The sequence below is a fragment of the Xanthomarina maritima genome (assembly GCF_008084905.1).
GTDB classification, from domain to species: Bacteria; Bacteroidota; Bacteroidia; order Flavobacteriales; family Flavobacteriaceae; genus Xanthomarina; species Xanthomarina maritima.
This window is the reverse complement of record NZ_VSFC01000012.1, coordinates 1-115,343: the sequence shown is the minus strand read 5'-3', so window position 1 is coordinate 115,343 and position 115,343 is coordinate 1. Positions and strand designations below refer to the sequence as shown.

107 protein-coding genes, 3 tRNA genes and 1 other RNA gene (1 of these 111 running past the window's edge) are annotated in these 115,343 nt (G+C 29.4%); 57 read left to right on the top strand and 54 right to left on the bottom strand.

Annotated features, from left to right (window positions below):
• The 7 genes in view from FVF61_RS02060 to FVF61_RS02030 are tightly spaced (at most 48 nt apart) and all read right to left on the bottom strand, a layout consistent with a single transcriptional unit that may run on beyond the window.
• Positions 1-182: the 5' portion of a nuclear transport factor 2 family protein gene (locus FVF61_RS02060; RefSeq protein ID WP_148452741.1), read on the bottom strand. Its footprint begins 226 nt before the window's first position; 182 of the gene's 408 nt are visible here — the first part of the coding sequence; it begins with the start codon at positions 180-182; its stop codon lies off the left edge, out of view.
• Positions 183-1,118 (bottom strand): UDP-3-O-(3-hydroxymyristoyl)glucosamine N-acyltransferase, encoded by a 936-nt coding sequence (locus FVF61_RS02055; protein ID WP_148452739.1) that lies wholly within the window; start codon positions 1,116-1,118, stop codon positions 183-185. It lies immediately after the preceding gene.
• A 5-nt stretch (positions 1,119-1,123) separates the two neighbouring features.
• The gene (gene efp, locus FVF61_RS02050) at positions 1,124-1,690 is read right to left on the bottom strand and encodes an elongation factor P (RefSeq protein WP_148452737.1); all 567 of its coding nucleotides are present in this window, start codon (positions 1,688-1,690) and stop codon (positions 1,124-1,126) included.
• Between the two features lie 48 nt (positions 1,691-1,738).
• Positions 1,739-2,524, bottom strand: coding sequence for an acyl-ACP--UDP-N-acetylglucosamine O-acyltransferase (lpxA, locus tag FVF61_RS02045; protein ID WP_148452735.1), 786 nt, complete (start codon positions 2,522-2,524; stop codon positions 1,739-1,741).
• Positions 2,525-2,545: 21 nt separating this feature from the next.
• Positions 2,546-3,952, bottom strand: coding sequence for a bifunctional UDP-3-O-[3-hydroxymyristoyl] N-acetylglucosamine deacetylase/3-hydroxyacyl-ACP dehydratase (locus tag FVF61_RS02040; RefSeq protein ID WP_148452733.1), 1,407 nt, complete (start codon positions 3,950-3,952; stop codon positions 2,546-2,548).
• Positions 3,939-4,967, bottom strand: coding sequence for a UDP-3-O-(3-hydroxymyristoyl)glucosamine N-acyltransferase (gene lpxD / locus FVF61_RS02035; protein WP_148452731.1), 1,029 nt, complete (start codon positions 4,965-4,967; stop codon positions 3,939-3,941). Before lpxD ends, FVF61_RS02040 begins: the two co-directional genes overlap by 14 nt.
• Before the next feature lie 24 nt (positions 4,968-4,991).
• Complete coding sequence (locus FVF61_RS02030) at positions 4,992-6,221, bottom strand: HD domain-containing protein (protein ID WP_199757257.1); 1,230 nt, start codon at positions 6,219-6,221, stop codon at positions 4,992-4,994.
• A 36-nt stretch (positions 6,222-6,257) separates the two neighbouring features.
• Between FVF61_RS02030 and porX the strand changes: the two genes are divergently transcribed.
• The 6 genes from porX (at position 6,258) to FVF61_RS02005 (ending at position 10,803) form a co-directional block, all read left to right on the top strand.
• Positions 6,258-7,811: a T9SS response regulator signal transducer PorX gene (gene porX, locus FVF61_RS02025; protein WP_148452726.1), complete on the top strand. Its 1,554-nt coding sequence runs from the start codon at positions 6,258-6,260 to the stop codon at positions 7,809-7,811.
• A gap of 86 nt (positions 7,812-7,897) precedes the next feature.
• Entirely contained in the window at positions 7,898-8,308 is a 411-nt protein-coding gene (tsaE, locus tag FVF61_RS02020) for a tRNA (adenosine(37)-N6)-threonylcarbamoyltransferase complex ATPase subunit type 1 TsaE (protein WP_233586652.1), read from the top strand.
• Positions 8,309-8,495: 187 nt separating this feature from the next.
• Entirely contained in the window at positions 8,496-8,636 is a 141-nt protein-coding gene (locus tag FVF61_RS14225; RefSeq protein ID WP_199757249.1) for a hypothetical protein, read from the top strand.
• Positions 8,581-9,117, top strand: coding sequence for a hypothetical protein (locus FVF61_RS02015; RefSeq protein ID WP_148452722.1), 537 nt, complete (start codon positions 8,581-8,583; stop codon positions 9,115-9,117). Before FVF61_RS14225 ends, FVF61_RS02015 begins: the two co-directional genes overlap by 56 nt.
• A 61-nt stretch (positions 9,118-9,178) precedes the next feature.
• Positions 9,179-10,378, top strand: a complete 1,200-nt coding sequence (locus tag FVF61_RS02010) for an alanine dehydrogenase (protein ID WP_148452720.1) — start codon at positions 9,179-9,181, stop codon at positions 10,376-10,378.
• Positions 10,379-10,431: 53 nt separating this feature from the next.
• A complete protein-coding gene (locus FVF61_RS02005; protein ID WP_148452718.1) occupies positions 10,432-10,803 on the top strand; it encodes a DUF4258 domain-containing protein in 372 nt (123 codons plus the stop codon).
• 49 nt (positions 10,804-10,852) lie between these two features.
• On the opposite strand, the gene FVF61_RS02000 is transcribed toward FVF61_RS02005, so the two are convergent.
• Complete coding sequence (locus FVF61_RS02000; protein WP_148452716.1) at positions 10,853-12,361, bottom strand: T9SS type A sorting domain-containing protein; 1,509 nt, start codon at positions 12,359-12,361, stop codon at positions 10,853-10,855.
• A 413-nt stretch (positions 12,362-12,774) separates the two neighbouring features.
• On the opposite strand from FVF61_RS02000, the gene FVF61_RS01995 reads away from it, so the two are divergent.
• The 6 genes from FVF61_RS01995 to FVF61_RS01970 are packed head-to-tail and all read left to right on the top strand — an operon-like array spanning position 12,775 to position 19,639.
• Positions 12,775-13,860, top strand: coding sequence for a glycosyltransferase family 4 protein (locus tag FVF61_RS01995; protein ID WP_148452714.1), 1,086 nt, complete (start codon positions 12,775-12,777; stop codon positions 13,858-13,860).
• 19 nt (positions 13,861-13,879) lie between these two features.
• A complete protein-coding gene (gene murJ / locus FVF61_RS01990) occupies positions 13,880-15,211 on the top strand; it encodes a murein biosynthesis integral membrane protein MurJ (protein WP_199757248.1) in 1,332 nt (443 codons plus the stop codon).
• A 54-nt stretch (positions 15,212-15,265) separates the two neighbouring features.
• A complete protein-coding gene (locus FVF61_RS01985) occupies positions 15,266-16,231 on the top strand; it encodes a glycosyltransferase family 2 protein (protein WP_148452712.1) in 966 nt (321 codons plus the stop codon).
• A 34-nt stretch (positions 16,232-16,265) separates the two neighbouring features.
• Positions 16,266-17,390, top strand: a complete 1,125-nt coding sequence (locus tag FVF61_RS01980) for an O-antigen ligase family protein (protein WP_148452710.1) — start codon at positions 16,266-16,268, stop codon at positions 17,388-17,390.
• Between the two features lie 13 nt (positions 17,391-17,403).
• On the top strand, positions 17,404-18,489 hold the full coding sequence (locus FVF61_RS01975) for a glycosyltransferase (RefSeq protein ID WP_148452708.1): 1,086 nt from the start codon (positions 17,404-17,406) through the stop codon (positions 18,487-18,489).
• On the top strand, positions 18,482-19,639 hold the full coding sequence (locus tag FVF61_RS01970) for a glycosyltransferase (protein ID WP_148452706.1): 1,158 nt from the start codon (positions 18,482-18,484) through the stop codon (positions 19,637-19,639). The genes FVF61_RS01975 and FVF61_RS01970 overlap by 8 nt, the downstream gene beginning before the upstream one ends.
• A gap of 5 nt (positions 19,640-19,644) precedes the next feature.
• Here FVF61_RS01970 and FVF61_RS01965 read toward each other — a convergent pair whose 3' ends face one another.
• Entirely contained in the window at positions 19,645-20,562 is a 918-nt protein-coding gene (locus tag FVF61_RS01965; protein WP_148452704.1) for an ATP-grasp fold amidoligase family protein, read from the bottom strand.
• A 106-nt stretch (positions 20,563-20,668) separates the two neighbouring features.
• Here FVF61_RS01965 and FVF61_RS01960 point away from each other — a divergent pair, with 106 nt between their 5' ends.
• From FVF61_RS01960 to FVF61_RS01930, 7 genes are all read left to right on the top strand, one after another.
• A complete protein-coding gene (locus tag FVF61_RS01960) occupies positions 20,669-21,763 on the top strand; it encodes a glycosyltransferase (protein WP_148452702.1) in 1,095 nt (364 codons plus the stop codon).
• A gap of 3 nt (positions 21,764-21,766) precedes the next feature.
• The gene (locus FVF61_RS01955) at positions 21,767-22,972 is read left to right on the top strand and encodes a DegT/DnrJ/EryC1/StrS family aminotransferase (protein WP_148452700.1); all 1,206 of its coding nucleotides are present in this window, start codon (positions 21,767-21,769) and stop codon (positions 22,970-22,972) included.
• On the top strand, positions 22,969-23,559 hold the full coding sequence (locus tag FVF61_RS01950) for a sugar transferase (protein WP_148452698.1): 591 nt from the start codon (positions 22,969-22,971) through the stop codon (positions 23,557-23,559). The genes FVF61_RS01955 and FVF61_RS01950 overlap by 4 nt, the downstream gene beginning before the upstream one ends.
• 235 nt (positions 23,560-23,794) lie before the next feature.
• Complete coding sequence (locus FVF61_RS01945; protein ID WP_148452696.1) at positions 23,795-24,937, top strand: DegT/DnrJ/EryC1/StrS family aminotransferase; 1,143 nt, start codon at positions 23,795-23,797, stop codon at positions 24,935-24,937.
• Positions 24,930-26,834, top strand: coding sequence for a polysaccharide biosynthesis protein (locus tag FVF61_RS01940; protein WP_148452694.1), 1,905 nt, complete (start codon positions 24,930-24,932; stop codon positions 26,832-26,834). Before FVF61_RS01945 ends, FVF61_RS01940 begins: the two co-directional genes overlap by 8 nt.
• A gap of 14 nt (positions 26,835-26,848) precedes the next feature.
• Complete coding sequence (locus tag FVF61_RS01935) at positions 26,849-27,640, top strand: polysaccharide biosynthesis/export family protein (protein WP_148452692.1); 792 nt, start codon at positions 26,849-26,851, stop codon at positions 27,638-27,640.
• Positions 27,641-27,662: 22 nt separating this feature from the next.
• Positions 27,663-30,017, top strand: a complete 2,355-nt coding sequence (locus FVF61_RS01930; protein ID WP_148452690.1) for a GumC family protein — start codon at positions 27,663-27,665, stop codon at positions 30,015-30,017.
• A 1-nt stretch (position 30,018) separates the two neighbouring features.
• Here the strand turns inward: FVF61_RS01930 and FVF61_RS01925 are convergent, their stop codons facing one another.
• Positions 30,019-31,191 carry a proline dehydrogenase family protein gene (locus FVF61_RS01925; protein ID WP_148452688.1) on the bottom strand — a complete coding sequence of 391 codons (1,173 nt, stop codon included), beginning with the start codon at positions 31,189-31,191 and terminating at the stop codon, positions 30,019-30,021.
• Between the two features lie 93 nt (positions 31,192-31,284).
• Between FVF61_RS01925 and aroB the strand changes: the two genes are divergently transcribed.
• Positions 31,285-32,352 (top strand): 3-dehydroquinate synthase, encoded by a 1,068-nt coding sequence (gene aroB / locus FVF61_RS01920; RefSeq protein ID WP_148452686.1) that lies wholly within the window; start codon positions 31,285-31,287, stop codon positions 32,350-32,352.
• Positions 32,353-32,435: 83 nt separating this feature from the next.
• Entirely contained in the window at positions 32,436-32,738 is a 303-nt protein-coding gene (locus FVF61_RS01915; protein WP_148452684.1) for a hypothetical protein, read from the top strand.
• Between the two features lie 2 nt (positions 32,739-32,740).
• Here the strand turns inward: FVF61_RS01915 and FVF61_RS01910 are convergent, their stop codons facing one another.
• The 3 genes from FVF61_RS01910 to FVF61_RS01900 form a co-directional block, all read right to left on the bottom strand.
• Positions 32,741-33,256 carry a DinB family protein gene (locus tag FVF61_RS01910; protein WP_148452682.1) on the bottom strand — a complete coding sequence of 172 codons (516 nt, stop codon included), beginning with the start codon at positions 33,254-33,256 and terminating at the stop codon, positions 32,741-32,743.
• 65 nt (positions 33,257-33,321) lie between these two features.
• A complete protein-coding gene (locus FVF61_RS01905; RefSeq protein ID WP_148452680.1) occupies positions 33,322-33,801 on the bottom strand; it encodes an Lrp/AsnC family transcriptional regulator in 480 nt (159 codons plus the stop codon).
• A gap of 65 nt (positions 33,802-33,866) precedes the next feature.
• On the bottom strand, positions 33,867-35,033 hold the full coding sequence (locus tag FVF61_RS01900) for a M14 family zinc carboxypeptidase (RefSeq protein WP_148452678.1): 1,167 nt from the start codon (positions 35,031-35,033) through the stop codon (positions 33,867-33,869).
• 301 nt (positions 35,034-35,334) lie between these two features.
• Here FVF61_RS01900 and FVF61_RS01895 point away from each other — a divergent pair, with 301 nt between their 5' ends.
• On the top strand, positions 35,335-35,733 hold the full coding sequence (locus FVF61_RS01895; RefSeq protein WP_148452676.1) for a helix-turn-helix domain-containing protein: 399 nt from the start codon (positions 35,335-35,337) through the stop codon (positions 35,731-35,733).
• Positions 35,734-35,791: 58 nt separating this feature from the next.
• On the opposite strand, the gene FVF61_RS01890 is transcribed toward FVF61_RS01895, so the two are convergent.
• Genes FVF61_RS01890 through FVF61_RS01860 form a run of 7 tightly spaced genes read right to left on the bottom strand, consistent with a single transcriptional unit; the run spans position 35,792 to position 41,464 of the window.
• On the bottom strand, positions 35,792-36,277 hold the full coding sequence (locus tag FVF61_RS01890) for an ABC transporter ATPase (RefSeq protein WP_148452674.1): 486 nt from the start codon (positions 36,275-36,277) through the stop codon (positions 35,792-35,794).
• A 1-nt stretch (position 36,278) separates the two neighbouring features.
• Positions 36,279-37,070, bottom strand: coding sequence for a (Fe-S)-binding protein (locus FVF61_RS01885; RefSeq protein ID WP_148452672.1), 792 nt, complete (start codon positions 37,068-37,070; stop codon positions 36,279-36,281).
• Positions 37,071-37,114: 44 nt separating this feature from the next.
• Positions 37,115-37,561: an LNS2 domain-containing protein gene (locus tag FVF61_RS01880; protein ID WP_148452670.1), complete on the bottom strand. Its 447-nt coding sequence runs from the start codon at positions 37,559-37,561 to the stop codon at positions 37,115-37,117.
• Between the two features lie 37 nt (positions 37,562-37,598).
• Positions 37,599-38,039: a hypothetical protein gene (locus FVF61_RS01875; RefSeq protein ID WP_148452668.1), complete on the bottom strand. Its 441-nt coding sequence runs from the start codon at positions 38,037-38,039 to the stop codon at positions 37,599-37,601.
• Positions 38,032-39,345, bottom strand: coding sequence for a (Fe-S)-binding protein (locus FVF61_RS01870; RefSeq protein WP_148452665.1), 1,314 nt, complete (start codon positions 39,343-39,345; stop codon positions 38,032-38,034). Before FVF61_RS01870 ends, FVF61_RS01875 begins: the two co-directional genes overlap by 8 nt.
• A gap of 15 nt (positions 39,346-39,360) precedes the next feature.
• Positions 39,361-40,290 (bottom strand): MlaD family protein, encoded by a 930-nt coding sequence (locus FVF61_RS01865; protein WP_148452663.1) that lies wholly within the window; start codon positions 40,288-40,290, stop codon positions 39,361-39,363.
• A 55-nt stretch (positions 40,291-40,345) separates the two neighbouring features.
• Positions 40,346-41,464: an N-acetylmuramoyl-L-alanine amidase family protein gene (locus tag FVF61_RS01860; RefSeq protein WP_148452661.1), complete on the bottom strand. Its 1,119-nt coding sequence runs from the start codon at positions 41,462-41,464 to the stop codon at positions 40,346-40,348.
• A 109-nt stretch (positions 41,465-41,573) separates the two neighbouring features.
• Here FVF61_RS01860 and FVF61_RS01855 point away from each other — a divergent pair, with 109 nt between their 5' ends.
• Positions 41,574-44,324 carry a putative LPS assembly protein LptD gene (locus tag FVF61_RS01855; RefSeq protein WP_148452659.1) on the top strand — a complete coding sequence of 917 codons (2,751 nt, stop codon included), beginning with the start codon at positions 41,574-41,576 and terminating at the stop codon, positions 44,322-44,324.
• Between the two features lie 23 nt (positions 44,325-44,347).
• On the top strand, positions 44,348-44,728 hold the full coding sequence (locus FVF61_RS01850; protein ID WP_148452657.1) for a RidA family protein: 381 nt from the start codon (positions 44,348-44,350) through the stop codon (positions 44,726-44,728).
• A gap of 2 nt (positions 44,729-44,730) precedes the next feature.
• On the opposite strand, the gene FVF61_RS01845 is transcribed toward FVF61_RS01850, so the two are convergent.
• Entirely contained in the window at positions 44,731-45,279 is a 549-nt protein-coding gene (locus FVF61_RS01845) for a class I SAM-dependent methyltransferase (RefSeq protein WP_148452655.1), read from the bottom strand.
• Positions 45,280-45,296: 17 nt separating this feature from the next.
• The gene (locus FVF61_RS01840) at positions 45,297-47,666 is read right to left on the bottom strand and encodes a S9 family peptidase (RefSeq protein ID WP_148452653.1); all 2,370 of its coding nucleotides are present in this window, start codon (positions 47,664-47,666) and stop codon (positions 45,297-45,299) included.
• A gap of 183 nt (positions 47,667-47,849) precedes the next feature.
• On the opposite strand from FVF61_RS01840, the gene FVF61_RS01835 reads away from it, so the two are divergent.
• Positions 47,850-48,890: a GMP reductase gene (locus tag FVF61_RS01835; protein ID WP_148452651.1), complete on the top strand. Its 1,041-nt coding sequence runs from the start codon at positions 47,850-47,852 to the stop codon at positions 48,888-48,890.
• 65 nt (positions 48,891-48,955) lie between these two features.
• On the opposite strand, the gene FVF61_RS01830 is transcribed toward FVF61_RS01835, so the two are convergent.
• Both FVF61_RS01830 and FVF61_RS14130 read right to left on the bottom strand, forming a co-directional pair.
• A complete protein-coding gene (locus tag FVF61_RS01830) occupies positions 48,956-49,189 on the bottom strand; it encodes a hypothetical protein (protein ID WP_148452649.1) in 234 nt (77 codons plus the stop codon).
• Between the two features lie 63 nt (positions 49,190-49,252).
• Positions 49,253-49,417, bottom strand: coding sequence for a hypothetical protein (locus tag FVF61_RS14130; RefSeq protein WP_158635170.1), 165 nt, complete (start codon positions 49,415-49,417; stop codon positions 49,253-49,255).
• A 247-nt stretch (positions 49,418-49,664) separates the two neighbouring features.
• On the opposite strand from FVF61_RS14130, the gene FVF61_RS01825 reads away from it, so the two are divergent.
• On the top strand, positions 49,665-50,069 hold the full coding sequence (locus FVF61_RS01825; protein ID WP_317131651.1) for a DUF4268 domain-containing protein: 405 nt from the start codon (positions 49,665-49,667) through the stop codon (positions 50,067-50,069).
• A gap of 64 nt (positions 50,070-50,133) precedes the next feature.
• On the opposite strand, the gene FVF61_RS01820 is transcribed toward FVF61_RS01825, so the two are convergent.
• The 9 genes from FVF61_RS01820 to FVF61_RS01780 form a co-directional block, all read right to left on the bottom strand.
• Positions 50,134-50,940: a hypothetical protein gene (locus FVF61_RS01820; RefSeq protein ID WP_148452647.1), complete on the bottom strand. Its 807-nt coding sequence runs from the start codon at positions 50,938-50,940 to the stop codon at positions 50,134-50,136.
• A 1,214-nt stretch (positions 50,941-52,154) separates the two neighbouring features.
• Positions 52,155-52,814 carry a tetratricopeptide repeat protein gene (locus tag FVF61_RS01815; RefSeq protein WP_148452645.1) on the bottom strand — a complete coding sequence of 220 codons (660 nt, stop codon included), beginning with the start codon at positions 52,812-52,814 and terminating at the stop codon, positions 52,155-52,157.
• A gap of 303 nt (positions 52,815-53,117) precedes the next feature.
• Positions 53,118-54,185: an HAD family hydrolase gene (locus FVF61_RS01810; protein ID WP_148452643.1), complete on the bottom strand. Its 1,068-nt coding sequence runs from the start codon at positions 54,183-54,185 to the stop codon at positions 53,118-53,120.
• Positions 54,186-54,250: 65 nt separating this feature from the next.
• Complete coding sequence (locus FVF61_RS01805) at positions 54,251-55,873, bottom strand: arylsulfatase (protein ID WP_148452641.1); 1,623 nt, start codon at positions 55,871-55,873, stop codon at positions 54,251-54,253.
• A 298-nt stretch (positions 55,874-56,171) separates the two neighbouring features.
• Positions 56,172-56,534, bottom strand: coding sequence for a methylglyoxal synthase (locus tag FVF61_RS01800; RefSeq protein WP_148452639.1), 363 nt, complete (start codon positions 56,532-56,534; stop codon positions 56,172-56,174).
• Positions 56,525-57,397, bottom strand: a complete 873-nt coding sequence (locus FVF61_RS01795) for an N-acetylglucosamine kinase (RefSeq protein WP_148452637.1) — start codon at positions 57,395-57,397, stop codon at positions 56,525-56,527. Before FVF61_RS01795 ends, FVF61_RS01800 begins: the two co-directional genes overlap by 10 nt.
• A 10-nt stretch (positions 57,398-57,407) precedes the next feature.
• Positions 57,408-58,412: a type I glyceraldehyde-3-phosphate dehydrogenase gene (gap, locus tag FVF61_RS01790; RefSeq protein WP_148452635.1), complete on the bottom strand. Its 1,005-nt coding sequence runs from the start codon at positions 58,410-58,412 to the stop codon at positions 57,408-57,410.
• Between the two features lie 49 nt (positions 58,413-58,461).
• Complete coding sequence (pfkA, locus tag FVF61_RS01785) at positions 58,462-59,448, bottom strand: 6-phosphofructokinase (protein WP_148452633.1); 987 nt, start codon at positions 59,446-59,448, stop codon at positions 58,462-58,464.
• Positions 59,449-59,540: 92 nt separating this feature from the next.
• Positions 59,541-63,947, bottom strand: coding sequence for a translocation/assembly module TamB domain-containing protein (locus FVF61_RS01780; RefSeq protein WP_233586650.1), 4,407 nt, complete (start codon positions 63,945-63,947; stop codon positions 59,541-59,543).
• Positions 63,948-64,052: 105 nt separating this feature from the next.
• On the opposite strand from FVF61_RS01780, the gene tsaD reads away from it, so the two are divergent.
• The 8 genes from tsaD to FVF61_RS01740 all read left to right on the top strand — a co-directional run bounded on the left by tsaD (position 64,053) and on the right by FVF61_RS01740 (position 70,743).
• Entirely contained in the window at positions 64,053-65,075 is a 1,023-nt protein-coding gene (gene tsaD, locus FVF61_RS01775; protein ID WP_148452631.1) for a tRNA (adenosine(37)-N6)-threonylcarbamoyltransferase complex transferase subunit TsaD, read from the top strand.
• Positions 65,076-65,182: 107 nt separating this feature from the next.
• Positions 65,183-65,815, top strand: coding sequence for a peptidylprolyl isomerase (locus FVF61_RS01770; RefSeq protein ID WP_148452629.1), 633 nt, complete (start codon positions 65,183-65,185; stop codon positions 65,813-65,815).
• Entirely contained in the window at positions 65,815-66,519 is a 705-nt protein-coding gene (locus FVF61_RS01765) for a 16S rRNA (uracil(1498)-N(3))-methyltransferase (RefSeq protein ID WP_148452627.1), read from the top strand. Before FVF61_RS01770 ends, FVF61_RS01765 begins: the two co-directional genes overlap by 1 nt.
• Positions 66,512-67,168: a DUF4159 domain-containing protein gene (locus FVF61_RS01760; RefSeq protein ID WP_148452625.1), complete on the top strand. Its 657-nt coding sequence runs from the start codon at positions 66,512-66,514 to the stop codon at positions 67,166-67,168. The genes FVF61_RS01765 and FVF61_RS01760 overlap by 8 nt, the downstream gene beginning before the upstream one ends.
• Positions 67,169-67,174: 6 nt before the next feature.
• A complete protein-coding gene (locus FVF61_RS01755; RefSeq protein ID WP_148452623.1) occupies positions 67,175-67,678 on the top strand; it encodes a TrmH family RNA methyltransferase in 504 nt (167 codons plus the stop codon).
• A 48-nt stretch (positions 67,679-67,726) separates the two neighbouring features.
• Complete coding sequence (locus FVF61_RS01750) at positions 67,727-68,815, top strand: AI-2E family transporter (protein WP_148452621.1); 1,089 nt, start codon at positions 67,727-67,729, stop codon at positions 68,813-68,815.
• A 6-nt stretch (positions 68,816-68,821) separates the two neighbouring features.
• Positions 68,822-70,006 carry a class I SAM-dependent methyltransferase gene (locus tag FVF61_RS01745; protein WP_148452618.1) on the top strand — a complete coding sequence of 395 codons (1,185 nt, stop codon included), beginning with the start codon at positions 68,822-68,824 and terminating at the stop codon, positions 70,004-70,006.
• A gap of 74 nt (positions 70,007-70,080) precedes the next feature.
• A complete protein-coding gene (locus FVF61_RS01740) occupies positions 70,081-70,743 on the top strand; it encodes an HAD family hydrolase (protein ID WP_148452616.1) in 663 nt (220 codons plus the stop codon).
• A gap of 5 nt (positions 70,744-70,748) precedes the next feature.
• Here the strand turns inward: FVF61_RS01740 and FVF61_RS14220 are convergent, their stop codons facing one another.
• Positions 70,749-70,898: a hypothetical protein gene (locus tag FVF61_RS14220; RefSeq protein WP_199757247.1), complete on the bottom strand. Its 150-nt coding sequence runs from the start codon at positions 70,896-70,898 to the stop codon at positions 70,749-70,751.
• A 97-nt stretch (positions 70,899-70,995) separates the two neighbouring features.
• On the opposite strand from FVF61_RS14220, the gene FVF61_RS01735 reads away from it, so the two are divergent.
• Positions 70,996-71,496 carry a hypothetical protein gene (locus FVF61_RS01735; RefSeq protein ID WP_148452614.1) on the top strand — a complete coding sequence of 167 codons (501 nt, stop codon included), beginning with the start codon at positions 70,996-70,998 and terminating at the stop codon, positions 71,494-71,496.
• Between the two features lie 132 nt (positions 71,497-71,628).
• Here the strand turns inward: FVF61_RS01735 and FVF61_RS01730 are convergent.
• From FVF61_RS01730 to FVF61_RS01715, 4 genes are all read right to left on the bottom strand, one after another.
• Positions 71,629-71,702: transfer RNA gene (locus tag FVF61_RS01730), tRNA-Arg, on the bottom strand.
• Positions 71,703-71,720: 18 nt separating this feature from the next.
• Positions 71,721-71,795, bottom strand: a tRNA-Pro gene (locus FVF61_RS01725).
• Positions 71,796-71,827: 32 nt separating this feature from the next.
• Positions 71,828-71,911: transfer RNA gene (locus FVF61_RS01720), tRNA-Ser, on the bottom strand.
• A gap of 94 nt (positions 71,912-72,005) precedes the next feature.
• The gene (locus tag FVF61_RS01715; RefSeq protein WP_148452612.1) at positions 72,006-74,054 is read right to left on the bottom strand and encodes an HD family phosphohydrolase; all 2,049 of its coding nucleotides are present in this window, start codon (positions 74,052-74,054) and stop codon (positions 72,006-72,008) included.
• Between the two features lie 128 nt (positions 74,055-74,182).
• Here FVF61_RS01715 and FVF61_RS01710 point away from each other — a divergent pair, with 128 nt between their 5' ends.
• A complete protein-coding gene (locus tag FVF61_RS01710; protein WP_148452610.1) occupies positions 74,183-75,361 on the top strand; it encodes an acetyl-CoA C-acyltransferase in 1,179 nt (392 codons plus the stop codon).
• 18 nt (positions 75,362-75,379) lie between these two features.
• Positions 75,380-76,129: a C40 family peptidase gene (locus FVF61_RS01705; RefSeq protein WP_148452608.1), complete on the top strand. Its 750-nt coding sequence runs from the start codon at positions 75,380-75,382 to the stop codon at positions 76,127-76,129.
• Between the two features lie 48 nt (positions 76,130-76,177).
• On the opposite strand, the gene FVF61_RS01700 is transcribed toward FVF61_RS01705, so the two are convergent.
• Together FVF61_RS01700 and gyrA are read right to left on the bottom strand one after the other, a co-directional pair.
• Positions 76,178-77,425 (bottom strand): tetratricopeptide repeat protein, encoded by a 1,248-nt coding sequence (locus FVF61_RS01700; protein WP_148452605.1) that lies wholly within the window; start codon positions 77,423-77,425, stop codon positions 76,178-76,180.
• A gap of 16 nt (positions 77,426-77,441) precedes the next feature.
• Positions 77,442-79,997, bottom strand: coding sequence for a DNA gyrase subunit A (gyrA, locus tag FVF61_RS01695; protein WP_148452603.1), 2,556 nt, complete (start codon positions 79,995-79,997; stop codon positions 77,442-77,444).
• 260 nt (positions 79,998-80,257) lie between these two features.
• Between gyrA and FVF61_RS01690 the strand changes: the two genes are divergently transcribed.
• Together FVF61_RS01690 and FVF61_RS01685 are read left to right on the top strand one after the other, a co-directional pair.
• Positions 80,258-82,810, top strand: a complete 2,553-nt coding sequence (locus FVF61_RS01690) for an ATP-dependent Clp protease ATP-binding subunit (protein ID WP_148452601.1) — start codon at positions 80,258-80,260, stop codon at positions 82,808-82,810.
• Positions 82,811-82,918: 108 nt separating this feature from the next.
• Positions 82,919-83,290, top strand: coding sequence for a hypothetical protein (locus FVF61_RS01685; protein ID WP_148452599.1), 372 nt, complete (start codon positions 82,919-82,921; stop codon positions 83,288-83,290).
• A gap of 4 nt (positions 83,291-83,294) precedes the next feature.
• Here FVF61_RS01685 and hutH read toward each other — a convergent pair whose 3' ends face one another.
• Positions 83,295-84,803, bottom strand: coding sequence for a histidine ammonia-lyase (gene hutH, locus FVF61_RS01680; RefSeq protein WP_148452597.1), 1,509 nt, complete (start codon positions 84,801-84,803; stop codon positions 83,295-83,297).
• A gap of 129 nt (positions 84,804-84,932) precedes the next feature.
• Here hutH and FVF61_RS01675 point away from each other — a divergent pair, with 129 nt between their 5' ends.
• Positions 84,933-85,973: a TlpA disulfide reductase family protein gene (locus FVF61_RS01675; RefSeq protein WP_148452595.1), complete on the top strand. Its 1,041-nt coding sequence runs from the start codon at positions 84,933-84,935 to the stop codon at positions 85,971-85,973.
• 48 nt (positions 85,974-86,021) lie between these two features.
• Here FVF61_RS01675 and FVF61_RS01670 read toward each other — a convergent pair whose 3' ends face one another.
• Complete coding sequence (locus tag FVF61_RS01670) at positions 86,022-87,566, bottom strand: NAD(P)H-hydrate dehydratase (RefSeq protein WP_148452593.1); 1,545 nt, start codon at positions 87,564-87,566, stop codon at positions 86,022-86,024.
• Between the two features lie 72 nt (positions 87,567-87,638).
• On the opposite strand from FVF61_RS01670, the gene FVF61_RS01665 reads away from it, so the two are divergent.
• Both FVF61_RS01665 and FVF61_RS01660 read left to right on the top strand, forming a co-directional pair.
• The gene (locus tag FVF61_RS01665) at positions 87,639-88,154 is read left to right on the top strand and encodes a GNAT family N-acetyltransferase (protein WP_148452591.1); all 516 of its coding nucleotides are present in this window, start codon (positions 87,639-87,641) and stop codon (positions 88,152-88,154) included.
• Between the two features lie 82 nt (positions 88,155-88,236).
• Positions 88,237-89,190: an alpha/beta fold hydrolase gene (locus tag FVF61_RS01660; protein ID WP_148452589.1), complete on the top strand. Its 954-nt coding sequence runs from the start codon at positions 88,237-88,239 to the stop codon at positions 89,188-89,190.
• Between the two features lie 98 nt (positions 89,191-89,288).
• On the opposite strand, the gene FVF61_RS01655 is transcribed toward FVF61_RS01660, so the two are convergent.
• Positions 89,289-90,923, bottom strand: coding sequence for an aminopeptidase P N-terminal domain-containing protein (locus tag FVF61_RS01655; RefSeq protein ID WP_148452587.1), 1,635 nt, complete (start codon positions 90,921-90,923; stop codon positions 89,289-89,291).
• A gap of 186 nt (positions 90,924-91,109) precedes the next feature.
• Between FVF61_RS01655 and gcvT the strand changes: the two genes are divergently transcribed.
• The 8 genes from gcvT to FVF61_RS01615 all read left to right on the top strand — a co-directional run bounded on the left by gcvT (position 91,110) and on the right by FVF61_RS01615 (position 98,334).
• The gene (gcvT, locus tag FVF61_RS01650) at positions 91,110-92,192 is read left to right on the top strand and encodes a glycine cleavage system aminomethyltransferase GcvT (protein ID WP_148452585.1); all 1,083 of its coding nucleotides are present in this window, start codon (positions 91,110-91,112) and stop codon (positions 92,190-92,192) included.
• Between the two features lie 3 nt (positions 92,193-92,195).
• On the top strand, positions 92,196-93,110 hold the full coding sequence (locus FVF61_RS01645; protein WP_148452583.1) for a glutaminase: 915 nt from the start codon (positions 92,196-92,198) through the stop codon (positions 93,108-93,110).
• Positions 93,111-93,136: 26 nt separating this feature from the next.
• Entirely contained in the window at positions 93,137-93,973 is an 837-nt protein-coding gene (locus FVF61_RS01640) for a sugar nucleotide-binding protein (RefSeq protein ID WP_148452580.1), read from the top strand.
• A gap of 50 nt (positions 93,974-94,023) precedes the next feature.
• Positions 94,024-94,314, top strand: a complete 291-nt coding sequence (locus tag FVF61_RS01635) for a 4a-hydroxytetrahydrobiopterin dehydratase (RefSeq protein ID WP_148452579.1) — start codon at positions 94,024-94,026, stop codon at positions 94,312-94,314.
• Between the two features lie 100 nt (positions 94,315-94,414).
• Positions 94,415-95,137 carry a YebC/PmpR family DNA-binding transcriptional regulator gene (locus FVF61_RS01630; RefSeq protein WP_148452577.1) on the top strand — a complete coding sequence of 241 codons (723 nt, stop codon included), beginning with the start codon at positions 94,415-94,417 and terminating at the stop codon, positions 95,135-95,137.
• A gap of 14 nt (positions 95,138-95,151) precedes the next feature.
• Positions 95,152-96,120: a cadherin repeat domain-containing protein gene (locus FVF61_RS01625; protein WP_148452575.1), complete on the top strand. Its 969-nt coding sequence runs from the start codon at positions 95,152-95,154 to the stop codon at positions 96,118-96,120.
• 18 nt (positions 96,121-96,138) lie between these two features.
• Positions 96,139-96,759 (top strand): hypothetical protein, encoded by a 621-nt coding sequence (locus FVF61_RS01620; protein WP_148452573.1) that lies wholly within the window; start codon positions 96,139-96,141, stop codon positions 96,757-96,759.
• A gap of 108 nt (positions 96,760-96,867) precedes the next feature.
• Entirely contained in the window at positions 96,868-98,334 is a 1,467-nt protein-coding gene (locus FVF61_RS01615) for a carboxypeptidase-like regulatory domain-containing protein (RefSeq protein WP_148452571.1), read from the top strand.
• Positions 98,335-98,478: 144 nt separating this feature from the next.
• Here the strand turns inward: FVF61_RS01615 and FVF61_RS01610 are convergent, their stop codons facing one another.
• The 5 genes from FVF61_RS01610 to FVF61_RS01590 all read right to left on the bottom strand — a co-directional run bounded on the left by FVF61_RS01610 (position 98,479) and on the right by FVF61_RS01590 (position 103,116).
• The gene (locus FVF61_RS01610) at positions 98,479-99,027 is read right to left on the bottom strand and encodes a 1-acyl-sn-glycerol-3-phosphate acyltransferase (RefSeq protein ID WP_148452569.1); all 549 of its coding nucleotides are present in this window, start codon (positions 99,025-99,027) and stop codon (positions 98,479-98,481) included.
• Between the two features lies 1 nt (position 99,028).
• Positions 99,029-100,111, bottom strand: coding sequence for an iron-containing alcohol dehydrogenase family protein (locus tag FVF61_RS01605; RefSeq protein ID WP_233586648.1), 1,083 nt, complete (start codon positions 100,109-100,111; stop codon positions 99,029-99,031).
• 27 nt (positions 100,112-100,138) lie between these two features.
• Positions 100,139-100,843: an HAD family hydrolase gene (locus FVF61_RS01600; RefSeq protein WP_148452564.1), complete on the bottom strand. Its 705-nt coding sequence runs from the start codon at positions 100,841-100,843 to the stop codon at positions 100,139-100,141.
• A 4-nt stretch (positions 100,844-100,847) separates the two neighbouring features.
• A complete protein-coding gene (kdsB, locus tag FVF61_RS01595) occupies positions 100,848-101,576 on the bottom strand; it encodes a 3-deoxy-manno-octulosonate cytidylyltransferase (RefSeq protein WP_148452562.1) in 729 nt (242 codons plus the stop codon).
• A 115-nt stretch (positions 101,577-101,691) separates the two neighbouring features.
• Entirely contained in the window at positions 101,692-103,116 is a 1,425-nt protein-coding gene (locus FVF61_RS01590) for an ATP-dependent DNA helicase (RefSeq protein ID WP_148452560.1), read from the bottom strand.
• A 123-nt stretch (positions 103,117-103,239) separates the two neighbouring features.
• Between FVF61_RS01590 and FVF61_RS01585 the strand changes: the two genes are divergently transcribed.
• Genes FVF61_RS01585 through rsmD form a run of 3 tightly spaced genes read left to right on the top strand, consistent with a single transcriptional unit; the run spans position 103,240 to position 105,321 of the window.
• Positions 103,240-103,974, top strand: coding sequence for a hypothetical protein (locus tag FVF61_RS01585; protein ID WP_233586644.1), 735 nt, complete (start codon positions 103,240-103,242; stop codon positions 103,972-103,974).
• Positions 103,937-104,779, top strand: a complete 843-nt coding sequence (locus tag FVF61_RS01580; RefSeq protein WP_233586641.1) for a DUF3822 family protein — start codon at positions 103,937-103,939, stop codon at positions 104,777-104,779. The genes FVF61_RS01585 and FVF61_RS01580 overlap by 38 nt, the downstream gene beginning before the upstream one ends.
• The gene (gene rsmD / locus FVF61_RS01575; RefSeq protein ID WP_148452558.1) at positions 104,779-105,321 is read left to right on the top strand and encodes a 16S rRNA (guanine(966)-N(2))-methyltransferase RsmD; all 543 of its coding nucleotides are present in this window, start codon (positions 104,779-104,781) and stop codon (positions 105,319-105,321) included. Before FVF61_RS01580 ends, rsmD begins: the two co-directional genes overlap by 1 nt.
• 4 nt (positions 105,322-105,325) lie before the next feature.
• On the opposite strand, the gene FVF61_RS01570 is transcribed toward rsmD, so the two are convergent.
• Entirely contained in the window at positions 105,326-105,928 is a 603-nt protein-coding gene (locus FVF61_RS01570; RefSeq protein ID WP_148452556.1) for a hypothetical protein, read from the bottom strand.
• An 11-nt stretch (positions 105,929-105,939) separates the two neighbouring features.
• Positions 105,940-106,245: RNase P RNA component class A (rnpB, locus tag FVF61_RS01565), an RNA gene on the bottom strand.
• 87 nt (positions 106,246-106,332) lie between these two features.
• Here rnpB and dnaX point away from each other — a divergent pair.
• From dnaX to miaE, 3 genes are read left to right on the top strand one after another with little or no spacing between them, the layout of a single operon-like run.
• Positions 106,333-108,081, top strand: a complete 1,749-nt coding sequence (gene dnaX / locus FVF61_RS01560) for a DNA polymerase III subunit gamma/tau (protein ID WP_148452554.1) — start codon at positions 106,333-106,335, stop codon at positions 108,079-108,081.
• 27 nt (positions 108,082-108,108) lie between these two features.
• The gene (locus tag FVF61_RS01555; RefSeq protein ID WP_148452552.1) at positions 108,109-108,654 is read left to right on the top strand and encodes a hypothetical protein; all 546 of its coding nucleotides are present in this window, start codon (positions 108,109-108,111) and stop codon (positions 108,652-108,654) included.
• Between the two features lies 1 nt (position 108,655).
• Positions 108,656-109,237 carry a tRNA-(ms[2]io[6]A)-hydroxylase gene (gene miaE, locus FVF61_RS01550; RefSeq protein WP_148453147.1) on the top strand — a complete coding sequence of 194 codons (582 nt, stop codon included), beginning with the start codon at positions 108,656-108,658 and terminating at the stop codon, positions 109,235-109,237.
• A 54-nt stretch (positions 109,238-109,291) separates the two neighbouring features.
• Here the strand turns inward: miaE and FVF61_RS01545 are convergent, their stop codons facing one another.
• The 4 genes from FVF61_RS01545 to FVF61_RS01530 form a co-directional block, all read right to left on the bottom strand.
• Positions 109,292-109,819, bottom strand: a complete 528-nt coding sequence (locus FVF61_RS01545) for a porin family protein (RefSeq protein ID WP_148452550.1) — start codon at positions 109,817-109,819, stop codon at positions 109,292-109,294.
• 98 nt (positions 109,820-109,917) lie between these two features.
• Positions 109,918-110,823, bottom strand: a complete 906-nt coding sequence (locus tag FVF61_RS01540) for a Ppx/GppA phosphatase family protein (RefSeq protein WP_148452548.1) — start codon at positions 110,821-110,823, stop codon at positions 109,918-109,920.
• Positions 110,824-110,825: 2 nt separating this feature from the next.
• On the bottom strand, positions 110,826-112,892 hold the full coding sequence (gene ppk1 / locus FVF61_RS01535; RefSeq protein ID WP_148452546.1) for a polyphosphate kinase 1: 2,067 nt from the start codon (positions 112,890-112,892) through the stop codon (positions 110,826-110,828).
• 119 nt (positions 112,893-113,011) lie between these two features.
• The gene (locus FVF61_RS01530; protein WP_148452544.1) at positions 113,012-113,503 is read right to left on the bottom strand and encodes a SixA phosphatase family protein; all 492 of its coding nucleotides are present in this window, start codon (positions 113,501-113,503) and stop codon (positions 113,012-113,014) included.
• Positions 113,504-113,976: 473 nt separating this feature from the next.
• Here FVF61_RS01530 and FVF61_RS14430 point away from each other — a divergent pair.
• Positions 113,977-115,343: PKD domain-containing protein (locus FVF61_RS14430; RefSeq protein ID WP_148452542.1), on the top strand; the 1,367-nt coding region annotated here is incomplete at its 3' end.

Genomic DNA, 115,343 nt, shown 5'->3' with positions numbered 1-115,343 from the left:
TTATGATAAGTTTCATTTATATTATTGAAAAAGGTTAAAATATTATCATAGTTAAGTACTTGAAACCCTTTACTACTATTCCAATGTAATTGACAATCTTTATGGAAGTATTTTTCTACGGCAATTTTATTTTTTAATAAGTCGTATTCATAAAATTGCTTAACTAATTCTTTAGGGCTCATTTATTTAATATTTAATTTATCTAATATTTCAGGAATCTTTCTAATTGAAGCTATCTCTTTATATTTTGATCTAAAATCATCAGCAGGAGTTCCAAAATAACTTTTATTTCCTTCAAGAGATTTACTTACTCCAGATTGAGCAGAAATAACAGCCTTTTTACCTATAATAATTCCACTAGTAATACCAACTTGCCCCCAAATAGTTACTTCGTCTTCTATAATAACACATCCAGCAATTCCAACTTGAGAAGCAATTAGACATCTTTTTCCAATAACTGTATCGTGACCAACTTGAATTTGATTATCAAGTTTAGACCCTTCACCAATAGTTGTATCTGCTGTAACCCCTTTGTCTATAGTGCATAAAGCACCAATATCAACATGGTCTTCAATTACAACACGTCCACCAGATATTAATTGATCAAAACCTTCAGGTCTTTTTTTATAATAAAAAGCACTGGCACCTAAAATAGAGCCAGCATGAATAATCACGTTGTTTCCAATTATAGTATCATCGTAAATACTTACATTCGAATGGATAATACAATTGTTTCCAATAATTACATTATTTCCTATAAAACAATTGGGTTGAATAATGGTGTTTTTTCCTATTTTAGCTGAAGGTGAAATAGCCAAATTAGAAGAAATAAAAGGTTTAAAGTGTTGTGTTAACTTATTGAAATCTCTAAAAGGATCATCACTAATTAACAATGCTTTACCTTCAGGGCAATCTACTTCTTTGTTTATTAATACAATGGTTGCAGCAGAATCTAGAGCTTTGTCATAATATTTAGGATGATCTACAAAAACAATATCTCCAGCTTCAACAACATGAATTTCGTTCATGCCAAGAACTTGAAAACTTGAATCTCCAACAAATTGACAATCAATTATTTCTGAAATCTGTTTTAATGTATAAGGATTAGGAAACTTCACGCTTATTATTCTTTAACTCGTTCTTTATAAGTCCCTTTTTCAGTTTCAATTTTAATTTTATCACCTTCATTTATAAATAAAGGCACATTTACTTCTGCTCCAGTTTCAACAGTTGCAGGCTTTGTAGCATTAGTAGCTGTGTTACCTTTAACACCTGGTTCTGTATGAGTAACTTCAAGAATAACACTTGCTGGCATTTCAACTGAAAGAGGCATGTTATCTTCTGTGTTGATTATTACTGTTACAACTTCGCCTTCTTTCATTAAATCTGGCCTATCTAAAGCAGCTTCAAGTAAACGTATTTGAGTATAATCTTCTGTATTCATAAAATGATAAAACTCTCCATCGTGATATAAAAATTGAAATTTATGAGTTTCCACACGAACATCTTCTAATTTATGTCCTGCTGAAAAGGTATTATCTAAAACTTTTCCATTGGTAACACTTTTCATTTTTGTTCTAACAAAAGCTGGTCCTTTACCTGGTTTTACATGTAAAAACTCAATTATTTTATAAATGTCGTTATTATATCTAATACATAATCCGTTTCTAATATCGCTTGTTGTTGCCATTATCTTATTTAATTGTTATTTTATTAGTTTTACTTTTAGAATTATCAATTAATTAGATTTAAAATATCCTTTCATAATTCCTCGATGCGAATTCTTAATAAATTGAAGAATTTCATCTCTTTCAGGAGTAGCTTCCATTTCAGCTTCTATTATTTCAGAAGCCTGTGTATTATTGTAATTTTTCTGGTATAGAATTCTGTATATATCTTGTACTTCTCTAATTTTTTCTGTTGAAAAGCCTCTTCTTCTTAACCCAACTGAGTTTATTCCAACATAAGATAAAGGTTCTCTTGCTGCTTTTACAAAAGGAGGCACATCTTTTCTAACTAAAGATCCACCTGTTACAAAGGCATGATTACCAATAGAACAAAATTGATGTACTGCTGTCATACCTGCTAACACCACATAATCACCAACTGTAATGTGTCCAGCTAATGTGCTATTATTAGAAAAAATACAATTGTTACCCACAATACAATCATGAGCAATATGACAATAAGCCATAATTAAACAGTTATCTCCAATAACTGTTTTCATTTTGTCTGTAGTCCCTCTATTAATTGTTACACATTCTCTTATGGTTACATTATTACCAATAATTGTTAAAGTGTCTTCGTCATTAAATTTCAAATCCTGAGGAACAGCTGAAATAACAGCACCTGGAAAAATATTACAATTTTTACCAATACGTGCTCCTTCCATAATAGTAACATTACTTCCTATCCAAGTACCTTCTCCAATAATAACATTATTATGTATAGTTGTAAAAGGGTCTATAACAACATTTTTTGCAATTTTAGCTCCAGGATGGACGTATGCGAGAGGTTGATTCATTTGATTATATTTTTTACTTTCTTATTTAACTTTTGCTATTTGAGCCATTAACTCAGCCTCTGCACATAATTTACCATTTGCATATGCATATCCTTGCATATGACAAATACCACGACGTATAGGTGAAATTAAATCGCATTTAAATATTAAGGTGTCTCCAGGCACTACCTTTTGTTTAAATTTTACGTTATCTATTTTCATAAAGAATGTTAGATAATTTTCTGGATCTGGCACTGTACTTAAAACTAATATTCCACCAGTTTGAGCCATAGCCTCAACAATTAAAACACCAGGCATAACTGGAGCTCCAGGGAAATGTCCTGCGAAAAACGGTTCATTCATGGTCACGTTTTTCATTCCAATAACACCAGAATCTGTCAATTCAAATATTTTATCAATTAATAAAAATGGTTGTCTATGAGGCAACATATTCATTATTTGATTCACATCCATTAAAGGGTCTTGATTTAAGTCTATTTTAGGAACATTATTCCTTTTTTCATTTTTAATAAGCTTTGACATTTTTTTAGCAAATTGCGTATTCACAAAATGTCCAGGTTTATTAGCAATAACTTTTCCTTTTAAACGAATTCCAATTAAAGCTAAATCTCCAACAACATCTAATAATTTGTGTCTGGCAGCTTCATTTGGATAATGTAATGTTAAATTATCTAGTATACCATTTGGTTTTACTGCAATAGAGTCTTTTTTAAATGCTATTTTTAATTTTTCAATAGTAGATGGCGATATTTCCTTATCTACATATACTATAGCATTATTCAAATCTCCACCTTTAATTAAACCATGCTCAAGAAGCATCTCTAATTCATGTAGGAAACTGAATGTTCTTGAATCTGAAATCTCATCTTTAAAATCTGAAATTTGCTTTAGAGTTGCATTCTGAGTTCCTAAAACTTTAGTTCCAAAATCTACCATTGTAGTAATTTGGTATTCAGAAGCTGGCATGACAAGTATCTCACTTCCAGTTTCTTCGTCTGTATATGAAATAACATCTGTAACAACATATTCTTCTCTAAAAGCTTCTTGCTCTACAACTCCTACTTTTTCTATTGCTTCTACAAAATATTTAGAAGAACCATCCATAATTGGAGGTTCTGAAGCATTAAGTTCAATTATTACATTATCTATATCTAAACCAACTAAAGAAGCCAATACGTGTTCTGATGTTTGTATTGTTACTCCATTTTTTTCTAAACAAGTTCCTCTTTGAGTATTTGTTACGTAATTTGCATCAGCTTCAATTAAAGGTGTTCCTTCTAGATCTATACGTTTAAACGCAAAACCTGTATTTTCAGGAGCAGGTTTGAAAGTTAATGTTACATTTTTTCCTGTGTGCAAGCCAACACCAGTTAAAGAAACTGCTTCTTTAATAGTTTTTTGTTTAACTTCAGTATTAATTATTCCCATTTACTTTTTTTTCTAAATCAGTTATATTTTTTACAATTTTTGGTAAATTCTTAAAATGGACATAGGATTTGTTATAGTCTCCATAAGTTAGTGCAGGTGATCCTTGCAACATTTCATTATCCTTTATACTTCTACCAATTCCAGATTGTGCTTGAATCTTAACATTATTGCCTATAACAATATGACCAACAATTCCAACTTGTCCTCCTATTTGGCAGTTTTCTCCAATTTTAGTTGAGCCAGCAATTCCTGTTTGAGCAGCTATAACAGTGTTTTTACCAATTTCAACATTATGTGCTATTTGAATATGGTTATCTAGTTTCACACCTTTTCTTATTCTAGTAGAACCTAAAGTTGCTCGATCTATAGTTGTTCCTGCACCAATGTCTACAAAATCTTCAATAATAACATTACCAGTTTGAGGTACTTTATTATACTCACCTTTTTCATTTGGCACAAAACCAAAACCATCTGCTCCAATAATAACACCTGAATTAATAACACAGTTTGTTCCTATTACAGTTTCTGAGTATAATTTAGCACCAGCAAAAACTATTGTATCATTTCCAATAATAACATTATCTCCAATATATGTATTAGGAAATATTTTTACGTTATCTCCAATTTTTACATTCTCACCAATATATGTAAAAGCTCCAATATAAATATTGGAACCATATGTTGCAGTTTCTGAAATAAACGAAGGATTTTCGATACCATGTTTATTTAATTTAACCAGATTGTAATATTCTAACAACTTAGAAAAAGATTTATAAGCATCTTCCACTTTAATAAGTGTTGTTTCCAAATTATTTTCTGGCACAAAAGATTTATTAACTATGGTTATAGATGCTTTTGTTGAATATATATATGGTTGATATTTAGGATTAGCAAGGAAGGTTAAAGAGCCTTCTGTGCCTTCTTCAATTTTGGAAAGTTTAGAAACTTCAACATCTGGATTCCCTACAATGTCGCCTTCTAATATTCCTGCTATTTGTTGTGCTGTAAATTTCATTCCAGCAAAAATAGGAAAAAAGTGCTAAAGTTTTTCTTTAGGATAACAGATATAATATTTTGTAACTGTTTTTGAGAGTGCTTTTAGGTTTAATTGGTCTGAAGCTTTAATAATATCCTGTATTTTACCGTTTTTATACAATATATTTATATGTTGTTTTTTTATTTGATATGCTTGATTTGAAATCTCTCCAGTAAAAACAAAATAATTAGCTTCTTCTTTACTTATTCCATATGTATCAATTAATTTTTGAATATGTACTTGAAGCATTTCTTTTTTAACCTTCTTGTTTTTTAATTTTACTTTAAGTAAATCACGATTTATTAGCATATCGCATAAATTCTTTAAAATAAAATCGTCGTGGTATTGCCATTCTTTCATTGCTGAAATAATATCATAATCATCTAATCTTGCAAAAATATCAAGTGTTTCGCTATTAAAGTTTTTAATTGTAATTTCTTGTTTTAAAAAGAATTGTAATGCTTCGCTAGCTTTTAATTCTATTCCTTGGTTTGTTAACTCTTTTGCACGTTTTAAAACACGAATCAATAGTTGTTCAGCAGCTAAGCTAGTTTTATGCAAATAGACTTGCCAATACATAAGCCTTCTAGCTACTAAAAATTTCTCAACACTATAAATACCTTTTTCTTCAATTACCAACTCATCATCTATAACATTAAGCATGGTTATTAAGCGTTCACTATTTATATTTCCTTCTGCTACTCCTGTATAAAAACTATCTCTTTTTAAATAATCAGCTCGATCCATATCCAATTGTCCAGAAATTAACTGACAAAGAAACTTTCTTGGGTGTTCTCCTTTAAAAATTTGAATTGCTAGCGTTAAACTTAAGTTAAAGTCTTGATTAAGCTGTTCCATAAAAAGTAATGAAACCTCTTCATGAGAGACTCCATTTACAATACTATGTTCCATAGCATGAGAGAATGGACCATGACCTATATCATGTAATAAAATAGCAATATAAAGTGCCTGTTCTTCATCATTAGAAATCGTAACCCCTTTAAAACGAAGTACATTGACAGCTTTTTGCATTAAATGCATACACCCTAAAGCATGATGAAATCTGGTATGATGTGCACCTGGATACACCAAATAAGACATACCCATTTGAGAAATTCTTCTTAAGCGTTGAAAATATTTATGCTCAATTAAATCGTAAATTAACGAATTAGGTATAGTAATAAAACCGTAAATTGGGTCGTTAAATATTTTAAGTTTGTTTTGCACAATCAAGCTTATTCTAAGATTTAAAAATTTAAACAAATATACATGAACCATATAAATATTCTTTGGGTTGACGATGAAATTGATTTATTAAAACCACATATCTTATTCCTTGAACAAAAAAACTATTTGGTAACAACCTGCCAAAGTGGTACAGAAGCCCTAGAAGTTTTAGATGATAAAAATTTCGACATTGTTTTTTTAGACGAAAACATGCCAGGCCTAACTGGATTAGAAACCTTAAATGAAATAAAAGAAAAACGAGACACACTTCCAGTAGTAATGATTACTAAGAGTGAAGAAGAATATATTATGGAAGAAGCAATTGGTAATAAAATTGCTGACTATTTGATTAAACCTGTTAATCCAAATCAGATTTTATTGAGTTTAAAGAAAAATTTAGACCATTCCAGATTGGTGTCAGAAAAAACAACTTCTAACTACCAACAAGAATTTCGTAAAATTGCTATGGATTTAAGTATGGTTAATAGCTATGAAGAATGGGTTAATTTATATCAAAAACTAATTTATTGGGAAATTCAGCTTGAAAACATTGAAGATGCTGGTATGTTTGAGATTTTAGAATCTCAAAAAAATGAAGCAAATACGCAATTTGGAAAGTTTATTGACAAACATTATCCAAGTTGGTTTGAACCACATACAGAAGCACCTACTTTATCTCATACCTTATTTAAAGATAAAGTTGTTCCAGAGCTAAGTAAAGAACAACCAACACTTTTAGTCGTTATAGATAATTTAAGATATGACCAATGGAAAGCATTTGAGCCTATTATAAATAATTATTATAAGAAAGAATCTGAGTCTCCATTTTTTAGTATTTTACCAACTGCAACTCAGTATTCTCGAAATGCCATATTCTCTGGATTAATGCCTAGCGATATGGAAAAACTACATCCTGATTTATGGAAAAATGACACAGACGAAGGTGGAAAAAACCTTCATGAAGAAGATTTTTTAAATGCACAATTAAAACGTTTAGGACTTTCGCATTTAAAATCTGAGTACCATAAAATAACGAATTTAAAAAATGGTAAAAAATTAGTTGAAAATTTTAGATCTTTAAAAGACAACGACTTATCTGTTATAGTTTACAACTTTGTCGATATGCTTTCGCATTCTAAAACCGAAATGGATGTTGTTAAAGAATTAGCTTCTAATGATAAAGCATATCGCTCTTTAACCCAAAGTTGGTTTAAAAACTCGCCGCTTTTAGAAATGATTCAACAAGCGCAACAGTTAGGTTTTAAATTAATTGTTACTACAGATCATGGCACAATAAATGTTAAAAATCCTTCAAAAGTAATTGGAGACAAAGACACAAGTTTAAATTTACGTTATAAAACTGGAAGAAGTTTAACTTATGAAGATAAAGACGTTTTAGTTGCTAAAGATCCAAAATCTATTCACTTGCCTTCAATTTCAATGAGCAGCTCTTTTATTTTTGCTAAAGGTGATTTATTTTTTGCATATCCAAACAATTATAATCATTATGTTAGTTACTATAGAAACACCTATCAACATGGTGGCGTTTCTTTAGAAGAAATGATTATTCCATTTGTGGTTTTAAGTCCTAAATAAATCCGTGTAATGCAAAAAAATCCGATGAAATACACATTTTATTAGTTTTTCTAAATTATTATTCCTATTATTGTATGCAAAATTCAATGAAATTGAATATTGATTATAGTATAAATGAGTTACAATCTGTTGCTAAAAAACTCATCAAAAACCTTAATAGCAAAACGATTTTGCTTTATGGCGATATGGGAGTTGGTAAAACGACCTTAATAAAAGCGTTTGTAAAACAGCTCGGAAGTTTTGATGAAGTAAGTAGTCCAACTTATTCAATAGTTAATGAATATGAATTAAAAGATGATAAAATTTATCATTTTGATTTATATAGAATTAAAGACATTGATGAAGCCTATAATTTTGGCATTGAAGATTATATAGATTCAAACCATTGGATAATAATTGAATGGCCAGAATTAATTGAAGAGTTAATAACTAATAATTTTGATAGTATTGTTTTAAAATTAAATGAAAATAATACTAGAAATATAATTTTAAAATAAATGTTTAACGAGCAAATTTAGATAAGTAAAACAACCTAATCTACCTGAAAAATAGACTGATTACGGAAAAACCGTAACGGAAAAATGGAAAAAGTGTGTTTTTAACATAATTTTAACATTTTGGTCTTTTAACATACTGCTTACTCACATACATTTGGGGTAATTAATTAATTAAATCCCTTAAATTATGAAAACTAAAAAGTATGTAATTGCAATTGCAATTTTCGGTGGAATGTTGTTTACAGCTCAAGCAGCTAATTTATTCCAAGCAAATGAAGACGCACCAAAAATTGAAAGAAGAGCTTATCCAGTTCCAGCAAACGGATAAGAAAAGCCTTATTATAGGGAGTTTAGTAGCGACATTATTAGCTATTACACCTTATTTATTTTATTTATACGAAAGTGTTCCAAGCACACAAGTTTGGGACACTTTTTTATTTACGTTTAATGCTGGCATATTAGAAGATTCTAATTATGTGATGTGGATGCTTACTGGAAAAGCAATTCCTTTAATGTTTTTAATCATCTGGTTTTTTACTTGCAGACATTGGTGGTATCATGTTATTTTAGTACCAATGGTTATGTATTTATTTCAAATTGTATCCATATTTTATTCTACTTCTAATATAGATGAATTTCAACTTATGTACATGGTACCAATAATGGCTATTGTTGTACCTACAATTTATTTAATTAGAGCCAAAATGTTCGATAAAATAAATACGGCTTCTAAATCTATGGAAGAACTTGAAGAAGAGTTTAAGATGAAACCAGGAAATATTTGGGAAAAAATAAAACAGTATTTTTAAATTCTTATTTACACATTCAAATTTTTATTCGTAATTTGACTCCTATTATAATGAGCAGCTTATGTCTAAATCTTTAACTCCTTTTACAAAACAACAATTACTACCTCAAGAAGAAACTTTAGAGAAATTAAAGCGCAAAGGCAACTTATTTATTGGCATCCCAAAGGAAACTGCTTTTCAAGAAAAGCGTGTTTGCCTAACACCAGATGCTGTTTCAGCTTTAATAAATAACGGTCATAGAGTTCTATTGGAATCTGGAGCAGGTGAAGGAGCCAATTTTAGCGATAAAGAATATAGCGAAGCTGGTGCCGAAATTACTAAAGATACTGCTAAAGTTTATGGGTGCCCAATGATTTTAAAAGTAGAACCTCCTACTCTAGATCAAATAAATCTAATCAATCCTCAAACAATCTTAATATCTGCTGTTCAACTAAAAACTCAAACAAAAAAATATTTTGAAACTTTGGCGACTAAACGTATTACTGCTTTAGCTTTCGAGTTTATTAGAGACGAAACAGGCGCTTATCCAGCTGTTCGGTCATTAAGTGAAATAGCAGGAACAGCATCCGTACTTATTGCTTCAGAATTATTAAGTAATGTTAACGATGGAAATGGCTTAATGTTTGGAAATGTATGTGGAGTCCCTCCTATTGACGTGGTAATATTAGGTGCAGGTACAGTTGGTGAATTTGCAGCTAGAAGTGCTTTTGGACTTGGTGCCAATGTTAAAGTATTTGATAATTCAATTACTAAACTTAGACGAATGCAAATAAATTTAGGAAAGACTTTTTTCACTTCTACTTTACAACCAAAAAACCTTAGCAAAGCCCTAAAACGTTGCGATGTAGTAATTGCAGCTGTAAGAGGCAAAAACAGATCACCTATTTTGGTGACAGAATCTATGGTTTCAAACATGAAAAATGGTTCTGTTGTTATTGATGTTAGCATTGATATGGGTGGATGTTTTGAAACGAGTGAAGTGACTTCTCATAAAATTCCAACCTTTACTAAACATGGTGTTATACACTATTGCGTACCAAATATTCCTGCTAGGTATTCTAGAACTGCTTCTATTTCAATTAGTAACATTTTTACACCATATCTTTTAAAAATAGCTGAAGATGGAGGTTTAGAAAATTCTTTACGTTTTGATAAAGGTTTAAAAAATGGATTGTATTTTTACCACGGAATTTTAACTAGCAAGTCTGTTGGTGAATGGTTTGATTTAAAGCATAGTGATATAAACTTACTTATATTTTAATTACAGTTTTCTAATAAGCCCTTTTAAAATTTCATTTAATTAAAATATATTACATGAAACTAATTCAAAGAGTTGGGTATTATTTAGGTGGTTTTTCGATTGGACTTGTTGTTTTAGCAGTTTTTTTAAATGGTAAAAAAGTATCTTGCAATTATGGTCCTGAATCTAGAGTGATTAAAAACATCAACTTAAAACAAATTAAATACTCAAATATTATTGATTCTGCTATTTTAAAAAAGGAGATTGACTCTTTAGAAATTAGAGGCTTATTATTGACAGGTGATATTAATTTTTCTAAAAGTGAAACCCGAAAAGAACCTTGTGGAATCTACGCTATTGAAGGAGAAATTAACAAAAAAGAGCTTTTAATTTTGGTTGAAAACTGTGATAGTATAGCAACAATTCAAGATTTAATATGGGAATAAAAAAACCTGAAATAATATTTCAGGTTTTTTTATATTAATTAAATGAAAACTAATTTAAAACAATTCGTTTAGTTATTGAACCATTATTTTCCGTAAGAAAAGATAATAAGTAAACTCCAGCAGGCAAACTTGATAAGTATAAGGTTTTTTCGTTAGAAGTCATTTCTTCTGTTCTAATAGTTCTTCCAAGCATATCATATAACTGAATAGATTTAACAGCTATGTTACCATTTAATTTAATATTAACTAAACCGTCTCTTGATGGATTTGGGTAAACTTTAATATCGTTAGAAACTATTTCTTCATTTTCTTCTATACTTAATGTTGATGAAGCTTGAACTATAAATGCAGGTGGATAAGGTCCAGTAAAGTTATCTCCCCAATTACTTGCAAACATAACTTTATTACCATCTCTATTAGGTACTGCATGAGCTTCATGACCATATCCTGTATCATCATTTGTGTGATGTATTGTATACCTTTCAATGATGTCTGAACCATCTAATTTTATTGCAAAAATTTCTTTTTGCCCAACTGTATCACAACATCCTTCACTTATATAAGCCCAACCTGGTCTATTTATGTTCCTGCAACTAATATGTCCACCCCAAACACCTGTAGATTCTGTCCAATAGTATAATGGAGTAACCATTCCATCACTCAAACGTACAGACTTTAAAAAATAGTTATTACTTCTTGTTGTTGGATCTCCAAATGACACATAAACATCTTCACCATTTATATTTAATCCTAAGTCGGAATGTGTAGTATAATCGTTTAAATGTCTTCTATTCGTTAAATCTATATCTAAAACTTTAATTCCTTGTTCATCTCCACTTCCATCTTCTGCATAATATTCTACAGCATATAAACCAGATGGACTAATTGAAAACCAGCTTAGATTTACTTCGCCAATAAATTTAGTAGCTACAACAACATTATCTTGAATATTATAAACAATTAATGTTTGATCATTCCCATTTCTACCTATTAGACCTATATATTTATCGTCATTAGAAGTGTTCCCCTTTCCATAACCATATTTTATATAAGAAAATTCACTAAATGTATGGAGTGTCTCACTATCATTAGTAGTTACATCATAACTTACAATACTATTACCAGAAACACCATACATTATAGATGGGTTTAAATTAGACCATGAAGCAGAACTTGGAATAGATGCCCAATAAAGAAACTCGTATGTATCTCCATCTAAAATAGCTGCAGGATAGCCAGCCAGTTTAATTAATGTTTCATCTGAATTCCATGGTTGATCTAATGAATATCGATGTCTTAAATTTTGATCAGTAGTTCCGAATTCTATTGCATCACTAATTCTAATTACCTCATTTCCAAATTGATTTGTATTTTTCTCTAAATAATTTGGAGTATCACCAATTGGTAATTGATATTCATCATATTCAATTGAATTTAATTGTATTGATTCTGGGTAATTTTGTGCATTTAAAATGAAAGTTAAAAATAAAAAATTAAAAAATACTACATTTTGAAAACTCTCAAAAAATGAGAATTTCCTTACATATAAATGTTTCATACTTAGGGGTTTTGCTATTAATCTGATGCTAATCTATAAAAATGAATATCTTAAATTGAATAAATAAAATATAATTTCGACAAAATACATATATTTTGTAGTATTATTACTACATATAATGTATTTTGTAGTATATATTTGACGTTTAGACTATTTATTAATCGACAAAATGCATTTTTAAAAACATCAAGATTATATACGTGCAGTTTTAAATTTTAGACTTTTTAATTATAAATAAGTAATCAACAGGTTATTAACAATTTATATAGTATTTAGGTTTTGTTAGAGAAAAATGGCATGCATTTTAGATTGCAAAAAGGTTATTTCGTCTAATTAATTATAGAGAAATATCTTAAGAATAAAAAAATACATATTTTTAATCATTCTAAAAAATAGTTATTAGCCATTTTATATTGAAAAAATCGATTGCTTTTGTATTACCAAACTTAAATACTGGAGGTGCCCAAAGAGTTGTTAGCACCTTAGCAAACTTACTTGTTGAAAAGTACCATGTGCGAATTATTACCTTATATGAATGTAAACCATTTTATAATTTAGATTCAAAAATTAGTGTAAATTTCTGTTTATCTGAATTTAACTCAAACCCTACTTTTGTTCAATCTATAGTTAATAATTTTAAGCTCATTATTAAATTGATAAAAATTTTAAAAAATAATAATGTGAATTTAGCTATAGGTTTTATGTCAACAACAAATATTTATACCATAATAGCTACAAAATTTATAAGAATTCCAAATATAATTAGTGAAAGAGCCAACCCTGAATATAGTTCATTAAATAATATATGGACATTTTTAAGAAAGATAAATTACCCTTTTTCTAATTGCCTTGTGGTTCAGACAAAAGCTAATAAAAATTATTTTAAAACTTATAATAAAAATAAGATTGAGATTATAAATAATCCAATTGACAATAATTTATTATTCAATAGAAATCTCGACATTCCAAAAGAAAACATAATTTTAAATGTTGGCAGATTGGAAGAACCTAAAAATCAAGATTTATTAATTCATGCTTTTAATAAGATAAAAAATATTAACTGGAAACTTATTTTAGTTGGAGATGGTAAAAATTATGAGGCATATAACAAATTAATTGCATCATTAAATATGCAAGATAAAATTATATTAGTAGGTAATTATTCAGATGTTGCTTTTTATTATAACAAAGCAAAAATATTTGCATTCACATCCAAGTATGAAGGATTTCCAAATGTTATTATTGAAGCTATGTCTTACGGTTTGGCTTGTATATCTACAGACTGTCCACATGGACCTTCAGAAATAATTAAAAATAATGAAAATGGCATTTTAATACCTGTTGGAGATCAAATAGCGTTAGAAAAAAACTTAACAATTCTCACTCAAAATCCAAAGTTATTAAAAACATTAAGTAATAATGCCATCATATCTGCAGCAGACTATAATCCTAATAAAATAGCTTTAGAATGGTCTACTTTAATTAATAAAATAATTTAATTAGAAATAAAATAGATTTTTGAAAACAAAAATATATATAAAATCATTATACCATTCTTTTAGAAAAAACCCAACAGTAATTAACATTGTTGCAGTTGCTACTGTTACACTTATAGTAAAAGGTTTTGGTTTCTATAAGGAGATAATTATTGCAAGTAATTTTGGATTATCAGAATTATTAGATACTTTTTTAATTGCAGCCTTAGTTCCAGGTTTTATTTACCAAGTTTTTTTAGGTGCTTTTAAATCGGTTTTTATTCCTAATTATATTATTGAACAAAAGTCTAATAGACCTATTAGTTCTTTTCAAACAACAAGTTTTATAGTTACAATAGGAACTACTGCTATTTTCATGTTTTTAGCATATTTATTTACAAATACGTTTTTGGAAACTTTCTTCCCAAATCATTCTGAAAGCTATTATAAATTAATTAAGGTACAATTCACATATTTACTGCCTTGTATTCTTTTTTGGGGACTTTCGTCTTTAATAAGTGGTTTATTAAACATTTATAACGAGTTTAAATATTCAACTATTTATCCAGTTTTTACTTCTGTGGCAATTTTAGTGTTATTATTATTCTTTAAAGATTTATTTCAAGAAAAAGTTCTAGCAATAGGAATGTTAATTGGTAGTATTCTTGAATTTACATTTTTAGCAATTGTTGCAAAATCTAAAAACATAATAAATCTTACAAAGCCAGATTTTAAAGCTGATGGTACAAAAATGATGTTTAATCAGTTGCCAGCTAAAGTTAGCTCAGGGTTTTTAACTGGTCTAATACCAATAACAGATCAATATTTTGCAGCCCAACTTATAGTTGGCTCAATTGCAGCATTAAATTATGCTTTAAAAATACCAGCTTTTTTTACAGGAATTGTTGTTTTGGCATTAGCTAGAGTATTGCTGCCACATTTTTCAAAATTAACTACAGAAAATAGAGAATCTGCTTTTAAGCAATTAAATAAAATATTAAAATTTGTATTCATATCTATTATTCTTATTATTATACCTATTATTTTATTTTCTGATAGTATTATAGAATTAGTTTTTGAACGCAATGAATTTACTTCAGATGACACTTTAATTGTTTCAGGATTACAAATAGTTTTATTAATTGGAGCTCCTTTCTATATCTGTGGAAATATTTTAGTCCAATTTTTAACAAGTATTAATAAAAACACTTTTATGGCATATGTTTCTTTTGGCAGTATGACTCTGAACATTATATTGGATTATATTTTTTTAAAACTATATGGAATATATGGAATTGTATTATGCACAACTACTATTTATATGCTAAGAAGTCTTATACTTTATATATATACAAACAAACAAAAAAATCTGTAGTATATTTTCAATAAAACCGCCTAAATATTATCAAAAAATATAAAAAGTAAATTGATGAATTTAAAAGAATTATTACCTACCTATAACTCTCTAGAGAAACCTACTGAATTTGATTATAAATTCACAATATTTACTCCAGTTTACAATCGTGCTGATACGATACATAGAGTCTTTAATTCTCTTGAAAGACAAACCTTTAAAGATTTTGAATTATTAATTATAAATGATGGTTCTAAAGATAATTCTCACGAAGTCATTCAAGAACTTATCTCGAAATCGAAATTAAACATTCGTTATGTTAATAATGAAACCAACCGTCACAAGATGGCTTGTATTGTTCAAGGTATAAATCTTGCTAAAGGAGAGTTTTTCTTACCATTAGATTCTGATGATGAATGTGTAGAAAATGCTTTAGAGGTATTTTTAAAAATTTACAATAACATTCCTTTAGAAAAACAGTCTTACATTAGTGGAGTTACTTGTTTATGTGTTGATCAACATGGTAATTTAATTGATGAAAAATTTAAAGAAACTCCATTTTATAGCTCTTCGTTTGAAAACAGACTTAATGAATTAAGTCTTGAAGAAAAGTGGGGTTTTGTTAAAACAGATATTTTAAAAGGTGTCTATATAAATCCTGAAGTCTTTTCTAAAGGATATATTCCAGAAGGAATTATCTGGAACTTACTATCCAAGCATCAATTTAAAACAGTATTTACTAATGATATACAAAGAATTTATTATTTAGATACTGGAAATAGAATCTCCAATCAAAATCATAAAAATGATGCCTTTGGGATGGCCGTTTTTTCTTTATGTATCCTAAATTGGTTTTATAAAGATTATTTTTGGAAAAACCCAAAAGTTTTTTTAATTAGAGTATATTCACTAATTCGAGCAGCTATTTTTTTAGATTTTAAAAGACAAGATTACATAAAAGCTTTAGATTCCAAAAAAATAAAATTGTTAGTTAATTTATGTTGGCCATTTAAGAAAATGTTTTTTAAAATAATTGGCTAATTCAATTTTTAAATGAGAATATTTTCTCTAGACCATGAAAATATTAAAATACTTCTTATTAGCATTAATTATATTAAATCTACCAACGTTTGGAATAAAGACTTTTGGTAGTACTATTGGTAGCCTATTGAGTATTCTTCTGTTTGGTAGTGCACTATTATATTTTTTTTTTAATAAAAAAAACAAAGCCCCTATTCCGTTCATTTTATTAGGATTGACATACTTTTTAATTTCTGGAATTAATTATACAGGAGTACTTAGAGAATTTATTGTAGATGCAATTAAGTATTTTATCTTTATAATAAGTACAGTACATCTAGCAAAAAATACAACACAAAAAGAATTAGGCATATTATTAATTATAGGAGCAGCAAGTGTTTTAATAAACGCTATGTTTTTTTCAACACACTATGGTCGTTATGGTGGATTTTACATAAACCCTAATAGAGCTGGAGTTGCTTGTCTAATAGCTTTTTCACTTACATTTCTTATAAAAAAGAAACTTATTAAGCTAATCTTACAATTATTAATTGTTACTGCTGGAATAATGACTCTTTCAAGATATTTTATACTCTTATTGGTTATAATAAATATTATTGCAATAATTTCAAATAGAAAAAACAGTATCAGCTTAATAGCTGGAACTTTTGCAATAATAATAGTGCTTTCTATCTCATCAATTTTTCAATTAAACACAACTAGATTTTCAGCTTTTCAAAGTATTTTTAACAGTAGTGAGGTTGAAACCAAAACCATCACTAAAGGATCCAGAGAAGAAACGTGGGCTCTTTATACAGATATAATTTTGAACAATCCTATTTTAGGAAATGGCTACAACTCGCTTCATGGTAACAAATCTAATTTTTCATCAGATATAAGAAGTGGTGTTCATAACACCTATTTAATGGCTTTAGGTGAAGCTGGAATTATTCCATTTTTGTTATTTATTATTGTTTATATATCACTATTTATAAAAAGTTTAAAATATTATAAAACTCACCTCGAATATTTATGTATAGCTACGATATTAATGACTTTTTTATTAGTGTCACATAATTATTTCGATAATTATTTAGCTTTATTTATTTCTATGTGGTTATATGAAAAATTAAAATCAAATCCGAAATATTATCACAAAACATTAGTTGAAATTGAGTAATTTATATTTTTAAATGAATAAAAAAAAAATAAATATCTTATTTGTTTTACCATCACTTGCAGCAGGTGGAGCAGAACGCATTATGTCTTTTGTTGCTCAAAACTTAGATAAAGAAAAATTTGATGTTAAACTGATTGTTACTGGTTTTGAAAAAGATACTGTTTATCAAACTTCAGATTTAACAATTATATACTTAAATAAAAATAGAGTATTAAAATCTGTATTTATATTATTTCGTCTTTTAAAAAGGGAAAGAGCAGATATAGTTATAAGCTCCATTGTGCATTTAAACACTTTTTTAGCTTTTTTTTCAAAATTCTTCCCTAAAACAAAATTTATATCAAGAGAAGCAAATGTGCTCTCAGAATTAAGCAAACACAATCCATATAACAATGTTATATTTTCAAAGAAAATGATTGTACTAGCCTATAAATTGGTTGACAAGATTATTTGTCAATCTAATGATATGCGCCAAGATTTAGTAACACATTTTAAAGTTCCCTTAATAAAAACAGAGTTAATAAATAATCCAATTACAAACACTTCAAATCTTAAAAAAAAAGCTAGAAACCAGTCTAGTACAATAAAATTAATAACCATAACAAGGTTAAGCAAACATAAAGGACACCTTAGAATTTTAGATGCATTATCTAGGGTAGATTTTCCTTTTAGATATACAATAATAGGACATGGTACAGAGAAAGAAACTATTTACAATTATGCAAAAGAAAAGGGACTACTAGATCATATTGAATTTATAAATTTCACTCAAGAAGTTGATGCATATTTATCTGAAAACGATCTATACTTACAAGGATCCTATGTAGAGGGATTTCCTAATATTCTATTAGAAAGTTGTTTAGTAGGAACTCCAATTTTAGCATTTAATGCTCCAGGAGGCTTAGATGAAATTATAATTAATGGTAGTAATGGTTATATAGCTGATACAATTGATGAGTTTGTACATTATCTAAACCTATTGAATGCTGATTTTAATTTTAATCCTGAAATTGTTAATAGTGTTGTAACAAGTAGGTTTAATAAAGAAAAAATAATTAGTCAATACGAACAGTTGTTTATTAATATAACACATGAATAAAAAAACAAAAATAAGCCTGTTTGTACCAACAATAAGTTCTGGTGGAGCAGAAAGAGTTGCCAGTCTTTTTGCTAATGAACTTACTAAATATTTTGATGTTACAATAATTCTTTTATACAATATAATAGAATTTCCTTTAAACAAAGACATTAAAGTAATAACTCTATCTGAGGCAGTAGAAATTGAAAAAAAGGGTAAGATTAATTATTTATTAGAATACTTGAAATTCATTTATAAATTTCATAAAGCTATAAAATCTGAAAAAATTGATGTTGTCATTTCATTTATGATTAGACAAAACATTATGACTGGAGTTGCTAAAATATTTAATCCAAATTTAAAAACGATAATAAGTGAGCGTTGTTTTCCATCTAAAAGATATCTAAACAATAAGAGTACAGCAATTGCTACTAAAATATTAATCCCACTATTTTACAATAAAAACAATAAACTTTTTTCAAATTCTATTCATATAAATAAAGATCTAATAGACAATTTTAATGTAAAGATAAATACGAATGTTATATACAACCCCATTTTAAATAATTCCAACAAGCCGTTTACTAAAGATTTTACAATCCTTAATGATAAATTTCAAATAGTAACTGTTGGTCGATTAATACCTATAAAAAATCAAAAAATTATTATAGAAGCCATTAGTACTATTTCAAAAAACATTACTCTAGATATTTATGGTGAAGGAGAATTAAAAAGTGAAATTATTTCATATTCTAAAAATCTGAATCTAGAAAAAAATATAATTTTAAATGGTTTTAATTTTAATGTTAAATCTCAATTAGTTAATTATCATTGTTTTATTTTAAGCTCGCTCTCAGAAGGATTTCCTAATGCCTTACTTGAAGCTATGTCTGTAGGGTTGCCTGTAATAGCTACTAATTGCATGTCTGGTCCATTAGAACTTTTAAATGATAATATTTCAGTTTCCATTGAAAAAAATTCATTTTATAAAGCCAAGTATGGTATTTTAGTTAATGTAGATGATGCTATTGGTATCAAGAATGCCATACAATATCTTCAAAACAACAATGATGATAGAATTAAATATGGTGAATTAGGTTTTAAAAGATCTAAAGATTTTAACTTAGAAATTATAAGTCTTCAATTGAAAAAATTGATTGATGATATTTAAATAATTTATTTTTTAGGAAGTTTAAGTCTATCACCAAATTTCAAATCCCATTCGTCTGGTTTAAACACACCAAATCCAGATTCAGAATGCAAAGTAATTTCACCAAAATACACTTTGTTATTAAGTGTATATAAATCAACCCTTGTGTAACAAAAGTCCTGAGCCAAAGCTTTAGAAACAACTTTCATTTCTTCATAGCAATCAGGTTTCTCTAATTGACGACCATTTTTATAAACCCATTCAATATCTAAAAAATTCCAATTTACATCATATAGGTTTCTCGTGTGATCTGTATGTCTGTCCAAATCGACTTGTGTAAAAACTAATTCGCCATTAAAATAATGCATTTTATAATCAAAAGGAATGCTACCATCTTCATGCTGAAGTAATTTTTCTACAATTATTCGTGGTTCAATATCCTTATACTGCCATTCTTTATATTTAGTATAATAATTAATATGTAAAGACTTAAATAATTTATTTCTAACCACAGTCCAATTTATATTCTTTTTATCTGTTATTATAGAACCTCCTGAACTGTCATGATTGGCTTTTATAATTACTGGAAAATTAGGTATATTTTCAGGTTTTATATCCTTTAGGTTTGTTGTTTCAAAGACTAAAGGAATTAAATACTTATCTCCTACTTTTTCTTTAACATATTCTCTAACTCTATACTTATCTGCACATAACGTATGTAATGGAGTTCTATCATTTAGTTTAAGCCATTGCAGTTTTTCATTAAATGTTTTTGGATTATTTAAATCTGGTTTTTTATTAAAATTTTTTAAAAACTCTTTATTAATTCTAGTTACATCGTCTACAATAGTAAATCTTACATAATTATAAGCTCCATAAAAAGGTTGTATTAAATAAGGACCATAAGTGGTTTCTAGATATAGTTTTCTAATAAATTCTTTCAAAATAACAGGGTTGTTTAAGCAATAAATATTTATACAATAACAAATTTAATAAACTAACTTAGCATATTTTTAAATTAAATTTTAAATTTGAATTGTTTAACAAATTATGAATAAAAAAATCTGTTTAGTTGGTGGTGAAGATGCTCATAAAAGAATACCATTATCCAAATATTTAACAGAAGCTGGTTTTAAAGTGACTATTTTAGGAACTAGCAAGGAAAAATTCCCAGAAAACATAAATTATATTCCTTATAATTTAAATAGAAAATTATCCCTTATTTCAGATTTCAAAACTTTAAAATGGCTTAATCGTTTTTTTAAGGAAAACACTTTTGATGTTATTCATACTTTTGATACCAAACCAGCACTTTTAGTGCCACTTTCACAGCTAAAAACAAAAACTCCTATTACCAGAACAATTACAGGACTTGGATCCATATTCATGGACTATAGTTTCTTTGGTTATTTACTAAGAAGATTCTATTTTATTCTTCACAGTGTAGTAAAAAAAAGAGTTTTCATGACAGTCTTTCAAAATAATGATGATAAAAAACTATACCTTAAAAAGAAATTAATCAATCCAGATAAATTTGAAATTATATTAAGTAGTGGAATTGAACTCAATAATAAAATTGTAAAAGCAAAAAGAGATAATACAAAATTTACTTTTATTTGTGTATCGAGACTTGTATATGAAAAAGGGATTGTAAACTTTCTTGAAGCTGCCAAAATATGTAAAACTAAAAATTATGATTTTAATTTTGTTTTAGTAGGTCCTTTAGAAGAAAACTCAAAACGTTTAAACAGCAGTATCCTTAAAAATTATAGTGACATTGTTACTTGGTTAGGTTCAAGAAAAAATATATTAAAACTACTATCAGAGTCTGATGCATTTGTTCTTCCTACTTTTTATGGAGAAGGATTTCCTAGAGTACTTTTAGAAGCTGGAGCTGTAGGTTTGCCTATAATATCTACTCACGTAACTGGTGTTAGAGAATTTGCCAACCACAATAAGCAAGCTCTGTTAGTTGAACCCAAGAATTCTAATGCATTAGCAGAAGCTATGATTACATTAGCAACAAATAAAGATTTAGCTGATGAATTATCTGAAAATGTAATTAAACACGTAAAAATGTTTAGCTTAGAAAATGTATCTAAACAATATATAACTATATTTAATGAAGCTATTAATCTCAAATAAAAAATGAAAATTCCATTTTCACCTCCTTACATTAATAAAGCTGTAATAAAAGAAGTTAATGATGCTTTAGAATCTGGCTGGATAACAACTGGACCAAAAGTTAGAAAATTAGAAGAACTTGTTTGTAAATACACTTATTCACCAAATACACTTTGCGTAAATTCAGCAACTTCAGGTCTAATCTTAGCCTTAAAATGGTATGGTATTAGTAAAGGTGACGAAGTTATAATTCCTGCCTATACTTATGCTGCAACTGCATTGGCAGTAATACATGTTGGAGCAACACCAGTAATGGTTGACATAGAGAATGATTTTAACATATCTGTTAAACAAATTGAAAAAGCAATTACAACCAAAACAAAAGCTATAATTCCTGTAGATATTGCTGGTTGGCCTTGTAATTATTCTGATATTAATAAAATTGTAAACAGTAAAAAAAAAATATTCCAATCTTCAAATAACAACCAAGAAAAATTAGGTAGAATTTTAATTCTTGCAGATTCTGCTCATTCTATTGGAGCTAAATATAAAAACCATTTTTTAGGTACCATTGCAGACATTACTGTATTTTCTTTCCATGCAGTTAAAAATGTAACAACTGCCGAAGGTGGTGCAGTTTGTCTTAATCTACCTAAACCTTTTAATAACCAAGAAGAATATGATTATTTAAGATGTTATTCTTTAAATGGTCAAACCAAAGATGCTTTTACAAAATCAAAAGCTGGAGGTTGGAAATACGATATAATTTACCCTGGTTTAAAAATAAATATGCCAGATATTTTAGCAGCAATAGGTGTAGCTCAAATTCCCGAATATTTTGAAAAAACACTTAAAAAAAGATTAAACATTTACGCCTATTACCATAACTTTTTTTCAGAAAAACCTTGGGCTATTTTACCTCCATGTATTGATGATGATAGAGTTTCATCTTGTCATTTATATGCACTTAGAATTAAAAATATTTCTGAAACTACACGAAATATCATAATAGATAAAATTTCTCAACAAGGGGTAGCAACTAACGTACACTTTCAACCTTTACCATTACTTTCTTTATTTAAAGAAATGGGATATGAAATAAATTCGTATCCAAATGCATACAATAATTATAAGGGTGAAATATCTCTACCTATATACCCACAACTAACTAAAGAGCAATTAGAACACATAGTTTTAACAGTAGAAAAAGCAGTAGAAACCAGTTTATGATTAAAAGATTGTTTGATATTATTTTTTCGTTTTTTGGAATAATTTTATTGTTACCTGTTTTAATAATTATTGCTATTCTTATAAAAATTGAATCTAAAGGTTCTGTCTTTTATATTCAAAAAAGAGTAGGAAGACATAATAAGGATTTTAACATTTATAAATACAGAACAATGTTTGTTGATTCTGAAAAAAAAGGATTATTAACAATTGGAGATAGAGATCCAAGAGTTACGAGCATAGGATATGTCTTAAGGAAATTTAAGTTAGACGAAATTCCTCAATTAATAAATGTATTTATTGGGAATATGAGTTTTGTAGGCCCAAGACCAGAAGTGAGAAAATATTTAAACCATTACTCTAAAGATGATTTGTTAATTTTATCTGTAAAGCCAGGCATAACAGACTACGCATCAATATATTTTAGAAATGAAGCCGAATTACTAAAAGCCACAAATAACCCAGAAAAATTATATGTGGAAACCATACTGCCAAAAAAAATTGCTTTAAATAAAATTTATATTAATAAAAACAATGTGGTTATAGACTTTAAAATCATTGTCAAAACATTATTAACTATAATCAAATAAATTCAAACAACCTTTATCTCATTTCTTATCTAATTTTTATAAATCGTATTTCTAATTAGTGTCTATAGATTATTTACATGATTTTTAAAATAGTAATAAATCTATATAATTTAGACTAAGTACCAATAAATTAGATAAAATCTTAATACCTTTAATTTATAAAAAAAGTAAAACGTAGAAATTAGTTATTTATCGTATTTTTTTGATGATTGCTATTTAAACTTAGATATTTACTATGGCTAAAAAAGCAACCCTTTTGAATACTAAAATATGGTTATCGTCGCCACACATGAGTGGTCATGAACATAAATACATAAAAGAGGCATTTGATACTAACTGGATAGCTCCTTTAGGCCCAAATGTAAATGGTTTTGAAAAAGACTTAGAGATTTATTTAGGTAATGAAACTCATGTGGCTGCATTAACTACAGGAACTGCTGCTATTCATTTAGCATTGATTCTTTTAAATATTCAAGAAAATGATGAAGTTATTTGTCAAACAAAAACATTTGCAGCATCTATAAATCCTGTATTATACTTGGGAGCAAAACCAGTATTTGTAGATAGCGAAAAGGATACATGGAATATGTGTCCAGTTTTACTTGAACAAGCCATTTTAAATAGAATTAAATTAGGTGTTAAACCAAAAGCAGTTATTGTTATAAACTTATATGGTATGCCACATAAAGTGAAAGAAATACAAAATATCTCGAAAAAATATAAGATTCCTATTGTTGAAGATAGCGCTGAGGCTTTAGGTAGCAGTTATAACAATAAAAAATGTGGCACATTTGGAGATCTTTCTGTATTATCTTTTAATGGAAATAAAATTATTACAACTTCAGGTGGAGGAGCATTAGTTTCTAAAAGCAAAGAAATCAAAACAAAAACAATCTATTTAGCCACTCAAGCAAAAGAACCTGGTTTAGAATATTCTCATGTTACTACTGGGTATAACTATAGAATGTCAAATATTTTAGCTGGAATTGGTAGAGGTCAAATGGAAGTTTTAGAGGCTTATGTTGAGTTAAGGAGAAAAAATTATAATTATTATTTAAAACATTTAAAGCATTTAAAAGTTATTAAATTTTTAAATGAACCCGAAGGATTTTATTCAAATAGATGGCTAACTTGCATTGAATTGCCTACCAAGCAAATTAGAGATGAATTATTAAAGTTGTTGATAAATAATAATATTGAAGCAAGGCCCTCTTGGAAACCTATGCATTTGCAACCTGCTTTTAAGCATTATCCTAAATATTTAAATGGTATTTCGGACAAATTATATAAAAAAGTACTTTGTTTACCTAGTGGATCTAATCTAACTAAAAAAGAATTAGATAGGATTCTAACAATAATTAAACAATATTTTGGATAGATTAATAAACATATTAAAAAATGTCTCAAACAAGTATGCCTCAAAATGGCTGGTACTTATATTTGATTTAACTGTTGTTGCTTTTACTTTTTTTATAGCATATATTATTCGTTTCAATTTTGAAATTGATTTCGACATCTTAATATTTTTAAAGCAAATTCCATTTGTATTGCTTGCTGCATTTATTAGTTTTCTAATTGTTAACTCTCATAAAGGTGTTGTAAGATTTACAGGAGTAAAAGATGTTATAAATCTAATAATTGGCACAAACATTTTAGCTACTATTTTAATAGTTACTACATTTTTAAGCAGACACTATAACTTTGATAGCGTTTTTGATATTCCTGGATCAATCATATACATTCATTTACTGCTTAACATCTTTTTTTTAGTAGGTATTAAGTTTTTTATTAAATCAATTTACAAAAGCATAACAACAGACTTTGAAATAAAAAAATCTGTATTAATTTATGGTGCTGGATCTTCAGGATTAATAACTTATGATGCTGTAACAAACGACCCTAAAAGCAACATACAAATTGTTGGTTTTATTGATGATAATGAAAGTAAATCTGGTAAAAAAATTAACCTTTTAAATGTTTATGAACCTGAAAAAATAACAGAAACTTTTATTAAAAAAAACAATATTGATGAGGTTATTATTTCAATTCAAAACATAGATTCTAATAGACTATTACAAATTACAAGTAACTTATTTGCTTTAAATCTAAAAGTTAAAATTGTTCCTGCCGTTAAAAATTGGATTAATGGCGACTTAAGTTTTGGTCAAATACAAGAGTTAAATTTAGAAGACTTACTAGGCAGAGAGCCTATTAATATTGACAACCCTATTCTTGATGAAGAATATACAAATAAAGTTATTATTGTTACTGGTGCAGCAGGTTCTATTGGAAGTGAATTAGTTAGAAAACTTTCTAGATATAATTATAAAAAATTAATTTTAATAGATAATGCTGAATCAAACCTCTATAATATTCAGCAAGAATTAAATATCAATGGCATTACAAACATTGAAACTATTGTAGCAGATATTAGAAACAAAATAAGAATCAACAACATCTTTGATTTTCATAAACCTGAAATTATTTTTCATGCCGCTGCTTATAAACATGTTCCTCTTATGGAACAAAATCCATACGAAGCTGTTAGTGTTAATGTAAAGGGAACTAAAAACTTAATTGATTTATCAGTAAGATATGGAGTAGATAAATTTGTATTGATTTCAACAGACAAAGCTGTAAATCCAACAAATGTTATGGGAGCTACAAAGCGTATCGCAGAAATTATTGTATGTTGTCAAAACCAAATTTTATCTAAAAGAACTAAATTTATTATTACAAGGTTTGGAAATGTTTTAGGATCTAATGGCTCTGTTATTCCTTTGTTTAAAAGACAAATAGAATCTGGTGGGCCACTTACCGTAACTCATAAAGATATTATTAGATATTTTATGACAATCCCTGAGGCTGCTCAGTTAGTATTAGAAGCTTCCGCAATGGGATTAGGTCATGAAATATTTGTTTTTGACATGGGAAAACCTGTTAAAATATTTGATTTAGCTATAAACATGATTACACTTTCTGGATTTAAATATCCTGAAGATATTAACATAATAATTACAGGCTTACGTCCTGGAGAAAAGATTTTTGAGGAATTATTAATAGATGGCGAAAATACCAAACCAACTTATAACGAAAAGATTATGATTGCTAAATGTAAACCTATAAATATTTCTAATCTAGAAAATAATATTGAAGCCCTATGTCAATTAGGTCCAAATACCCAAAACATAGAAATTGTTTCTAAAATCAAAGAGATAGTATTTGAGTATAATCCGAAAAATTCAAAGTACGACGTGTTAAACATTCGTAAATAAATAAAGATTTAAGCATGAAAGTAAGTTTAATTAAAACAATTCTTAAAAAGGTATTATTGATTACAATCATTACTTTTTTATCATCTTGCACTTCAAGTAAAGAAATTATATACTTTCAAGATGAACCACTTAGCAGCTTAAATGCTACTGAAATTAATTTTGATATTAAATACAAGCCTAATGATTTGCTTACAATTAATGTTTCTGCATTAGATCCAGCAACAGTTGAACCTTTTAATCTACCTGTAATTGCTAATAGTAATAAATCACTAAATGTACAGGGTAGTTTAAAAATGCAATCTTATTTTGTAGATGACCAAGGAAATATTGACTTTCCTGTTTTAGGAACAATTAAAGTAGAAGGATTAACTAGAGCGCAATTAACCTTATATTTAAAAGAAAGAATTTCTGAATATGTAACAAACCCAATTGTTAATATTAGGCTAACTAATTTTACGCTTACTGTTTTAGGAGAAGTAAACGAACCTGGCACATATACCATTGAAGATGATGAAAGAATTTCACTTTTAGAAGCATTAGGTCTTGCTGGCGATTTAACTATTCATGGTAAAAGAGATAATGTTTTTTTAATAAGAGAACAAGATGGAGTAAAAAGATTTACAAAATTTGATTTAACATCTATAAACGTAGTAAATTCACCTAATTTTTATTTAGAGCAAAATGATGTAATTTATGTTGAACCTAATGCAGCCAAAATTAGATCAGCTTCTTATAATCAAAATTATATAGTAATTATTTCTGCAGTAGGAACTTTAGCAACTATTGCAGCTATTTTAGTTAAATAATAATAGTTGACAAACGCAGTATATGAATCAAAAAGTCGATTTCAAGAATATAATTTCCCCATATTTACTTAAGTGGAAGTTTATAGTTGTTTGTATGATAACAGCTATTATTTGTGCTTTTTTTTACATACGTTACGCAAATTATCAGTATCAAGCTACTGCTAAAATTAAAATTAAAGACGAAAAATCAAATAGTAAACTTCCAGAAATATCTACTTTACAAAACTATGGTCTTTTTAAAACGGATAATAATAATGTTTTAGATGAAATTGAAGTAATAAAATCTAGAACCATTATTGAAGAAGTAATTAAAGAACTTAAATTTAATATTCAATATTTTGTTGAAGGTCGAATAAAAGCGCGTGAAGAGTACAAAAACCCTCCTCTAAATATAACAATTAACGCATCAGATTCTATAATACATCAAATAGATACTACTTTAAATATTCGCATTAAGTCTGCACACAATTTCATCTTAAAAGGTATTTCTTTCAATGAAACAAACTCCTTCTCTAATGAAGATGATACAGAGTTAGATGATGAAAATTTAATATATGCATTTGGAGAAAATATATCTACAAGTTTTGGAGAAATTATTATTACACCTAGAATTGGAGAATCTACAACCAAAATTGGTTCAAATATTAAAATTAAAATATCTCCATTAGCTGCTGTTGTTTCTAATTATAAGAAAAAACTACTCATAGAGCATCAAGAAATGTCTAATATCTTAAAACTTACCATAAATGATAATGTTAAAATAAAAGCTAGTCTTTTTATAGACAAACTTATAGAAAAGTATAATATAGATGTTCAAAATGATAAACAACTTGTAGTAGATGCAACTTCAGATTTTATCAATAATCGACTTAAAGTCGTATCTGCTGAATTAGGTGATGTAGATCTTACAGCAGAATCTCTTCAAAAATCGAACAAATTGACTGATTTAGCGACACAATCATCACTTTCTTTACAAAATGAAAAAGAAAATGAATCTAAATTAATTGCTACAGCTAATCAAATTCAATTAATAGATTACATGAATCAGCACCTTACTGAAAATGATTCTAGTAATGAATTACTTCCTACTAACATTGGAATTTCTGATAACTCGGTTACACAATTAACAAAACAATACAATGAATTAGTATTAGAAAAAATTAGACTTTTAAAAAATTCAAGCGAAATAAACCCTACCGTAGTTAACTTAAACAATCAAATTAATCAACTTAAAAATAATTTATCACAAAGTTTAAATAGTATCAAAGCAACTAATGAAATCACTTATAATAATTTAGTTAAAGAAAGTAATAGAATTAGTTCGCAAATTTATTCTGCGCCAAAAAAACAAAGACAATTTAGAGACATTAAAAGGCAGCAAGACATTAAAGAAGCTTTATACTTATACTTATTAGAAAAAAGAGAAGAAGCTGCAATTACACATGGTGTTTCTTCTCCCAATGCAAAAATAGTAGATAGAGCTTATGCTTCTGGAATGCCTGTTTCTCCAAAAAAACCTATTATTATATTAGCTGCATTAATTCTTGGTTTAAGTATCCCAATTGGAATTATTTACCTAATGGATTTATTAGACGATAAGGTTCATAATATAAACGATGTTAAAAATATTGTTTCTATTCCTTTTATAGGAGATATTCCAAAATCCTCAAAAAACAAACTATTAATTTCTAAAGTAGATTATTGTCCAAAAGCTGAAGCCTTCAGAATGGTGAGAACAAATTTAGATTTCATGCTTCAAAATATTGAAAACAGAGCTAAAGTCATATTTGTAACTTCAACAACAAGCAAAGAGGGGAAATCTCATACAGCTATTAATTTGGCATTATCTTTATCTTATTCAGATAAAAAAGTATTGATTATTGAAACTGATATTAGAGTTCCTAAAGCAACTAGCTATTTAAATATAAATAATGATATTGGGTTAACTAATTATATTGGAAACTCTAAAACCACTTTAAATGAGGTTATTTTTAAGTATAAAGAAAACGAATTATTAGATGTCATTCCATCTGGAACCATTCCTCCAAATCCTGCAGAATTATTAATGAATGCACGTGTAGCAGAGTTATTTGAGAATGTTTCTAACAAATACGACTATATAATTGTTGATACTGCTGCAGTAGGACTTGTAACAGACACTTTATTAATTAGCAAGTATGCAGACTTATTTATATTTGTTGCTAAAGCCAATTATATTACTAAAAATCAATTGGAACTTGCTGAACGTATGCATAAAGAAAAAAGATTACCCAATATGACCATTCTACTTAATAGTGTTGACCATAAAAAAGGATATGGTTATGGCTATGGCTATGGCACTAATCCACACAAAAAGAAATGGTGGAGATTTTCTTAACTTAACTTTTTCTTCTTGCTTTTTCTTTTGTCAACAACATAAGCTCTCTTCCTGTTTGTCCAGCAACCGAAGTATTTTCTTCAGCTCTACGAATCAAATAAGGCAACACATCTTTTACTGGTCCAAAAGGCACATATTTAGCTACATTATAACCAAGATTAGCCAAATTAAAACTAATATGGTCACTCATGCCATAAAGCTGTCCAAACCACACACGATTATCACTTTTAGATATTCCTTTTTCTTCCATTAAGTCCAAAATTAAATAACTACTAGCTTCATTATGTGTGCCTGCAAAAAGTGATATGATATCTAAATGATCTAAAATATATTGTGCTGAAGCATTAAAATTATCATCTGTAGCTGCCTTACTTTCACATATTGGAGTTGGATAACCTTTTTTCAAAGCACGCTCGTTTTCCTTTTCCATATATGCTCCTCGAACAATTTTATAACCTAAAAAATATACATTTTCCTTAGCATGCCTATATTGTTCTTTTAAAAAGGCCATTCTATCATGTCGATACATCTGTAACGTGTTATAGACAATAGCTTTTTCAGTATTATACTTTTGCATCATTTCGGTCACTAAATCATCTACAGCTTCTTGCATCCAGCTTTCTTCTGCATCAATCAACAACTCTACATCTTTTTCTTTAGCTAGTTTACAAACTCTATCATACCTTGCTACTACTCTATTCCACTGTACTTGTTCATCTGCAGTAAAAGATTTCCCTTCACTTTTTTTTGTATATAAACTTGGCTTACCAAAACCAGTAGGTTTAAATACAGCTATAGGCATAGCTTCATTGTTTTCTGAAAAATTAATAATTTCAAGTGTTTTCTCCATAGCTGCATCAAAAAAAGATTCGTCCTCTTTCCCTTCAACAGAAAAATCTAAAACAGAGCTAACTCCTTTTTCATACATAGCATCAATAACAGGCAAGCAATCTTTCTCGTTTATTCCACCACAAAAATGGTCAAAAACCGTTGCTCTAATAACACTATCTACAGGAAGGTTTGCTTTAATGGCAAAATTACTTAAACTCTTTCCTACCTTTACAAGGGGCTCGTAAGAAATCATTTTAAATAATAAATAAGCTCTATTAAGTTCTGAATTACTTTTTAATGAAAAGGCAATTTCAGTATTATCAAAAAATCGGTCTTTAGGCATTTCAAAAAATTATATACAAATATAATTATAGTATCTCTACTTTTTTATAAAAAAATCTGCTAATTTTCACACTTTATTTTACTAGAAAACAGCATGAAATCAATTAATACAAAAGATTACACAATCTTCTTAAACACAGAATGTTACCCAGCCATAAACAAGCATCTAACAAAATATAATTATTCAAAAATATTTATACTTGTCGATGAAAATACGCATGATTGTTGTTTGCCTAAGTTTTTAAGTAATCTAGAAACCGAATTAGATATAGAAATTATTGAAATTGAATCTGGTGAAATTAATAAAAACATAGAAACCTGTTCTGGAGTCTGGAACGCTCTTTCGGAATTAAATGCAGACAGAAAAAGTCTTTTAATTAATCTTGGTGGTGGTGTTATTACAGACTTAGGAGGTTTTGTTGCTTCAACATTTAAACGTGGTATAGATTATATTAATGTTCCAACTACTCTATTAGCCATGGTAGATGCTTCTATTGGAGGAAAAAATGGAGTGGATCTTGGTCATTTAAAAAATCAAATAGGAGTTGTAAATCCTGGTAAAATGGTTTTAGTAGACACTTCCTTTCTTAGTACATTACCAGAAAATCAAATACGTTCCGGTTTAGCAGAAATGCTAAAACATGGATTAATTTACAGTAAGGAGTATTGGAATAAATTTCATTTAGACAAGGAACTTGATACTAAAAAACTAGACGAATTAATTTATGAGTCTATTGAAATTAAAAAAACTATTGTTGAACAAGATCCATTTGAAAACAACCTTAGAAAGACACTAAATTATGGACATACACTTGGACATGCTATTGAATCTTATTATTTAAGTAACACCTCTAAAACACCTCTGTTACATGGAGAAGCTATTGCAATTGGGATGATTTTAGCTACTTATATTTCAACAAAATTAACTGGTTTTTCAAAAGCAGAATGCAGCCAAATTAAAGAGACTATTCTACATGTTTTTGGCCAACCAAAAGTTCTTGAAGTAGATTATACTCCTATCATTGAGCTTTTAAAATTTGACAAAAAAAATGAGCATGGAAAAATCAATTTTGTGTTGTTAAAGCAGATTGGAGATACAAAAATAAACTGTCAGGTAGAAAATAATCTAATAGTTGAGTCATTCAATTATTATAATTCTTAACAATCATATAAATAATTTGTAACTTTATAAAAATTGCTAGAGTAAAAGGTAAATGCTATTTATTAATATAAAATCCTTTAGTAATGAAAAGAGTTATTGTAGATTACAAAAAACTTACACCTAAACTTCTTAAGTTATTAACCGATAAATTTCCAGATGGTTATGACGATGATGACGTTATTACGTTCGAAAATCATAACAATGAAATTATTGATGCTGTTGAAGTACGCACCAAAGACAGTATCTATCTAGTTAAAGTTAGTAGCAAACTGCATTACACTATGACTAATTTTGAAAGTGTAGAAGAAGTTGAAGTTGATGATTTAGGACATGTTGTTATTAACGACGACATTAAAGAAGAAACTTTTAAAGACGAAGAAGAATAGCTTTACAAATAACGAGATTTTATCACATCGCAATGATGTGTTTCATGTCCAATAATTACAAATCCTATTGCACGTACAGACATATTACTGTTACTTGCAATTCCTACTAGTTTTAGAGTGTCTTCATCAAAATTCTTAAATAACATGATAGTTGACTCTCTAACTGCCTGATATTCTTTTAAAAGTTCTTCTCTACTCCTTTTGTTAGCATTTGCAGCAATAGTATAGTCATTTTCTTCAAACCCAGGTAATGGTGTATTATCCTTTCTTGCAAACCGTAAGGCTCTATATGCAAACACACGTTCTGCATCAATTAAATGTTGAATAATATCCTTTATAGTCCATTTACCTATTTCATATCTAAATTCAAGTTTTTCTTCAGGAATAGATTTAAAAAAAGACATGGTGTTATTTAAACTAGATTCCAACCCAGAAATAATATCTTGATTTCCAGCTTTTTTTATATAATTAGCATAATAATCTGCATATTCTGATTCTAATATTTGAAAAGCTTTCATAAAGTTTGTTTTAAAAACAAAAAACCTCTTTAATAAAAAAGAGGTTTTAAAATTTAATTATAAGTTTACATTTCGTTAAAAATAGAATGCATCAAACGTTTTTTATCGTTGATACTCTCTTCCAAAGAAATCATAGTTTCAGTTCTATAAACACCTTCTATATCGTCTAACATAAAGATGATATCTTTAGCATGCTCTGTGTTCTTTGCTCTAATTTTACAAAAAATATTAAACTTCCCTGTTGTAATATGAGCTACAGTTACAAATGGAATATTGTTAATTCTCTCTAAAACAAACTTGGTTTGCGATGTGTTCTGAAGAAATATTCCAACATACGCAATAAAAGAGTATCCTAATTTCTTATAGTCTAATGTTAAAGAAGACCCTTTTATAATACCTCCTTCTTCCATTTTTTTTACTCTTACATGAACCGTTCCTGCTGAAATACTTAAACTTTTAGCAATATCTGTAAAAGGAACACGTGTGTTATCAATTAACATATCTAGAATTTGATGATCTACGTCATCAAGCTTAAATTTACCCATTTTGAATTTTTAATTAAATAATAGGCAAAAATAATACAATATTATTGAATATTCTCTTATATAATTTAAGCTTTTGTTAATTTTAATGAATATTTAATATTATTTATAAAAACTGTTTCAACAACAATACCTTCTTCTATTACCTCATCATCTTGTAGTGAAAACTCCTTAGAATCTGCAATAATATTATTGTGAGCAAACAAGTGACTTAAATCTCCAATTTTTTCAATTTTTGGGATAAATTCTATAACATTATCTTTTAATAATTCTGCATATTGAACTCCGACATCTACAATATTAATATTCCCATTAGACTCCATCTTAGCTTGCCTAATAATAATGTCGAGGAAACTTTTACTATTCTCTGGAATATTTAAATATGCCTTATAAAAATCTCCTGACACATTGTTTTTAGATATATAATCTAAACTCAACAACATAGCTTCAAATATGTAAAACCTAGTTATCTCTCTATTATAATCGTTTTTATAGTGACCAGCTTCAAATAAAATAGTTGGACAATTTAAAGACTGAAATGTATCTCCAACACAGTTATCATTAAAAGAATCGTCATAAATACCTATTTGATTAGGAATTTGTGCTTGCAAGAACTCATTCATGACAGAAATAACTTCCATCGCCTTTTTTCGAGTATCTGTTATTGTACAATCTTTGTCTTGAGCTGGAGACAAAAACGATACTGTTGCCGAATTATTTATAGCTCCTACACCAAAAATGGTACGTTGTCCATGTAAATTAAAACAAAAGTCAGGCTTAAAACTATTAAACAAACCTCGCAAAACCTTGCTTTCAGGCTGAGATAAGTTTTTAGCATCTCTATTTAAATCAATATCGTTCGCATTATGTCTTGTATAGTTTTTTGCTCCATCAGGATTTAGAATAGGAATAATAAGTATCGTGCAATTAATAAGTATTTCCTGAATTATTTCACTAGACTCATTTGCAAATACATTACAAATATCAAATACAGCTTTAGTGGTTGTGCTTTCGTTACCATGCATTTGAGACCACATGAATATTTTTTTAGGACCAGTTCCGATTTTAATAGAGTGAATAGGCTCTTCTAAAACTGATAATCCGATATGTTTAATTTCAAAAAAGTCTTTTAACTTTTCAAGCAAAGGAAGTATATGTGCATTATGAATATACCTGTTTTTCAGTTCAAATTCTTTATGAGAATTATACAGTTTTTTTAAATCTTCTGAAGTCATTAAAAATTGTTTGATACAAATGTAAACAATTAACAATTTACAATTGTAAACTATGTTTATATACAATCTTGTTTACATTGATAAACAAAGCCGATGCTTTTCTTATTAAAAATTGATATTTGACTTGCTAAAATTTAACAATAAACATATATTTACTTTTAAGTGCTATTTATCAGATATTTAAACCACTTTATTTAAAGTTATATTTATATTCTATTTGCATGTTTGTAAGTTAGTTTATAAACGATATGAATAAATTTGTTACATTTGTAAATACAAATTAACCTATTTATAGTTTACAATGATAAACAACGAAGATTTTGCAAAAAGACTTCAAAAAGTCATCGATTATTACAACGAAAGCGCCTCTTCTTTCGCTGAAAAAATTGGTGTACAACGTTCTAGTATTTCACATATTCTGTCTGGAAGAAATAAACCAAGTTTAGATTTTGTACTAAAAGTACTCTCCTCTTTTCCTGAAGTTGAATTGTATTGGTTATTAAATGGGAAAGGGAAATTTCCAACTGAAGAAAAATCTAAAATTGAAATTACATCTAATAATAAAATAAAAGAAGAAAAAGCACCTCAATCAATCTCAGTAATAAATCAAACTGAAAAAATCAGTTCTAAAGAAAAAAGTATAGAACGAATAATTATTTTCTATACTGATGGTAGTTTTAAAAATTTTGAAGAGTTTTAAAACAAAAAAGCTTGAATTAAAATTCAAGCTTCGTGTAATTGTCTTATTTCAGGAAATTTTAATTTAAAAATCGGCTGTGCCAACTATCACTTGCAGGAACTTCCCAGTTTTCATTAAAATCTGCTATGTTTACAACTAAATTATTAAATACAATTGTATTCTTGGAAACTGCTCTATCTTTAGCCATTTTCCTAAAATCTGTTAATGTCTTATAAGCTATAAAGTCTCCTTGTTTATAAGAAACATTCATTTTATCCAATAAATCAACCTGATATTCTTTCTCTAATTGCTGAATAAAATGCACTGAAGCATCTATTGAGCAGCCAGTAGCTATGTTTTGTTTTTGATTTAACCCAATAACAATAAAGCGCTTGTAAACTATTTTATAACCAGCTTGTAAATCGCTTCCATGAGCTGTCCAGTTTTCAATAAATATTTCTATTTTAGATTCTATTTCTTTAATTTCTTCATCTGAAAAAGATCTATTACATTGATAAATCCAAACTCGAGATTCTTCTGGTAAGGTGTTAAAATCTACTAACATATTAATTTTGAGAATTTGCAATTAATTCAGCTATATCCATAACTTGAATACTATCTTCCTTTTCTTTGGCTTTTACACCATCCGTCATCATAGTATTGCAGTAAGGACAACCTGTTGCAATAACATTTGGATTAGTTTGTAAAGCTTCTTCTGTTCTTAAAACGTTAATATCCATATTTCCCTTTTCCGGCTCTTTAAACATTTGTGCTCCTCCTGCTCCACAACATAATGCCGAGTTTCTATTGCGTTTCATTTCAACTAATTCTATTCCTAAAGACTGCAATAATTTTCTAGGAGCTTCGTAAACATCGTTTGCACGACCTAAATAACATGGGTCATGAAATGTAATACGCTTCCCTTTTAATTGAGTTGAGCCTTCTATCTTTAATTTCCCAGCTTTCATTAACTCATCAATAAACTCTGTATGATGCTGTACTTGGTAGTTACCACCTAGTTGAGGATATTCATTTTTTAAAGTATTATATGAATGAGGACAAGCAGTAACAATTCGTTTTACTTCATAACCATTTAACACTTCAATATTCATTACGGCTTGCATTTGAAACAAAAACTCATTTCCAGCACGTTTTGCCACATCTCCTGTACAACTCTCTTCTGTGCCTAAAACTGCAAAATCGACATTTGCTTTATTTAGAATCTTTACAAAAGCTTTAGTTATTTTTTTTGCTCTATCGTCAAAACTTCCAGCAGATCCAACCCAAAATAACACTTCTGGTTGTCTGCCTTCTGCCATACATTGTGCCATGGTTGGCACTTTTAATTGTTCGCTCATAATTGCGTACTTTTTAAAAATTCTATCAAAATCGAATTTATAGTTTATTCATGTTGACCATCATCAAATACTTGAATGGTTACTTTTTTATCTACTAAATCTGTAAATTTCCCTTTATATCTTGTTGCTTTCACTAGATGATTATCTATCCAATGGTAGTTTCCTCCTCTTGGTTTACCCATTAATAAACTATGAAATTTAAACCCATGCCTATTTAACCAATTAGTTGTTACTACTCTATGATCTTCAGTTCTAGATGTAAAAAAACAAATTAAATGCCCTTTTTCATACCATTTATTACATGTAGCTAAAGCATCTGGATAAGGCAAACAAGTTGCCATTCTTTCTGGCTCTTCATTTGGAATATCGTCTGTAATTGTACCATCTATATCTATCAAATAGTTTTTAACTCCTTTAGGTAAAATAGGACTTATTTTTTCTCCTGCTTCTACTTTTTCATGTAATAGTTTGTCTGCGTCTTCTCTTTTCATATTCATTTCCTGCAAATGCAATTGTTTTTTAATCTTATTAATATGGTTCTAAAACCGTTTTAGTTATATTATCTGGACTTTCTATGACTAGATTACTGGCTTCCTTATAAATAGTAAACACAGTTCCTTGTTCGTCTATATGTCTAATTTTATACTTTCTATTTCCCAAATTCTCCCAGACAATACCTAATTCTGAAATAGTCATTCCACATTCATCTGGAAATTGAGTTGTTTCAATCCTATTGCTTATTACAGTATGGTCTTTATAATATTCAGTATAAAAGAATGGATCGCATAATGATAATTCAATTTGTTGATTAGATTCATATCTCGCAATAGGAACCCATTTACCAATTATTATATCATTTTCAGAATTTTCATCGTCATTTGAACATGATAAAAGTATTGCAAATCCAAAAAGGATTATTATTACTATTTTTAAATCTTTCATAATTTGAGGCAATCTTAATTTATTCATCTTTCCAATTCAATCTATCCATTTGGTTGTATGGCCATGGTGCTCCATTATTTTCAATATTTGTCATCATATTATTAAGTTCAACTGGAGCTGCACTTTGTTCCATAACCAAATAACGTCTCATTTCAATAATAATAGACAATGGATCAATGCTTACTGGGCAAGCTTCTACACATGCATTACAAGTAGTACAAGCCCAAAGCTCTTCAGGTAAAATATAATCGCCTAATAACTGCTTGCCATCATCTTTAAATTCACCATTATTTGCATCAATATTTTTGCCAACTTCTTCCAGCCTGTCTCTAGTATCCATCATGATTTTTCTTGGAGATAGTTTTTTACCAGTTAAATTTGCTGGACATTCGCTAGTACAACGTCCACATTCTGTACATGTATAAGCATTTAATAATTGTACCCAACTTAAATCCTGAACATCTGAAGCTCCAAATTTTGCAGGCATTTCGGCATCAGCTCCTTCTGCTGGAGCTGCAAATGGATCAACGTTTGGATCCATCATCATTTTCACCTCTTTAGTAACAGCTTCCGGATTATTTAATTGACCTTTTGGTTTTACTTTTCCATAATAGGTATTTGGAAATGCTAAAAGAATGTGTAAATGCTTTGAGAAATATAGATAGTTTAAGAAAATTAAAATCCCAATTATATGAAGCCACCAAGCTGAACGCTCTATAATATGAATAGTTGTTTCTGGTAAACCACTAAACCAAGGAGCAATAAATTGACTGATAACATTTCCTGAATTCATTGCCTGAAAATCAATATCTGTAGCATTCATAACTAAGAAAAGTGTCATCAGTACCATTTCAAAATATAGAATGTAGTTTGCATCATTTTTTGGCCAACTGGTCATTTCACTATTCCAAAAACGTTGAATTTTTATTATGTTTCTTCTAATCCAGAAAACTATAACTGATATAAATACTAAAGCTGCTAAAATCTCAAAACTTCCAATTAAAAAACCATATACAGATTGTGGTAATACTTCTAAAAATATACGATGCGTACCAAATAAACCGTCAATAATAATTTCAAGTACTTCTAAATTGATAATAATAAAGCCTATATAAACAATTATATGCAAAATACCAGCAATAGGTCTTTTAACCATTTTACCTTGACCTAATGCAATTCTTGTCATGTTTTTCCAACGTTGACTTTTGTTATCGCTAACATCTACATCTTGCCCTAGTTTAATGTTTCTAATGAGCTTTTTTACATTTTTTGCAAAATATCCAAGACCTACAAAAAGTGCTATAGCAAATAATATGTTAGGAATATAATTCATGTTAGTTGGTAATTTTTAGTTTTCAGTTTCTTCGTAAGGAATTTCCTTTTTTGAAAGGATTCTAAAATATCGTTTAGGATGCAGTTTAACATCTTCTAATAATTCTTCTAATTCTTTAGATGCAGCTTCAAGATTATTATACAACTCATCATCTTTAAGCAATTTTCCTATAGAACCTTCTCCTTTGTCTAAATCTGCCAATAAAGAGTTGACATTTTGCAATGTTTCATCTAATGTGTTTATAGTTTTAGATATTTCAACCTCTTTTAAATCTTCTGATAAAATTGCTAAATTTTTACTAACTGAATTAAAATTGCTAATAACTGCTGTTAAACTGTCTTGATTTTGAGCAATTAACGTGTTGAAAGATCCTGATAATGTTTTAAATGATGACAAAGTTTCATTAAGTTCTTTAATGGCATGTTTTAATCCGTCTTCAGATTCATCTTCAACCAAACCATTTAAATTTATTAATAGTGAATCTGCTGATTTTAAAGTGCTATCTAAACCTGTACTTAAACCAGAAAAATTACTGGTTAAACTTTTAATTAAGCCTTGTTCAACTTCAGATTGTAGAATATCACCATCTTTAGCATATTGATTGTCTTCAGCTGGAATGATTGCTAACCCATTTCCTTCCATAATGCCAAGCTCATAAAGTCTTATTTTACTGTTTTTAGAAAAACTTAAATCATCATCAACCGTAAAAGAAACTCTGGTTTTTCCAGTTTTTGATACATAATGAATCTTATTTATTTTCCCAACATTATTACCTTTAATAGTAACAGGAGATGCTGTAGTTAATGCATTATAGTCAAATTCTGTATAAAATGTTTTTGAAGAATCCAGTAAATTTTTACCTTTTAAATAATTGATTCCAAAAAATAAAAATACAATTCCAAGAATGACTAATATAGCTGTTTTGACTTCTCTAGATAGTTTCAAATTAATTTTATTAAGTTACTAAACAAAATTAGAAATAAATTTATAAAGAATGACTCTAATTTGCTGTTGATTTTAAGGCTTCTTCTAGAGGAATACTTTTACCTTCTTTAAACGCAACTATAAAACTAGTTCCATAACCTCTTGATTTTGCGTACGTTTGAAAATCTTTTATTTTAGTATAATTAGACGTATAACCATAATAATACTTATACAATCCATTTATTTTTTCTCTAGACACGTCTTCCAAGCCTTTAAAGTTGTATGGTTTTAAATCAATCTCTTTAGAACTTGCAGCTATTTGAACCTTAAAAACAATGTTATTATAAATTTCATCAGGCTCTGATGCTGCAGTCATTTTTGTTTCTAATTCCTTATAAACAAAATCATCTACATTCTGATAAATGGAATTTTTATATTCTAAAATGGCATTTTTAATAGCAGTAGACATTTCAAGTTGTCCTTTATTAGAATTTAAATAAGCTCCTTCCTCTTTGTTAGTAATAAATCCAGTTTCAACAAGAATACTTGGCATAATTGTTTGATGTAATACTATAAATCCAGCTTGCTTAACCCCTCTATCCTTACGTTTTAACGCGTTTGTAAAATTCTTTTGAACCAAGCTTGCTAATAAAATACTTTGATCTAAATATTCTTCTTGCATTAATGTTAATCCAATAAAAGAACCTGGGGAATTTGGATTAAAACCTTCGTAGTTTTTTTCGTAATCATCTTCTAAATAGATAACTTCGTTTTCAGCTTTTGCAACATTAAAATTCGTATCGTTTCTATGGATTCCTAAAACGTATGTTTCAGAACCATAAGCTTGTGTGTTATGTGCGTTACAATGAACAGAAACAAATAAATCTGCTTTTGCTTCGTTTGCAATTTTTCCTCTAACAAACAAATCAACAAATACGTCTTTAGTTCTTGTATATACAACTTTAATATTTGGATCTTTTTCTAATTCTTTTCCTACTTCTAAAACAATTTTAAGTGCTATGTCTTTTTCTTTATAACCTTCTTTAGATGGTTTACCTGGATCTTTACCTCCATGACCAGCATCTAAAACTACTATAAATTTATTTGAATCTTCTTGAGCATAAAGAGTTGCATAATCTGTAAAGGTTAAAACAAATGCAATGGATAAGAAAAGTAATAACGAATTCGTTTTCATATTTATAATAACAGGTTTTGGGCAGGTTTATTACCTAAAATAGTTGAGTTCAAGTTTAATTTCCGAATTTTCGTGAATATTAAATTAATCACAAAAAATATATGTAATTTTGGCAATTCAAAAACCGAGCCATACTTTTACAAAAATACATTTAAAAGCGTTGCGTACAAACAACTTTTACATACTTTTTGCCTTAAGTTTTACAGTGTTTATCAACACTTTTGGCTTCGCTCAAGATATCCCAAATTCTGACGATAAAATTTCACCTAAAAAAAGCAACGATTCCATTTCAGTTAACATAAATGATCTTGAAAAATTAGAACTTTCAGAGGCTGGTCAAGATTCTACTTTGCAAGATTCTGTAAAACCAAAACCTGAATTTTTGACTGGAGTTGTGTCTTACAAAGCTACTGATTATCAATCATTCAACAATAAAGAGCAAAAACTATATTTATATAATCAAGCAGAGGTATACTACGAAGATATGGAACTTAAAGCTGGAATTATAGTTATAGATTATAATAAAAATGAGGTTTATGCTGGAAGAATAAAAGATTCACTTGGAAATTACACGCAACAACCATCTTTTAAACAAGGTGACAATTTGGTTGAACCTGACTCCATTCGTTTTAATTTTGAAACTGAAAAAGCTCTAATATTTAATTCGAAAACAGAACAACAAGGCATGCAAATTTATGCTCCTATAACAAAAAAGGAGAATGATTCCGTTGTTTTTCTATATAAAGGACGTTTTACCACTTCAAAAAATATAGAAAATCCTGAATATTACTTTCAAGCTAATAAAATAAAATTAGTGCCTAATAAAAAAATTGTTGTAGGCTTAACAAATATGGTTGTTGCAGATGTTCCAACTCCTATTGGCTTACCATTTGGATTCTTTCCATTAACTAAAAAACAAACTTCTGGAGTTATTATTCCTAGTTTTGGTGAACAAAGTAGTAGAGGTTATTTTTTACAAAATGGAGGTTATTACTTTGCAATTAGCGATTATATAGATTTAGCCGTATTAGGCGATTATTATACGAATGGTAGTTATGGATTACGATTTGAAAGTAACTATGCTGTTCGCTATAAATTTTCTGGAAATTTAGGATTTAGATACGAAAACCTAATAAGTAGTGAACGTGGTTTTCCTGATTATTCTAAATCTACTATTTATAATATTCGTTGGTCACATAGTCAAGATGGAAAAGCTAGTCCAAATTCTAGGTTTTCTGCATCTGTAAATTTAGGAAGCAGTAAATATTACCAAGAAACTATAAATCAAGTAAATGCTCCAAGTTTTTTAAATAATACCATGGCTTCTTCTGTTTCATATTCTAAAACATTTCAAGGAGAACCACAAGTAAATATGAGTGTTGCTGCTACACATTCGCAAAATACCAATACAGAACAAATAAGTATGACCTTGCCAACAATTCAGGCTAGTGTTAGTAGAATTTTCCCTTTCGAACCAAAAGTAGGAACTAAAAAAGGAATTATTGAAAATTTAAATTTTCAATATAATATTAGGGCTGAAAATAGAATCCAGACAACAGATTCTCTTTTCTTTAAAAAAGAAATGTGGGATGATGCACAAAATGGCATTAACCAAAGCATTCCTTTAACAACAAACTTTAAAGTTTTTAAATACTTAAGCCTAAGTGCTGGCACAAACTATAATGAAACTTGGACTTTCAAGACAATAAGCAAACAGTATGATGAAATAACTGATGATGTAATAGTAACCGAAAACAATGGTTTTGCAGCTTATAGAACATATAATTTTAATGCTAGTTTAGGCACCACATTATATGGAATGTTTAACTTTGAAAAAGAAGGTGAAGACAAAAATATAAAAGCTTTAAGACATGTTATGAGACCTTCTATAAGTTATACTATCAACCCTTCATTCGACCAATATTATGATACTTATGAAGTTGTTAGTGCAGATGGTTTAACTACCGAAGAAGTTGAATATTCTAAATTTGAAGGTTCCGTTTTTGGATCTCCCAATAAAAATTATTCTAACACTATCGGACTTTCTCTAGGAAATAATATTGAAATGAAAGTTCGTGAAAAGGATTCAACTAAAACCGAACCTAGAAAAATTAAATTATTAGACAATCTAAATTTCAATACAGGATATGACATCGCTGCAGATTCTTTAAACTGGAGTCCTCTTAGAATTACTGGAAGTACGCAACTACTTAAAGATAAGATGTCTGTAAACTTTGGTGCAACCTTAAATCCTTATGCATTAGATAACAATAATAGCGTAGTTGACATGTGGAATATTGATAATGGAGGAAGCTTATTCAGATTAACTAGCGCTAATGTAACCATGAATTACACCCTTTCTAACACCACCTTTTTCACTGGTGGAGAAACAGAAGAAAGTTATGAAGAAACTTTAAGAAGTGGTGGTCGAGCTGATGACTTATTTGGTAGATCTCAAGATTATGCTGATTCAAGTTTTTATGCAGATGATGAAGAAGAGGATACACCTAGTGATTTATATACCAATATCATTCCATGGAGTTTACGTTTAGCTTATGCAGTAAATTATTCAAACGCTAGACGTGAAAACGAAATTTCTTCCCATTCTTTAATGTTTTCTGGAGATGTAGAAATTTCACCACGTTGGAAAGTCGGAGCCTCTTCTGGTTACGATTTTAAGAACAAAGGGTTTACCTATACTTCTCTTCGTTTTGAAAGAGATTTATTAAGCTGGAGAATGAGTTTTAACTGGATTCCTTTTAGTGATAGAGCTTCTTGGAATTTCTTTATTGGAATTAAATCTAATTTACTTAAAGACCTTAAATACGACAAACGTAGACAGCCTGACAAGCAATTATAGATTCATTATAACCATTTAATCTTATGAAAAAAATAATCAATACACCTCAAGCTCCTGCTCCAATTGGTCCATACAACCAAGCAGTATTAGTTAATAATATTTTATACACTTCTGGACAAATTTCTTTAAATCCAGAAACTATGGAATTAGTTTTAGATGATATAAAAACAGAGACAAAGCAAGTTATGGAAAACTTAAAAGCTGTTTTAAAAGCTGCAGATTTGACTTTTGAAAATGTATTTAAAACCACCATTTTTATAAGTGATATGAACAATTTTTCAAAAATAAATGAAGTTTATGCTACTTATTTTAATGAAGAAACTGCACCTGCACGTGAAACTGTTGAAGTTGCTAACTTGCCTAAATTTGTAAATGTTGAGATTAGTATGATGGCTACAAAGTAAGTTTAATCTACTTTTTCAAATACATATAAGTTGTTTAGACCAAATTGAAACTTTTTCTTTTTAATAAGTTTAAAACCTCTTGAAAATATTCTCTCAGTATCACATGGTTTAAACCCATAATGTTCATCCAAACTCATACCATCAATTAGTTTTAGTTTTAGTAAAACCTTTAAAATATAATCTACTTGAGGAGATGGTACTGTAATTATTACTCTACCTCTACTATTAAGTATTTTATAAAAATCTCTAGACATGTTTTCTTGAACTTCCGTTGGAATATGCTCTAAAACAGCAAGCATGGTAATTACATCAAAACTAATATTATCTGGTAGATCATCAGGGAACTTTCCTGGTATCAAAGCATATCTGTCTGTTATAATTTCTTTTTTTAAAACAGGATCGATTCCATAACTATAGTTTATATCGCCTTTCCATTTTTCAAACATCACGCCATCTACACTGCCGATATCTAGAATAGCATCATTATTCCTTATAAACTTTTTAGCTTTTTTTATACGAACATTTTGTAAATATCTGTCTAATGCTTTCATTTTGTACTTTTCAACTATTAATCTTCTAATAAACTTTCTTGAAAAAGCTTATAGATTCTAAGATATTCGTCTGTCCAGCTACTAGGCTCCACAAAGCCATGACGCTCTAAAGGGTAAATAGCCATTTCCCAATTCTCCTTACCTAATTCAATTAAACGCTGAGACAAGCGAACCATATCTTGAAAATGAACATTATCGTCTATCATTCCATGTAGTATCAATAAATCTCCTTCTAAACCATCAGCAAAATAAATAGGAGAACTTCTTTTATAAGCAATACTATCTGTAACAGGAGTATTTAAAATTCTGGCAGTATAACCATGATTATAAGCAGCCCAATCTCCAACAGACCGAATTGCAGCTCCTGCTTTAAAAGTTTCGGCTTCGTTAAACATGGCCATGAGCGTTATAAAACCTCCATACGAGCCTCCATAAATCCCTATTTTGTCTTTATCTATTCCATATTCACTTACTAAATATTCTACCCCATCAACTTGATCTGATAAGTCTTTTCCTCCCATATGTCTATAAATTCCTGTTCGCCAATCTCTTCCATATCCTGCACTTCCACGATAATCAATATCTAAAACCGTATAGCCATTATCTACCAATAAATTATGGAACATATATTCACGATAGTAGCTACTCCACCACTTGTGTGCATTTTGCAAATAACCAGCTCCATGAACAAAAATAATGGCTGCTTTATTTTTTACTTCTGCTTTTGGCTGATATAATCTGGCATGAACTTTGGCACCATCGTCAGCTTTAAAAGTGATTATTTCGGGATCTTTCCAAGAATAGTCGTTAAAAGCTGTTGTAGTAGAATGTGTTATTTGTTTTGGTGTTGCTTCTTTTGAAGCAAACATCGGATTTTCTTGCACATACAATTCTGTAGGTTTGTTTGAATAAGAATACAAAATAGCCATTTGCGTTTCGTCTGGTGAAAGCGTGACATCATTTTTACCTATTTTATTTGTTAGAGCAGTGAATTTTCCTCCATGTATAGGCATACTATAAAACTGACGGTCACCTGGATGATTTTTATTTGCAATAAAATACCAATGTTTTTGATTTTTAGAAATCTGTGGATGGTATATTTCAAATGCTCCTTCTGTAAGGGCTTTAACTTGCTTTGTCCTCACATTCATTGTATATATATGCGAGTAACCTGTTTTCTCAGACATGTACCAAATAGACTTGTTATCTGGCATCCAACCCAAAGAACCTCCACCATAACCTCCTATTCCTGGACCTGCAATCCAAGCTTCATCATGTTGATGATCAAGATTTTCTATAGTTCCTTTTTCTATATTTAATAATACAATCCAACGGTCTTTATAATCATTTGCAATAATATCTAAAACGGCATATTTACCATCAGAACTCCAATTTGGACCAGAAATATAGCCTATTCTATTATCATTTTTATAAGGTTTATCTGGATAATCTTTGGTGTACTCTGGAATATAATCTAGACCTTCTAAGTTATCTAAAATTACTGGATAAGATTTTCTGTTAGCAATATCATAAACATACAAAACATATTCAGGAAGAACATCTCCTACTTTAGAACGTGTGTTTTCATCTTCAGTGTAACCAGATTCCGTAACATAATGTGGCATAATGGTCTTTTTGTTTTCAGGACGTTTTACAGTTAAGTAAGTAACATATTTTCCATCTGGACTAATTTGTTGATTTGAAACAGATTTGTCATCTAAATAAATTTTTAATGGTTTTTTAGTCTCAAAGCGAGTCATTAAAGTGTCGTGTTTATCCTTTTTTTCTTTTCGTTCTTTTAAAAATTCAAAAAGTTCTAATTGATCGTTATAAATCCATTCGTCTTTTTCGCTTCTAACTTTTTCTTTTTCTTCTTTATCTAAAAAGTTAGTGATTTGTGATGTAGTTCCTGAAATTAAATTCCATGTAAAAACATTCTTCTTCTTTACATAAGCAATCTCAGAATCATTCTCAGTAAAATGTAGACTTCCTTCATATTCTAATGTTTTAGTAATTTGAGTTGTTGAATTTGTTTCAACATCAACTAAAAATATGTCGCCATGTTTACTATATATTTTTTTGCTTTTATCTTTATTAAAAATCACATTTGAGGCAGGTAATTGATATTCCGTTTCAAAATCTACTTTAGAAATCTTGTCTTGTTTCAGATTATAAGAATATAGTGAATCGTTCAAAGCTGTTTCAGGATTCCATTCAAAATAAATCATATCAGAATTACATGACCAACTTACATTTGAAGATAAATGACCGATAAAATCATCTCCTTTCATAATTTCTTTAATTGTTAAATCTGAAATATTATTATTTTGTGCCATACTAGAAAGACACACTAAAATGAAGCTAAAAAGCAAAATTGATTTATACATAACCTTGAAATTGTTTAAAAATCGAAGGTACTCTTTCCTGTTAGAAAATTCAAACCAAAACTATCATTTAAAAGTCTAGTTTCTATAAACAATTGTTAATAAAACGTACTTTATATTTTAAAAATATCATAATGGATTTTCTAAGAACTTGTATTTTTGATAGTAACTCAAAACGTTCCAAACATGCGTATAGAACAAGATATTAAATTAGGCTTTAAAGATGTGATGATAAGACCTAAACGATCTACCTTAAAAAGCAGATCTCAGGTTAATTTAGAAAGAAATTTCACCTTTTTAAATAGCGATTTACCTTGGCATGGTATTCCAATCATGGCTGCAAATATGGATACAGTTGGCACTTTTAAAATGGCTTTAGCTTTATCTAAGCATAACATTTTTACTGCTATCCATAAACATTATACCCTTTCAGAATGGCATGCTTTTCTGGATAAAGCACCAGAGAAAATTGAAAATTATATTGCTATAAGTACTGGAACCGGAAAACAGGACTCAGAAAAATTAAAAGATATTTTTGAATCACATCCAGAATTAAAATTTATTTGCATTGATGTTGCTAATGGCTATTCTGAACATTTCGTAAATTTTGTAAAACGTACCAGAGAACAATATCCTAACAAAACGATTATTGCTGGTAATGTGGTTACAGGCGAAATGGTTGAAGAATTGCTTCTTGCTGGAGCAGATATTATTAAAGTTGGCATAGGTCCAGGTTCTGTTTGTACCACTCGTATTAAAACTGGTGTTGGCTATCCACAGCTATCAGCTATTATAGAATGTGCCGATGCAGCTCATGGATTGGGTGGGCAAATTATTAGCGATGGTGGATGTTCAACTCCTGGCGATGTAGCAAAAGCTTTTGGTGCAGGAGCCGATTTTGTGATGCTTGGTGGTATGTTTGCTGGACATAATGAAAGTGGCGGTGAAACCATACAAAGAGAAGGTAAAACTTTCAAACAGTTTTACGGTATGAGTTCTACAACGGCTATGGATATACATGTTGGAGGTGTTGCTGAATATAGAGCCAGTGAAGGTAAAACGGTAGAAGTTCCCTATAAAGGTGATGTTGAAAACACCCTTCAAGATATTTTAGGAGGTTTAAGAAGCACCTGCACTTATGTTGGCGCACAACGTCTAAAAGAATTAACTAAACGTACAACTTTTATTCGTGTTGCTGAACAGGAGAATAGAGTTTATACGGAATAAAAAAAGGGAACTTCAGTTCCCTGATATGTTTTTATTGAAAATGTTTTTATTTCATAAACTGTAAATTAATACCAGTAAACAACCTGAAAAACAGGCTGTACACCTTTAACATAAATAGAATATTGTGGATCTACGTATAAATTAAAAACCATAGACCCTAATTTAACCACTTTACCAATACCAAGCGCTAATGGTATAGAGTAACCAACTTTCTTAAAATCTAGAACCCAAATAAGAATTCCTTTTAAATAAGTACCTTTTCCAAGTTGCCTGAAATAAAATGGTTGAAGAGCAGCCATATTTGTATTTAGTCTATCTTTTTGACCTACAAAAGAAGCTTGCCAAGTAACTAATCCTCAAACCTAAAAAACTTCTGATTTTACAATGAAATCAACGAACGCGAAACCTGCTTGCCATTTGCTAGCTCCAGTTTCAGTTTCAGTAGCTGTTGGAGCCGTTAAAAAGGGTCCAATACCAACAGTTACATTTGCTTTAGAAATAACATTAAAAGATAAGAAGGCATTCATTACACCTTATTTTTAAACTTTGCTAGAAATTTTGGCAATAGAAATGAAGTTTATGAAAAATGTCAAGCTTTATTGGTTTATGAAGCTGAATTAATTAAAAATTTAGGAACATCTGAAACCATTCATGGGTATTTAATACAATTTTAAATTGCAAATCACCACATCCATTAATCATTAAACTATGAATCCAAAACAATGTATAGTAAGGAAGAATCTGTAAAACTTAGAAAAGAATTTTGAACCAGTTTTGGAAAATCATTTTCACGAAAATGGGTTTTATAATACAAAAATTAAAGATTTCAACTTTAAAATTGAGGCAGATAATAAACAAGCTTTAGTTTGTCTAGATATTAAATCTACTTATAGAACCAAAAATGAATTACTTTCTGAGCAAGTTTTGGAATTAAAAGATATTTTAATTGAAGACTTTTTACTTGATGTTATTTTTGACGAAGTTTATATGTTAGAAACAGGGAAAATATTTCAACGTATTTATGTAAAATACAATGGTGAGTTTAATATTCACAATAAAAATACGTGGAAAACGTTTATAGCTTCTTTAAAGATGCAATGCACCAGTTTGAAGAATTTTATGAAACTTACGAAGATTTTATTAAGCAAGTTGTTTTTAAAAACTCAATTTTACATTTAACTAATATAAGTAAGAATAGTTTTTAAGTAAAACTATTCTTACTTATATTTTCTTTATTTTAATCTTATAAAAGATCAAATATAATTCCCATCATTAATTGAAACTGTGGTTGTGTCCCTCGAGTCCAAACAGAATATTGAGGCTCTACGAATAAATTAAACATATTTTTATCCACTTTTACAATTTTTCCAATCCCTAAAGCTATTGGAAATGAATAAGCCCTATTTTCAAAATCCATGTACCAAATAGGCGCTCCTCTTAAATAGGTTCCTTTTCCTAACTGCCAAAAGTAGAAAGGTTGAATGGCACCATTATTAGTTTGATTACGATCTTCATCTCCTGCAAACGAATGTTGCCATGTTAGCAATGCTCCATATTGAAAAACGGGAGATTTTGCAACAAATGCTACCAATGCTAAACCACCTTGCCATTTTCCTGTTCCTAATTCACTTGATGTTGCAGTAGGAATAGTTAAATTAGGTCCTATACCTACTGTAATGGTAGGTTTGGATACAAAATTAAACGAATAAAAAACATTCAAATCACCTAAACCACTTGTTGTTTCTATTTCATCATTAGCTGTAGGCATGCCAAGTGTTGTAATAGGAAGCGAGGCTCTCAATAATTGTTTTCCATCAGAAATAGGTTTTGCAAATCTAAGCCAACTTGAATTTTGATACGAATCCACAGGAGCTTCATTCAATTTAGGCATATAATAATTTTGAAAAACAAATGCCGTCATATTTGCCAATGGATTATTAGATTGGGCAGCTGCTGCAGCATTGTCTGTTTTGTCTTCAGGTTTTGTTTCTTGTGCAAAACCTGTTATAAAACATAACAAGGTAGCACCGATAAATAATGATTTTTTCATAATTTGTTTTGTTAATTAGCGATTGATTAAATTTCTATTTCGATATAACCATCTAAAATAGATCTTTTTGGTCTTACAAATTACGCAAAAAAAATATTAACAAACTTTTAACTTCTAATTTTTTTTTTGAATAAACGTTTCATTGGTAAATACCAACAGAAACCAAAACGAATTCCAAAATTATACAGATTTCTCATATAATTATCAGACCTATAAGCCATTATTTCTGGTTCTCTATAGGCATTATATTTTAATTTACCATTCCATAAGCAACCTACTCTAAAATCTATTGGAATGCCTATTTTACCAGTTATAATCTATTTGCCATTCGGATTGTAGGACGACATAAGCAGATGCCCCATATTTATCATTACCACTGATAGAAAAAAAGTTTACCAAAATCTAATACATTTGCCATTGAGGTGAACCTAATTCATGGTTTGATGCTGTTGGTATTTGAAGATTCCAACCTGCTCCAAATTGCCCTCAATCTTTATTAGCTAGAATAAAAACTGATTTAAAGTGACATCTCCTAGTCCTGTTTTTCAACTAGGTGATGTATTTACAAAAGCAATAACACGGATTAATTGTGGAAAGGGCAATAGCAACCCTTTTTTAAAGGAATAATTCCTCTAAATATAAAATTTTGGGCAAACCCATCTTGCTCTTCAATATCAAAAATTGCAAACTCTTCTAACTGTAACTGCTAGGCTAAAATAGTTGGGTCAATCACTTGTTATGACAGTTATACAGAGGTTTTGCCGTCTTGATTTGTTTTATTTTCTAGAGCATAAGTATGAATAGTTATTATAAACCCAACCAATAAAATATAAGGGATAGAAAACTTTATAATTTATTTTTTAGAGATTTATTTAATAATCCAACTAATTTTTACTTTAATTTTCAAAAGATAAACTACTTTCCAATCTATGGCTATAACAAATAATGTCCATCTTTTTTTATTTAGCTTCATAAAATGCTTTGATAAAAAATTTTATATAATATACCTTTAAGGGATGCTTGAAATAAAAATCGTAGTTCACGAAGCTATTAATCTAAGATTTGAACTAGCCGTTTTTTGCCATGTACTAACAGTTAACTTATTACAGCTGATCAGTTATAAAACCATAGGTTTTATAATAAAAAAAAAGTGACACCTTATGGAGTCACTTTAAAGAACAATGGTAATATAAATTCTTATAAGTACTTTTCTCTCATTTATTTAAATAGTTATCAAGTGGTACCAAGACGTTATTAGCACGATTCATTTCGTCTGAAAGAACTTGGGCTTCAGTAATCATCGCTGTAGTTAAACCACGAGTCGCTGTAATATTATTCCTTGCATGGTTTTCAGGAGAAGTATCCATAGCAGCAGATGTTAGGAGAAGTGCTATACCAGCAACCTTGTTCTCTTGTACACCTTGGCCTCGTATATACAACATTCCAAGATTGCCAATAGCCAACCCATCCCCTTGTTCTGAAGCCTTACGATACCACTCATTTGCTTTTGCGAAATTAATGGTAGTGCCAATCCCATTTTCATAGAGCACACCAAGATTAAATTGTGCACCTGAATTTCCTCGAGAAGCAGAACTTTCATACCAAAAAAGCGCTTCGCTTTCATTTTTACTAACTCCAAGACCCTGCTCATACATGAGTGCAACATTGAACTGGGAATCGATATGTCCCTCTTTAGCTGCCTCTAAAAATTCCTGAAACGCCTGTGGCATGTTGTCAGCATCTACAGCCTTAAGTCCAGCCTCGAAATGGGCTATTCCATTAGTTTGTGCTTGAGTCTCTTCTTTGCATGCCAGTATGATAAGGATTCCAATACTGAACAAAAGGATTCGAAGTATGAATGGTTTTATTTTCATTGATTTCATTTTAGTTTATTTTCAAATTTATGCTTTTTATCAAAATTATTTTTTTACCTGTAGCGTTGCGTTTTCTATACTATTGCCAGCCTGGCTAACAGACTTTTCTCATAAATAAAATGGATTAAAGCATTAAATATATTTTTGTATGTTTAAATTTATTATAATTTTGTGTATTATTACTACAAATAATAATTAATAATATTAAAAATTAAATATCAGTTATTTTTAATCCATTTTAAACAAAAAAAAGGTTTAGCTTTTTAATAAAGCTAAACCTTAATCATATTAAGTATTTGTTTTTTATTTAGTTAACTCAAAAGGGTAAACAACTTTCCAGTCTGTTTTCATGTTCACCACATGCCAACCACTTGAATCTGCTTTTTTCATTAATTCATCAGAAAAGGTTCCAATATGAGAGTCTGGACCGTAAGCCCATTCTCTATCTGCATCTGTATGGTGTACCAATCCTTGGAACGTTTTTGTCCCTTTACTTTGGCTCCATTCTAACATTTGCTGATCTCCTGTTGAGTTTCCAAAAGCAAGAATTGGTTTTTTACCAATATGTGAATTGATACCAACAGGTTTTCCATCTTTGTCGTCAATAAAATCAAATTTAGGCAACCTCATTAAAGTTGGTTTCCCATCATTATATTCGTAAGTAACTTTAAAACTACTTCCTACCACGTTTTGAGATGGTACTCCATAAACATTTTCGGTCCAAGGACGCATAAATTCAATACCACCACCAGAAACAATAAAGACATCAAATTCATTAGCTCTTAAATAATCCAATAACTCTAACATGGGTTGAAAAATCATTTGTGTATAAAGTCTGTCTTTAAATCTTGGGTCTGGGTGCTTTGCTTTAGCAACCCAATTAAGGACAATAGTTTCAAAATCTGTAGTAGACATGCCTGAGTGAGTTTCTGCTACAATTTCAAGTAATCCTTTTTTACCCGATGCCATTAAGGCTTTCATATCATTGTCTAACACCGCTTTAAATGGTTGTTTGGTTTTCCATTCAGGGTGTTCTGGTGCTAATGTTTTTACTCTATCCATTGCAAAAAACAACTGAAAATACATAGGTTGTTCAGACCATAAGGTTCCGTCATTATCAAAAGTTGCAATCCTGTCAGCAGGTTTTACAAAGTCAGCACTATTTTTATCTGTAACCGCATTTACAAAACTAACGATAGCATGTTTTGTTGCTCCATCATTCCAAGATGGTAAAGGGTCTTTGTTTTCTGTTGGCTGCTCTGTTTTTGCAACCACAGGCTCTTTTGCATTTGTTTGTTCTTTACAAGAGATAAAAGCGAGTATGAAAGTAAGAACAAAAAAGTAATAAATTGATTTGTTAAATTTTTTCATCGATTTCGTTTTTTAAGAAACAAAAGGGTGCAAAATGCACCCTTTTGTTATTACATATACAAAGTTTATTCTCCTTCCAATTTAGGTATTACAATACCTTTTTCTTTTAGCAGCAATTTAGCTTTTTCCATATTTCTAAATTGTTTAATTTCTAATGGACCCGTAAATACTTCACTTTGTAGTGGACGTGGTGGATACTTAACATACGATTCTATTAAGTCTTGTGTCGCTTTATTGAAGATTGGTAATGTCCATGTTTTTTCTGTAAAACTATTCATAAATAAATCGTAGCGTTCTTGAGGATCTGCCCATAAATCATAAATAGCTGGTACAGTTGCAACATAGGTTTGATCTCCTCTCCAACCTAATTCTTGTCCTGGCATATTACTTCCTGCTAAAGCACCATTGTCTCCACGTGTATTGAAAACAGCTTTCCATCTATCAACTCTTACAGCTCCAGGAGATAATTCAGACTCTGTAAAGTAAAACCATTTTCTACGTAATGGTTTCCCTTCATCAAATAAGATGTTAGACATATCATAACTATCAAAAACCATAGGAACTCCTTCTCTATCTTTAGTTGGTAATTCTACTCCTGCTAAAGATGCAAAGGTTGCCATAAAGTCTAATCCACCAACAATATCATGATTATCAGAGCCTGCTTTAATTTGTCCTGGCCACCATGCTAATGCTGGAACAAGGCTTCCACCTTCTCTATCTGTACCTTTAGACCCTCTAAATGGTGTGTAACCAGCATCTGGATATACATCTTGCCAAGCTCCATTATCAACTGTATAAACTACAATTGTATTCTCGCTAATGCCTAGAGCCTTAATTTTGTCCATAATACGACCAACGTTGTAATCCATTTCCATTACTGCATCTGCATATTTGCTTTTAGCTGGTGATTTTCCTTTAAATTGCTTAGAAGGTATGTTAGGTTGATGGTTTTTAGCAAAGTTGATGCTCATAAAAAATGGCTTACTATCTTTCGCATACACATCCATTTGCTTTAAAACATTTTCCGTCATCATCATATCTAATTCTGGAAGGTTCTCTGTAGTTACTTTAGAAATTTCTCTAACTGGCTTACCAGCTTCTCCTTCTAAAATTCCTTTAGTTACTTTTTGGAAAAATGCTGCCATTTCTGGAGACATTTCTGGGTTCCAAGAAGGGAACGCATAAGTATATGCATTTAAGTGATATAAAACCACATTTTGCATAATATCATATCCTTGTGCTATTGGCATAGCATAATCATCTTCACCTAAATGCCATTTTCCAGAGAAATACGTGTTATAATCTGCTTTTTTTAATACTGAAGCTAGTGTCCATTCTGCTGCCGGTAGTCCACCACCTTGTCCTTGAAAGGCAACTGTAGTCATACCAGAACGGTTTGGAATCCTACCAGTTTGCATTGCAGCTCTACCTGGCGTACAACTTGGTTGCCCATAAAATGACCAAAATTGCATACCTTCTTTTGCTACTTTGTCTAAATTTGGAGTAGGCATTCCTCTACCTACACCTCCTCCATATACTCCTAAATCTCCCCAACCTGTATCATCTGAAACAATCATGATGATATTTGGTTTTGCTGGTCTTTTGCTGTTTTTCTGAGCAAATGTCAGAGAAAATGATAGGCAAAATATACCTATCATCATTAATGATAACATTTTTGTGTTTTTCATGGTTAAAATTATTAAGTTAAAATTGATATTGATTAATTAAAAAGGTGGCTAAATAAAACATATAGTCCAAAAATAAATTTTTTAAACACTTATTTATAAAAGACAAACAATGACTATAGGACTACAAATCAATTATTTAAACTAAAAATATTTATTAGCTACCAAATTATAACCAAATTTAAAAAAAAAAAAAAGAATAGACATAAAAGCAAGTAAAATTTTCTTACAAAAAAGTGTTAAACATCATAACGGCACCTATAATACTTAATTAAAATCACATATATGTTTAAGTAACTAATTACAATCCGTTTACCAATAGTTCAGCAGTTGCAGGATTGGTTGCCAAGGGCACATCGTGAACATCGCATAAACGCATAAGAATTAACACGTCTGGCTCGTGAGGATGTTTTTCTAATGGATCTCTAAAAAATAAAACCATATTACATTTACCCTCAGCTACACGAGCAGCAATTTGTGCATCACCACCTAAAGGTCCTGAAAGTAATCTTAACACTTCAAATCCAGCTTTTTTAACTTTTTTTCCAGTAGTTCCAGTAGATACTAAAGACATGTTTTTTTGAAGAAGCACCTCTTTATGTTCGTTTAGAAACTGAACCATTTCAACTTTCTTTCCATCGTGCGCAATAATTGCTATTTCCATGAACTTAATTGATTTAAATGGTATGAAACTAGCCTATCAATAGGACGTCTAACTACATTTCCTACTTTAAAATGAAACTCTTTTGCTACTTCTAAAATTTCATCTTTTGAATAATGAGCAATAGAGCCAGCAAAGTGAACTGGAACTGTTTTTATTTCTTCAGAAAATTGCAAAATCATGTTTTTTGAAAATTCTCGAAGTCCTTTTAATATAAGGAGCTTAATATATTCTGAATCTTTATTTTGAAACATAAACTCTGCAAACGAGGCTAAATAAGCATTTGGATTTGGTTGTTTATACAAATTAAATTTAATATCGTCTGCTTCAACATTATATTTTTGAGCAAAAGAAGATTTTAGATTTTCTGGCATGTGATTAAAATAATAATCACGAATTAATTGTTTGCCATAATAATTTCCAGCAGCATCGTCCATTATGGTATATCCTAAAGATGCAACACGTTGAAATAGATTTTTACCATCAAAATAGCTACAATTAGAACCTGTACCTAAGATACAAACAACTGCAGCTTCTTTTTCATGATTTATTGTTGCCCTTACTGCTGCAAACGTATCTTCTTTAACTTCAACTTGAGCCTTTTTGAAAATAGATTGCAAAACTTTATTTAATAAGAGTCTAGGTTTTTCAGTGCCACAACCTGCTCCATAAAAAAAAACATGAGATACTTGAGATTTTAAAGCCATTAATTCTGTATTATCTTGAATAATCTTAAAAAGATTTTCTTTAGTTAAAATGGCAGGATTTAAACCTTTTGTGTGCATTTTTTTTGTTTGTTGATGAGATTGGATATCCACAGAAATCCAATCGCTTTTTGTAGAACCACTGTCAACAATTAATATCATGAATTTATTATTAATTTTTTAATGAATGCATAAGCTCTGCTAATTCCAGTAATTTTACAGAATAAGCATATTCATTATCATACCACCCAACTATTTTAAAAAATCTGGAATTCAATTCTATACAGGCATCTGCATCAAAAACACATATTCTTGTTTCGCTAACAAAATCTTGAGACACTACTTTTTCTTCTGTATAGCCTAAAATATCTTTCATTTCATATTCTGAAGCTCTCTTAAAAGCATTTTTTATTTCTTCTAATGAAGTTTCCTTTTGTGTTCTAACAGTTAAGTCAACTACAGAAACATCAGCTGTTGGAACTCTAAAGGCCATTCCAGTTAATTTTCCATCTAATTTAGGAATTACTTTTCCTACTGCATTTGCTGCTCCAGTTGAAGCAGGAATTATATTTAATAATGCACTTCTACCTGATCTAAAGTCTTTTCTAGAAGGACCATCTACTGTTAATTGTGTAGCTGTTGTAGCGTGAATAGTTGTCATTAATGCTTCTTCAATACCAAAATTATCGTCCATAACTTTTGCCATTGGAGCCAAGCAATTAGTTGTACAAGACGCATTAGAAATAATTTTATTTGAGGCTTTAATATCCTTATGATTCACACCCATAACAAACATAGGAATATCTTTACTAGGAGCTGAAATAATTACTTTTTTTGCTCCAGCTTCTATATGATAATTTGCAGTTTCCATAGTTTTAAAAATACCTGTACAGTCTGCTACTACATCTGTTTGAATCTCATCCCATTTTAATTTTCTTGGGTCTTTTTCAGCAGTTATTCTAATTGATTTTCCATTTACAACAAGATCTCCATTTTCAATGGCTATAGTTCCTTCAAATCTGCCATGAACTGAATCGTATTTTAACAAATAAGCTAGATGATCAACCTCTAACAAATCGTTAATACCAACAATTTCTATATTTTGTTTTATTGCTTCTCTAAAAACTAATCTTCCTATTCTTCCAAAGCCGTTTATTCCTAATTTTAAAATTGACATTTTATTTATATATTTTCTAATTATTAATTTTCTGTTTTTAAGCTTTTTACTAAGTGGTCATAATATCTGACACTCGTAATAATTCTAAATTTATTTCTGTTTTTCCTTTAACAGCCTTTTCTAAAGCTGTTAATTCTATTTTATTATCTAATATTCCAACCATGTAATTGGATTTTCCATCAAGCAAAGATTCAACTGCCTTAACTCCCATTCTACTTGCCAAAACTCTATCGAAACATGTTGGAGAACCACCACGTTGAATATGTCCTAAAACAGTAACACGAACATCGTATTCAGGCATATTTTCATCTATATAATCTTTAAGCTCAAATACATTTTTACCAATTTTATCTCCTTCGGCAACTACAACTATGCTTGAAGATTTTCCTGATGCTTTACTTCGCTTCAAAGATTCGACAAGTCTATCTAATCCTAAATCTTCTTCAGGAATTAAGATTTCTTCTGCTCCTGCACCAACTCCAGCGTTTAAAGCAATATGACCAACATCTCTACCCATAACTTCTACAAAAAATAAGCGCTTATGAGAGCTTGCAGTATCTCGAATTTTATCAATTGCTTCAACAACAGTATTTATAGCAGTATCGTATCCAATTGTGAAATTAGTTCCAAAAATATCATTATCAATAGTTCCTGGAATTCCCATAACTGGAAAATTAAATTCTTCGTTAAAAATTAATCCTCCAGTGAATGTTCCATCACCTCCAATTAAGACTAATGCATCAATATTTTCTTTTATTAAATATGAATGTGCTTTCTTTCTACCTTCTATTGTTCGAAACTCTTCTGATCGAGCCGATTTTAAAACAGTTCCTCCTGTATGGATTATGTGATTAACAGATCTAGCCGTAAGTGTTTTAAAATCACCTTCCATCATCCCTTCATAACCTCTATAAATACCTACACACTCAATATTATGATAAGCGCAAGTTCTAACAACAGATCGAATGGCAGCATTCATTCCAGGAGCATCACCTCCAGAAGTCATAACTCCTATTTTATTTATTTTTTTATTCATTAAAATATTTTACACTAAGTAAACTTACTAAATTATACGTATTAATATCTATGATTAATATCATGCTAATGTTAAATAACACAAGACACTTTTTATTGTTTAGCTTTCTTTTCTTTGAAACCTATATGAGATGGCAATAAATCTTCATTTTTATTTGTTTCTTTTTCTTCTTTTGGTTTTTCAATTGTTTCTACATTACCTTTAAATATTTTATTTATTAGCTCTTTAAATGTATCGAAATCTACACTGTAAGCAATACCAACTCCTTGTGTATAACCAATTTCTTCACCAAAATTCCTAATACTATTTTCTCTGTTAAACACTTTTGCTGTTAAGGTTCCTTCTTCATTAAGAAGAAAATCTATTTGAACATCTCCAGCTACAACAGATTCACTAACACCACCTACAGGAACTCCAACTTTTCCATTAATAATAACGCGTTCGGAAATATTAGTTTGTAAAGTAACACCTAACCTGTTATCAGTTTGATATTCAGGAGTGTTTTCTCCTGCTTCATAATTTAATCCAATATTTACTTTATTGTCGTTTGTAAACATTCCATTAATAATTCCATTTAGACGTTCAGTAAGTGTCCCAGTAAAATTAACATCGTTTAATCTGTTAGAAAAAGATCCTGTTGCTAATAAATATAATGCTTGATTATCTCTATCTTCTTTAGAATTTAGCCTATATTGAATTTCAGACTTTACAGTTGAACTTAAATTTGGAAAAGTAAAACTAAAATCAATATCTGGTTTTTCCAACTGTCCAGTAAGTGTAGTTTCTACATAAACAGGAATGCTCCTATTTATTGGATTATCTAATAATGGTGAAGGGTTTGCTTGAGTTTTATAAATTGCTTTGATATCTATTCTAGCATCATAAGGCGCACCATCCCATCCTAAACTACCTTCTTCAACAATAAATTTCTTTTCAACAATTCCACCATATTTAAAATTATAAATTCCTTGGAAAACCACAAAATCTCCAAACATTCTAAATTTACCATTAGTGTTTATTTCAATTAACAATCCTCCTTCACCTTTTCCTCTAATTGTACTTCCAGAATCTTTATCAATAACTATTTCTATTTCGGCATCTTGTGTAACATCTAAGTCAAAATCTAATTCCAATCCTTTAACTTCTTTTACAACTACGTTTTCTCCTTTTAGTTTGGCTGCTTTTTCTTCAGGTGTTAAAAAGTGAATGAAAGAATTATCTCCAAAAGATTCCATATCACTTAACGGAATTACAAACGTAGTTCCTGGGTTTGTTTCAGCAATAACGCTTATTACCAATTCATCTGCAGGCCCTTTAATTGTAGCTGAACCACCTATAAAAGCTGTTCCATAATACAAAACTTCATCTTCTTCATCATCAATCACACCATCTGTGTCTAAAACGACTAAATTAGAAGTTTCAACATCTAAATCTAATTTCCATTTTGAGAAATTTGTATGACTTATACTTCCATTTAAAATACCTTTTGTATCAAACTTGGTATCTGTTAATTTAAGTGTATTAAATATAAAACTTTGATTTGTTAAGCTTACTGTAGAGTTTTCATCAAAAATATAATCTACATTTAAATAAGGTATTTCGAATCCAGAATTATTTAGTTTTAAATCGCCATTAATATCTGGTTTATTTAGGTTACCAGTAACTCTTGCTATTCCAGAAACATCTCCTCTAATATCTTCGAGAATATCAACTAAAAACGGATTTAAAATTTCTAGACTAAAATAATTAAATTTTAAACCTACATCAATTGTAGAAGCTTCGCCTTCTAAATGAATATCTCCATATGCAGCGAATGACTGAGATATATCATCTTTTATTTTTATGTCTACGTTAAAGTCAGTTAGGTTATCATTCCCAACAATTTTGGCATTAAAAGAACCTAAAGCTAAGTCGTTAACAACAAAATTATCTATTGTAATAGTTGAATTTGGTAAATAACTACCTTGTTGTTGTAGGATATCCAGCTTTCCATTAACATTGCCTTTCAATTCTAATCCTTCTATTTCTGGTGTTATTTTAGCTAAACCTACATTTTTGAAGTTTAAGTTTATGTTTTTATAAGTTGAGTCTTTTATAATACCTGAAAGCTTAATTTCTTCATTTTTATGATTCATAACAATTTGATCAATGTTAAAATTTATCAAATCATTATCAAATTCTATTTTATTTAAAAAATCTCTTTTCTCATTTATAGTCCATGTATTTCCTTTAAATGTAACATCTGATTCTTTAAATCCAATAACAGATTTGTTTTCTTTATTTATAGTGTGATAAAAATTCAAATTATAAACATCCTTATTTTTATTACCTCCTTGAAATTCTGTTCTTACAAATAAAGTGTCTTTTAAGGTTTTATTAATTAAACTAAATTTAGATACATTATAATATTTAGTATTTACACTATCTATCTCTATATAGGCATTATACAAAGGGTTTTTGTTGTCTAATTGTAATTCTATGTTATTTGCAAAATAATCGAATAGTTTAATTCCAGGAGATTTAAAAGTTAATTTGAATTCTTTCTCATCGCTCTCTACTCTACCTCTTATATAAGTATTTGTACCTAATGACAATTCTGGCACAAAAACTTCAACTATTTTATTATATATTTTGAAGTTAAAATCAATATATTGGTTTAATTTAACTTTATGAGGTTTGTAATTTGTATAAATACTTCCCAATGCGTTTTCGAACAACAATCCAATATCTCTGAATAAGAATTCACCACTTAACTCTCCTTCAATAATATCTGGAGAATTAACTGTTACATGCCTTTTCTTTCCATCAAATGTTGATGTTATGGCAAAATCGTTAAAAAAATATTCATCGTTTTCATTTTTATAATATGTTTTATTAAACTGAATACTACCAATAGCATTATCTATTGTCACACCTTCCATTTTCATTTCTACTGTCCCTTTGAAAATAGATATATCATTATTCTTAATAAAATTTAAGGCATTAAGATTGGCATACTCGACATTTGCAACAAAATCGAATGTATTTATATCTTCTGAAAAATTGGCTAAACCATTAAATTCAAGTTTCAAATTGTTGTCATTAGAAATAAGTTTTCCATTAAATATTTTATTCATTAAATTACCTGAAACCTGAATATTCTGATAAGTATAATTATTATATGTAATTGAAAAAATATCACCTTTTAAATGTGTATCAACATTTTCTTTGGTAAACCCTGATCCATTTACATCTAAATTTAACGAAGTTTCACCAAGTGTTTCATCGTTAATAAATTTACCAATATTAAACTCTTTAAAAACAACATTACCATTATAAGATGCATTATCAATATCGTTTATTTTTTGCATGTCTAAATTAGCATCAATAAAGCCTAATTGTGTGTCTATAGCTAAACTAGCAGTAATTGTTGAAGTGGTTATTTCTGTTTGACCTACCACATTAAAATTTCCAAGTTTATCAAAAGAAGATGGTATAGATTCACCTAGAACATTAGGTAGTAAAGCTTTTAAATCTCTATAATTTGAAGATAATTTATGAAAATCTCCTCTCATGTAAAAATTATCCTCCTCTACATTAAACAGGTTTTTAAAATTTATATCTCCATAAATTTCACTTCTAGAACTTGTAAACAAATTTAAATTAGTAACCTGTAAATCGTTTAGTGTTCCATCAAGCTTCGCACTTAACTTGGCTCTTTGGTTAATACCAAATTCATTATAAAATATATTTAACTCGTTTAAAGCAATGTCAGATTCTGTAAATGTAGCGTCAACTGTTACTTTGTTTGTAAAATCTTGTAATTCTTCTCTTTTATATAAAAATTTAATTTCTCCTTTTAATGATGAATTTAGCGTTTTTATACTCAAATTTTCAAGTAAAATATTACTTGGAGTGTAGGTAAAATTACTTATTAAATTCTTAACCTCTAACCCTCTACTATCTAAAAAAGCTAATGTGTTTATTCGAGTACTTACATCACTTCCATTAATTAATAAATTGGTAGTATTTGTATAGATGTTTGTGAATTCTAAAATTTTAGGCGATTCTTTGTTTTGATCTATCAATCTAAAAGTTCCTCCATTTATAGTAACATCGCTAGAGGAAAGAAGAAATTCACTTTCTTTATCTGAAGGATTATCTTCATCAAATTTAGCTACAAAAATATCCAGATTTGTATCTGTTTCGCCTTTATAAGTTTTTAAATTAAATAACAACCCTTCTAAATCTATATCTCCAAATGCCAGTTTAGAGTTGATAATATTTCTAAAATTTAAAATCGATGTATTTAATTCCAAAACACTTATTAATGTATCTTTCTTATAATCTCTAATAAGTATTTCTTTTAATTCTACATCTCCATTAAATTGAAGCCCAACTTTACCAATATTAATGTTGGTTTTAAAATCATCATTTAATTTAGTAGTGACTTTTTTTCCTAAATATGTTTGAATCGATGGAATAGATAATAACAACACCAAAATGATGAAAAGTAGCAAGATTATTGCTACTAATTTAGATAGTATTTTTAAAAATTTTTTGATACGTTTTAAAGTTATAACTTTGAAACCAAAATTAACAATTATTGTGCCTAATTCTTACTAATGTCTTCACAAAATATTTATATTCTAGGAATTGAGTCTTCATGCGATGATACAGCAGCATCTGTTATACAAAACGGACGCATTTTAAGTAATGTTATAGCTAGTCAAAAAATACATGAAGAATATGGAGGAGTTGTCCCAGAATTAGCCTCTAGAGCACACCAACAAAACATTGTTCCTGTTGTAAATCAAGCCATTAAAAAAGCAAATATTACTAAAGAACAGCTTCATGCTATTGCCTTTACTCGTGGTCCAGGTTTAATGGGTTCTTTGCTTGTTGGAACATCTTTTGCTAAGTCTTTAGCTTTAGGATTAAATATTCCATTAATAGATGTTAACCATATGCAAGCACATATTTTAGCGCATTTTATAGATGAAGATGGTTTCAACAAACCTCCTTTTCCGTTTCTTGCCATGACAATTTCTGGTGGACACACACAAATTGTTAAAGTATCCAATTATTTTAACATGGAAGTTATTGGCGAAACAATTGATGATGCTGTTGGTGAAGCTTACGATAAAAGTGGAAAAATTTTAGGATTAGGTTATCCAGCAGGACCAGAAATTGACAAATGTGCGCAATTAGGAAACCCGAAAGCTTTTAAATTTACCAAACCCAAAGTAGGTGGCTTAAATTTTAGCTTTTCTGGATTAAAAACAGCTATTCTATACTTTATTCAAAAAGAAACAAAAGCAAATCCTGATTTTATAGAAGAAAACATCAATGATATTTGTGCATCTATTCAATATACTATTATTGGTATTTTAATAGACAAACTAAAATTAGCATCTAAACAAACTGGAATAAAACATATTGCTATTGGTGGTGGTGTTTCTGCAAATTCTGGGATTAGACAAGCTTTAAAAGCTGGTGAAACAAAATTTGGATGGACTACCTATGTGCCAAAATTTGAATTTACTACAGATAATGCAGCAATGATAGCGATTGTAGGCTATTTAAAATATTTAGAAAACGATTTCTCTGAACAAAGTATTACTGCTTCTGCAAGGTTAAAAATTTAAACAATAAACATACTTTGAAAACTCTGTTAATAACCTTAAAAAATAATATTATTCAAAGCTAATTTTTTTGTTTTTTTGTTAAACTAAATGCTAAATACAATTCCCAAATGAAAAGATTTTTATTTTTATTCATCCTTATTACTTCAACCATACATGCACAGGAAGATAATTCTACAGAATTAGATTTAATTACTGATACGTTTTCAGCAGAAGCTTATTTAAAAAACAATAAAACCAAAGGCAACAAGTTAATTACTTTTAACGAAGAGAAGCATAAATCGGTTTTAGCAACAGACCTCTTTAAATTATCTGTTGGAGGAAAAACAACAACTGAAAACGGTTACGAAAGAACTACCTATAAAGTGATTGAAAAAAATACAATAACACATTATAGAATGAGCTATATTTTATTAGATAGCGAACAAAGAGATATAGCTAAAACTAAAGCTTATAGAGACCGAATAATAACAACGTACAACAATGGTTCTCCATTCGATTTTTTAGCAAAAAAATATTCTGTTGCTAATAATGCTACTCGTGGTGGAGACACTGGTTGGTTTGTTAAAGATGAATCAGCTAAATTTTTCGACATCGATATTACAGAAAATCAACACTCTGAAAACGAAATTTATACTTTAGATAATGATGAAAAAGGTTTATATTATATAATTCTAAACACTTATCAACCAAAAGAAATCAAAGAAATTAAAGTTCTTAAAATTGTAGAACCATTAAACTAATGCAATTATTTTATAATCCTGAAATTTCAGAAACAACTACTCAAATCATTTTTCCTAAAGAAGAAAGCAAACATATTGTAAAAGTGTTACGTAAATCTGAAGGAGAAATATTAAAAATTACCAATGGGTTTGGTTGGCTTTTTACAGCTAAAATAACAGTTGCAGATATTAAAAACTGTGTGGCTATTATTACTGATAAAACAAAACAAACAAAAAGAAATTATCAAGTTCATTTGGCAGTAGCACCAACAAAAATGAATGATAGATACGAATGGTTTTTAGAAAAAGCTACTGAAATTGGCATTGATACAATTACACCAATTATTTGTGAAAACAGTGAACGAAAAGTAATTAAAACAGATCGTTTTGAGAAAATTTTACAAGCTGCTATGAAACAATCTCTTTCTTGTTATATGCCAAAGTTAAATGATGCTATTGCTTATAAAGACTTTATTACCCAATCGATAAAAGGGCAAAAATTTATTGCTCATTGCGAAGAAACAGATAAAAAATCTTTAAAAACTGAAATTAAATCAAATCAAGATATTACGATTTTAATTGGGCCTGAAGGCGATTTTAGTGTTAAAGAAATCGAGCAAGCTCTTCAATTTCAATTTATTCCTGTAACTTTGGGAAACACTAGATTAAGAACAGAAACAGCAGCAGTTGTTGCTTGTCATAGTATTGCTTTTATAAATGAATAAGACTTTCCAGATTATCATATTTACTTTTTATTTTTGCTTTTTAACTTTAAGTTTAAATGCTCAAGAAATAGCAGTATTAAAATATAAAGGTGGTGGAGATTGGTATAGCAATCCCACGGCTCTTCCTAATTTAATAGCCTTCTGTAATAATAATATTAATACTAAAATTAACTCAAGTCCTCAAACTGTTGAAACAGGCAGTACTGAACTATTTCAATACCCTTTTGTTCATATGACAGGACATGGAAATGTATATTTTAGTGATGAAGATGCTGAGAATTTAAGAAACTACTTAATTTCTGGTGGATTTTTACATATAGATGATAATTATGGTATGCAACCTTATATAACAGAAGAATTAAAAAAAGTATTTCCTGATAATGAATTAATTGAGATTCCTGCAAATCATCCAATCTTTAATATAGAGTATAGTTTCCCAAAAGGTTTACCAAAAATACATGAGCATGATGGCAAAAGACCTCAAGCATATGGGATTTTCTTTGAAAATAGGCTTGTTTTACTATTTACAGTTGAAAGCGATTTAGGTGATGGTTGGGAAGACGAAGTGGTACACAACGATCCAATAGATGTTAGAGAGAAAGCACTTAAAATGGGAGCAAACATTGTAAAGTTTGCTTTTGAAAATTAATCTCTTGTGAAACAGCTTACACATTACAATACTGATTTTACTAAACAAACATTTCCAATAACACTTGTATGCGACAACATTACCAATGCTCCAAACATTGGTAGCTTGTTTAGAGCAGCAGATGCTTTTGGTGTAGAAAAAATTCTATTTTGTGGTTCATCGATTCCTCTTGGTAGAAAAATGACAAAAACATCAAGAGCTGCAGAAAAAGTAGTTTCTTTTGAAGAAAAAGAATCTATTTTTGAAACCATCCAAACTTTAAAATCAGAAAATTATAAGATTATATCATTAGAAATAACTTCAAATAGTCAGCCATTAAATACGTTTAAATTTTCAAAAGAATATAAGTTTGCGCTTATCATTGGAGATGAAAACTTTGGGGTTTCAGAAGAAGTTTTAAAACTTTCAGATGCTATAATTCACATCAATATGTTTGGTCAAAATAGCAGCATGAATGTAGTTCAAGCAACTTCTATAACTCTCTATGAGATAACGAATCAACTAAAATAAAAAATCTAAGTATTCCACTATTTCAACTTCAATATGTATATTTACTAAATGAATTCAAATACCATATCAAAAGGAATTTTAAGTGCATTAGGAATTGTCCTTAGCATTACTTTGCTTTTATTCTTCCTATATAAAATCCAATCTGTAATTGTTTATATTGTTATTGCAGCAGTTATTTCATTAATTGGCAGACCAATAGTGTTATTTTTTAAAAACAAATTAAAATTTAAAGATACCATCGCAGTAATTGTTACTATGGTTTTTTTAATAGGTTTACTTGTTAGCTTGGTTGGATTATTTATTCCGCTAATAGTAAAACAAAGTCATAATCTTGCCTTATTAGATATAGAGTCTCTTAAAATAAATATTGAAAATATTTATTATGAAGTTACTTCGTATTTTAAAATTGAAACTGAAAATGTAAAAGAATCTATAAAGGAGTCTCATTTTTTATCGAAAATTGATTATTCAATGATTCCAGACTTATTAAATACCATGATTTCTGGGTTTGGAAGCTTTAGCATTGGCTTGTTTTCGGTGTTGTTTATCTCCTTTTTCTTCTTAAAAGACAGTCAATTATTCGAAAGCAGTATTTTGGCTTTTATTCCAGATAGCAAAGAGGAACGTACTAAAAAATCGTTCTCTAAAATTAAAGATTTATTATCACGCTATTTTGTTGGATTAATCCTTCAGATCTCTGTTTTGTTCCTTATTTACACCATTGGACTTTTAATAATAGGAGCTGAAAATGCTTTAGTTATTGCATTTCTATGCGCATTATTAAATTTAGTTCCTTATGTAGGTCCTCTAATTGGAGGTGCATTAATGATTATTTTAACTATGACTAATAATTTAGGACAAAGTTTTAGTGATGTTATTCTGCCTAATACGTTATATGTACTTATTGTTATTGGTATTGGACAGTTAATTGATAACTTTTTTAGTCAGCCAATTATTTTTTCAAAAAGTGTAAAATCTCATCCTTTAGAGATATTTTTAGTAATTATTATTGCTGGTATTTTATTTGGTATTGTAGGTATGATTATAGCAGTACCAACTTATACTGCGATTAAAGTTATTTTAAAAGAATTTTTATCTGATAATAAGATTGTACAAAAACTTACAAAAGATTTATAATTTACTTTGAAAGATTATATTTTAAATACTGAAAATCAATATTTTATAAATAACAATTTAAATTCTAACTCTACAGATCTTTTATTAAAAAAACATAAAGGATTAAACATAGATATCAAGGAGCTTGTAGAGCAAATTGAATCGAAAATACGAAGCAAAAACAAACTTCCAACCTGGTTCAACACACCTAAAATATATTATCCAAACAAGCTTAACATAGAGCAAACTTCATCTGAAATCACAGCTGAGTTTAAAGCTAGTTTGGTTGCAGGTAATACATTAATAGATCTAACAGGTGGTTTTGGAGTAGACTGTTTATATTTCTCTAAAAAATTCAAAAAAGTTATTCATTGTGAGATAAATGAAGAGCTTTCGCAACTTGTAAAACACAATTTTAAGCAATTAAAGATTGAGAATATAGAAACCCTGACAACTGATGGTATTTCATATTTAAAAAACACGAATTCTAATTTTGATTGGATATATATTGATCCTTCTAGAAGACACGACAGCAAAGGTAAAGTATTCTTTTTAAAGGATTGCTTGCCTAATGTCCCTGAGCATTTAGAACTATTGTTTAGGTATTCAAATAATATCTTAACTAAAACGTCACCTCTATTAGATTTATCTGTTGGTATTAATGAATTAAAATATGTAAAGAAAATCCATGTTATAGCAGTAAATAACGAAGTAAAAGAATTGCTTTGGATATTAGATAAAAGCGCATATAACAATGCTCAAATTAAAATAAATACGTCTAATTTAAAAGCCAATAAAACGGAAACTTTTAGTTTTAAATTAGAAGAAGAATCTATAGCTCAAACTACCTTTAGCATGCCGTTAACGCATCTTTACGAGCCTAATGTTGCCATCTTAAAATCTGGAGGATTTAATAGTGTTTCAGAAAAATTAAACATCTATAAGCTACATCAAAACTCACATCTTTACACTTCAAATTCTATAATTGAATTTCCAGGTAGAATTTTTAAAATTGAAGATATTTTACCTTATAATAAAAAAGTATTTAAAGACAGAGAGATTACAAAAGCCAATATTACAACTAGAAATTTCCCTGATTCAGTTAATATTATTCGGAAAAAACTAGGAATAAAAGATGGTGGCAACAAATATATTTTTGCTACCACCAATTTAGAAAATCAAAAAATATTACTTTGTTGTAAGAAGCTATAATTACTAATTAAACTTTAAACTAAGTAATTTGCTTATTATTAAATAGCTTCAGTATATTTGCAAAAAAATTATTAGTGTTTAAAGCTGTCTTATTTGATATGGATGGTGTTATTGTTGACACCGAACCTCTTCATCACAAAGCATATTTTGGAATGTTCGAGACTTTAAACATTGAAGTAAGCGAATCTCAATACCAAACTTTCACTGGGCAATCTACTATAAATGTTTGCAGAAATTTATGCGAGCATTTTAAACTAAATAACAATCCAGAAGATCTAGTTCTAGTAAAAAGAAATATTTTTAAAGAATTACTTATAAACGACCCAAATCTTCATCTTATAGATGGAGTCTTAAATCTAATTAAAGATTATCATAATAATGGACTAACTCTTGTTTTAGCATCTTCGGCATCTATGGGTACCATTGACAGTATATTTACAAGATTTAATTTAGATCAATATTTTATTTCAAAGTTAAGTGGAGCAGATTTAAAGGCATCGAAACCACATCCTGAAATATTTTTAAAAGCAGCTGAAGTCAGTGGCTATAATAAAGAAAATTGTTTTGTAATAGAAGACTCAACTAATGGGATAAAAGCAGCTAAAGCTGCAAACATTTTTTGTGTAGGATATAAAAGTATTCATTCTAAAAATCAAGATTATAGTCTAGCGAATAAAGTAATTAATAATTTTAATGAAATCTCCTACACTAAAGCTCAAAAATTATTTAATATTTAATGTTTCTATTCATTCTTATTAGCATTCTGGATTATTTCTTTTAAACGCTCTTTACGTTTCGTTACTTCTTCCTTAAGCTTATTCTTTTTTCTATTCATTAATTTAGAATGCTTGGCTTTGTTTTTAGTGTTTTTTTCTCTACCAGTTTTTGCCATTATCAAAGTGTATATCTTTATTAATTAAAAATACAAATTAAAAACAAAAAGTTATATTATCTTTATTTCTAGCTAATGGAAAAAAAACTAACGAATTATGATTAGAATTATACTTATCAGTTTAATAAGTTTATCTAACTATAGTCAATGTAAATATGAAAAGGATGAAATAGACCCCTTTACTAAGAAACACATAATTAAAACAAAACATGAAGTTTTTGCATTTGTTGATTATAGAATAAATGTAATAAGAGTACAAGGCGTTAAAGTTGATAATCAAAGATTTTTAAAAGTCTGGATAGTTATGAAAGATAGCTTTATTTTAGCTGAAAAAGATAATTTAATGCTATTATCAGATAATGAGGAAGTAATTACTTTGCCTTTTGAAAAAAGCATTTCTAGTGATTACAATAATTTATATTATAATAGTGGATGGTATGTTACTAATCTTTTTAAGTTAAGTGAAGAGTTCTACAATGTATTAAAATTTGGTAAATTTAAGATGGCTAGAGTAGAAACAACAAAAGGTTATGTTGATTTTAATATTTCAAATTCCAATAAAGATAGTCTTCAGAAAGTTTTGCAATGTATTTATTAAATTTATAGCATTTCTATGTTATTTCCTAACTTCTTTTAGAAACTAATAGTATAATATACTATACTTTTCAATATTAGTTTTAAATAATCAATAAAAACAAAAAAGCCTCACTATTACTAGTGAAGCTTTTTGTGAGCCCGATAGGATTCGAACCTATGACCGCCTCCTTAGAAGGGAGGTGCTCTATCCAGCTGAGCTACGAGCCCGTAACTCTTAAAAATTAGTCGGGGTGGCAGGATTCGAACCTGCGACCTCCGCGTCCCAAACGCGGCGCGATAACCGGGCTACGCTACACCCCGAATAGTTATCTAAATTATTATCAAAAAAATTGCGGAGAGACAGGGATTCGAACCCTGGCGACACTTACGCGTCGACAGATTAGCAATCTGCTCCATTACCACTCTGGCACCTCTCCAATAATTTAATGAACTTTAGCAATAAAATTGCGGATGCAAATGTAATGTATCATCTTTAAGAACGCAACTATTTTTTTTAATTTTTTATAATATTTATTCAGGATATTCAATACGTAAATGATAAATGTTTGCTAGCTTGTGCTTTAGTACTTTTTTTATAGACTGAATTTCTTTAAAAGTAATGTTGGCATTTAAAAATTGTTCGTCAACCATTTGCTTATTTATAATATTTTCAACAAAATTATCTATCTTAATAGAAGTTGGCTCTTTCAAACTTTTTGATGCTGCTTCAACACTATCGCACATCATTAGAATAGCTGTTTCCTTACTAAATGGTTTTGGCCCAGGATAAGTAAATAAATTTTTATCAACAGTGCTGTCAAAATCTTTCTCTTTTTTATAAAAATAGTAAACTGTACTTGTACCATGATGAGTTCTAATAAAATCTATAACTCTATCTGGAAGGTTGTTTTTTTTAGCTATTTCAATACCATTAATTACATGATCAATTATAATTTTTGCACTTTCTTTTGAAGACAATTCATCATGTGGATTTATTCCAGTAGATTGATTTTCTGTAAAATAAGTCGGATTCATCATTTTACCTATGTCATGGTATAATGCTCCTACTCTAACTAACATGGCATTTGCCCCTATTTCGTTTGCTGAAGCTTCAGCTAAATTAGCAACGTTTAATGAATGATGAAAAGTTCCTGGGGCTTTATTTGAAAGTTCTTTTAAAAGTTTTGTGTTAGTATCCGATAATTCAAGTAAAGATACATCTGATACCAAACCAAACAATTTTTCATAAGCATATATAAGTGGTTGCACAAATAAAGTAGCTAATCCACATAATACAAACATACCGAAAGTTTCCCATTTTAATGTTTCAACACTTCCTTCATGAATTACAAAAAAAGCAAAATATGCTATTATATAAATTAGTGTTATTTGCCCTACTGAAATAAACAAATTTGCTCTTTTATATAGCTCAGAAACTGTTAGTATAGTCACAATTCCTGCAATTATTTGAAGAAACATATATTCATAACTATTTGAAACTATTGAGCCTAGTAATAAAACAGTTATAACATGAGTAAACATCCCTAACCTAGCATCAAAAAATGCTTTTAAAACTAAGGGTAGTATACAAATAGGTACTACATAAATATATTGAGAATTATAATTAACAACCAAAGTTGTTATTAAAACCATTAAGAATACATTAAAAAAGATAAAGGTAACTTTTGTATTGTTTTCAAAAATATCAAACCTATATTTTCTTAAAAATAACAGTAGCATCAATAAAGCTAAAGAAACCAATAAAGTGTATGCAAAAAGAATCCAATTGTAATTAGATTTAGTCCAAACTTGAGATTCATATTCAGACTCTAAAGATTTAAGAATTTGATATTTACTCCCTTCAACCACTTCTCCTTTTGAGATGATTAAAGTTTCTCTTTCTACGCTTCCTCTTGTATAAGCAACTTTATCTAAATCACTCTGCAAAGCTTTTTCAGTAATCCCTTTATCATACTCTAAATTAGGTTCAACTATATCGAAAAATAAAGAAATATATGGGGTTGAATACTGACTTAAATTTTCATTATTTAATGTATTATTGATTTTATTTTTTATTTCTCCTTGTTTAATTAAATCTGAAAATTTAATTGTTTGCTTTTCTGTTCTTCCTTCTAAAAGTACTACCTTCCGATCATTCGAAAAGTCGAAATCTTCACTTAAAACACCATAATTATAAATGTGATCTATAATATTTAATCCAAGAGCAAATAACTTTTCTTTATCTTTTTTTACTAATGAATCTGGTAATTCTAGTTTAAATTCAGAATTATAATCAGCAATTACTTGATCTTTTATTTTAGGTTCTAAATTAAAATAAAGTATCGCATTATCTTTAATTTCTTTTTTTTCAGATTGAATTTCTTCATCTGTTTTTTTTATTGCAAAATCGAAAGGAGCATATAAATTTTCTGACTGCCAAGGTTTTCCTTTTTCAAAATTATATTTAAACTTTCCACTTTTAGGAAACAAATAGACTATTAAAAATGTAGTACTTATAAAAAGTATTAATTTATAAGCTAAGGAATGGTTTTTATAAAGAAAATTAATAAAGTCTTTCATTGATAATATTAAGTAATTCAAATGTAATAAAAATATCACCGAAATAGACGACTTATAATAATGTAAACATTCTAGATTCTATTAAAAATTGATTAATTTTGCACCAATAAAAATTAAACACACTTAAAATGAGTAAAGAAGTAGTTATAGTATCTGCAGCAAGAACACCAATTGGTAGTTTTTTAGGAGCTTTATCAACAATTCCTGCCCCAAGATTAGGTGCCATAGCAATTAAAGGAGCATTAGACAAGATTAACTTAAAACCAAACTTAGTTCAAGAGGTTATTATGGGAAATGTTGTTCAAGCTGGTACTGGACAAGCACCTGCAAGACAAGCAGCTATTTATGCTGGTATCCCAAATACGGTTCCATGTACTACTGTCAATAAAGTGTGTGCTTCAGGAATGAAAAGTGTTATGCAAGCTGCTCAATCTATTGCTCTAGGTGATGCTGATATTATTGTAGCTGGAGGTATGGAAAATATGAGTTTAATTCCTCATTATTATCATGCAAGAACAGGAACGAAATTCGGACCTGCTACTCTAGAAGACGGAATGCAAAAGGACGGTTTAGTTGATGCCTACGATAATAATGCTATGGGAGTTTGCGCTGATGCTTGTGCTACAGAATATAAATTTTCTCGAGAAGATCAAGATGCATTTGCTATACAGTCATATAAGCGTTCTGCTGCTGCTTGGGAAGCAGGTAAATTTGATAATGAAGTTGTTCCTGTTGAAGTTCCACAAAGAAGAGGTGATGCCATAATTGTTTCTAAAGACGAAGAATTTACAAATGTTAAAATAGAAAAAATTCCTGCTTTACGTCCTGCTTTTACAAAAGAAGGAACTGTAACTGCTGCTAATGCTTCTACAATTAATGATGGAGCTGGAGCAATGGTGTTAATGAGTAAAGATAAAGCATTAGAATTAGGATTAAAACCATTAGCAACCATAACAGGTTATGCAGATGCTGCTCAAGAACCAGAATGGTTTACTACAGCTCCTGCTAAAGCATTACCAAAAGCTTTAGATAAAGCTGGAATTTCTATAAACGACGTAGATTTTTTCGAATTTAATGAAGCTTTTTCAGTAGTTGGTTTAGCTAATATGAAAATATTAGAACTTAACGATAACAATGTAAACGTAAATGGTGGTGCAGTTTCTTTAGGTCATCCACTTGGGTGTTCTGGTGTTAGAATTTTAATTACCTTATTAAGCGTTTTAGAACAAAACAATGCAAAAATTGGTGCAGCTGCTATTTGTAATGGTGGTGGTGGGGCATCTGCAGTTGTTATTAAAAGAAACTAATCCTGATATTAATTATTAATGCAATACGGAATTTGTAATTTAAGCATTGTTCCTTTAAGACTAGAACCTACAGATACTAGCGAATTAGTTTCGCAAGTATTGTATGGTGATTATTTTAAAGTTCTTGAACAGCGTAAGTCTTGGAGCAAAATTCGTCTTGGATTTGATAAATATGAAGGTTGGATAGACAACAAACAATATTTTAAAATTTCTGAAGAACAATATAGAACAATTCATCTTGAAAAACCTATTCTCTCAACTGATTTAGTTGAATTTGTAGAAGATATAGACAAGCAATTATATGCTATTCCTTTAGGTTCATCATTAAACGGTCTTTCAATTCTAAATCACACTCATGATGGTAATATAATTAATGAGAGAAAGTCGAAGACACAATTAATTGAAACAGCATTTCTTTATTTAAATGCGCCATATCTTTGGGGAGGAAAAACGCCTTTTGGGATTGATTGTTCCGGTTTTACACAAATGGTTTATAAACTTAATGGCTATATACTTTTAAGAGATGCTTCGCAACAAGCTACTCAAGGAGAACCTTTAAGTTTTATTGAAGAAAGTGAGCCTGGTGATTTGGCCTTTTTTGATAATGATGAAGGACGTATCGTTCATGTTGGGATTATAATGAAAGACAACTATATTATTCATGCTCATGGTAAAGTAAGAATTGACCGATTAGATCATTCTGGAATTTACAACCATGAAAAACGCATGCACACACATAAATTAAGAGTTATTAAAAAAGTGATATAAAAAAAGCCGCATAAAAAAGCGGCTTTTTTTATAGTAATTAAAGAGTACTTATCCTTCTAAAGACTCTACTTTAGCTTTCATTGCTTTAAACTTATCTGTATTCCCAGTAGCACTATAAATATTCATAAGTGTTTTTGCAGCATCTATATTATTTGGATCTGTTTTTAAAACTGCTTCCAAATATGGAATGGCACTTTTGTAGATCTCAGTACGTTGTAATTTTAATTCATCGTAACGCTTATTATCAGCAGAAGAACTACCAAGGCTATTCATTTCTTCAATTAAATCTTTTTCTTGATCTAAAATCATTGCAGCCATATTAATTTGAGCATTGGTATAAGATGGATCTAATTCAATTGCTTTATTATAATATTTTTTAGCAGACTCTATATCTCCAGATTCTTGAGACATAACTCCTAAATTAAATTGTAATTCAGCATTATTTGGATCTTTTTGTGTAGCCTCTTGTAATAGTTCTTTAAACTTAGCTTTATTTCCTAATTGGAAATATAAATTTGCTTCAGAAATTAATAAATTTAAATCGTCTGGATTTGCTTGTCTAGCTTTAGCCATGGCTGCAAGAGCTTTTTCATTTTGCCCTTTACTTGTATAAATCAATGCCATGTTTTTAATTATCTCACCTTGTTTAGACTCAGTATTACGTTGACTAGGTTTAATATGCGTTCCTCCTTTTACAGAAATATCTCTAATGTTTTTACTTTGAAATACTTCTATTTCGTTTGTCTCTTTATCTATAGCTGTATATTCTGTTTCAATTCCAGTATAGTTTAACTCTTCCAATTCTTCATAAAGCACAATAGCTCTGTCAAATTCTTGAACACCAGTAGCAGTTACAGCTGCATAATATAAATATAAAGTATCTTTTGGTGAAACTCTATAGGCATTCTCAAAGTTCTTTGATGACACACTATAATCTTTACTTTCGTAAGCATCATTACCTTTTTTAACAAAAGACTGAATCATACTATTCTTTAATTGTTCAGATTCTTCAACATAATCTCCTTCTACCAAGCCTAAACTTTTTAATGCTTTAGTTACATCATCATTATTAGAAGAACCATTTGCATATAATGCTTCAGCATTTAAAAAATAATATTGAGCTTTATATTTATCATCCATAGTAGAAAGCATAGGTTCTACTTGGTTTAAAATTGTTTTTGCTTCAGCAAAGTTGTTGTCTTTAATTGCTTTTTCAGCTTCTTTTAATTCTTTTTTTTGTGCAAAAGAAAGTGTAGTTACTATAAATGCCAAAGCAACTATAAATTGTTTTTTCATTGTTATTAATATTAAATTATTTATTTTCTTCTTCTTCTTGGGAATTATCAAGAGTTGTGCCATCTTCATGTTGATTAGATATTTCAGTAGTTTCAGAAATTATACCATCTCCATTTTCATCTACTTCATCTTCATCATGCATGACTTTTGCAACAGCTGCTATTGAATCGTTTCCTTTTAAATTAATTAGTTTTACACCTTGTGTGGCTCTACCCATGACTCTTAAATCTTCAACTGCCATTCTAATTGCAATCCCAGATTTATTGATAATCATTAAATCATCACTATCAGTCACATTCTTTATAGCCACTAAATTACCTGTTTTTTCTGTAATAGAAATGGTTTTTACACCTTTTCCTCCCCTATTAGTAATTCTGTAATCTTCTAAACTAGAACGTTTTCCATAGCCATTTTCTGAAACTACAAGAATATCACTTTCCATATCATCTACAGCAATCATTCCAATAACTTCATCAGTTTTTTCATTAGCTAGGCGTATTCCTCTAACTCCAGATGCACTTCTACCCATTGGTCTTGTTTTAGCTTCCTCAAATCGAATGGCTTTACCAGATTTTAATGCTAACATGACCTGACTTTCTCCTGTAGTTAATTTAGCTTCCAATAAAATATCATCCTCTTTAATTGTAATGGCATTAATTCCATTAGTTCTTGGTCTAGAATATTGCTCTAAAGATGTCTTTTTAACTTGTCCTTTTTTGGTAGCCATAATTACATAATGGTTATTAATGTAATCTTCGTCTTTAAGGTCTTGAGTACAGATAAATGCTTTTACAGCATCGTCTTGCTCAATATTTATTAAGTTTTGGATTGCACGACCTTTAGACGTTTTACTTCCTTCTGGGATTTCGTATACACGCATCCAGAAACATTTTCCTTTTTGAGTAAAGAACAACATGTATTGGTGATTTGTTCCAACAAATAAATGTTCTAGAAAATCTTCGTTTCGGGTAGTTGACGCTTTTTGTCCAACTCCTCCTCTATTTTGAGTTTTATATTCGGTAAGCGATGTACGTTTAATATAACCAGCATGCGAAATTGTAATCACTACTTTTTCGTCTGGAATCATATCTTCAATACTTAAATCGCCTCCAGCATATTCTATTTTAGAACGACGCTCGTCTCCATATTTATGCTTAACTTCTTCAAGCTCTGTTTTAATAATTTCCATTCGACGTTCTTTTTTTTCAAGAATGTCTTTCAAATCTTCTATAGTAACCATTAAATCTTCATATTCAGAACGTAATTTGTCTTGTTCTAAACCTGTAAGTTGACGCAAACGCATTTCTACAATCGCTTTTGCTTGAATTTCTGAAAGCTTAAAACGTTCAATTAATTTCTCACGAGCTTCATCAGCATTAGATGATGAACGAATTAAAGCTATAACTTCATCTATATTATCTGAAGCTATAATTAAGCCTTCTAAAATATGTGCACGCTCTTCTGCTTTACGCAATTCATAAGTAGTTCTTCTAACTACTACTTCATGTCTGTGTTCAACAAAAAAATGAATTAACTCTTTTAAGTTAAGTAATTGAGGTCTTCCATTTACTAGCGCAATATTATTAACACTAAATGAAGATTGTAAAGCTGTATATTTAAAAAGTTTATTTAAAACGATATTTGGAATAGCATCACGTTTCAACACGTAAACAATTCGCATCCCATTTCTGTCTGACTCATCTCGAATAGTAGAAATTCCTTCAAGTTTCTTTTCATTTACCAAATCAGCAGTTTTTTTAATCATATCTGCTTTATTGACTTGATAAGGTATTTCAGTTACAATAATACTTTCACGACCTTGAACTTCTTCAATATTCGCTTTTCCACGCATTACGATACGTCCTCGACCAGTATGAAAAGCTTCTTTCACACCATCATAACCATAAATTGTTCCACCTGTTGGAAAATCTGGAGCTTTAACATGAGTAATTAACTCATCAATGTCAATATCGTTATTGTTAATGTATGCTATAGTTCCATCTACAACCTCAGATAAGTTGTGTGGTGGCATATTAGTTGCCATACCTACAGCAATACCAGAAGCACCATTTACTAGAAGTCCAGGAATTCTTGTAGGTAAAACTGTAGGTTCCTGTAAGGTGTCATCAAAATTTAATTTATGATCAACAGTTTCTTTGTCGATGTCTGCAAGCATATCTTCAGATATTTTACGCATACGTGCTTCTGTATAACGCATAGCTGCAGGGCTATCTCCATCTATCGACCCAAAATTTCCTTGACCATCTACAAGCATGTAACGCAAACTCCATTCTTGAGCCATACGTACCATAGCATCATAAACCGACGTATCACCATGTGGATGATACTTTCCTAAAACTTCTCCAACGATTCTAGCTGATTTTTTATGTGCTCCAGTTGCTCTAACACCTAATTCATGCATTCCATAAAGAACACGTCTATGAACGGGTTTTAAACCATCTCTTACATCTGGTAAAGCACGTGACACAATGACTGACATTGAATAATCAATGTAAGCCGATTTCATTTCATCTTCAATATTTATTGGAATGAGTTTTTCTCCTTCTGCCATATATAATTTAATTAGTTTTTTTCAAGTTTTTCAAATCGTGCTAATATAACCATTTCATCAGTTACAGTAAGTGTTTCATGTTATTTTTTTGAAGTTTTTTATTAACAATTTCTAGCTTTTATATTTAATAAGTAAGCTGTTAAATATTTTGATTTTATTAAGTTTTTTTTGTCTATTAGCACAAAACCTATATTTTAAGGTATGGTTTTTGTTTTTAGTCAGTTGAATTTATTATTTTTAATGAAGAAAGAAACTAATATATGGATGATAATTTTTCACCAAGAGTAAAAGACGTCATTGCTTATAGCAAAGAAGAGGCATTGCGCTTAGGTCATGATTTTATTGGCACTGAGCATTTAATGCTTGGCTTGTTACGCGATGGAAATGGTAAAGCTATTAACATACTTAATGCCTTAGAAATTGATTTAAATCACTTGAGACGTAAAGTAGAAATATTAAGTCCTGCAAATCCAAATGTAGCAGTTATTTCTAATGAAAAAAAGAATCTGCATTTAACAAGGCAAGCTGAACGAGCTCTAAAAACAACCTTTTTAGAAGCTAAATTATTTCAAAGCACATCTATAAACACGGCACATTTACTTTTGTGTATTTTAAGAAACGAAAACGACCCTACAACCAAACTTTTAAATAAATTAAAAGTTGATTACGATAACGCTAAAGAACAATTTAAACATATGATAACTAATGATGACGAATATTTAGAACCAAAAGCTGAATCTTTTCAAGACGATGATGATGCCTCTTCTGAAGATGATGGTTCTAAGGATAATTTATTTAATTCACCCTCTTCTAAAACAAATAAAAAATCTAAAACTCCAGTTTTAGATAATTTTGGACGTGATCTTACAGCTATGGCCGAAGAAGGCAAGCTTGACCCTGTTGTAGGTAGGGAAAAAGAAATTGAAAGAGTATCACAAATACTAAGTAGAAGAAAGAAAAACAATCCACTTCTTATTGGTGAACCTGGAGTTGGTAAGTCTGCTATTGCAGAAGGTCTAGCTAACAGAATTGTTAAACGTAAAGTGTCTCGTATTCTTTTCAACAAACGTGTTGTAACTCTTGATTTAGCAAGTTTAGTTGCTGGAACAAAATATAGAGGACAGTTTGAAGAACGAATGAAGGCTGTGATGAATGAACTTGAAAAAAATGATGATATTATTTTATTTATAGATGAAATTCATACAATAGTTGGTGCTGGTGGAGCTACTGGAAGTTTAGATGCTTCCAACATGTTTAAACCTGCTTTAGCTAGAGGAGAAATTCAATGTGTTGGAGCCACTACCCTAGATGAATACAGGCAATACATTGAAAAAGATGGTGCTTTAGAGCGTCGTTTTCAAAAGGTAATTATCGAGCCAACTAGTGTAGAAGAAACGATTGAAATATTAAATAATATTAAAGATAAATACGAAAATCATCATCATGTTGATTATACCCCCGAAGCTATTGAAGCTTGCGTGAAATTAACAAATAGATACATGACAGATCGTTTCTTACCAGACAAAGCTATTGATGCTTTAGATGAGGCTGGTTCTCGTGTTCATATTAAAAACATAAATGTTCCTAAGCAAGTTTTAGATCTTGAAAAACAGTTAGAAGCTGTTAGAGAAACTAAATCAACCGTTGTTAAAAAGCAGAAATACGAAGAAGCTGCCAAATTAAGAGACGACGAAAAACGACTTGAAAAAGAACTAGCTGTTGCTCAAGAAAAATGGGAAGAAGAAACCAAATTACATAGAGAAGTTGTTACAGAAGATAATGTAGCAGATGTAGTCTCAATGATGACTGGAATCCCTGTTAATAGAATTGCGCAAACAGAAAGCAATAAACTTGCTCAATTACCTGAACTTATTAAAGGAAAAGTTATAGGTCAAGACGAAGCCGTTGCTAAAGTAGTTAAAGCTATTCAGAGAAATAGAGCTGGACTTAAAGATCCAAATAAGCCTATTGGGTCTTTTATCTTTTTAGGTCAAACTGGAGTTGGTAAAACCCAACTTGCTAAAGTTTTATCTAAACAATTATTTGATAGTGAAGATTCTTTAGTTAGAATTGATATGAGTGAATACATGGAGAAGTTTGCTATTTCTAGATTGGTTGGAGCACCTCCAGGTTATGTTGGTTATGAAGAAGGCGGACAATTAACAGAAAAAATAAGACGAAAGCCTTATGCTGTTGTATTACTTGATGAAATTGAAAAAGCACATCCAGATGTTTTTAACATGCTTTTACAAGTTTTGGATGATGGATATTTAACAGATAGTTTAGGAAGGAAAATAGATTTTAGAAACACTATTATTATTATGACTTCTAATATTGGTTCTAGAAAATTAAAAGATTTTGGAACTGGTGTTGGTTTTGGAACAGCTTCTCAAAAAGCGCAAGAAGATGCCAATGCAAGAAGTGTTATTGAAAATGCACTTAAAAAAGCATTTGCTCCAGAATTCCTTAATAGAATTGACGATGTGGTTGTTTTTAATGCGCTTGAAAGAGAAGATATTAATAAGATAATCGATATTGAATTAGAAAAATTATTTGATCGTATTAAATCTCTGGGTTATACGCTTAAATTAAGTAAAAAAGCTAAAGATTATATTGCTGATAAAGGGTTTGACAAACAATATGGAGCAAGACCTCTAAAAAGAGCCATTCAGAAATATATTGAAGATAAACTCGCAGAAGAAATTATTAACTCTAACATTCAAGAAGGAGATATTATTTCAATGGATTTAGATACAAAATCTCAAGAATTAACTGTTAAAGTTGATAAGTCTAAAAACGCAACTGAATCATAACTTAAGGCTTTCATTATACCTATAAAAACGTCATTAAAATAATTAATGACGTTTTTTATTTGCATATTGTTTTTTAAAGTAATTTTACTAAAAAATTAAACATATAAAATGTCAAATTTGCTTACATTTCCATTTGGTAAGGTTACTGTTCATGATAATTATATAATTGTAGTTATGAATGAAGGAATAGTTGTAACTCCAGATTTTAACAGTGTGTTAGAAGATATTGCTAAAACATATTTTAGCAATAAAGCGTTTGTTTATATAACCCATAGAATTAATTCGTATTCTGTAGATCCAAACATCTATTTTAAAACGTCTCAAATAACAAATCTAAAAGGTTTTGCTGTTGTAACAGGAGACAAATTATATAGAGATAATGTGGCCTTAGAAAAAACTTTCTTTTCTAAACCATTTAAAAGCTTCGCTCAATTAAATAAAGCAATAGATTGGGCAAATAACCTTTTAGAATCTAACTAAACATTTATAATACTTCCTGACTATCTATTGATAAGTTGTCAAGAAATAAAATAGAATTTTCAATGTCTTTATACAGTTCTCTATCGAATGCTACAAAAGGCACTTCGCTTCTATATACATTTAAAAAAGATTCTATAAATTCTGAAGATTTTAAAGGAGCCCTTAAACTTAATGCTTGAGACGCATTAAACAATTCTATAGCTAATACACGTTTAATATTTTCAACTAATTTAAATACTTGAGTAGCTGAATTCGCTCCCATACTTACATGATCTTCTTGGCCATTACTAGATACAATACTATCGATACTTGCAGGAGTTGCTAACTGTTTATTTGCACTTACAATACTAGCTGCTGTATATTGAGGTATCATAAAACCAGAATTTAACCCTGGACTATCCACTAAAAAGGCTGGTAAACCACGCAAACCAGAAACTAATTGAAACACGCGTCTTTCAGAAATATTACCTAATTCTGCCATAGCTATTTTTAGGTAATCTAATGCTAAGGCTAAAGGTTGTCCATGAAAATTCCCACCTGAAATAATTTCATCTTCTTTAGAAAAAATATTAGGATTATCTGTTACCGAATTAATTTCAGTAATAAACGTTTTTTCAACAAAAGCTAATGTGTCTTTACTTGCACCATGAACTTGAGGCATACATCTAAAAGAATAGGGATCTTGTACATGAACTTTCTCTTGAGCTATCAACTCACTTCCTTCAAGAAATTCTCTAACACGCTCAGCTGTTTTTAACTGTCCATTATGTGGCCTTACTAAATGTACTAACTCATTAAATGGTTCTATTCTACCATCGAATGCATCTAAAGAAATACTTCCTATTAAATCGGCTAAATAAGATAACTTATAAGATTCCAATAATAATTGAATTCCATAAGAACTCATAAATTGAGTTCCGTTTAATAATGCTAATCCTTCTTTAGATTGCAGTTTAATAGGTTCCCATTTAAATTCATTTAAGATGGCTTCTCCAGAATAAACTTTTCCTTTAAAATTAACTTCTCCTTTTCCAATTAAAGGTAAAGCCAAATGTGCTAAAGGTGCCAAGTCTCCAGAAGCACCCAAAGAACCTTGTGTAAAAATAACTGGTAAAACATTATTATTATAAAAGTCAATCAATCGCTCAACAGTCTGAAGTTGTACACCACTATGTCCATAACTTAACGATTGTATTTTTAATAAAAGCATCAACTTTACAACAGAATGAGGTACAACTTCTCCTGTTCCACAAGCATGAGACATCATTAAGTTTTCTTGAAGCTTTGTTAGATTTTCTTTTGAAATCTTCACATTATATAAAGAACCAAACCCTGTATTAATTCCATAAATAGGTTTATCTTGGTTTTTAAGTTTTTCGTCTAAATAAGTTCTACATCTTGTTATTTTTTCAATAACTTCTTCAGAAAGTTTCAATGTTTTCTCTTCAAAAATAATATCGTGAAGGGTTTTTAAATCTAATGTTTTCGAAGATATATTATGAATGTTATCCATGGTATTTTTTAATAGATTCCAAAATTCAACATTACAATTCTTTTATGCAAACATTTGTTAATAATTAATGGTTTTAATGAATTATCTAAAATATCTTCTATTTTTGATAAAAAAATATAAACAAACACAATGAAAAAAATTCTAATACTTTTAAGTGCAATAGCTATTGTTGCTTGTAAAAAAGAAGAAGCTCCTAAAGATTACGTAACATTTTCTGGAACAATATCTAACAAAAATAGTGACTCTGTTGTTATTAGATCTCGTGATTATTCTAAAACAATAAAAGTAAATGAAAATGGAACATTTAGCGACACTCTAAAAGTTGAAACTGGTGTTTACAGCTTTTTTGATGGCTCTGAAGCAGCTCCTATCTTCTTAAAAAATGGTTTTGAAATCAATTTAACTATAGATACAAAAGAATTTGATGAATCTATTGCTTATACTGGAACAGGTTCTGAGCACAGTAACTTTTTAGCAAAAAAAGCTTTAAAACAAGAAACCTTATTAAATATGGACGAATTAAGTACTCTTACCGAAATGGAAGAGCTTGATAAAGCTTTAGACAATATTAAAGTAGAATTAAATGAGTTTTATGCATCTCAAACAGGTATTGACTCTTCACTAATTAATAGCAGTGTAAAAGATATCGAACCTATGCTTAAATTTTACAAAGGTTATTTAGCTGATGCTATCAATTTGAAAAAAGAATTACCAGAAGGCACTCCTTCTCCAATCTTTGTAGATTATGAAAATGTAGATGGTACGACAACATCTTTAGAAGATTTAAAAGGTAAATATACTTACATAGATGTGTGGGCTACTTGGTGTGGGCCTTGTAAAGCAGAAATTCCTTCATTGAAAAAACTTGAAAGAGAATATCATGGTAAAAATATAAATTTTGTTAGTCTTTCTATCGATGACGACAGATCTCATGGAGGTTCTTGGGATAAAGCTCGTGAAGATTGGAAAACCATGATTGCTGATAAAGAATTAGGTGGTATTCAATTATTTGCTCCAGAAGGTTGGCAGTCTCAATTTATTAAAGATTATAAAATTAAAGGCATTCCTCGATTTATTTTAATCGATCCAGATGGAAATGTAGTAACTCCAGATGCTCCTAGACCTTCTAGCGAAAAACTTATTGAATTATTTACTTCATTAAGCATTTAATTTTTAAATACATTACTTAAAAAAGCCACTCAAATTGAGTGGCTTTTTTTATTCTTCATTTGGTTCTTGTATTGGAGGTTCTGGCTGTTTAAACAAATCTAAATAGGCATCTCCAATGGATTCTATTACATGGCTAGCTATTAGACTTTGATATCCAGTATGTTCTACAGCTATATCTGCCGATTTACCATGTAGATACACGCTAAAAATGGCTGCAACCAACGGATTATAGCCTTGAGCTATCAATCCTGTCAAAATGCCTGCTAAAACATCACCAGTTCCTGCTGTTGCTAAACCTGGATTTCCTGTAGAATTTATATATAACTGGTCTTCTAAAACGGTTATGGTATGCGCTCCTTTTATAACTACAATAACTTGATGTTTTTTCGAAAAGGCTTTAACTTTCTTTAGCTTATCAAAATCATCTTTCCAACTCCCAATTAAACGCTCCAATTCTTTAGGATGAGGCGTTAATACAGAACCTTCTGGAAGGTGTTTTAAAAAGTCTTTATTTTCAGAAAGTATATTAATAGCATCAGCATCTAAAACGAGTGGAATTTTATTCTTTTTTAAAAACTCTCCAAAGGCACTAACTGTTTTGGCATCTGTTCCTAAACCAACGCCTATTCCAATTGCAGAAGCACTAACTTCAAAATCTATTTTTGTAATCATATTTTCATCTACATCAGTTATTACCATAGCTTCAGGAAAAGAAGCTTGTAAAGCATGATATCCACATCTTGGAATAAAAGCCGTTACTAAACCAGTACCAGAAATTAATGCAGCTCTGCTTGCCAAAGTAACAGCTCCAATTTTACCATAACTTCCACCAATAATCATGGTATGCCCAAAATGTCCTTTATTAGAAAATTTATTTCTAGGTTTATAAATCGGTAACACTTCTTGTTTACCTATTAACTCTGCTTCAGTCTGTGTTTTAATTAAAAACTCTCTATCTATACCAATATCTAACACTTCCCATTGAATGGAATATTTAGCTGTATCAGGTAAAAAGAACACCAGTTTAGGCGATTGAAAACTTAAGGTATGGTTAGCCCAAACCACACCATTTTCATCTTCAGGTACTTGATTTGTATACAAACCAGAAGGAATATCTATAGCTAAAGTAAAGGCTTTAGAAGTTCTAAAATGTTGAAACAACTCTTTTATCCAAGCATTGGCTTCTCTATTTAAACCTATACCAAAAACAGCGTCAATAATAATATCATCTACTCCAATTGGTGGAAAGTCTTCTTTGCAATCTAAAAGCGTTGGCCATTCTTTGGTTACATGCTTAATTTTATCGTAATTAACTAAAAAATCTTTGGAACGCTTATCGCTACAATTAACCACATAGGTATGCACATTATAGCCATGAATAACTAAATGTCTTGCTACAACCAAGCCATCTCCTCCATTATTCCCAATGCCACAAAACACATGAATAGGCACTTGAGCTCCTTGCATTCTTAAATGAAGCCAATTAAAAATTTGTAAACCAGCACGTTCCATCAACTCAGCAGAAGTTATATTCTGTCTTTCGGCTGTTAGTCTATCTCCTTCGTAAACTTGTTCTTTTGATAATATTTTCATTGAAATTCAATTAATTTATATGAAGTAAAAATAATACTTTTGAAAGCATAAATCTAACTATTCTTTTTTCAAATGAATTCTATTATTAAAGCCACTTTAAATGATGCAGAAATACTTTCTAAAATTGGAAGACAAGCTTTTGTTGAATCTCATGGAATGAGTGCTTCTGAAAAGGATATTTTAAATTATGTAGAATCAAAGTTTACAAAAGCAGTTTTTGAAACAGAATTAAATGATGAAAATAATGTATTTCATATTTTAAATTACAATCAGGAACCTATAGGTTATTCAAAAATAATATACAATTTCTATCAAGATAGCATACCTTTTAAAAACGTGACAAAATTAGAAAGACTTTATATTTTGGAAGAATTTCATCATTTAAAATTAGGTTTAAAACTCTTTAATTTTAATGTTACATTATCTAAAGAACATGAACAAAATGGCATGTGGCTTTTTACCTGGATTGAAAACCACAAAGCCATTAATTTTTATAATAAAGCAGGTTTTAAAATTGTTGGAAGCTATAATTTTAAAATTTCAGAAACCCACTCAAACCCGAATCATCAGATGCTTTTGGTGTATTAATTGTGTCTTATTCTTATTCATCTAAAGAGGATATCAATTATTTATGCTAAATTCATTCAGTATTAAAATACACTTGTATCTTATGAAATATGTAACTAAAAGTTTAAAAATTATTTTAACAATTGTTTTATTGATTATTATAACAGTTGTTGTCTTTTTTGGTCATCGAGATATCCCTCTAAATAAATTAAAAGCAAAGTACGCTAAAACTCCATCTTTATTTATTTCAGTGAATGGCATGGATGTTCATTTTCGTAATGAAGGAAACCAAGCCGACTCTATTCCAATAGTTCTTATCCACGGAACAGGTTCTAGTTTACATACATTTGATACTTGGGCAAAAAGTTTGAAAAAATCAAAACGTGTGGTTAGAATGGATATTCCTGCTTATGGCCTAACTGGCCCATTTCCAGATGGTAATTATTCGATGACTAATTACACAAATTTCTTAAAGGAATTTTTAACAGCTTTAGATATTAAACAATGTGTGCTTGCTGGCAATTCTTTAGGTGGACAAATAGCCTGGAACTTTACCTTAGAGAAACCAGAGATGGTAAAAAAATTGATTTTAATAGATGCTGCAGGATATCCAATGAATTCTAAGAGCGTACCAATTGCTTTTAAATTGGCTAAAACTCCTGTGTTTAACAAGTTGCTTACTTATATAACGCCACGTTTTTTAGTGAAATCTAGTGTTGAAAATGTGTATTTCGATACCTCAAAAGTAACAGATTCTTTAGTCGATAGGTACTTTGAACTCACTCTCAGAGAAGGAAATCGTCAAGCCTTAGTCGATAGATTTAAAATGACAGAAGATGCTAATGCTTATAATAACATCAAAAACATTCAGCAGCCAACGTTGATACTTTGGGGAGCGAATGATTTATTAATTCCTGTAGAAAACGCTTATCTATTTCAGGAAGATTTACCAAACGATACCTTGGTTATATTGGATGATATTGGACATGTTCCAATGGAAGAAAGTCCTCTTGAAAGCCTAATACCTGTGATTAATTTTTTAAATAAAAATGATTAACTTCTTTTTCATATGAGAAAATTTACTTGTACTGAATTTGTTTCAGTATTAAAACAAATTATATGGGTCTTAAACGACACTCCAAAAATCAGATTTTCTTAATCCAAACTAGGTAAAGTAAAATCGTCTAATGCACTTTTCTCTTTCATTAGTTTTTCAATCTCTTCAGATTTACGTGGAGCTTCAGCAGATAGGTTGATTGGTCCATTTTCAGTAATTAAAATATCGTCTTCTATTCGTACGCCAATTCCCCACCACTTTTCATCGCAATCACTACCTTTAGGAATATAGATTCCAGGTTCTACTGTAATAACCATATTAGCTTCAAAAGCGCCATAAAGTCCAGCATCATGCACATCTAAACCAATATAATGTGAGGTGCCATGAGGAAAATACTTTCTAGATTCTTCTTCTGATTTAATAATACCCAATTCCAATAAACCTTTAGTAATTATTTCCCTTCCAACAGTATCTGTTATATTGTGAGGGTTTCCTACAACTGCTGATGCAATACCAGCTTCCTGAGCTTCATATACTAAGTCGTAAATAATTTTTTGTTCCTTGGTAAATTTACCATTTGCAGGAATAGTTCTAGTAACATCTGCCGTATAACCATGGTATTCAGCACCTAAATCCATTAAAACTAAATCGTTTTCAACATGCATTTTGGTATTATCAATGTAATGCAAAACGCATGCATTATTTCCAGCTCCAACAATACTTGGATAGCCTTCATATTCACTACCATATTTTTTATAAACATATTCATGAACGCCTTGTATTTCTGTTTCAGACATACCAGGATGCATAGCCTTCATTATTTCACGTTGTCCCATAGCAGAAATTCTTACAGCTTTGGTTAACAACACCATTTCTTCTTCGGTTTTTATCTGTCTTAATTCTCCCATTATGGTTGTTAGAGATTGTGTGTCTAAATTGCTTTTAGGAGTTTCACTTTCAATTTTAATAACTTGTTGTTTTAATTCTATACGTGTATTATTATCTGTAGTATTAACATATTCTGAAATAATTTTATCATCTTTTAATTCTGGATAGTATTCTAAAGCACGACCTAAGTTTTGAGCCACATCTGCACTTTGTTCTATTTCGGTTGCTTTAATCATTTCGTAGGCACGCTCTTTCATTGGATTTGGAATAGCATTTACACTATAATTTGCTTGTGTTTTAAATGTCTCTATTAAGCTGTATAAATCTGCCTTTTCTCTTTTTGACTTTCTATAATCATCTTCGAAATTAAAAAACATCACTTTATTAAATGACGCATAATCTATTCCTGAATTTTCAAAATCAGATCCAAAATAAGCCATATCAAAGCCTAATTTATTTTTTGCTCCTTCTACACCTAATCGAGCTCCATTATAAAGTTCCATTCGTGCATTTTTGTCTTGGACAAACAACATTTCCTTATAGCTATTTCCTTCAGCATTTGTTTGTTCGTCTGAAAATATAACCAACACAGCATGAGGTTCTTTAAAACCTGTTAAATAATAAAAATTAGGGTCTTGATGATAAATATAATCTACATCGTTTGCTCTATTTCTAATAGGGTTTGCAAATAAAACAGCAACACTATTTTCTGGCATTTTAGCTCTAAAAGCATCTCTTCTTTCCTTATGGAATTCAGAGCTTAAATAATCGGTTGGATTACCATCTTGGGCAATAATTAATAAGGAAAATAAAAAAGCGCAAAGTGTGATTAGTTTTAATTTCATCTTGTTATGGTTTAAAAAAATAAAAATACTTGTTTCTATTTAGTTTCTTGATATTATCTATAAAAATTAACAAATTTTTAATCTAGTAGTATAGTCTTTAAAACAGATAATTTTTGATACTTTTGAAACTTATTAAAAGATCAATTAATTGATTTCCGTTAGATCGAAACTAAATATATATATTCAATGAAAAATACTGCTTTAACATCCACTCATGAAGCTCTTGGTGCAAAAATGGTTCCTTTTGCTGGTTATAATATGCCTGTTCAATACGAAGGCGTTAATATAGAACACGAAACGGTTAGAAATGCTGTTGGTGTTTTTGATGTATCACATATGGGAGAATTTTTAATTGAAGGTCCAAATGCATTGGCTTTAGTACAAAAAGTAACCAGTAACGATGCAAGCAAATTAACAGTTGGGAAAGCTCAATACAGTTATTTACCAAATAATGATGGTGGTGTTGTTGACGATTTAATTGTGTATCGTGTTAAAGAAGAAACTTATTTACTAGTTGTAAATGCTAGCAATATTGAGAAAGATTGGAACTGGATCTCATCAAAAAATGATGTTGGTGCTCAAATGAAAGATTTAAGCGAAGACTATTCTCTTTTAGCCATTCAAGGACCTAAAGCTGTTGAAGCTATGCAAAGCTTAACAAGTCATGATCTTTCAGAAATTAACTTCTACAATTTTATTGTAGGCGATTTTGCTGGTGTAGAAAATGTCATTATTTCAGCAACTGGTTACACTGGAAGTGGTGGCTTTGAAATCTATTGCAAGAATAGTGAAGTAAAACAAGTTTGGGATAAAGTGTTTGAAGCTGGAGCTGCTTATGGTATCAAGCCTATTGGTTTAGCTGCTAGAGATACACTGCGTTTAGAAATGGGTTATTGCCTTTATGGTAACGATATAGACGACTCTACTTCTCCTTTTGAAGCAGGTTTAGGTTGGGTAACAAAATTCACCAAAGAATTTACAAATTCTAAAGCCTTAGAAGCCGAAAAAGCTAATGGTGTTGAAAACAAATTAGTGGCTTTTAAATTAGACGAACGTGGAATTCCAAGACAAGGTTACGATATTGTTGATGGTCAAGGTAAAACTATTGGTCGTGTTACTTCAGGAACCATGTCTCCATCATTAGGAATTGGGATTGGTTTAGGTTATGTACCAAAAGTATTTGCTGATATTGACAGTAAAATACATATTCAAATTAGAAAAAATGCTGTTCCTGCAACAGTTATAAAACTTCCTTTTTATAAAGGATAAGATATGATTGATTACCAAAGTATTTTAAACAACATCTATCAGGAAGTAATTCAGGAAAAAGATAAAGGTGAGATTGCCACTTACATTCCAGAATTAGCTAACATAGATAAAAATACTTTTGGAATCCATTTACAATTAATTTCTGGAGACTCTTTTTCGGTTGGAGATTCTGAAAAGAAATTTTCCATTCAGAGTATCTCTAAAGTATTAAGCTTGGCTTTGGCCATATCTAAAGTTGGAACAAATATCTGGAATCGATTGGATGTAGAACCTTCAGGAAATCCGTTTAATCATCTGTCTTTATTAGAATTGGAGAAAGGTATTCCTAGAAATCCATTTATCAATTCTGGAGCTATAGTTATTGCAGATATATTAGTGTCTTTACTAGATAGTCCAAAAATAGATTTCTTAGCCTTTATTAGAGAAATTTCAGGAGATTCAGGTATTGATTACAATTATAAAGTTGCAGATTCTGAAAAAAAGACTGGTTTTAATAACTATGCAGCTGCAAATCTTTTAAAATCTTTTAATAATCTGGAAAATGATGTGGATGTTGTTTTAGATTTTTACTTTCATCAATGCTCTATAGAAATGACATGTTCTCAGCTAACAAAAGCCTTTTATCTGTTGGCTAATAAAGGGAAATGTCTTGCCAACAATAAAATCCTCACTAAAAGTCAAGCCAAGCGTATCAATGCCATCATGTTAACTTGTGGCTTTTACGATGAAGCTGGAGAATTTGCTTTCGAAGTTGGCCTACCAGGAAAAAGTGGTGTTGGTGGTGGCATTGTAGCCTTACTTCCAAACGAATTTATTATTTCTGTTTGGGCTCCAGGTTTAAACGAAAGAGGAAATTCTAAACTTGGTATGCAAGCCCTAGAACAATTCACTACACAAACCAATCAATCGATATTTTAATTACAAATCTTCCGTTTTAGACCTATATGAAAGAAAGAGAAGATAAACATCGTATTTTAATTTTAGGTGCAAGTGGATTTTTAGGAAACGCCATTTATAAAGAGCTTTGCTCTTATTTTAAAACTTTCGGAACCTATAAAACAGACCATATTTATTTTGAAAGAAACAAACACTTTTTTCAATATAATATGGAAGAAGACGATATTTTTGATATTCTAGAAGCTGTAAAACCAACCATTATAATTTCGGCTTTAAGAGGTGAATTTTCTGCTCAAGTAATTGCATATAAGCATATTACAGAATACTTAAAACAAAACAAACAGTGCAAATTCATCTTTTTGTCTTCTGCCAATGTGTTTGATGGTTATAGTAAATTTCCTAGTTACGAAACCGACAAAACTTTAAGTCATAGTATATATGGGCATTTTAAAATTAAAATTGAAAACATGCTCATGCGTTTACCTAAAAGACAAATAGTCATCATTAGATTGCCTATGGTTTTTGGAACACATTCGCCAAGAGTTCAGGAAATAAAATTGTTTATTAATGAGAAAGAACCTGTGGAAGTCTTTCCGAATTTAATTATGAATGTGTCTACAGATTCTAAGTTAACGCAACAAATACACTACATCATTAACAGAAACAAAACTGGAATTTTTCATTTAGGTTCTAAAGATTTAGTGCATCATGACGAGTTTATAGAAGACATTATTAAAACATTAAATCTTGAAAACTATACTTTAAAGCAAGTTTTTACTACAAATGATGAACGCTATTTAGCCGTGTTATCAAAACACAATCTATTAGCAAAGCATCTACAGTATTCAAGTCAAGAAATTTTAACAGAATTAGCTGTTTTGTAGAATTTCACATTAAAATTGTTTAAATTTATATACACATAAAATCAAACAACATGAGCAAATTATCAGATCAAGACATAGAAAAAAAATTATTGCGTTTTCCAGATTGGGAATATTATGAAAATGCACTTCACGCAGAATTCGAATTCGATAATTTTAGAGATTGCTTTAGTGCTATGAGCCGAATAGCTTTTGAATGCGAAGCTTTAAATCATCATCCAGAATGGACAAATGTGTATAACATACTTTCCATTTCACTATCAACACACGATGCTGGAGGTGTTACAAACAAAGATTTTCAGCTAGCCGAAGCTATAGAAATGATTGTTGAAGTTCAAGAGTAAACAATTTTCATAGCATCAATTTTTTGTTAAATTTGTATACATTAATTATTAAATCAGAATTCTTATTTTCGTAAGAATTAAAAATAAAAATATTTATTAAATGGGAAGAGCTTTTGAATTTCGTAAAGCACGTAAAATGAAGCGTTGGTCTGCCATGAGTAAGGCCTTTACACGTATTGGTAAAGACATAGTCATGGCAGTAAAAGAAGGTGGTCCTGATCCTGCAAGTAATTCCAGATTACGAGCTGTTATACAGAATGCCAAAGCAGTTAATATGCCAAAAGACAATGTTGAACGTGCTATTAAAAAAGCAAGTGATAAAAGTCAAGGCGATTATAAAGAAGTTATTTTTGAAGGTTATGCACCACATGGTATTGCAATATTAGTTGAAACTGCTACAGACAACAATACCAGAACCGTTGCTAACGTAAGAAGTTATTTTAATAAATGTGATGGTAGTTTAGGAACCTCTGGCTCAGTTGTTTTTATGTTCGACCATACTTGTAATTTTAGAATTCCAAACGAAGGCTTAGATCCAGAAGAATTAGAATTAGAATTAATAGATTTTGGTGCAGAAGAAGTCTTTGTTGATGACGATGGTATTTTAATCTACGCACCTTTTGAAAGTTTTGGAGCCATTCAAGCAGAATTAGAGTCTCGTGACATTGAAATCCTTTCTTCTGGTTTTGAACGTATTCCACAAGTTACTAAAACACTAAGTGCAGATGATATAGCAGATGTTGAAAAACTACTTGAAAAATTAGAAGAAGATGACGATGTGCAGAATGTGTATCATACTATGGAAGAAAGCTCTGATGAATAATTAATAAAACTAACTTGAAATATATATTTGCAATTTGTTCCTTAATTTTATTATTCTCTTGTAGTTCTGATGATATTGAAACTACAGTTACAACAAATAACTTTACAACAACAATTGATGAAAACCCTACGCTTAATTTTGTTTTAGGTACCATTGATGGCTCTACAAATAATGGCAGTGTAACATTTTCTATTCAAAGTGAGAGTGTTGATGGAGCATTATTTATAAATTCTTCTACTGGAGTTTTAAAAGTAAAAGATGAATCTCTTTTTGACTTTGAAACAAATCCAACTATAACTGGAAAAGTAAAAGTTGCAAATGGAACTACTTCTAAATTAGCAAATGTAACAATCAACCTAAACAATTTAGACGATCCACATATTGGTATAGGTAGTTGGACTCTATGGGGTCAATTAGAAGTTGATCTATTTGGTCTTAATAAATATACAGAAATTACTGGAATACTTTATATTGATGGTCAATACAATGTGAATATTCCAACATATTCGTTATTACCACTTATAGATCTAAAAAAAGTAGGCTCTTTACAAATAATAAATAATCCTTCGTTAACTAATCTAGAAGGGTTAAACAATGTAGAAATAGTTACTAATGGATTGCGTATTCAATCAAATCCTCTTTTAACAAATATTAATGATTTGAATAGCCTTTCTAGAGTTAGTGGTGGTTTTGTCATTGATTTGAATAATTCATTGGAAAATTTAGACGGATTGAATAATCTAAATAAAGCATTTGGAGGTTTATCAATATATAAAAATCATTCATTGGTTAACATTGATGGGTTATACAACCTAGATCAAGTAACCAATCAACTTAATATATCAAATAATTATGAACTATTTAACTTTTGTGGTATAACTAACCTAATTGAAAATGGTGGGCTACTAGGCGAATATAATACATATTTTAATGGCTACGACCCAACTATACAAGATATTTTAGATGGGAATTGTCAAATGTAAATTAAATATAATCCTATATTGAAATACTTTAAACTATTAACATTATCACTTATTCTATTGTGTTTTGTTTCAAATGTCACATTTGGTCAAAACACTAAAAAGAAGGTAAAATATGTTGATGCCAGTGGAATTTATATCTCTGAAAAAGAATTCAACAAGTGTTTAAAATCTGGTTATATAGAAAAATCAGTTGAAAAAGATAATCTTGTAGTTCATTATTTAGTTCACAATTCTTATGAAGGTAAATTAACAGAAACTGAAAATACACAAATTCGTCTCATGATTGGGAAGATTGTTGGTAAGGATATTGATAGTAATCGAATTATTGTTATTCATTTATATAATAAAAATGATGATAAATTATTACAAGATATTAATTACAAAAGATATTGGTATCAGGTAAGTAAAAGTAGAGAAAGATCAATTAAAATTTATGACTCTTTTTTAATTGGAAATAAAAATTCAGGGATTATTCCAAATCTAGAGAACCATTTATATCTAGATTCATATAATTTTTTAAACAAAACTTTTTTTAATAATTCAGATTTAGATTACAATCATGTAATTATTAGACCTGATAGAACTTATAGAATTTTTTTAGGTTTTTTTGACAATCTTAATGTATTAGATATGTCTTAATTTAATTAATTTCATAAATGTTTCTAAAAATCCCAAACTTTTTGTTTGGGATTTTTCATCTTTATAGGTAACAAATCGATAAGTTAATCGTTTTAAAAAATAAAACACATGCTTAAAAAGTCTTTAACCATCCTTTTTTCACTAAGCTACATATATTTTAGTTTTTCACAGCAAGTTTCTGGAAAAGTACTAACAAAAGCAAATGAACCTATACCGTTTGCAACTATTCAAATTGGTGAAAACTATGGTGTTATTACTAATGAGGAAGGAAACTTTTCCATTGTTACAGAAGGTTTTAAACCTTCAGATTCGGTATATATTTCTTGTTTAGGCTTTGAGAAAAAAGGACTTCTATTAAACGAATTTACGTCCAAAGAATATAAACTTTCAGAACAAATTAACGAATTATATGAAGTCTATTTAACTAACAAACCTTTGACCATAGATTCTATTATGTATTATGTAAATAGAAACTTGAAAAAGAATTATAAAAACAGTCTAGTTCAATATGACATTTTTAGTAGACGAACAGAATATATTGTTGGTAAAGATGCCGATTTTGAAATTGATAAATCCTCTGGTTTTAAAAAGAAACAATTAGAAGCTTTTAATAAAGATTTCGACGATTTAGAACAATCTTTAATTAATAACAAATCGAAGCAATACACAGATTTTGTTGGTGTTTTAAGTATTAAAAATAATGAAGAGGCTAAATTAGAAGTTGAGAAAGCAATTCGTTTATTAGATGAACGCAACAACCAGTCGGTAGAAATGCTAGCTGAAAAAGGGAAAGATATTATTTTAAAACATCTAAATGAAGATAAAGTCTATACGGTTAAATCTGGTTTATTTAAAATGTCCGACTCTGTATCTTTAAAGGAAAATAATAGTAAAATGGAAGACACTTTTAATTCCATGAAATTTATTAGAAAAATGGTTCATACTATGGTTGAAAACCATGGTTTTTCCTCAAAAACAATTTTGGATTTTATTACAGATACCAAAAAATATGAATATGAAATTAAAGATGTTACCTTTATAGGATCAGAAATGGTTTATGTTATTGAATATGCTCCTAGAAGAGGTTCAGCAGATTTTCAAGGCACTTTCTATGTATCTAATGAAACATTCGCCATTTTAAAAGCTGATTATCAATTTGCTAAAGGACGAATTGGAGAAAAACTTAATTTAAAACTCTTATTAGGTGTTAAATACATTGAACAAAACAAAAAAGGATTTGTAATTTATAAAAAACATGCAGATGGTTATTATTATCCAAACTACATGACAGATCAACTTGACAGATATTTTTATGTAGATAGACCAATAAAGTTTAAAGATAATAACAGCAGCGAAAAGGTAGCATTCGAATTTAAAGTTGAAGGGATTTTTAAAGAAAAAAATGAAATCTTAATTATGGCAGAAAAAGACATAACTGCTACAGAATTCAATGCTATTAAAGAAAAACGAAAAATAGATTATGAAACTTTAAAAGCTTTTGATCCAGATTATTGGAAAGAATATAATGTTTTAGAACCTTTAAAAGAAATGAAAGAATTTAAAGTTGAAGAATAATTCTAATACCTTTAAAAAAGTAAAAGCTACTTATATTCTAAGTAGCTTTTTTATTGTAATAGATGTTTCTTTTTAGGGACAAAAAGTTTACTTTATGTTTCATCTACTAACCTATTTTAATAGTTCAAAATCTATACCAAAAGGCTATGAATACTCAGGAATTTTGCCAACAACACCTTTATAAAAGTTCTTCATAAATTTAAAATCTGCTTCCATGTTATTGGTTGTATAAAAAGGTTCAGATATTTTATTTTGCTTGTTTTTAAAATCTAATGTAAACATAATTATTGGCACATTTGCAGCTTTAGCTATGTAATAAAACCCTGTTCGCCACTCGGTTACTTTTTTTCTAGTACCTTCAGGTGCTAAGGCTAACCTAAATTCATCATTTTCTTCAAATAGTTTGGCAATAGCTTCTACTTTATTTTGACCAGAAGTTCTATCAATAGGCCTTCCTCCTATGGCTCTAAAATAATAGCCAAAAGGCCAAACAAAAAGTTCTTTCTTACCAATAAAGTTAGATTTAATTCCAATAATCTTTCTTAATAACAAACCAATATAAAAATCATGCCAACTTGTATGTGGCATTGCAATTAAAACTGCTTTTTTAACAGTGTCTTTAGACATAGTTGTATTGCCTACAACTTTCCAACCCATTAATTTAAAATAAATAAATTTGGCAAGCTTTTGCATATTACATTTTTAAGTAGAGTTCCTTTAACTTATCACGAGATATTGTTTTTCTCCAATGTTTTCCTAAGGCATTTTCCCAAAGTGGTTCTAAACTTAAAGCAACATCTATCATGATATCAAACTCTTTGTCAGTTAAATTAGCACATAAACCTTGAGGTAATTTAATGTCGTGCTTTGCTTTCATTTTTTTAAATAGAGCAACACCATCTGGATAAAACTCTTCTAAATGATTAAAAACTATACAGTTACCAATTCCGTGTTTTGTACCTAATAAATAACTCAAACCATAACTCATAGCATGTGCTACTCCTACCTGAGAATATGCAATACTCATACCTCCATGCCAAGACGCCATCATGAGTTTGTCTTGAGCTTCTTCATCAGACAGGTTATTGTCTAAAAATAGCTCTTTACACAACTCATATGCTTTTTCACCATAAGTCTTACTAAATGCATTGAGATACGTGCCTGTTAAAGATTCTATACAATGAATATAACAATCCATTCCAGTATAAAACCATTGGTCCTTCGGAACATCTTTAGTTAATTCTGGATCTAATATAACTTGATCGAAAGGTGTGTAATCTGAATTGATTCCTAATTTTTTTTCTGGACCTGTTAAAACTGTAGTTCTTGAAACTTCGGCTCCAGTACCAGAAATTGTTGGAACTCCAACATGATAAATGGCTGGATGTTTTACCAAATCCCAACCTTGATATTCTTTTGCTTCTCCATCATTAGTAAGCATTATGGAAACTGCTTTGGCTAAATCTAGAATTGTTCCACCTCCTATTCCTATAATGCCTGAAGGAAGATCTTTGTAAGTAAGAATAATTTCTTCAACTAATTCATCTACTTGAGATGTTTTTGGCTCTTGATCTGCAGAAATGTAATATATTTTATCTTCGTAAAACAGAGGTATTCTAGATGTTAACCAGGAATTACCTTGAAACACATCGTCTACAATATAAATAAATGGAGCTTTTGTATTTAATCTTTTTGGCGAAAGAATGTCTCCTAATTGATTAAAACAGCCACGTCCAAAAACAACTTTGGACACCATTGGAAAATTTTTAAAAGTCATGTATTTATTGTAACAATAATTATATAATTAATTTAATAATGGTAAAATATCTAATAAGCTATTTACCGTTTTATATGATTTGCCATTCGTTTCACTTTCATCAACTTGTTCGTGTGTCCAAGTAGTATGAAAAGGAACATGTATTGCATGTGCTTTTATATTTACTAAAGGTAATATATCTGATTTTAATGAATTACCTACCATTAAAAACTCTGATGGTTTGATATCTAAATGATTTAAAAGTTTTGAATAATTGGCTTCTTGCTTATCACTTAACACTTCAATATGATGAAAATATTCTATTAAACCGGATTTTTCAAGTTTCCGTTCCTGATCTAGTAAATCGCCTTTAGTTGCTATAATTAATCTATAATTTTTAGAAAGTGCTTTTAAAACTTCTTCCACGCCATCTAACAATTCAACAGGTTTATTGATCATGTCTTTTCCAATTTCCAAAATAGCTTGAATGGTTTTATTGGATACATTGTTATTTGATAATTCTAAAGCCATTTCAACCATAGACAGAATAAAACCTTTTACTCCATAACCATAAAGTGGCAGATTTTTCATCTCCATTTTAAAGAGCTCTTGATCTATTTTATTAAGAGTCTCGAACTGTTCTAGTAGTTTTGCAAAAGCCTCTTCGGCATCACGAAAATAAGTTTCGTTTACCCAAAGAGTATCATCTGCATCAAAGCCAATAACTTTAATATGTTTATATTCTTTATTCAATTTATTATTTCCAAAGTTTTTTTGCTCGTTCTAAATCTTCTGGCGTGTCTATTTCTACGCCTTGAACATTTGTTTCAACCATTTTAATTTTTTTACTATATTCTAAATAGCGAATACATTCTATCTTTTCTGAAGCTTCTAAAGAAAGCATTGGTAATCTGTAAAAATCTAATAAAGCTTCTTTTCTAAAAGCATAAACTCCTTTATGTTTATAATACTTAACATGAACAGTTTCGTCTCTTGGATATGGAATTGGGCTTCTGGAAAAATACATTGCAAAATTATTTTTATCTACAATTACCTTAACGGTGTTTGGGTTTTTAATTTCGTCCCAATCTGTAATATGAACCATTAATGATGCTAAATCGATTTCTTTATTTGCATCATTTTTAAAAACATGGATCAATTTTTTCAAAGAAGATACTTCAGTAAAAGGTTCGTCTCCTTGCACATTGACTACAATATCTATATCCATAAATTGAACAGCTTCGGCAATTCTATCGCTTCCACATTCATGTTCTTTTTTACTCATGATGGCTTTTCCACCATGATTTACAATTTCATCGAAAATAATCTGGCTATCTGTTACTACAAATACATCATCAAATAGTTTTGTATTTACTGTAGCTTCGTATGTTCTTCTAATTACAGATTTTCCTTCCAAATCCTGCATGAGTTTCCCCGGAAATCGAGATGCGCTATATCGTGCTGGTATCATGGAAATTATTTTCATCTATTGTTTTTAGTTTATTAGTTCAAAAATAGGATTTTTAAAAGAAATTTAATGTTAGTTTGGTTTAAACTTTTTATCCATATGTAAATCTGCAAAAGATATTTTGGGAATTTATTTAATCTTCAAAAAAATCGTCTTTAAAACCAATAAGATACAATTTATCTTTGGCACGTGTTACAGCTGTATACAACCAGCGTAAATAGTCTTTTGTAATGCCATCTGGTAAATATGGTTGTTCTACAAATACCGTATTCCATTGTCCTCCTTGAGATTTATGACAAGTGATAGCATAAGAAAATTTAACCTGTAACGCATTAAAATATTTGTTGTTTTTAACACTTAGAAACTTTTTATAATTACTGCTTTCATTCTGGTAATCTTTCATCACTTCTTGATATAACCTATTGGAGTCTTCATAAGTAAGTGAAGGAGTTTCGGCAGTAATAGTATCTAACAGTAATACCGTTTCAAAAGGTCTCATTCTAGGATAATCTACCATTCGAATTTTTACTTCAGCAAAACGAAAACCGTAAAGGTCAATAATATTAAATATTTCTAGGACTTCTATAATATCACCATTTGCAATAAAACCAGCTTCTGTTGTTGGTTTAATCCAAAAATAATTATTCTTAACTACCATTAAATAATCTCCTGGAGTTAATTCGTTTTCATTAAATAAAATTCTATTTCTAATTTGTTCGTTATACAAATTGGCTCGTTTATTACTTCTAACTATAATGGCTGTTTCTTCGTTTCCTAATTGACTGTATGAATCATTTATTGCATCCATTATTTCTTGGCCATCTACTAATCTAACAATGTCTTTATAACCGTTTAGATTAAATTTAAAGGTGTCAAAAAAAGCATTGGACAAAGATTCTCTTAATTGAGTGGCATTTTCTAAAATTCCAGAGTCTTGTTCTTGTCTTACAACTTCGTCAAGCTCCATTTTAGTTACATGTTTGTTGTAATTTAAACTTATAGTATTGTCATCTAAAGCAGGACTTAAGTCTAATTTTACAGGTGGTAATTGAGCTGTATCACCAATTAGCAATAATTTACATTTATGACCAGAATAAACGTATTGCATTAAATCGTCTAATAGGGATCCGTTTTCAAATAATTTTGATTCGCTTGGAGCATCTGGAATCATTGAAGCTTCATCAACTATAAAAATGGTGTTTTTATGTTTATTAGGTTGCAAAACAAATTTTACATTGCCACTTTTTTCTTTTTTAGGAAAATATATTTTTTTATGAATTGTAAATGCTTCTTTTCCTGAATAATTAGATATTACTTTAGCTGCACGACCTGTTGGTGCCATTAAGACAGCACTCTTTTTTGCCTTCCATAAATTCGAAACTATAGTGCCAATAATTGTTGTTTTTCCTGTACCAGCATAACCTTTTAATAAATATAAGTCATTCGGTTTATCACTAAAAATAAATTCAGACAATTGTAATAATACAATTTCTTGTTTAGAAGTTGGATTAAATGGAAACTGCTGTTTAATAAGAGAGTAAAATTCCGAAGAAGTCATGAAAGGTGTTAAATTTTAATATTTCATCAAAGATAGCAATGATTTTTACGTGCTTTGGTTTTTACGATTAAAAAAAAATTGTAGATTTGCGTTGTACCTTAATTAAATTTAATAACAAACACTATGTTTAAAATAATTCTTATAGCTGTTGCTGTAATACTAGTTACAATTGGTTTAGTATGGCTAATTGACAAATTTATTCCTTCTAAAATGAAGCCTGTTTTAACAATTGTACTTTGGGTTTTAATTTTCTTTTTAGGATACCAGACATTTATGTCTATTTACGAACCTATCCAATTTAATAAAGTAAAGGATAAACGCTACGCTAAAGTCATTGAAAAATTGGTTGATATTAGAGATGCACAATTAGCGCATCAACAAGTTACTGGTAAATTTGCTCCTAGTTTCGACAATCTAGAAAAGTTTCTAGATACTGCCAAATTTACTATAACACAACGTAGAGATACAACAGTTATTGACAAAGAATTAACAAAACGTTATGGTGGTGTTGAAACTTTAAAAGACAGTATTATTATTGATACTTTAGGTTTTGTTTCTGTAAAAGATTCTTTATTTAAAAATTCTGACAGATATAAATCTATGATGAATGTACCTAATACTGATGCACAATTTGAAATGCAAGCAGGCTTATTAGAACAAAACGATTTACAAATCCCAGTTTTTGAAGCTAGCGTTAAAAAAGCAGTTATTTTACACGATCAAAATAAAGATTTAATAGCTCAAGAAAACCAAGTTGTTTCTGTTGATGGTGTTAATGGAGATGCTTTAAAAGTAGGTTCAATGGACGAAGTTAAAACCAATGGAAATTGGCCAAAAACTTATGGAGATAGCGAATAAAACTCGTAAAATAAAAACCAAAATTGAGTTGTCCATTCAAATAAGTTTGAATGGACTTTCTTTTTGTATTCTAAACAAGGAAACAAATACCATTACTTTTTTAAAGCATTTTGAAAAAGATAAAAAACTCTCTCCTTTTGATGCTTTAGATTTTTTAAAACATCTTTTCAATACTGAAATAGAGCTACAACAAGATTTTGAGACCATACATGTTATTTATGTTAATGATATCTCTACAATGGTTCCTAAAGCATTATTTAATGAAGATTTATTAGCAGATTATTTAAAGTTTAATTCTAAAATATTAAAATCAGATTTTATTGCTTTCGATTCTATTGAAATAAATGACAGTGTTAATGTTTATGTTCCATATGTAAATATTAATAACTTTATTTACGATACGTTTGGCAGTTTTACTTACAGCCATTTTTCTACTGTTTTAATAGAAAAAATACTGCAATTGGAAAAACATGCTGACGATGCAAAACTCTACGTAAATGTCAACAAAGGACATTTTGAAATTATTGTTACAGACAAAGGAAAATTAATCCTTTACAATACCTTCGAGTATTCTAGCAAAGAAGATTTTATTTATTACATTCTCTTTACTGCAGAACAATTGAAATTAAACCCAGAAAAGATTCATCTAATTTTTTTAGGAGATATCAATAAAGAATCTGAATTATATACAATTGCTTATAAATATATTAGACATATTAACTTTGGAACGAAATTAGATACTTATAATTATACTATGAAACCAAAATCTAATTATTTAGATTTTGTACTAACACAAAGCTTTTAATGCGAATAGTTTCCGGACAATTTAAAGGCAGACGAATTACTGCACCAAAAAAGTTACCTGTTCGTCCAACAACAGATATGGCTAAGGAAGCTCTATTCAATATATTAAACAATCTGTTTTATTTGGACGATATTTCAGTGCTTGACCTTTTTGCCGGAACAGGTAATATCAGTTATGAGTTTGCTTCAAGAGGCACCACAAATATAACTTGCGTAGATCAAGATTATGGATGTATTAAATTTATAAATGAAACTGCTAGAAGTTTTGAAATGTCAATTCAAACAGTTAAAAGTGATGTCTTTAAATTCCTTGAAAAAACAACTCTAAAAGCGACAATTATTTTTGCTGATCCACCATATAATTTCTCTTTAGAAGATTTTTCTAAAATTCCAGAACTTGTCTTTAAAAATGAATTATTAGAAGAAAAGGGTGTTTTAATTGTTGAACATTCGAAACATACAGATTTATCTCAAATTGAAAATTTTAGTTATGCTAAAAGTTATGGAGGAAATATGTTTAGCTTTTTTGAAATATCTTCTTAAAAACTTACCAATCAGACAAGGCTTTTTCAGTAATTTTAATAGAATTAAATTCTCCTAACTCTTTATAATACTCTCCATTTGGTTTTAGTACAACTGCACTCCCACAACAATTATGTGGACTAATAAATGTTTGTTTTACTAAATCTAAAGAATCTTCATAAAAAATATGCTTTCTGTTCTTAAAATGAAACCCTTTTTCTGTCATATAAAAAGTTTGAACTACTTCACTATTATTAAGTTCTTTCAACCTTTCAGTATTCGCATAGTGTTTTGCCAAGCGCTTATCGCTTTCATAAAAAAAATAAACAACTAAAGGCTTTGTAGTATCTATTTTAGTTTTAACTGTTTTTTCAAAATGATTAATAAAGATTGAATATGATGCAGTATCTAATTGACCTTCAAATTTTCTGACATATAATTTAGCTAAAACAGCAGTATCGTTAACTACAGCTCTTTTGAAGTAAACTCCAGATTTTAATTTACTAAAAAACTCTTTTTCGCCAATAGCTTTTCCGTTTTCATCAAACATATAGGGTTTTTTGTCTTCTACTTGAGAACAAACTATAACTGAAAATAGTAGAGATATGATAAGTAAGTAGTATTTCATTTAATAAATATAAAAAAAGCAGATCTATAAGCCGAATTCTGTACTCAAAAGAGTCCTTATCATTTATCTGAGTGTGCTGTTACCAGAACACTTTAGCTGCCTACCCTCCAACATCGAACGTGCAGTTCTCAAGCATTGGTTTACATGACATTGCACCACATAGAGTTTACCTGGTTTCACTACAGCATTACCTGTACATACTTTCTGTTGCACTTTTCCTAGCCTCACGACTGGTGGCCATTAACCACTATGTTGCACTTTGGTGTTCGGACTTTCCTCTATTCGACTAAACGAACAGCGATAAGGCGATCTGCTTTATGCAAAAGTACGCAAATTGTTAATAAATACTATTAAATACTGAATCCAGAATTCTAAAATATGAATTGAATTTTTAACTTTGTTGTATGGAACACTTTGTAGTATCTGCACGTAAATACAGACCTCAAACATTTAAAGATGTTGTGGGTCAGCAGGCTATTACAAACACCTTATTAAACGCTATTGAAAACAATCATTTAGCTCAAGCCTTATTATTTACAGGGCCTCGTGGTGTTGGTAAAACAACATGTGCTCGTATTTTGGCAAAAATGATAAATAGCGATGGTACCGAAAAAGAAGATGAAGATTTTGCATTTAATATTTTTGAACTCGATGCTGCTTCAAATAATGGTGTGGACCAAATTAGGGAATTAACCGATCAGGTTCGAATCCCTCCACAAGTAGGAAAATACAAAGTGTATATTATTGACGAGGTACATATGCTATCTCAAGCTGCTTTTAATGCCTTTTTAAAAACATTAGAAGAACCACCAAAACATTGCATTTTTATTCTTGCAACAACCGAAAAACATAAGATAATTCCAACCATCTTATCTCGTTGTCAGATTTTCGATTTCAAACGCATTACAGTTAAAGATGCTAAAGACTATTTAAAATATATTGCTGAAGAACAAGGTATCCAAGCAGAAGATGATGCGCTTCATATTATAGCGCAAAAAGCAGATGGAGCCATGCGTGATGCTCTTTCTATTTTTGATCGTGTGGTTAGTTTTTCAGGAAAAAACTTAACCAGACAAGCTGTTACTGAGAATTTAAACGTTCTTGATTACGAAACTTATTTTACAAGTACAGATTATATTCTTGAAAACAACATTCCTAGTTTATTAATTCAATTCAATAGTATTTTAGCTAAAGGTTTCGATGGTCATCATTATATTGCTGGATTGGCCTCTCATTTTAGAGATTTATTAGTCTGCAAAAATTCTGAAACTATAGATTTACTTGAAGTTGGAGAAGAAACTAAAGAAAAATATCTCATCCAATCTAAAAAAACATCACAACCCTTTTTATTACAAGGCATTGAACAGGCAAATGATTGTGATCTAAAATATAAATCCAGCAAAAATCAACGCTTACTTGTTGAATTATGCCTTATGCAGCTTGCCTCTATCACTTTTGATGGAGAAAAAAAAAATAGCAAAAATTTCATAATTCCTGCAAGTTACTTTATTAAAAAAGGAATAACTCCAGTTATAGTAGGCGTACCTGACAAAATACAATCAGTTGCAGAAGAAACAAATCAAGACACTTACAATACTATAGCAAACCAAACTCAGGTAATAAATAAACCTAATGTAGAAGTACCAGAACCTAAGAAAATTGAAAGTCCAAAAATAACTTTAAACTCAGGTAAAACAGCTACCTCTGGCTTATCTCTAAAAAGTATTAAAGCAAAAAAAGAGCATCAAATAAAGCAAATGGAAGTTGTTATTGATGAGGAAAATTTACCTAAAGATTTATTTACTGAAGAAGAATTTTTATACTATTGGAATATTTTCATAAAACAATTAGAAGAAAGTGGGCAATTTAATTTAGCTTCTATTTTATCCATAGATACACCAAAAGTTGAAGGAACAACCATTCATTTAGAATTTCCTAATGCAACTAACAAAGTAGAAGTTGAACGTCAGCAATATGAGTTGATGATGTTTTTAAAAAAATCTTTAAATAACTATGACATTCATTTGTCTATTGAAATTAATGAAGAGATGGAGAAACAATATGCTTTTACTCCTTTAGAAAAATATTTAAAACTTAAAGAGAAAAACCCTAATATCGAGTTATTAAAGAAAACCTTTGGATTAGATATTTAGTTTATAGAGAAAAAACCTTAGTACAATATGAGAAAACTTATTTATTTCCTAGTTTTAATTAGTATTGTTTTTGTTAGTTGCGATAGTAGAAAAAATCAAAATGATTTACTGCAAGAAGCTATTTCTGAATACAATAAAAACCAACCAAAAGTAGAAACAATTTCTTTCTATCCAATTGAATATACTGAGGTTACTACTGATACACTTATTTCTAATAAAGTAAAAGTTCATATTAAAAACTATTCGTTAGAAGATGAGACTATTCTTTTAACAAAAACTGATAATCATACCAAATATCATCGTGTTTTTGAATCTGAAATAAGTATTAAAAAAAATAACAAAAACATACTTACTACAAAAATAAGCGCCAAAGATTTTGCAACTACAAATGACATTTTTTGGGATAATGCTACCTTAGAACAGGTTTGGGTTAATCAAGAAATATCAACTGTTGAAGAAATAAATTTAGAAATGTCTTTTGTAAATCCATTAGATAAAACATTTAAATTATATAGAATGTCTGTTAACCAAAATGGAAAACAACAAACTTATTTAATTGAAGAACAAAGTTAAAATGCTAGGCTTAAAACTACCAACAGATCCAAGATGGGTTAACATAGTTGAAAAAAATATTGAAGATATTTTAACAGATCATGCTTATTGTGAACAAAAAGCAGCGAGTACTGCCATTTCATTAATCGTTGGTTTTCCAGAATATACAGAGCTTGTTCAAGAAATGATTGCTTTGGTTAAAGAAGAAATTAGTCATTTTAAAATGGTTCACGATCGCATTTTAGATAACGGTTGGACTTTAGGTCGAGATAGAAAAGACGACTATGTTTTAAAATTAATAACATTTTTTCCAAAAGGTGGCAGCAGAACCACCCAACTTGTACACAGATTACTTTATGCTGCTTTAATTGAAGCTAGAAGTTGTGAACGTTTTAGACTACTGTCTGAAGAATTAGAAGACAAAGAACTAGCAGAATTCTATAGAAAACTTATGGTTAGTGAAGCCAACCATTATACCATGTTTTTAGGTTTTGCTAGACAATATGGAGACCGAAAAGAAGTAGATAAAAAATGGCAAGACCTGCTTGATTTTGAAGCTGATATTATGAAATATTTAGGAAAAAAGGAAACTATTCATGGATAAACATAAAAAACTCCGATATTAAAAATATCGGAGTTTTTTATGTTTAATTTTCTTTTAGATTTTTACACCAACTCCAAATTGAAAGTTGCTATTTTTAGCTTCAGATTCAGCCTGGTTATCTAGCACATCTGTAAAACCGTAATGGTATCTAGCATCGATAAAAATATCGTTTGTTATAAAAAATTCTAAGCCTCCAACCATTGAGAAAGCGAAATTGCTAAATCCATCTTCATATTCCCAAACTTTTACACCAGCCATGGGTCCAACACCTATTGAGAATCTGTCTCCAAATCTAAACTTAAATAGAACTGGTATTTGAATATAATCTATTCGTAAATCTTTTTCTTTAGCACCTTCGGCAGAAAATTGAATCTCTGGAGCAATACCAATTTCTTTTGATAAATCATACTCTCCAAAGAATCCAATGGCAAAACCATTTCGATGCGTATTGGCAAATGTAGCATCTGGTTCAAAATCTAAATTTGAAATATTTAAACCAGCTCTAACTCCATACATTCCATTTTGTGAGAATGAATAGGTTGAGAAAATTATAAAAGCTAACAGTAAAATTGTATTTTTCATAATCTAATAATTTAATAAAGTAGTTTCGGGTTTCTAATGGAGCTAATATATATGATTTACTGAAAAGAGATATATATTAAAGATTAAATGTATAATTTTTACTGTGTATTGCTAGAAACCGTATCGTAATAGATGCTTTTTATTATACCATCAGACAATCCAATCTTTGGAACATAAATGTCTTTTGCACCACTCCATTTCATTGAGGATAAGTAAATTCTGGTTGCAGGAATAATAACATCTGCTCTATCCTGATTTAAATCTAATTCTGTAATTCTTTCTTCGTATGAATAAGATTGTAAAGTATTATAATAAGACGTTAAGTAGAAATAAGTTAAAGGTTTACCCATAGGTTTACCAGAAATTTTGAATATTTTATTTATGTTTCCTCCAGAACCTATAACATCTATTTTTTCATAAGAGCTAGTGTTTTGTTTAATCCATACTTCTAGTTCTTGCCAAGTTTCTTTTTTAACTATGTCGTTTAATAATCTTACTGTTCCTATTTTAAAAGATTTTGAAGTAACTGATTTTCCATTATTAATTACAGTAAATTCTGTGCTTCCTCCACCAACATCTACATATAGATAAGTTTTGTTTTTATCTATATAAGATTGTAAGTCTGTAGCTGCAATAATAGCTGCTTCTTCTTCACCTTCAATAATGTCTATTCTAATTTTTGTTTTCTTATATATTAATTCCGAGATTTCTTTACCATTTACTGCTTCTCGCATGGCTGAAGTTGCGCAAGCTTTATATTTAACAACCTTATGTGTTTTCATTAATAATTTGAATGCTTGCATAGTATCCAGCATTCTATCTCTATTAAAATCTGAAATATGCTGCTCTAAAAACACATCTGCACCCAAACGAATTGGCACTCGAACTAATGAACTTTTTTTAAAGCGAGTTTCTTTTCCTTTTTCTTCAATAATATTTGCTATCAGTAATCTAACGGCATTTGATCCAATATCTATAGCAGCATATTTTTTTATTAAGAGCATACTTAGTTTTTTAATTTATTTAAATAGTAATTATAAGTAGCAAATTGAGATCTGATTTTAATTTTACCACTTTTTCTATATTCATTTTTTTGAGCTTCATTAAGTATTCTAGCTTTTACATTATCGCTCCAAGAAATATCAAACGTATCTATTAATTCCTTCTTTATGTCTTCACAATAAATAGGACAGCTTACTTCTACTCTATTTTCTATATTTCTTGTCATGAAATCTGCTGAAGAAATATAGACTTTAGGATTGTTATTATTACAGAAAATATACAATCTTGTATGTTCTAAGAATTTATCTACAATACTTATGACTTCAATATTTTCACTCATTCCTTTAATTCCAGGAATCAGACAGCATATTCCTCTAACAATTAATTGTATTTTTACTCCTGCTCTGCTAGCTTCATAAAGTTTATCTACCATTTTAAAACTAGATAAGCTATTCATTTTTAATCTTATATAAGCTGGATTTCCTGCTTTAACATTTTGAATTTCATTGTCTATTAATTTAAAAAATGCAACTTGAGTATAATGAGGTGATGTAATAATATGTTTATATCTGTATATTTTATAATTAATCTCAAAAAAATTAAAGACTTTATTGATATCCTTTAATATCTTTTGATCTGAAGTAAACAGAGTGAAATCTGTGTAAATTTTAGCAGTAGATTCATTGAAATTACCAGTGCTTATAAAGCCATAGCGTTTTAATTTATGGTTTTCTTCTCGTTCAATCACACACATTTTACTATGCACTTTTAAGCCTTGAACACCAAAAATAAGATTAATACCTTCATTTTCCATTTGTTCGGCATAATCTATATTTGCTTGTTCGTCAAAACGTGCTTGAATTTCAATAGAAACCGTTACTTTTTTACCGTTTTTAGCAGCATTAATTAAAGAACTTGCTACATGCGAAATTTCGGCAAGTCTATAAATAGTAATTTTAATGGTTCTTACTTTAGGATCTAATGCAGCTTCTCGAAGAAATTTTACAACATAAGAAAATGTATGATAAGGTACATATTGTAAATAATCTTTTTTTGACACGCTATCAAAAATACTATCTTCTAAACTTAATCCTTTAACTGGTAAAGGATCTATTTTATCATATAGCAAGTCTGTTCGTCCAAGACTTGGAAAACCCATATAATCTCTACGATTATGATATCTTCCACCTGGAATAATACTATCGTGAGAATCGATTCCCATTTTAGACATTAAATAAGTTAATGTTTCATTGTCTATGGTTTTATCGTAAACAAATCTAACGGGTTCTCCTATTTGTCTGTGTTTTACACTATCTGAAATTTTTTCAATAAAACTTTTACTTAAATCACTCTCAAAATCCAGCTCACCATCTCTTGTAATCTTAATCATATGAGCTGAAATGGAATCATAATTAAAAATATTGAAGATATCATGTAAACAATAGCGTAATAAATCGTCTAACATAATTATGTAGCTTATACCATCTTTTTCTGGTAAAACCACAAACCTATCCATAGATTTAGATATTTCAATTAAAGCAAATTGATGATGGTTAGTATTATTTAAAACCATTTTCACTGCTAAATAGGATGCACTATCTTTTAAATTTGGCAACTCTACTTGATTACTTAGAATGATAGTCACTAATGCTGGACTAACTTTTTGGATAAAGTATTGTTTTATAAATTGGTGTTGAGATTCGTCTATGCCAGTTTCATTAATAATAAATATGTTTTCCTTTTCAAGCTGTTTTTCTATTTTACTTAAAATCTCTAAACTTTCGCTTTGTTGTTCTATAACAATTTGAGTAATTTCTTCTAAAAGTTCTTTAGCTTTAATTCCTCCTAATTCACTTTTAGCTCCTTTTCCAGCTTCTACAATTCTTTTAACTGTTGCATATCTAACTTTAAAAAACTCATCTAAGTTGTTTGAAAAAATTCCTAGAAATCTTAATCTTTCTATTAATGGAACATTTTTATCGGCAGCTTCTTGAAGTACTCTTGCGTTAAATTGCAACCAGCTTATCTCTCGATTTATGTAATTATTATGAAGCTTTACTGCTTTAGTCATGAAATCAAATTTATTACTACAAATATATTCTATTAGAATTAATTTTCAGGTAGAAACAAGACATACTTAATCTTTAAATTTTATCAATTTTTAGATAATAAACTTATAAAATCTAATAGTTACTTTATTCTTAAATCTCTTGGAAATATTATTTTAACCGTTTGTCCTTTTATAATATATTTCCATGAATCAATTTGAAAATCTATGATTACTAAACCACTTGTAGGAACATTGTCTATGTATGTGTCTCCAAAGGTATTAACAAAATAAGTTAATGCATGATTATGACCAAAAAGCATTAATGTATTGGCATCATTTTGAACATGTTTTAATGTTTTAACAAGACTTTCTCCTGAAAAATCGTAAAGCTTTTCATTTAAATTGAAATTAATTTGATCAAAATTCAAATTTTTAATAAATATTTCAGCCGTTTTTTTAGCCCTTTTCGCAGTACTAGAAAGCACCAAATCTGGAGTTATATTCAACTCTTTAAATTTCAATGAAACTAACTCAGCATCAATAAAACCTCTAGTTTCTAAGCCTCTATCATGATCATTTAAATTTTCTTTCCAAGAAGATTTAGCATGTCTTACAAGAATTAATTTTTTCATGTTTTACGATTAAATACATATTTCTTCGATAAAGTGTTGCATATGTCGGTCATATGACTTACTTTGGCTACTTTAAAATTAAGGTAAGCTATTATAAAAATATCAAATATTATTTAACATATAAGAAATTAAACAAATTAATGACCAAATAACTTAAATATATGTATGATTAAATTAAACGCTGTCGTTTAATAATTAAGTTTTATCGATTAAGTGTAAACATGTCTCATCTTATCGACTTTTTAAGTTATTTAACATTTTTTTTTGATTGGGTTAATTAATCGCTATTAATTTGTTACGTAAGCTATTAATTAAAAATGATCCCAAATCTAAAAATTTTACTTAATCCATTATACGCTGATATTTCAGTGTACTTCCCTCAACCAATTTTTGAAAATATTTTTATTTAACAGTTTTTATAATTAATCATAATTTAAAAATAAGTTTTGCTGTAAATTCAAATCTACATTCTTATGAAGACAATTACTCATAAAATAAGTTTGCATAATATACTTTTGATTATATTTCTATTTATCAATAGTTATGCTTCAGGACAAATTCTTACTAAAGAAAGTGCCACTAAATTAATTACTGATGATAGCAGTATTACAGAATCAACAAACGCAATATTAGCTGCTGATTCCTGTTCTGCAAACGACTTTACATTAAGTAATTTCTATTTAGCAGATATCAATGGAAATCCATTAGATAATAATTGTACTCCAGGAGTACCTCAATCAGCATATATTTTTGCATTATTTTCTGCAAACACTAGTGCAAACAGATATAGTCTATATATTGATTATGATGTGTTCATAAATGGTGCTTTTGCTTATCATGTAAATGAATGTTTATATAATGGACAAGCAATTCCTGTTGGTCAAAACCTACAAGTTCAAAGCATTACATGGAATTGTGGAGATCAAATTCAGTTAAAAAACTTTTACATGGCATGGCAATCAAATGCTGGCAGACCATGTAGCACAAACCCTTCTAAATGTTATTTTAATGCCGATGGATTTATTGTTAATGCACCTTTAATTGCAAATTTTGAATCTGCTTTAGTTTGTAATTCTTACCAAATTAATTTTACTGATTTAACAACTGGAGGCGATATTAACAACCCTTATAACTATGTATGGAATTTTGGAGATGGAAGTCCAACTTCTAATCAACAAAATCCATCACATACATACTCAAGTCCTGGAACTTATACAGTAACTTTAACTGTTACTGATAACAATGGAGTAATTGATAATCAATCATATCCTGTAACAGTTTATCCAATTTTATCTGGTTTAACATTAAATACTACAAATGTTCCTTGTAGTGGTGGAACATCAGGTTCTATTACTGCTAGTGGAACTACTGGTGGTTTTGGTAATTATACATATAGTATTAATCCGCAACCTTCTGGATACACTCAGAATGGTGGTCAATTTAATAATTTACCAGCTGGAACCTATACTGTTACAGTAACAGATGAAAATAATTGTACTATTAGTGAAACTGAAACTATAATTACAGGAGATAGTACTGTTCCAATTATTAATGCACCAAATGCAATTCTAGTTGAAGGATGTGACTCTGAAGATGTCATTAATGGAAATGTAACTTCTTTACCTTATTCTGAATCTCTTATTACAATTTCTGAATTACAATTTACTGCTGAAGGTGGTACTTTTACTGAAGATAATGTAGCAACAATAACTTATCAAGATAGTTCTTCTGGATCTTGTCCAATAACTGTGACAAGAACATTTACAATAACTGATAATTGTAATTTATCTGCTTCTGCAACTCAAATTATAACAATTCAAGATACTATTAACCCAGTATT

Bases quoted from the DNA above. Each gene is read 5' to 3' on its own strand.
- efp (WP_148452737.1), bottom strand. From the start codon at position 1,690: ATGGCAACAACAAGCGATATTAGAAACGGATTATGTATTAGATATAAT.
- lpxA (WP_148452735.1), bottom strand. From the start codon at position 2,524: ATGAATCAACCTCTCGCATACGTCCATCCTGGAGCTAAAATTGCAAAA.
- FVF61_RS02040 (WP_148452733.1), bottom strand. From the start codon at position 3,952: ATGGGAATAATTAATACTGAAGTTAAACAAAAAACTATTAAAGAAGCA.
- lpxD (WP_148452731.1), bottom strand. From the start codon at position 4,967: ATGAAATTTACAGCACAACAAATAGCAGGAATATTAGAAGGCGACATT.
- porX (WP_148452726.1), top strand. From the start codon at position 6,258: ATGAACCATATAAATATTCTTTGGGTTGACGATGAAATTGATTTATTA.
- tsaE (WP_233586652.1), top strand. From the start codon at position 7,898: ATGAAATTGAATATTGATTATAGTATAAATGAGTTACAATCTGTTGCT.
- FVF61_RS14225 (WP_199757249.1), top strand. From the start codon at position 8,496: ATGAAAACTAAAAAGTATGTAATTGCAATTGCAATTTTCGGTGGAATG.
- FVF61_RS02015 (WP_148452722.1), top strand. From the start codon at position 8,581: ATGAAGACGCACCAAAAATTGAAAGAAGAGCTTATCCAGTTCCAGCAA.
- FVF61_RS02010 (WP_148452720.1), top strand. From the start codon at position 9,179: ATGTCTAAATCTTTAACTCCTTTTACAAAACAACAATTACTACCTCAA.
- FVF61_RS02005 (WP_148452718.1), top strand. From the start codon at position 10,432: ATGAAACTAATTCAAAGAGTTGGGTATTATTTAGGTGGTTTTTCGATT.
- FVF61_RS02000 (WP_148452716.1), bottom strand. From the start codon at position 12,361: ATGAAACATTTATATGTAAGGAAATTCTCATTTTTTGAGAGTTTTCAA.
- FVF61_RS01985 (WP_148452712.1), top strand. From the start codon at position 15,266: ATGAATTTAAAAGAATTATTACCTACCTATAACTCTCTAGAGAAACCT.
- FVF61_RS01980 (WP_148452710.1), top strand. From the start codon at position 16,266: ATGAAAATATTAAAATACTTCTTATTAGCATTAATTATATTAAATCTA.
- FVF61_RS01975 (WP_148452708.1), top strand. From the start codon at position 17,404: ATGAATAAAAAAAAAATAAATATCTTATTTGTTTTACCATCACTTGCA.
- FVF61_RS01970 (WP_148452706.1), top strand. From the start codon at position 18,482: ATGAATAAAAAAACAAAAATAAGCCTGTTTGTACCAACAATAAGTTCT.
- FVF61_RS01960 (WP_148452702.1), top strand. From the start codon at position 20,669: ATGAATAAAAAAATCTGTTTAGTTGGTGGTGAAGATGCTCATAAAAGA.
- FVF61_RS01955 (WP_148452700.1), top strand. From the start codon at position 21,767: ATGAAAATTCCATTTTCACCTCCTTACATTAATAAAGCTGTAATAAAA.
- FVF61_RS01950 (WP_148452698.1), top strand. From the start codon at position 22,969: ATGATTAAAAGATTGTTTGATATTATTTTTTCGTTTTTTGGAATAATT.
- FVF61_RS01945 (WP_148452696.1), top strand. From the start codon at position 23,795: ATGGCTAAAAAAGCAACCCTTTTGAATACTAAAATATGGTTATCGTCG.
- FVF61_RS01935 (WP_148452692.1), top strand. From the start codon at position 26,849: ATGAAAGTAAGTTTAATTAAAACAATTCTTAAAAAGGTATTATTGATT.
- FVF61_RS01930 (WP_148452690.1), top strand. From the start codon at position 27,663: ATGAATCAAAAAGTCGATTTCAAGAATATAATTTCCCCATATTTACTT.
- FVF61_RS01925 (WP_148452688.1), bottom strand. From the start codon at position 31,191: ATGCCTAAAGACCGATTTTTTGATAATACTGAAATTGCCTTTTCATTA.
- aroB (WP_148452686.1), top strand. From the start codon at position 31,285: ATGAAATCAATTAATACAAAAGATTACACAATCTTCTTAAACACAGAA.
- FVF61_RS01915 (WP_148452684.1), top strand. From the start codon at position 32,436: ATGAAAAGAGTTATTGTAGATTACAAAAAACTTACACCTAAACTTCTT.
- FVF61_RS01910 (WP_148452682.1), bottom strand. From the start codon at position 33,256: ATGAAAGCTTTTCAAATATTAGAATCAGAATATGCAGATTATTATGCT.
- FVF61_RS01905 (WP_148452680.1), bottom strand. From the start codon at position 33,801: ATGGGTAAATTTAAGCTTGATGACGTAGATCATCAAATTCTAGATATG.
- FVF61_RS01900 (WP_148452678.1), bottom strand. From the start codon at position 35,033: ATGACTTCAGAAGATTTAAAAAAACTGTATAATTCTCATAAAGAATTT.
- FVF61_RS01895 (WP_148452676.1), top strand. From the start codon at position 35,335: ATGATAAACAACGAAGATTTTGCAAAAAGACTTCAAAAAGTCATCGAT.
- FVF61_RS01890 (WP_148452674.1), bottom strand. From the start codon at position 36,277: ATGTTAGTAGATTTTAACACCTTACCAGAAGAATCTCGAGTTTGGATT.
- FVF61_RS01885 (WP_148452672.1), bottom strand. From the start codon at position 37,070: ATGAGCGAACAATTAAAAGTGCCAACCATGGCACAATGTATGGCAGAA.
- FVF61_RS01880 (WP_148452670.1), bottom strand. From the start codon at position 37,561: ATGAAAAGAGAAGACGCAGACAAACTATTACATGAAAAAGTAGAAGCA.
- FVF61_RS01875 (WP_148452668.1), bottom strand. From the start codon at position 38,039: ATGAATAAATTAAGATTGCCTCAAATTATGAAAGATTTAAAAATAGTA.
- FVF61_RS01870 (WP_148452665.1), bottom strand. From the start codon at position 39,345: ATGAATTATATTCCTAACATATTATTTGCTATAGCACTTTTTGTAGGT.
- FVF61_RS01860 (WP_148452661.1), bottom strand. From the start codon at position 41,464: ATGAAAACGAATTCGTTATTACTTTTCTTATCCATTGCATTTGTTTTA.
- FVF61_RS01850 (WP_148452657.1), top strand. From the start codon at position 44,348: ATGAAAAAAATAATCAATACACCTCAAGCTCCTGCTCCAATTGGTCCA.
- FVF61_RS01845 (WP_148452655.1), bottom strand. From the start codon at position 45,279: ATGAAAGCATTAGACAGATATTTACAAAATGTTCGTATAAAAAAAGCT.
- FVF61_RS01840 (WP_148452653.1), bottom strand. From the start codon at position 47,666: ATGTATAAATCAATTTTGCTTTTTAGCTTCATTTTAGTGTGTCTTTCT.
- FVF61_RS01835 (WP_148452651.1), top strand. From the start codon at position 47,850: ATGCGTATAGAACAAGATATTAAATTAGGCTTTAAAGATGTGATGATA.
- FVF61_RS01830 (WP_148452649.1), bottom strand. From the start codon at position 49,189: ATGGCTGCTCTTCAACCATTTTATTTCAGGCAACTTGGAAAAGGTACT.
- FVF61_RS14130 (WP_158635170.1), bottom strand. From the start codon at position 49,417: ATGAATGCCTTCTTATCTTTTAATGTTATTTCTAAAGCAAATGTAACT.
- FVF61_RS01820 (WP_148452647.1), bottom strand. From the start codon at position 50,940: ATGAAAAAATCATTATTTATCGGTGCTACCTTGTTATGTTTTATAACA.
- FVF61_RS01815 (WP_148452645.1), bottom strand. From the start codon at position 52,814: ATGAAAATAAAACCATTCATACTTCGAATCCTTTTGTTCAGTATTGGA.
- FVF61_RS01810 (WP_148452643.1), bottom strand. From the start codon at position 54,185: ATGAAAAAATTTAACAAATCAATTTATTACTTTTTTGTTCTTACTTTC.
- FVF61_RS01805 (WP_148452641.1), bottom strand. From the start codon at position 55,873: ATGAAAAACACAAAAATGTTATCATTAATGATGATAGGTATATTTTGC.
- FVF61_RS01800 (WP_148452639.1), bottom strand. From the start codon at position 56,534: ATGGAAATAGCAATTATTGCGCACGATGGAAAGAAAGTTGAAATGGTT.
- FVF61_RS01795 (WP_148452637.1), bottom strand. From the start codon at position 57,397: ATGATATTAATTGTTGACAGTGGTTCTACAAAAAGCGATTGGATTTCT.
- gap (WP_148452635.1), bottom strand. From the start codon at position 58,412: ATGTCAATTTTAAAATTAGGAATAAACGGCTTTGGAAGAATAGGAAGA.
- pfkA (WP_148452633.1), bottom strand. From the start codon at position 59,448: ATGAATAAAAAAATAAATAAAATAGGAGTTATGACTTCTGGAGGTGAT.
- tsaD (WP_148452631.1), top strand. From the start codon at position 64,053: ATGTCTTCACAAAATATTTATATTCTAGGAATTGAGTCTTCATGCGAT.
- FVF61_RS01770 (WP_148452629.1), top strand. From the start codon at position 65,183: ATGAAAAGATTTTTATTTTTATTCATCCTTATTACTTCAACCATACAT.
- FVF61_RS01765 (WP_148452627.1), top strand. From the start codon at position 65,815: ATGCAATTATTTTATAATCCTGAAATTTCAGAAACAACTACTCAAATC.
- FVF61_RS01760 (WP_148452625.1), top strand. From the start codon at position 66,512: ATGAATAAGACTTTCCAGATTATCATATTTACTTTTTATTTTTGCTTT.
- FVF61_RS01750 (WP_148452621.1), top strand. From the start codon at position 67,727: ATGAATTCAAATACCATATCAAAAGGAATTTTAAGTGCATTAGGAATT.
- FVF61_RS14220 (WP_199757247.1), bottom strand. From the start codon at position 70,898: ATGGCAAAAACTGGTAGAGAAAAAAACACTAAAAACAAAGCCAAGCAT.
- FVF61_RS01735 (WP_148452614.1), top strand. From the start codon at position 70,996: ATGATTAGAATTATACTTATCAGTTTAATAAGTTTATCTAACTATAGT.
- FVF61_RS01715 (WP_148452612.1), bottom strand. From the start codon at position 74,054: ATGAAAGACTTTATTAATTTTCTTTATAAAAACCATTCCTTAGCTTAT.
- FVF61_RS01710 (WP_148452610.1), top strand. From the start codon at position 74,183: ATGAGTAAAGAAGTAGTTATAGTATCTGCAGCAAGAACACCAATTGGT.
- FVF61_RS01705 (WP_148452608.1), top strand. From the start codon at position 75,380: ATGCAATACGGAATTTGTAATTTAAGCATTGTTCCTTTAAGACTAGAA.
- FVF61_RS01700 (WP_148452605.1), bottom strand. From the start codon at position 77,425: ATGAAAAAACAATTTATAGTTGCTTTGGCATTTATAGTAACTACACTT.
- gyrA (WP_148452603.1), bottom strand. From the start codon at position 79,997: ATGGCAGAAGGAGAAAAACTCATTCCAATAAATATTGAAGATGAAATG.
- FVF61_RS01690 (WP_148452601.1), top strand. From the start codon at position 80,258: ATGGATGATAATTTTTCACCAAGAGTAAAAGACGTCATTGCTTATAGC.
- FVF61_RS01685 (WP_148452599.1), top strand. From the start codon at position 82,919: ATGTCAAATTTGCTTACATTTCCATTTGGTAAGGTTACTGTTCATGAT.
- hutH (WP_148452597.1), bottom strand. From the start codon at position 84,803: ATGGATAACATTCATAATATATCTTCGAAAACATTAGATTTAAAAACC.
- FVF61_RS01675 (WP_148452595.1), top strand. From the start codon at position 84,933: ATGAAAAAAATTCTAATACTTTTAAGTGCAATAGCTATTGTTGCTTGT.
- FVF61_RS01670 (WP_148452593.1), bottom strand. From the start codon at position 87,566: ATGAAAATATTATCAAAAGAACAAGTTTACGAAGGAGATAGACTAACA.
- FVF61_RS01665 (WP_148452591.1), top strand. From the start codon at position 87,639: ATGAATTCTATTATTAAAGCCACTTTAAATGATGCAGAAATACTTTCT.
- FVF61_RS01660 (WP_148452589.1), top strand. From the start codon at position 88,237: ATGAAATATGTAACTAAAAGTTTAAAAATTATTTTAACAATTGTTTTA.
- FVF61_RS01655 (WP_148452587.1), bottom strand. From the start codon at position 90,923: ATGAAATTAAAACTAATCACACTTTGCGCTTTTTTATTTTCCTTATTA.
- gcvT (WP_148452585.1), top strand. From the start codon at position 91,110: ATGAAAAATACTGCTTTAACATCCACTCATGAAGCTCTTGGTGCAAAA.
- FVF61_RS01645 (WP_148452583.1), top strand. From the start codon at position 92,196: ATGATTGATTACCAAAGTATTTTAAACAACATCTATCAGGAAGTAATT.
- FVF61_RS01640 (WP_148452580.1), top strand. From the start codon at position 93,137: ATGAAAGAAAGAGAAGATAAACATCGTATTTTAATTTTAGGTGCAAGT.
- FVF61_RS01635 (WP_148452579.1), top strand. From the start codon at position 94,024: ATGAGCAAATTATCAGATCAAGACATAGAAAAAAAATTATTGCGTTTT.
- FVF61_RS01630 (WP_148452577.1), top strand. From the start codon at position 94,415: ATGGGAAGAGCTTTTGAATTTCGTAAAGCACGTAAAATGAAGCGTTGG.
- FVF61_RS01615 (WP_148452571.1), top strand. From the start codon at position 96,868: ATGCTTAAAAAGTCTTTAACCATCCTTTTTTCACTAAGCTACATATAT.
- FVF61_RS01610 (WP_148452569.1), bottom strand. From the start codon at position 99,027: ATGCAAAAGCTTGCCAAATTTATTTATTTTAAATTAATGGGTTGGAAA.
- FVF61_RS01605 (WP_233586648.1), bottom strand. From the start codon at position 100,111: ATGACTTTTAAAAATTTTCCAATGGTGTCCAAAGTTGTTTTTGGACGT.
- kdsB (WP_148452562.1), bottom strand. From the start codon at position 101,576: ATGAAAATAATTTCCATGATACCAGCACGATATAGCGCATCTCGATTT.
- FVF61_RS01590 (WP_148452560.1), bottom strand. From the start codon at position 103,116: ATGACTTCTTCGGAATTTTACTCTCTTATTAAACAGCAGTTTCCATTT.
- FVF61_RS01585 (WP_233586644.1), top strand. From the start codon at position 103,240: ATGTTTAAAATAATTCTTATAGCTGTTGCTGTAATACTAGTTACAATT.
- FVF61_RS01580 (WP_233586641.1), top strand. From the start codon at position 103,937: ATGGAAATTGGCCAAAAACTTATGGAGATAGCGAATAAAACTCGTAAA.
- rsmD (WP_148452558.1), top strand. From the start codon at position 104,779: ATGCGAATAGTTTCCGGACAATTTAAAGGCAGACGAATTACTGCACCA.
- FVF61_RS01570 (WP_148452556.1), bottom strand. From the start codon at position 105,928: ATGAAATACTACTTACTTATCATATCTCTACTATTTTCAGTTATAGTT.
- dnaX (WP_148452554.1), top strand. From the start codon at position 106,333: ATGGAACACTTTGTAGTATCTGCACGTAAATACAGACCTCAAACATTT.
- FVF61_RS01555 (WP_148452552.1), top strand. From the start codon at position 108,109: ATGAGAAAACTTATTTATTTCCTAGTTTTAATTAGTATTGTTTTTGTT.
- miaE (WP_148453147.1), top strand. From the start codon at position 108,656: ATGCTAGGCTTAAAACTACCAACAGATCCAAGATGGGTTAACATAGTT.
- FVF61_RS01545 (WP_148452550.1), bottom strand. From the start codon at position 109,819: ATGAAAAATACAATTTTACTGTTAGCTTTTATAATTTTCTCAACCTAT.
- FVF61_RS01540 (WP_148452548.1), bottom strand. From the start codon at position 110,823: ATGCTCTTAATAAAAAAATATGCTGCTATAGATATTGGATCAAATGCC.
- ppk1 (WP_148452546.1), bottom strand. From the start codon at position 112,892: ATGACTAAAGCAGTAAAGCTTCATAATAATTACATAAATCGAGAGATA.
- FVF61_RS01530 (WP_148452544.1), bottom strand. From the start codon at position 113,503: ATGAAAAAATTAATTCTTGTAAGACATGCTAAATCTTCTTGGAAAGAA.